At 47.8% G+C, this 89,658-nt stretch carries 83 protein-coding genes and 1 pseudogene (2 of these 84 running past the window's edge); 36 read left to right on the top strand and 48 right to left on the bottom strand.

The features are described from left to right. Positions 1-209, bottom strand: the beginning of a protein-coding gene (epmA, locus tag ACOJUO_RS07995) for an EF-P lysine aminoacylase EpmA (protein ID WP_422139470.1). It extends 790 nt beyond the left edge of the window; 209 of the gene's 999 nt are visible here — the first part of the coding sequence; it begins with the start codon at positions 207-209; its stop codon lies beyond the left edge, outside the window. A gap of 107 nt (positions 210-316) precedes the next feature. Continuing rightward, complete coding sequence (gene efp / locus ACOJUO_RS07990) at positions 317-886, bottom strand: elongation factor P (RefSeq protein ID WP_252177617.1); 570 nt, start codon at positions 884-886, stop codon at positions 317-319. A gap of 29 nt (positions 887-915) precedes the next feature. Between efp and epmB the strand changes: the two genes are divergently transcribed. The 3 genes from epmB (at position 916) to ACOJUO_RS07975 (ending at position 4,128) form a co-directional block, all read left to right on the top strand. Next, entirely contained in the window at positions 916-1,971 is a 1,056-nt protein-coding gene (gene epmB / locus ACOJUO_RS07985) for an EF-P beta-lysylation protein EpmB (RefSeq protein WP_422139469.1), read from the top strand. A gap of 93 nt (positions 1,972-2,064) precedes the next feature. Beyond that, the gene (locus tag ACOJUO_RS07980) at positions 2,065-3,741 is read left to right on the top strand and encodes a hypothetical protein (protein ID WP_422136213.1); all 1,677 of its coding nucleotides are present in this window, start codon (positions 2,065-2,067) and stop codon (positions 3,739-3,741) included. Positions 3,742-3,873: 132 nt separating this feature from the next. Next, positions 3,874-4,128: a hypothetical protein gene (locus ACOJUO_RS07975; RefSeq protein WP_422139468.1), complete on the top strand. Its 255-nt coding sequence runs from the start codon at positions 3,874-3,876 to the stop codon at positions 4,126-4,128. Between the two features lie 76 nt (positions 4,129-4,204). Here the strand turns inward: ACOJUO_RS07975 and ACOJUO_RS07970 are convergent, their stop codons facing one another. Further along, the gene (locus tag ACOJUO_RS07970) at positions 4,205-5,068 is read right to left on the bottom strand and encodes a YicC/YloC family endoribonuclease (RefSeq protein ID WP_422139467.1); all 864 of its coding nucleotides are present in this window, start codon (positions 5,066-5,068) and stop codon (positions 4,205-4,207) included. 317 nt (positions 5,069-5,385) lie between these two features. On the opposite strand from ACOJUO_RS07970, the gene rph reads away from it, so the two are divergent. Both rph and ACOJUO_RS07960 read left to right on the top strand, forming a co-directional pair. After that, positions 5,386-6,105: a ribonuclease PH gene (gene rph, locus ACOJUO_RS07965; protein ID WP_422136205.1), complete on the top strand. Its 720-nt coding sequence runs from the start codon at positions 5,386-5,388 to the stop codon at positions 6,103-6,105. Between the two features lie 359 nt (positions 6,106-6,464). After that, positions 6,465-7,832 (top strand): hypothetical protein, encoded by a 1,368-nt coding sequence (locus ACOJUO_RS07960; protein WP_422139466.1) that lies wholly within the window; start codon positions 6,465-6,467, stop codon positions 7,830-7,832. Between the two features lie 190 nt (positions 7,833-8,022). Here ACOJUO_RS07960 and ACOJUO_RS07955 read toward each other — a convergent pair whose 3' ends face one another. Beyond that, positions 8,023-8,799 (bottom strand): exodeoxyribonuclease III, encoded by a 777-nt coding sequence (locus tag ACOJUO_RS07955; protein ID WP_422136203.1) that lies wholly within the window; start codon positions 8,797-8,799, stop codon positions 8,023-8,025. Between the two features lie 912 nt (positions 8,800-9,711). On the opposite strand from ACOJUO_RS07955, the gene pyrE reads away from it, so the two are divergent. Next, positions 9,712-10,356, top strand: coding sequence for an orotate phosphoribosyltransferase (gene pyrE, locus ACOJUO_RS07950; protein WP_422139465.1), 645 nt, complete (start codon positions 9,712-9,714; stop codon positions 10,354-10,356). Between the two features lie 144 nt (positions 10,357-10,500). Here the strand turns inward: pyrE and slmA are convergent, their stop codons facing one another. The 5 genes from slmA to ACOJUO_RS07925 all read right to left on the bottom strand — a co-directional run bounded on the left by slmA (position 10,501) and on the right by ACOJUO_RS07925 (position 14,425). Next, the gene (gene slmA / locus ACOJUO_RS07945; RefSeq protein ID WP_422136201.1) at positions 10,501-11,091 is read right to left on the bottom strand and encodes a nucleoid occlusion factor SlmA; all 591 of its coding nucleotides are present in this window, start codon (positions 11,089-11,091) and stop codon (positions 10,501-10,503) included. Positions 11,092-11,223: 132 nt separating this feature from the next. Then, positions 11,224-12,129, bottom strand: a complete 906-nt coding sequence (gene argB, locus ACOJUO_RS07940) for an acetylglutamate kinase (protein ID WP_422139464.1) — start codon at positions 12,127-12,129, stop codon at positions 11,224-11,226. Positions 12,130-12,234: 105 nt separating this feature from the next. Next, positions 12,235-12,690 (bottom strand): dUTP diphosphatase, encoded by a 456-nt coding sequence (gene dut, locus ACOJUO_RS07935; RefSeq protein ID WP_422139463.1) that lies wholly within the window; start codon positions 12,688-12,690, stop codon positions 12,235-12,237. Next, positions 12,687-13,931, bottom strand: a complete 1,245-nt coding sequence (gene coaBC / locus ACOJUO_RS07930) for a bifunctional phosphopantothenoylcysteine decarboxylase/phosphopantothenate--cysteine ligase CoaBC (RefSeq protein WP_422139462.1) — start codon at positions 13,929-13,931, stop codon at positions 12,687-12,689. The genes dut and coaBC overlap by 4 nt, the downstream gene beginning before the upstream one ends. Positions 13,932-14,212: 281 nt before the next feature. Further along, positions 14,213-14,425 (bottom strand): hypothetical protein, encoded by a 213-nt coding sequence (locus ACOJUO_RS07925; protein ID WP_422139461.1) that lies wholly within the window; start codon positions 14,423-14,425, stop codon positions 14,213-14,215. A gap of 177 nt (positions 14,426-14,602) precedes the next feature. On the opposite strand from ACOJUO_RS07925, the gene ACOJUO_RS07920 reads away from it, so the two are divergent. The 8 genes from ACOJUO_RS07920 (at position 14,603) to ACOJUO_RS07885 (ending at position 21,139) form a co-directional block, all read left to right on the top strand. Further along, positions 14,603-15,169 (top strand): RING finger protein, encoded by a 567-nt coding sequence (locus ACOJUO_RS07920; protein WP_422139460.1) that lies wholly within the window; start codon positions 14,603-14,605, stop codon positions 15,167-15,169. A gap of 423 nt (positions 15,170-15,592) precedes the next feature. Next, positions 15,593-16,597, top strand: coding sequence for a hypothetical protein (locus tag ACOJUO_RS07915; RefSeq protein WP_422139459.1), 1,005 nt, complete (start codon positions 15,593-15,595; stop codon positions 16,595-16,597). A 252-nt stretch (positions 16,598-16,849) separates the two neighbouring features. Continuing rightward, the gene (gene radC / locus ACOJUO_RS07910) at positions 16,850-17,545 is read left to right on the top strand and encodes a RadC family protein (protein WP_422136194.1); all 696 of its coding nucleotides are present in this window, start codon (positions 16,850-16,852) and stop codon (positions 17,543-17,545) included. 404 nt (positions 17,546-17,949) lie between these two features. Then, positions 17,950-18,186, top strand: coding sequence for a 50S ribosomal protein L28 (gene rpmB, locus ACOJUO_RS07905; protein WP_422136193.1), 237 nt, complete (start codon positions 17,950-17,952; stop codon positions 18,184-18,186). 20 nt (positions 18,187-18,206) lie between these two features. After that, a complete protein-coding gene (gene rpmG, locus ACOJUO_RS07900; protein WP_034834535.1) occupies positions 18,207-18,374 on the top strand; it encodes a 50S ribosomal protein L33 in 168 nt (55 codons plus the stop codon). A gap of 52 nt (positions 18,375-18,426) precedes the next feature. Continuing rightward, positions 18,427-19,899, top strand: coding sequence for an AAA family ATPase (locus tag ACOJUO_RS07895; RefSeq protein WP_422139458.1), 1,473 nt, complete (start codon positions 18,427-18,429; stop codon positions 19,897-19,899). A gap of 53 nt (positions 19,900-19,952) precedes the next feature. Next, on the top strand, positions 19,953-20,411 hold the full coding sequence (locus ACOJUO_RS07890; RefSeq protein WP_422139457.1) for a hypothetical protein: 459 nt from the start codon (positions 19,953-19,955) through the stop codon (positions 20,409-20,411). Beyond that, positions 20,411-21,139 carry a DUF47 family protein gene (locus tag ACOJUO_RS07885; RefSeq protein WP_422139456.1) on the top strand — a complete coding sequence of 243 codons (729 nt, stop codon included), beginning with the start codon at positions 20,411-20,413 and terminating at the stop codon, positions 21,137-21,139. The genes ACOJUO_RS07890 and ACOJUO_RS07885 overlap by 1 nt, the downstream gene beginning before the upstream one ends. 35 nt (positions 21,140-21,174) lie before the next feature. On the opposite strand, the gene ACOJUO_RS07880 is transcribed toward ACOJUO_RS07885, so the two are convergent. The 10 genes from ACOJUO_RS07880 to ACOJUO_RS07835 form a co-directional block, all read right to left on the bottom strand. Next, positions 21,175-21,606, bottom strand: coding sequence for a hypothetical protein (locus ACOJUO_RS07880; RefSeq protein ID WP_422136189.1), 432 nt, complete (start codon positions 21,604-21,606; stop codon positions 21,175-21,177). Positions 21,607-21,654: 48 nt separating this feature from the next. After that, entirely contained in the window at positions 21,655-22,323 is a 669-nt protein-coding gene (locus ACOJUO_RS07875; protein WP_422139455.1) for an epoxyqueuosine reductase QueH, read from the bottom strand. 505 nt (positions 22,324-22,828) lie between these two features. Further along, positions 22,829-24,673, bottom strand: a complete 1,845-nt coding sequence (locus ACOJUO_RS07870; RefSeq protein WP_422139454.1) for an F-box/WD repeat-containing protein — start codon at positions 24,671-24,673, stop codon at positions 22,829-22,831. A gap of 237 nt (positions 24,674-24,910) precedes the next feature. Next, positions 24,911-26,752, bottom strand: coding sequence for an F-box/WD repeat-containing protein (locus ACOJUO_RS07865; protein WP_422139453.1), 1,842 nt, complete (start codon positions 26,750-26,752; stop codon positions 24,911-24,913). Between the two features lie 596 nt (positions 26,753-27,348). Next, a complete protein-coding gene (locus tag ACOJUO_RS07860; protein WP_422139452.1) occupies positions 27,349-29,199 on the bottom strand; it encodes an F-box/WD repeat-containing protein in 1,851 nt (616 codons plus the stop codon). Between the two features lie 237 nt (positions 29,200-29,436). Continuing rightward, positions 29,437-31,278 (bottom strand): hypothetical protein, encoded by a 1,842-nt coding sequence (locus ACOJUO_RS07855; RefSeq protein WP_422139451.1) that lies wholly within the window; start codon positions 31,276-31,278, stop codon positions 29,437-29,439. Positions 31,279-31,507: 229 nt separating this feature from the next. Beyond that, complete coding sequence (locus ACOJUO_RS07850; RefSeq protein ID WP_422139450.1) at positions 31,508-33,355, bottom strand: F-box/WD repeat-containing protein; 1,848 nt, start codon at positions 33,353-33,355, stop codon at positions 31,508-31,510. Between the two features lie 215 nt (positions 33,356-33,570). Beyond that, a complete protein-coding gene (locus tag ACOJUO_RS07845) occupies positions 33,571-35,421 on the bottom strand; it encodes an F-box/WD repeat-containing protein (protein WP_422139449.1) in 1,851 nt (616 codons plus the stop codon). Between the two features lie 234 nt (positions 35,422-35,655). After that, complete coding sequence (locus ACOJUO_RS07840) at positions 35,656-37,506, bottom strand: F-box/WD repeat-containing protein (protein WP_422139448.1); 1,851 nt, start codon at positions 37,504-37,506, stop codon at positions 35,656-35,658. 191 nt (positions 37,507-37,697) lie between these two features. Then, positions 37,698-39,266 carry an FAD-dependent oxidoreductase gene (locus ACOJUO_RS07835; protein WP_422139447.1) on the bottom strand — a complete coding sequence of 523 codons (1,569 nt, stop codon included), beginning with the start codon at positions 39,264-39,266 and terminating at the stop codon, positions 37,698-37,700. Between the two features lie 352 nt (positions 39,267-39,618). On the opposite strand from ACOJUO_RS07835, the gene ACOJUO_RS07830 reads away from it, so the two are divergent. Further along, positions 39,619-39,813, top strand: coding sequence for a hypothetical protein (locus tag ACOJUO_RS07830; RefSeq protein ID WP_422139446.1), 195 nt, complete (start codon positions 39,619-39,621; stop codon positions 39,811-39,813). Positions 39,814-40,149: 336 nt separating this feature from the next. On the opposite strand, the gene ACOJUO_RS07825 is transcribed toward ACOJUO_RS07830, so the two are convergent. After that, positions 40,150-41,283 carry a glycerate kinase gene (locus tag ACOJUO_RS07825; protein WP_422136176.1) on the bottom strand — a complete coding sequence of 378 codons (1,134 nt, stop codon included), beginning with the start codon at positions 41,281-41,283 and terminating at the stop codon, positions 40,150-40,152. 306 nt (positions 41,284-41,589) lie between these two features. On the opposite strand from ACOJUO_RS07825, the gene ACOJUO_RS07820 reads away from it, so the two are divergent. Both ACOJUO_RS07820 and parC read left to right on the top strand, forming a co-directional pair. Further along, entirely contained in the window at positions 41,590-42,285 is a 696-nt protein-coding gene (locus tag ACOJUO_RS07820; RefSeq protein WP_422136175.1) for an endonuclease, read from the top strand. A gap of 87 nt (positions 42,286-42,372) precedes the next feature. Then, on the top strand, positions 42,373-44,652 hold the full coding sequence (gene parC / locus ACOJUO_RS07815; RefSeq protein ID WP_422139445.1) for a DNA topoisomerase IV subunit A: 2,280 nt from the start codon (positions 42,373-42,375) through the stop codon (positions 44,650-44,652). 93 nt (positions 44,653-44,745) lie between these two features. On the opposite strand, the gene ACOJUO_RS07810 is transcribed toward parC, so the two are convergent. The 5 genes from ACOJUO_RS07810 to trxA all read right to left on the bottom strand — a co-directional run bounded on the left by ACOJUO_RS07810 (position 44,746) and on the right by trxA (position 50,488). Continuing rightward, complete coding sequence (locus tag ACOJUO_RS07810) at positions 44,746-45,396, bottom strand: TetR/AcrR family transcriptional regulator (RefSeq protein WP_422139444.1); 651 nt, start codon at positions 45,394-45,396, stop codon at positions 44,746-44,748. A gap of 169 nt (positions 45,397-45,565) precedes the next feature. Next, positions 45,566-46,453, bottom strand: a complete 888-nt coding sequence (locus ACOJUO_RS07805) for an NAD(P)H-flavin reductase (RefSeq protein WP_422139443.1) — start codon at positions 46,451-46,453, stop codon at positions 45,566-45,568. A gap of 328 nt (positions 46,454-46,781) precedes the next feature. Continuing rightward, positions 46,782-48,248: a 4-hydroxy-3-polyprenylbenzoate decarboxylase gene (gene ubiD, locus ACOJUO_RS07800; protein WP_422139442.1), complete on the bottom strand. Its 1,467-nt coding sequence runs from the start codon at positions 48,246-48,248 to the stop codon at positions 46,782-46,784. Positions 48,249-48,313: 65 nt separating this feature from the next. Next, complete coding sequence (gene rho, locus ACOJUO_RS07795; protein ID WP_257276489.1) at positions 48,314-49,573, bottom strand: transcription termination factor Rho; 1,260 nt, start codon at positions 49,571-49,573, stop codon at positions 48,314-48,316. A 591-nt stretch (positions 49,574-50,164) separates the two neighbouring features. Continuing rightward, a complete protein-coding gene (gene trxA, locus ACOJUO_RS07790; RefSeq protein ID WP_422136170.1) occupies positions 50,165-50,488 on the bottom strand; it encodes a thioredoxin TrxA in 324 nt (107 codons plus the stop codon). Positions 50,489-50,976: 488 nt separating this feature from the next. Between trxA and ppx the strand changes: the two genes are divergently transcribed. Beyond that, positions 50,977-52,473, top strand: a complete 1,497-nt coding sequence (gene ppx, locus ACOJUO_RS07785) for an exopolyphosphatase (protein ID WP_422136169.1) — start codon at positions 50,977-50,979, stop codon at positions 52,471-52,473. Here ppx and ACOJUO_RS07780 read toward each other — a convergent pair. Next, complete coding sequence (locus tag ACOJUO_RS07780) at positions 52,459-54,303, bottom strand: Na/Pi cotransporter family protein (protein ID WP_422136168.1); 1,845 nt, start codon at positions 54,301-54,303, stop codon at positions 52,459-52,461. The two genes, ppx and ACOJUO_RS07780, sit on opposite strands and share 15 nt — an antisense overlap. A gap of 265 nt (positions 54,304-54,568) precedes the next feature. Here ACOJUO_RS07780 and ACOJUO_RS07775 point away from each other — a divergent pair, with 265 nt between their 5' ends. Continuing rightward, the gene (locus tag ACOJUO_RS07775; RefSeq protein WP_422136167.1) at positions 54,569-54,763 is read left to right on the top strand and encodes a hypothetical protein; all 195 of its coding nucleotides are present in this window, start codon (positions 54,569-54,571) and stop codon (positions 54,761-54,763) included. An 81-nt stretch (positions 54,764-54,844) separates the two neighbouring features. Here the strand turns inward: ACOJUO_RS07775 and ACOJUO_RS07770 are convergent, their stop codons facing one another. Next, positions 54,845-56,104 (bottom strand): FAD-dependent monooxygenase, encoded by a 1,260-nt coding sequence (locus ACOJUO_RS07770; RefSeq protein ID WP_422139441.1) that lies wholly within the window; start codon positions 56,102-56,104, stop codon positions 54,845-54,847. 433 nt (positions 56,105-56,537) lie between these two features. On the opposite strand from ACOJUO_RS07770, the gene ACOJUO_RS07765 reads away from it, so the two are divergent. Next, positions 56,538-57,797 carry a hypothetical protein gene (locus ACOJUO_RS07765; RefSeq protein ID WP_422139440.1) on the top strand — a complete coding sequence of 420 codons (1,260 nt, stop codon included), beginning with the start codon at positions 56,538-56,540 and terminating at the stop codon, positions 57,795-57,797. Here ACOJUO_RS07765 and ACOJUO_RS07760 read toward each other — a convergent pair. After that, the gene (locus ACOJUO_RS07760; protein WP_422139439.1) at positions 57,794-58,072 is read right to left on the bottom strand and encodes a hypothetical protein; all 279 of its coding nucleotides are present in this window, start codon (positions 58,070-58,072) and stop codon (positions 57,794-57,796) included. The genes ACOJUO_RS07765 and ACOJUO_RS07760 overlap by 4 nt on opposite strands. Before the next feature lie 369 nt (positions 58,073-58,441). Here ACOJUO_RS07760 and ACOJUO_RS07755 point away from each other — a divergent pair, with 369 nt between their 5' ends. Next, entirely contained in the window at positions 58,442-60,433 is a 1,992-nt protein-coding gene (locus tag ACOJUO_RS07755; RefSeq protein ID WP_422139438.1) for a hypothetical protein, read from the top strand. Positions 60,434-60,581: 148 nt separating this feature from the next. On the opposite strand, the gene ACOJUO_RS07750 is transcribed toward ACOJUO_RS07755, so the two are convergent. Beyond that, positions 60,582-61,070, bottom strand: a complete 489-nt coding sequence (locus tag ACOJUO_RS07750) for a DUF29 domain-containing protein (protein ID WP_422139437.1) — start codon at positions 61,068-61,070, stop codon at positions 60,582-60,584. A gap of 52 nt (positions 61,071-61,122) precedes the next feature. Between ACOJUO_RS07750 and ACOJUO_RS07745 the strand changes: the two genes are divergently transcribed. Then, positions 61,123-61,254, top strand: coding sequence for a hypothetical protein (locus ACOJUO_RS07745; RefSeq protein ID WP_422136161.1), 132 nt, complete (start codon positions 61,123-61,125; stop codon positions 61,252-61,254). 93 nt (positions 61,255-61,347) lie between these two features. Beyond that, positions 61,348-61,509, top strand: coding sequence for a hypothetical protein (locus ACOJUO_RS07740; RefSeq protein ID WP_422136160.1), 162 nt, complete (start codon positions 61,348-61,350; stop codon positions 61,507-61,509). Between the two features lie 101 nt (positions 61,510-61,610). Here ACOJUO_RS07740 and ACOJUO_RS07735 read toward each other — a convergent pair whose 3' ends face one another. Both ACOJUO_RS07735 and ACOJUO_RS07730 read right to left on the bottom strand, forming a co-directional pair. Continuing rightward, positions 61,611-62,099 carry a DUF29 domain-containing protein gene (locus ACOJUO_RS07735; protein WP_422136159.1) on the bottom strand — a complete coding sequence of 163 codons (489 nt, stop codon included), beginning with the start codon at positions 62,097-62,099 and terminating at the stop codon, positions 61,611-61,613. Then, positions 62,092-62,589 carry a DUF29 domain-containing protein gene (locus ACOJUO_RS07730; RefSeq protein WP_422136158.1) on the bottom strand — a complete coding sequence of 166 codons (498 nt, stop codon included), beginning with the start codon at positions 62,587-62,589 and terminating at the stop codon, positions 62,092-62,094. Before ACOJUO_RS07730 ends, ACOJUO_RS07735 begins: the two co-directional genes overlap by 8 nt. A gap of 52 nt (positions 62,590-62,641) precedes the next feature. Here ACOJUO_RS07730 and ACOJUO_RS07725 point away from each other — a divergent pair, with 52 nt between their 5' ends. From ACOJUO_RS07725 to ACOJUO_RS07715, 3 genes are all read left to right on the top strand, one after another. Then, on the top strand, positions 62,642-62,830 hold the full coding sequence (locus tag ACOJUO_RS07725; protein ID WP_422136157.1) for a hypothetical protein: 189 nt from the start codon (positions 62,642-62,644) through the stop codon (positions 62,828-62,830). A gap of 20 nt (positions 62,831-62,850) precedes the next feature. Continuing rightward, positions 62,851-63,672 carry a glutamate racemase gene (murI, locus tag ACOJUO_RS07720; RefSeq protein WP_422139436.1) on the top strand — a complete coding sequence of 274 codons (822 nt, stop codon included), beginning with the start codon at positions 62,851-62,853 and terminating at the stop codon, positions 63,670-63,672. A gap of 177 nt (positions 63,673-63,849) precedes the next feature. Further along, the gene (locus tag ACOJUO_RS07715; RefSeq protein ID WP_422139435.1) at positions 63,850-65,238 is read left to right on the top strand and encodes a hypothetical protein; all 1,389 of its coding nucleotides are present in this window, start codon (positions 63,850-63,852) and stop codon (positions 65,236-65,238) included. Positions 65,239-65,311: 73 nt separating this feature from the next. Here ACOJUO_RS07715 and ACOJUO_RS07710 read toward each other — a convergent pair. After that, positions 65,312-65,422 (bottom strand): annotated as a pseudogene (locus ACOJUO_RS07710) (IS701 family transposase); the annotation flags it as partial. 33 nt (positions 65,423-65,455) lie between these two features. On the opposite strand from ACOJUO_RS07710, the gene ACOJUO_RS07705 reads away from it, so the two are divergent. Further along, on the top strand, positions 65,456-65,887 hold the full coding sequence (locus tag ACOJUO_RS07705; RefSeq protein ID WP_422136154.1) for a hypothetical protein: 432 nt from the start codon (positions 65,456-65,458) through the stop codon (positions 65,885-65,887). 165 nt (positions 65,888-66,052) lie between these two features. On the opposite strand, the gene uvrD is transcribed toward ACOJUO_RS07705, so the two are convergent. Then, complete coding sequence (gene uvrD, locus ACOJUO_RS07700) at positions 66,053-68,206, bottom strand: DNA helicase II (protein WP_422139434.1); 2,154 nt, start codon at positions 68,204-68,206, stop codon at positions 66,053-66,055. Positions 68,207-68,486: 280 nt separating this feature from the next. Here uvrD and ACOJUO_RS07695 point away from each other — a divergent pair, with 280 nt between their 5' ends. Together ACOJUO_RS07695 and znuA are read left to right on the top strand one after the other, a co-directional pair. Continuing rightward, positions 68,487-68,666 (top strand): hypothetical protein, encoded by a 180-nt coding sequence (locus ACOJUO_RS07695; protein WP_317144168.1) that lies wholly within the window; start codon positions 68,487-68,489, stop codon positions 68,664-68,666. A 256-nt stretch (positions 68,667-68,922) separates the two neighbouring features. Continuing rightward, entirely contained in the window at positions 68,923-69,915 is a 993-nt protein-coding gene (gene znuA, locus ACOJUO_RS07690) for a zinc ABC transporter substrate-binding protein ZnuA (protein WP_422139433.1), read from the top strand. Between the two features lie 68 nt (positions 69,916-69,983). Here znuA and ACOJUO_RS07685 read toward each other — a convergent pair whose 3' ends face one another. From ACOJUO_RS07685 to ACOJUO_RS07665, 5 genes are all read right to left on the bottom strand, one after another. Next, positions 69,984-70,253, bottom strand: a complete 270-nt coding sequence (locus ACOJUO_RS07685) for a hypothetical protein (protein ID WP_422136151.1) — start codon at positions 70,251-70,253, stop codon at positions 69,984-69,986. A 136-nt stretch (positions 70,254-70,389) separates the two neighbouring features. After that, positions 70,390-72,039, bottom strand: coding sequence for a hypothetical protein (locus tag ACOJUO_RS07680; RefSeq protein ID WP_422139432.1), 1,650 nt, complete (start codon positions 72,037-72,039; stop codon positions 70,390-70,392). A 32-nt stretch (positions 72,040-72,071) separates the two neighbouring features. Beyond that, positions 72,072-72,659 (bottom strand): FGGY-family carbohydrate kinase, encoded by a 588-nt coding sequence (locus ACOJUO_RS07675; protein ID WP_422139431.1) that lies wholly within the window; start codon positions 72,657-72,659, stop codon positions 72,072-72,074. Beyond that, positions 72,631-73,074 (bottom strand): FGGY family carbohydrate kinase, encoded by a 444-nt coding sequence (locus tag ACOJUO_RS07670; RefSeq protein WP_422139430.1) that lies wholly within the window; start codon positions 73,072-73,074, stop codon positions 72,631-72,633. The genes ACOJUO_RS07675 and ACOJUO_RS07670 overlap by 29 nt, the downstream gene beginning before the upstream one ends. Further along, on the bottom strand, positions 73,071-73,352 hold the full coding sequence (locus tag ACOJUO_RS07665) for an FGGY family carbohydrate kinase (RefSeq protein WP_422136147.1): 282 nt from the start codon (positions 73,350-73,352) through the stop codon (positions 73,071-73,073). Before ACOJUO_RS07665 ends, ACOJUO_RS07670 begins: the two co-directional genes overlap by 4 nt. A 160-nt stretch (positions 73,353-73,512) precedes the next feature. Here ACOJUO_RS07665 and def point away from each other — a divergent pair, with 160 nt between their 5' ends. Beyond that, the gene (gene def / locus ACOJUO_RS07660) at positions 73,513-74,121 is read left to right on the top strand and encodes a peptide deformylase (RefSeq protein WP_422139429.1); all 609 of its coding nucleotides are present in this window, start codon (positions 73,513-73,515) and stop codon (positions 74,119-74,121) included. Positions 74,122-74,126: 5 nt separating this feature from the next. Here def and ACOJUO_RS07655 read toward each other — a convergent pair whose 3' ends face one another. From ACOJUO_RS07655 to ACOJUO_RS07625, 7 genes are all read right to left on the bottom strand, one after another. Then, a complete protein-coding gene (locus tag ACOJUO_RS07655) occupies positions 74,127-74,468 on the bottom strand; it encodes a hypothetical protein (protein WP_422136145.1) in 342 nt (113 codons plus the stop codon). 10 nt (positions 74,469-74,478) lie between these two features. Next, a complete protein-coding gene (locus ACOJUO_RS07650; RefSeq protein WP_422139428.1) occupies positions 74,479-75,078 on the bottom strand; it encodes a hypothetical protein in 600 nt (199 codons plus the stop codon). Then, complete coding sequence (locus ACOJUO_RS07645) at positions 75,050-75,664, bottom strand: NUDIX domain-containing protein (protein ID WP_422139427.1); 615 nt, start codon at positions 75,662-75,664, stop codon at positions 75,050-75,052. The genes ACOJUO_RS07650 and ACOJUO_RS07645 overlap by 29 nt, the downstream gene beginning before the upstream one ends. 8 nt (positions 75,665-75,672) lie before the next feature. Then, positions 75,673-76,236 (bottom strand): adenylyltransferase/cytidyltransferase family protein, encoded by a 564-nt coding sequence (locus tag ACOJUO_RS07640; RefSeq protein WP_422139426.1) that lies wholly within the window; start codon positions 76,234-76,236, stop codon positions 75,673-75,675. Further along, the gene (locus ACOJUO_RS07635; protein ID WP_422136141.1) at positions 76,233-77,105 is read right to left on the bottom strand and encodes an endonuclease/exonuclease/phosphatase family protein; all 873 of its coding nucleotides are present in this window, start codon (positions 77,103-77,105) and stop codon (positions 76,233-76,235) included. The genes ACOJUO_RS07640 and ACOJUO_RS07635 overlap by 4 nt, the downstream gene beginning before the upstream one ends. Before the next feature lie 65 nt (positions 77,106-77,170). After that, positions 77,171-77,866, bottom strand: a complete 696-nt coding sequence (locus ACOJUO_RS07630; protein ID WP_422136140.1) for a thiol:disulfide interchange protein DsbA/DsbL — start codon at positions 77,864-77,866, stop codon at positions 77,171-77,173. 318 nt (positions 77,867-78,184) lie between these two features. Continuing rightward, complete coding sequence (locus tag ACOJUO_RS07625; RefSeq protein WP_422136139.1) at positions 78,185-78,793, bottom strand: c-type cytochrome; 609 nt, start codon at positions 78,791-78,793, stop codon at positions 78,185-78,187. 437 nt (positions 78,794-79,230) lie between these two features. On the opposite strand from ACOJUO_RS07625, the gene yihA reads away from it, so the two are divergent. Next, positions 79,231-79,854, top strand: a complete 624-nt coding sequence (gene yihA / locus ACOJUO_RS07620; RefSeq protein WP_422136138.1) for a ribosome biogenesis GTP-binding protein YihA/YsxC — start codon at positions 79,231-79,233, stop codon at positions 79,852-79,854. A gap of 643 nt (positions 79,855-80,497) precedes the next feature. On the opposite strand, the gene polA is transcribed toward yihA, so the two are convergent. Continuing rightward, positions 80,498-83,236 (bottom strand): DNA polymerase I, encoded by a 2,739-nt coding sequence (gene polA / locus ACOJUO_RS07615; protein WP_422139425.1) that lies wholly within the window; start codon positions 83,234-83,236, stop codon positions 80,498-80,500. 158 nt (positions 83,237-83,394) lie between these two features. Here polA and ACOJUO_RS07610 point away from each other — a divergent pair, with 158 nt between their 5' ends. The 5 genes from ACOJUO_RS07610 to znuB all read left to right on the top strand — a co-directional run bounded on the left by ACOJUO_RS07610 (position 83,395) and on the right by znuB (position 88,019). Beyond that, on the top strand, positions 83,395-83,805 hold the full coding sequence (locus tag ACOJUO_RS07610; protein ID WP_422136136.1) for a DUF2782 domain-containing protein: 411 nt from the start codon (positions 83,395-83,397) through the stop codon (positions 83,803-83,805). 172 nt (positions 83,806-83,977) lie between these two features. Further along, positions 83,978-85,675: a C2H2-type zinc finger protein gene (locus ACOJUO_RS07605; RefSeq protein ID WP_422139424.1), complete on the top strand. Its 1,698-nt coding sequence runs from the start codon at positions 83,978-83,980 to the stop codon at positions 85,673-85,675. Positions 85,676-85,904: 229 nt separating this feature from the next. Further along, complete coding sequence (locus ACOJUO_RS07600) at positions 85,905-86,390, top strand: Fur family transcriptional regulator (protein ID WP_422136134.1); 486 nt, start codon at positions 85,905-85,907, stop codon at positions 86,388-86,390. A 74-nt stretch (positions 86,391-86,464) separates the two neighbouring features. Next, positions 86,465-87,244, top strand: coding sequence for a zinc ABC transporter ATP-binding protein ZnuC (gene znuC, locus ACOJUO_RS07595; protein ID WP_422137055.1), 780 nt, complete (start codon positions 86,465-86,467; stop codon positions 87,242-87,244). After that, on the top strand, positions 87,237-88,019 hold the full coding sequence (gene znuB / locus ACOJUO_RS07590) for a zinc ABC transporter permease subunit ZnuB (RefSeq protein WP_422136133.1): 783 nt from the start codon (positions 87,237-87,239) through the stop codon (positions 88,017-88,019). Before znuC ends, znuB begins: the two co-directional genes overlap by 8 nt. Before the next feature lie 42 nt (positions 88,020-88,061). On the opposite strand, the gene ACOJUO_RS07585 is transcribed toward znuB, so the two are convergent. Both ACOJUO_RS07585 and cyoE read right to left on the bottom strand, forming a co-directional pair. Further along, positions 88,062-88,724 carry an SCO family protein gene (locus tag ACOJUO_RS07585; protein ID WP_422136132.1) on the bottom strand — a complete coding sequence of 221 codons (663 nt, stop codon included), beginning with the start codon at positions 88,722-88,724 and terminating at the stop codon, positions 88,062-88,064. Positions 88,725-88,816: 92 nt separating this feature from the next. Beyond that, positions 88,817-89,658, bottom strand: the 3' portion of a protein-coding gene (gene cyoE, locus ACOJUO_RS07580; protein WP_422136131.1) for a heme o synthase. The gene runs 76 nt beyond the window's last position; the window shows 842 of its 918 coding nt (coding positions 77-918); the start codon falls outside the window, past its right edge — the gene reads right to left on this strand; it ends in the stop codon at positions 88,817-88,819.

Below are 89,658 nucleotides of genomic sequence, written 5' to 3'. Positions count from 1 at the left end.
TCACTACCTCCACCGATAGGTAAAAAGCTAGTGACAAAACTATCGATATGAAGATCTACAGTTGCGCTGGCAGAAAGCATGGGCGTATCCACTTCCATCACTTGCTGCTCGTCGAAGTACTGCCGGATTCTGGCGAACAGCCGGGCTCTTTCTTGCAGTGTCGAGATTGAGGCAGAGGGCTTCCAGTTGTCGGATGACATGTAAGTCATACTCCATTTGCCAAATGAGTCACATGTTAGCCCTCAGAGGGACGCAATCAATTAAAGCGGCGGACGATGCTAAAGCCCTCCAGCCAAAGGCTGGAGGTAACGGTCAATTACTTCACACGACCCACATACTCACCAGTTCGGGTATCGATTTTCAGAACTTCACCTTCAGTGATAAACAAAGGCACCTTCACGGAAGCGCCAGTACTTAGCTTGGCTGGCTTGGAGCCGCCCTGGGCAGTATCACCTTTCAGGCCCGGATCGGTTTCAATGACTTCCAGCTCTACGAAATTAGGTGCGCTCACAGAAAGAGGAGATCCGTTGTAAAGGGTTACGGAGTATACTTCCTGCTCCTTGAGCCAATCGAGAGTATCCCCCACGGCTTCCTTGCTGGCAGCGTGCTGCTCGAAAGAACCGTCAGTCATCATGAAGTGCCAGAATTCACCGTCGGTGTAGAGGTACTCCATGTCATAGTCCATCACGTCTGCCGCTTCGATGCTTTCACCAGACTTGAAGGTACGCTCCCAGACACGGTTGCTCATCAGGTTGCGGAACTTGACGCGGTTAAAGGCCTGACCTTTACCCGGTTTTACAAACTCGTTTTCAATGATGACGCAGGGATCACCTTCCAGCATCACTTTGAGACCTGAACGAAATTCGTTGGTACTATAACTAGCCATCGGACACTACCAGCAAAATGAAAACCCCTATGATAACCCGTTACGAGGACGGTGTGCATACTGACAAGCTATCAACCCGTTTTATGCTTCCTGAAGAGCAACCAGACAACTGGAAAAAAGTGCTGGCTGATTCAGTCACCGACCCTGAAGTATTGCTCAACATTCTGAATCTTCCAGACACTTTGTTGCCGGGGGCCATCAAAAGCGACAAGTCTTTTCGTATGCGGATTCCACGTCCTTTTATAGATCGGATGACCCGGGGTGACCAGTACGATCCGCTGCTCAGACAGGTTCTGCCTCTGGGTGAAGAGTGTGAGGAAGTCAGTGGGTTCAGTCTCGACCCTCTGGCAGAACAGTCTCAGAACCCGACCGAGGGCATTATTCATAAATATCAGGGAAGACTGCTTCTGATTATCAGCGGAGCCTGTGCCATAAACTGCCGCTTCTGCTTTCGGCGACATTTCCCTTATGAGGACAACCGGCTGGGCGGAGACAACTGGATGCAGGCGATAGAATACATTCGCACTCAGAACAGTATTCATGAGGTCATATTGAGTGGCGGAGATCCACTGGCTACCACGGATAGTCGCCTTGCTCGTATGGTAGAGGCACTGTCCGATATACCCCATGTGAAAACGCTTCGAATTCATACCCGACTGCCTATTGTTATTCCCCAGAGAGTCACCAAAGAAATGCTTCATTGGTTTTGTAGCGGAAGGCTGAAACCCGTTATGGTGATTCACTGCAACCACGCCAATGAGATCGATGAACAGGTTGAACGAGCGCTGCAAAAGCTGAGACAAGCGGGTGCAATAGTATTGAACCAGACGGTGCTGCTTAAAGGCATCAATGATGACTCCGGATCACTGGCCGATCTGAGTCACACCCTGTTCAATGCCGGAGTTCTACCCTATTACCTGCATCTTCTGGACCGGGTTCAGGGTGCCGCCCACTTTGACGTAACGGAAGAAAGAGCCAAAGTGCTCGTTAACGAGCTGATGCAGAAATGTCCGGGTTACCTGGTCCCCAGGCTGGTCAAAGAAGTAGCAGGAGAAGCCAGCAAAACCCCCATACCGGTTAATTAGCCTGTCTGTCACGCTGGATTCTTTAAGCCCGTGATCTTAATATAAGAAATGGTCCTAAAGGATTTTTAACAGGCAGACAATCAGGATGATTTCATGGACGCGCAGAACGAAAGGATTCCGCTGCAGCTCCCGTCTCAGAGCCTGAACACTTTATCGTTCAGCCAGACCGATGTGCACGGAGTTCATCAATGGCTCAGTGAGCTGCCTAAAATTGATAGATCTTTGTCGTTTAAATCAATAGGGCAGGCACTGGAAGAGCTGGCTCGCCTCAAAGTACAGCCTTCTCTTCAGTGGTCTCTGGTTGAGCAATTCAGACCCGTCGTTTATTTTCTGGTTCATCAGAGTCAGAATCAGGTTCTGAAAGATATCATCACTTTTAACGATGCTCAGCAGGTAGAATACGATAATTGTCTGAAACTGCTGCTCAGACTGCTGAGAGTCTACAAAGTGATTGTGCGCAGCAGCCAGAACCAGGAGGATGCTTCCAGCCCTCTGGGCGCCGCATTGCATCGCTCACTGACTGAAAGTGCCTCCATTCTGCTCTTTACCTGTGAGTATTATCGACCTGCTCCCGAGCGGGTGTGGCTGGAAATGCACACCCTGTACTTTACTGCCCGCACACAAAATCTGGACACTTTCAGCCTAGAGGATGCCATCACTACCAAGGCCAGAAAACTGTCTCTTTCAGATCTGTATAAGCGTGCATTGCTACTCAGTCGTTCCCGATCCAACCAGCTGAGACCTCAGGAAATCCGACAGATTTTCAAGGCCCTCTGTCTCTGGGCACCGCACAGCAAACTCGAGCCGGTTGAAAACAGCCGGTCGCACTTTGTGGTCAATCTGGATTCCGATGAAGGGCTGCTCTACAGCTCTCTATTGGAAGGAGAAAAAAATGATCACCTTATGGCTCTGGATTCCAGGCTGCTGACCGCGCACCTCAAAAAGCTGAGCGAATCGGTCTCGGAAGAAAAACCCGGAGCTCTGACAAAACGGGTCATTGATCATCTGGCAGCTGCATGGAGCCTTCCCGGGCAACGAAAACACCAACGTCAGACAAGCTCAGACAGCTGTGAAATCTGCTTTGGCTTCAGCGCTGTTCATTATTTCCTGCACGGCCAGCAGTCGTTTGATGAAATGGTTTCCAGACATATAGCCCATAACCAATCCGGTATGAGTAGCTTCTCTTCCAATGACAGTAGTGATGCCTGGTCCGAAGCCCATGACACCCATACGGATGAAGATACAAAGATGTCCACGAGCACTTCATCCATTCAATTTACCCGCTCAGGCAATCAGGGCTCTCTCTATCCCGTCTATGATTGCTCGATCATCAATACCTGCGCAGGGGGTTACTGCCTGAGCACCAGTGGTGATCTTGAACGCCAACTGCGAACCGGGGAGCTTCTGGCCGTCAGGGAAACCGGCCAGAAAAACTGGTTACTGGCCGCAGTCCGTTGGGTTCAGGTGAATAATCAAAAAGATCTGCTCATAGGTTTGGAACTTCTGTCTGCCTCAACAAAACCCTGTGCGCTTACGCCTCTGAAAAAAAACATGGACACCAGTCACTATCAGAGAGCTTTCCTTCTACCGGTCATGCCAGCCGTGAATGATATGCCCACCCTGATAACGCCCAGGGTCTCATTCAAAAGTGGACTGAAATTCACTCTGCTTCAGGGAGACAAAATCCGAAAAGGTCAACTGCTGGAATGCATCTCCAGTTCACCAGGCTATAGACAGTTCAAATTTCGGCTGCTGGAAGATCAGTACTGATCGCTTCTATACTTTTTTCGATTCAACCCTGAAGATCGAAGCAGGGGCAATAAAGTGTTCAGCAACCATTCTTTGCAATATGTACTACCATTCACCTTCCTTCTGACAGGCTGTAGCACCACTCAGGAGGTCATGGATTCCTGGCACGGCCACCACGTAGAAGAAGCCATCAGTAACTGGGGAGCCCCCAGTTCCATGCTGGAACTGAAGAATGGTAATAAAGTTTATAGCTGGGTCTCTAACTGGGGCTCAGCCTACCTGATGAGCACTTGTCGACAGTCGTTTACTACTTCTTCCAACGGCGTCATTCAAAACTGGCGATACACGGGCTGCCCTTACTGGCAATCGATATCGATGGATAAAATTAAAAAGATGTCGTCTGAGTGACACTTCCACCGTCGCCAGAACGCAGGAGGCGCCATGGTTAGCACTTAACGATGTTCAAAACTGATACCAGAACAAATCACTCGATATTCTGAATCTGCTCCCGCATCTGCTCAATCAACACCTTAAGATTAACGGCACTTTGTGTCAGACCTGCGTTGATGGATTTTGAGGACAGCGTATTGGCTTCCCGGTTGAGTTCCTGCATCAGGAAGTCAAGTCGGCGCCCGATAGCTCCTTTCTTGCCCAGGGTGTGTTTAACTTCAGAAACATGGGTCGACAAACGATCCAGCTCTTCATCAACGTCCATTTTCTGAGCCAGAAACACTAATTCCTGTTCCAGTCGATCCGGGTCCAGTTCAGCCTTGGCTTCTTTCAGACGATCCATGATTTTTTGTCTTTGGGACTCCAGCAAATCAGGGAGAACAGAACGCACGCTCTCTACTTCTTCGGTCACGCCTTGCAGCCTTAAACGGATGAACTTCTCCAACTCGCCCCCTTCTCTGCGACGGAAATCCGACAGCTGTATCAGAGCCTCTTCAAAGGCTTTGATAACCGCCGCATGAACCGGAGCCATATTGGTCTCTTCATTGTCCATAATGCCGGGCCATTGCAAGACCTCCAGAGGATTTACGCCGGAAGCATTGATGAAGTAGGTTTCAACTTTGTTGACCACTGACTGCAGAGCTTCCAGGGCCGATTCATTGACGTTCATCTGCTGCTGAACTTCTGCCAGTTGCAGCTTTAATGAACATTCGACCTTACCCCTGTGCAGATGCTTTCTCAATGCTTCTCGCAATGCAGGTTCTACTTCCCTGACAGCTTCTGGCAGACGAAAATGAGGCTCCAGGTAGCGATGATTGACTGAACGAATTTCCCACACCAGACTGCCCCAGCCCTCCTGGACCTGAGTGCGGGCAAATGCCGTCATACTGGAAGTCATAAGTATCCCTGCTAAAAGAACCGTCAGCCACATCGGCTGAGCATAAATTACTGCACTGAAAAGCAACCGCCCCGAGTGCCGCCTTTGAAGATGTCGGAATCCTGATCAACCCGGATCAGGAAGCAGAACGGGAACCACCCAATCTTTTTCAGAGCGAAAGTTTGTGGTCCGGTGTTGCAGGATACATCAACAGCAAGCAGTATCAAGCCTCGATCAACTTCCGGCCATTAATGGTTATTTTATGGCAAACATAGAGCCCAACGTCGGCGTTGGTTATAATTCCGCTTTTAATATTCCCGGCGGTAGAAGGTAAGACAATGCGGCGTCCTAGTGGAAGAACTGCGGATCAGTTACGCAACATCAAAATCACTCGTGAGTACACCATGCACGCTGAAGGATCAGTGCTGGTTGAGTTTGGCAACACCAAAGTGATCTGCACAGCGTCTGTCGACAGGTCAGTCCCCCGATTTCTGAAAGGTTCCGGACAAGGCTGGGTGACCGCCGAATACGGTATGCTGCCCCGATCAACCACAGATCGCATGGGCCGCGAAGCCGCCAGAGGCAAGCAGGGTGGCCGCACCCTGGAAATTCAGCGTCTCATTGGCCGCTCACTGCGTGCTGCTGTTGACCTGAAAAAACTGGGCGAGAATTCCATCACCATCGACTGTGATGTTATCCAGGCAGACGGTGGTACCCGTACAGCCTCTATTACCGGTGCCTGCGTGGCTCTTGTTGATGCGATCCGCCATATGCAAAGGAAAAAGATCATCAAGAATGATCCATTCCTTCAGTTGATTGCTTCTGTTTCTGTAGGTATTTACAAAGGCAGCCCGGTTCTTGATCTGGATTATCCGGAAGACTCCAACGCTGAAACCGATATGAACGTTGTCATGACAGAAGAGGGTGGTTTCATTGAAATTCAGGGTACCGCTGAAGCAGCACCGTTCAGTCAAAACGAGATGACAGCCATGTTAGCTCTGGCTAAAGCAGGCATTAATGACCTGATTAACCTGCAGAAAGAGGCTCTGGCAGAATAAACCGCTTGATCCAGACCGCCTGCCGGTCTGGCATAACCCGATGGGACGAAAGGATATTGATAACCGACAGCCTGGCAGCTATCTGTTAAATGCGAGACAGTCTGCGAGAATGCAAAAATCCTGTCGAATCACAAAAGAGCACATCGAAAGGGCAAGACCTTTTGATGTGAACCGGAATGATTTCCCAAGCCCTGCGACTGACATCTGCCCTTTCATGAGTGAAGACACAAAAAACGCACTTATTTTCTTGATCTATCCTTCCTCTCTGTAAACCAGAAGGCAAAGATAGAACTATTAAACACTTACTCTTTTTGGCACTGCTGTTACTGACGTTGTCTGCCATCTGCCAGGCTAAACCCTTGACAAAACACTTTGTTATCGAGCTTGAACGGAATGCAGATTTTTCAAACCAGAACTTTTTGATAAAGCTTGACCGACGAACATTGTCAGGCAACCCGTCTGAGATTGCCGACACAAACGGCTATACAGAACCCGATTCACAGACTGATAACAAACGACACAAACCTGACAGTTACTGGATAAAAAAAACCTCCCAGTGCCCAACCCCTTATTCATGGCTGCTTCTGGAAGCGGTTATCACTGTCGGCTGGCTTTTAAAAAACTATTGGAACCCCGACTCATCGCTGTTTAACCCAATTGAAGGACAGGAGACGGGTCAAAATCCCCCGTTTGCGATCACCACTATGATGCCTGGCACTGAACAGGACCAACCACAATATCAGTCATCACAATCACCGGGCCAGAATACCTCACAGGCCACTACTCATATTACATGCTATTACAGCGGCCTACTGTATTCTGACACTGGCGGCGGTAATGAAGACCCTGGACAATCCCTCCATACTTTGGGTTTAAATTGTTTTGTCTATCCCTGTGACGACGTTTGTCGATTCCGACAATCTTCCGACCCATCCAATAGTGTAAACGGAGTCGCCTCAAACTCAATGGTTTCAGAGGCAGCTGATACAACTCCCCCTGTCGGACAGGCAACCTGCAACGTGATCCTGATGGGAGATGATGGCCAGCTGCGGCAATGCGGGAAGGTCTTCAAGAATGAAAGAGTACTTATTTCTCACAAAAGCAAATACCACACCGGGCAAAAAACCTGCGACTTAACTTTAGTCGGTGAGGATGGTCAGCTTGGGCCATGCGGAATGGTCTGCCAGAATGCTAAAGCCCTGTCGAACCACAAAACCCAATATCACACCACGCAAAAAATCTGTGGCGTAAGAGTCGTCGGAGAACTTGGCCAGCTTCGGCCATGCGGAACGGTCTGCCAGAATGCACAAGTCCTGTCGAATCACAAAAGATACGCCCACACCAGGCAACAAATCTGTGGTGCAACCGTTACCGGGGAAGATGGCCAGCAGCGACTGTGCGGGAAGATCTACAAGCATAAGCTAGCCCTGTCGTATCACAAAACCAAATACCACACCGGGCAAAAAACCTGTGACGTAATACTAGTCAGCGAGGATGGCCCGTCAAGGCCGTGCGGAATGGTCTGCCAGAATGCTAAAGCTCTGTCGAATCACAAAAGAACCCACACCAGACAAAAAACCTGTAACCTGACAGTAATCGGGGAGGATCGCCAGCCACGGCCATGCGGATGGATCGGTCAGAATGCTAAAGCCCTTTCGAATCACAAAAGAATTCATCGAAAACGCAAGCCTGTTGATGCGAACCAGGATAATGACCTCATCCCTTGAACTGATACCCGCCCTTTGATGAGAAAGTCAAAAAAACACACTTATTTTCTTGATCTATCCTTCCTCTCTGTAGATCAGGAGGCAAGGATAGAATTATTAAACACCCACTCTTTGCGACACTGCTGTTACTGTCATTGTCAGGCAACCCGTCTGACATTATCGACACAAACTGCTATTAAGAAGGTACAGATCAGCTCTCCAGTTCCCAGTCAAAATCGATGATGACCGGCGCGTGGCTGGAGAAAGCCTGGTTTTTGTAGATGCCGCCATTCAGGACACTGTGACGCATCCCGGCCGTAATGATCTGATAATCAATACGCATGCCCAGATTATCGTGACGCAGAAACTCATCCTGCCACCAGCTGTATTTGCCAGACTCACGATCCACTTCACGATAAGCATCAAAGAAGCCCATATCACCCAGCAGACCTTCCATCCAGCCACGTTCAGCAGGCTGAAAACCGGAAACTTCTTCAGAATCGCGCCAGTTGGCCACATCAATCTTGCGATGAGCAATGTTCCAGGTACCCGCCATAATGAATTCACGGCGCTTGCGACGCTGTTTGTTCAGATGATGGGAGTAATTGTCCAGAAAGCGATACTTGAAGTTCTGGCTGGCAGCATCATGACCTTCAGGCACATGCATGCTGGCAATACTGATCTTGTCAAAGTCAGCCTGAATATAACGCCCTGTTTCGTCCGCCTCGGAAAAACCAAGCCCGCTGATAATAGCTTTGGGCGCCTGACGTGTATAAATGGCTACACCGCCACAATCTTTCCTGTCATAACCACCGTGTGCATAACAGAAATATCCATTGAGCTGATACTGGTCTTCTTCCATTGCAAACTCATCTTCTCGAATGTCCTGCAAACAGATGACATCGGCATCCTGGTCCATCAACCAGCCAAGCAGACCTTTTTCACGCGCGTTTTTTATGCCTTCGCAATTAAAGCTGATAACTCTCATTATTGACTACACCTTACCTGAACCAGACCTGGCCCGGCATAAAGCAAACTACCTGATTGAACTGTCGACCTGAGTCAACAGTCATTAAAACAGGCTTAATCCTGCATCTGCCTCAGGCCAATGAGGGTGTTGCAAAAGCAGCGACAAAGCTGAGACAGGGAAAAAAGTGGCAAAAAGCGAAGTTTACAAGGAGTAAATGAGCATTTTGAATCACCTTTTAACGCAGTATCAGTCAGGCACAGCACCTTTGCGACGGCCTCCAATGACTTGGGAATCGACTCATAACCTGAATAGTCACAGGTCTCTCTCCATAACCAGAGCATTGCTTCCCGGATCCGGGACCAGCCTTATACAGCCCTGATTAAACCCTGGAAATGACTTAATAGTTAAAAGTGCTGCATTTCCAAGGTAAAAGTTCAACTACACAGAGTACAGGAAAAGAGGGAATTTTAACTGAAGAATGATACAGGGTTGTCGCCGATATGTTTATCCGCATAAATGCTGCAACAGCTTCTCAAAATATCAGAGCAGTGCACTGTCGTCAGGCATCAAAACATCACTTTGGCTTTTTTTCATTTAAAGACACTACTTTCGAGAATAGCTGCACCCATGGATAGTTGGCAAAGGTATTTTCAAAATTGAGGGTTCCCATACAGTTTACTGACCTTCTTACTCAAGGCTAAACACAGAATTACAAACTCACTGTCGTAAGAATAGCGTTCAGCATTTCCGATCCATTTTATGGGGTTTTATAAAAGCCTCCTACAGGTTGACGGTTCGTCCTGCTGCAAGCGGCGCCAGTGACCCAAACTTTATTTGACCGGAATCATGTAAATCGCTTCAGAGCCTGCATGAGAAGAATTTTCGCGGTAAAATAAAGCTACCTTTTTTCGAATAAGCACTTGATAGATCATGCTCGATTATCAGAGAGAATTTCTAGACTTCGCCCTGCAAGAACAGGTGATTCGCTTCGGTGAGTTTACCCTCAAATCTGGCAGAAAATCGCCCTACTTCTTTAATGCCGGCCTTTTCAACACTGGCGAAGCCATCAGCAAAATGGGGCAGTTCTATGCTCACGCCCTGGTCAATTCTGGTATTGAGTACGATATTCTTTTTGGTCCGGCCTACAAGGGCATCCCTCTGGCCACTACCACTGCAGTTGCATTATCTGAGCATCACGACCTCAATACGCCCCTGTGTTTCAACCGCAAGGAAGTTAAAGAACACGGCGAGGGAGGCAATATCGTCGGAGCCCCCCTTGAAGGTCGTGTCATTATTGTGGATGACGTGATCACAGCAGGTACTGCTGTTCGTGAAGTTATGGAAATTATTGATCAGAGCCCTGCCAGTCCGGCGGGAGTCATGGTTGCTCTGGACCGTCAGGAAAAAGGCAAGGGCGAACTGTCAGCCATCCAGGAAGTTGAGAGAGATTTTTCCATCCCTGTGGTCAGCATTGTCACACTGAATGACCTTTTGTCGTATGCCGAAGAGAATAAAGATATAAAGATGTATGCCCCTGCCATCAGGGAATACAGGGAACGTTACGGAGTCTCATAACAATCTCTGGCATCAGTAATAAGCGGCTCTCTTCGATCATGTCGGCCTGTTTCGCTGCTCTGACAGTCTCTTGCGCCAGTCTAAACGCAGACGGCTGTCAAAGCAGCAAGGGCGATCACTGAGTCGCCCACTGACACATCGTGCTTATCTGAAGACGACGGTTGCAAGCACTTCCCATTGTGCGAGCCACTGCTCAGTTGGCTTCCGTTTGAACTCACTGCGCACGTACTGACAAATACGTCCTTCAGCAATGGAGAGCAACATATTAGCCATAGCACCCGGAGTAGCTTGAGGTCTCAGCCCCTCACTTAATTCAGCACCTCTCAGGACCTGCTTGATCTGGGTTTCCAACCGGTCAAACAGTTTGAAGACTCTCTGTCTAAGGCGATCAGGCTCTCCAGCCAGAGCATCGCCTGTGAGAATACGAGTCAAACCAGGGTTTTTCTCACAGAAACCCAGCAGAAGTTGCAGCATCATGCCGCAGCGCCGCAAAGCCTGCTGCTCTTCTTCCATTATCAAATTAACCCTTGAGAACAGAGTATCTTCTATGAACTCTATCAGTCCTTCAAACATCTTGGCCTTGCTGGGAAAGTGGCGGTAAAGCGCTGCTTCAGACACCCCCACTTCTCTGGCCAGAGACGAGGTAGTAATCCTCTCCCCGGGGGCATTTTCCAGCATATGAGCCAGTGCCTGCAGAATTTGATCCTTTCGGGAAAACTTTCTGGTTTTATCCATTACTTCTCGACACACTCTTACTATGTCCGTGAAAAATGTCCGTGAAAAATTTTCAGCCTCCAAACAGCCTTGAGCCGAAAATGCCGCTGACCTCTGACTGTAAAGATCACTGTCTCTTTTCTCAGAGGCTGTTCACGCATGACCGCCAGTAATCAGGGTACCCACACCCTGATCGGTCAGAAGTTCCAGTAGCAGGGCATGGGGAACTCTTCCATCAATGATATGAGCCCGGTTTACCCCATTACTGACTGCACTCAGGGCACACTGGATTTTTGGCAGCATACCGCCATAAATCGTGCCATCAGCAATCAGCTTCTCAACTTGCACGGAATCCAGTCCGGTCAACAATTCACCTTCTTTACTGAGTAGCCCCGGAGTATTGGTCAGCAATAACAACTTTTCCGCATTCAGAGCTTCTGCAAGACGACCCGCTACCAGATCGGCATTGATATTATAAGACAGACCCGAATCATCACCACCGATAGGTGCAACTACAGGAATGAAGTCCGAGTTCTGTAGCATCTCAACAATACCGGTATCGATGGACTCCACTTCACCCACATGGCCAATATCTATGATTTCCGGTGCAGACATTTCCGGTGTCTTATGAGTCACTTGCAGACGACGTGCCCGGATGAAGCGACCATCCTTACCTGTGACACCCACTGCACGACCACCGTTGTTATTTATCAGCGTGACTATTTCCTTGTTGACCAAACCACCGAGCACCATCTGGACAACATCCATGGTACTGGAGTCTGTCACTCTCATTCCCTGCACGAAGCGGGTTTCCAGATTCAGGCGTTTCAGCATGGACCCAATTTGAGGGCCGCCCCCATGAACAACAACAGGATTGATGCCCACAGCTTTCAGCATGACGACACCCTGGGCGAAGGCATTTTTAAGCTCTTCACTCTCCATAGCGTTGCCACCGTACTTGATGACTATGGTTTTACCTGCAAAACGCTGTAAATAAGGCAGAGCCTCTGTGAGCACCCGGGCCCGATCATGCAATGGCAGTTGGGTTGCTTTATCCATCAATACTCCTCACAAAACACAATCAGCCGAAAAAATACCAGAGCAAAAGTTCGACTCTTTATGACACTTCCGGCTCAGGCACTGGCTCGCATTGCCGACACTGATTTATCGAGTTCCAGAATGACCAAAGCCACCGACACCGCGATCAGTTTCATCAAAGCTGTTAACAATATCCAGTTTGGCCTGAACCACCGGCACTAGCACCAGCTGAGCAATGCGCTCACCGGGCTCGATGGTGAAAGTCGAACGACTCCGGTTCCAACAGGAAACCATCAGCTGCCCCTGATAATCAGAGTCAATCAAGCCCACCAGATTACCCAGGACAATACCGTGCTTATGTCCCAGCCCGGAACGAGGCAGGATCATGGCAGCCAGAGTAGCGTCTTCAATATGAATGGCCATACCGGTAGGCAGCAGCTCGGTCTCACCCGGCTCCAGTGTTAATGGCTTTTCCAGCATAGCTCTGAGATCAATCCCTGCAGAGCCGTCCGTCGCGTAGGCTGGCAAAGGGAATTCAGAGCCCAGTCGTGTATCAAGAATTCGGGTTTTCAGTGCTTTCATTGGTCACCTGACGTGTTTTCGTGTTCGCTTTTCCATTTACCAAAACGACGCGCGACAATTTTCAGAATCTTTCTGGACAGAACGGTCTTGGAAGCTCTTGGTATGGGCTCTTCAAAATCTTCACCCAGAATGGTCACTTCATTATTGTCACTACTGAAACCTATTTCATCATCTGACACGTCGTTGGCAACAATCAGGTTCAGTTTCTTGCGACGCAGTTTATCTATTGCATAACCCAGAACATTTCGGGTTTCTGCCGCAAACCCGATAACAAAAGGAGGTTCTTCCAGATCGGCCACCGATGCAACGATATCCGGATTCTTGACCAACCTGATCTCCAGCGTTTCAGAAGGATCGTCAGGGTTCTTCTTGATCTTGTCTTTCTCGATTTCAACAGGACGATAATCACAGACCGCTGCACAGCCAATAAAGATATCAACCCCTTCGATGTTATCCAGAACAACCTGTTGCATATCTCTGGCACTGATGACATCAATGCGCTCAACCCGGTCGGGTGTTTCCAGGGCAACCGGGCCACTGACCAGTTTGACCGATGCACCGGCTTCCACGGCTGCGGCCGCCAGAGAGTATGCCATTTTTCCAGAGCTGTAGTTGGAAATAAACCGCACAGGGTCCAGAGCTTCCCGGGTAGGTCCGGCGGTAATCAGAACATTCAGGCCACTCAATACATCATGTTCAAACATTTCAGCGGTATGCCGGGCAATCAGTTCGGGGTCCAGCATTCGGCCCGGACCAATATCACCACAGGCCTGACTGCCATCGTCAGGCCCGAAGATGCTAACGCTGCGCTCTTTTAACAGTTCTATATTCTGCTGTGTGCTCTGGTCACGCCACATGCCCTGATTCATGGCAGGTGCCAGACAGATAGGCGCACTGGTTGCCAGACACAGTGTAGTCAGCAGGTCATCGGCCTGACCGCTTGTGAGTCGGGCAATGAAGTCGGCTGTGGCCGGAGCCACCAGCACTACGTCAGCCCAGCGGGCCAGTTCAATATGACCCATTCCGGCTTCAGCCCTGGCATCCAGCAGATCCAGGTGGACCGGATTGAGGGAAAGGGCCTGAAGCGTCAGAGGCGTGATGAATTCACAGGCAGCTTTGGTCATGACCACCCGGACATCCGCATCCCATTTGCGAAGCATGCGAATCAGCTCAGCACTCTTATAGGCAGCAATGCCACCTGTTACACCGAGCAAGATCCGTTTATTTCTTAAACGTTGCATAGTAGGCCTATGTTCGATAAATAAAGGGGATTTCTCAATTCCTTTAAACCTTTGGGTCTATTTTCGGGCTATTTTAATTTATAAGGCAGGCATTAGATAGATGACCTTGATCAGTCATTGTCTGCCAGATTCTTCTGGACTCATCTTTAGACTTTGAAGGCATCCATTTTGCGTAAACTTCATTGATCATTTTTGTGTTCTTGTGGCCAAGCTGAGTCGCCAGCGGTAACTTTCAGGCCTGTTTGAAGCAGACATGTTTTTTACCGGAAGTGACTCCTTGGTTATCGAACTATGCGATCAAGCTGACCATCTTCCCTCTGTCGCCTAACGACGACCAGGTAGACAGCACCAGTCAGTTTCTCAAGTGGACCCATGAGAACCATGACCCGCTTATGCTTTGCTGCCAGTGGAAAAAAACGTTTGGGAGCTGAAGCCTTGGGCGACAACAGAATCAATTCCAGAACATTAAAGGTATGCCCTATCCGAAGTAGCATAAGATTCTGCATTTATGAAATTTGATCTGGACGAACATGACACTGGCCACTATAAGTAGTGCACAAATCTGAAAGTAGCACTTAATAATAAATTCAGAGACTGTGAAGTAGATGCATTCCTTAAGAAATTTTTTAATGCTTGTTCTCTTGATTCAAATCAAAATGGTGTAGCTGTTTATGCGCTTGTTTATTTTTTTAGTTTTCAACTTAAGTTTAACAATCAGTACAGGATACGCTGACGTATGTCCAATTTGTCTGCATGAAATTAACAGTAGTCAGCAAAGTACCAGCCTTTGCTGCGGACATGATTTTCATAAGGATTGTATAGATACATTACGATCAACTCATCAGGATCTATTATGCCCGGTTTGTAGGCGGCGAGCACGAATACATCATGGTGCAAGTTCAGCAGATCATAAAACTTGTATTGAGCAAGAACCTCTGTCACAGGCACTTACCAGACCAGAGTCTCAGGCATCAATGATTGTTGCACTACAAAGGGGTCCGGCAAGTCCGAAATTTTTAGTTTTTGCAGCTCCATTCGTAAAATCACAAGAACATTACCCAGCAAGAGACGATATCAGCAGAGAATTATACCAAAAATTATCTACTTTGTTTTTTCAGCGTTTATCAGAGTTAAGCGAAGACGATCATTCGAAATTTGAAAAAGGTCTTGAAGAGCTCACGGATTTTCTAAATGAGCCAACAGAGACTCAGATTGAGCCAAAGACGGAAACACAATAACAGCTGGTTTTATTGAGAGTATGCTGCCTGATTAAGTCGAGCCGCCAAAGGTGGTGTCGGGTGAGCGTCAGCGAGTCCGAGACAATGCTGTTATTATGTTGCATTCGCTCTGAGTTAAAAGCGATGTGCTTAGAGACGTACACTGGCAGAGTGTTACTGGAATTCTTAGATAAACATGTAAATGGGAACCCGTTTTTTTACATGAAATTGGGCTGGATGAAGGATGAGCCCAGATCTTTTTGGGGACAGAAATTTAATAACCCTGCTCACTTGCACGGAAGACTGACCAGACTCGATTCAGCGGCACCGAAGACATCTGCTGGAATTTTTTGTTATGCATTCTTTCAATACTGTTTTCTTTACTAACAAATCATAGAAACTTATTCCACATAAGAAGCTCTAAGTATTTATATGGAAATCACTATGGATAGTTTGATTATGAAAAGTTTGTTTTTTTTGTTCATCACTTTTATTACGATAAACTCTGCATTAGCCCAAAATGATATGGTTTTAGTTATTTCTGATACTAGTTATGCATCTTTACTTGAAAAAGAACTAGAGGTTTACAAAAATGACCTTGAATCAGAAGGTTGGAATGTTAATTTTCTTTTTAAAGATAAAAAATATTATTCATATAGTGAATTCCATAAAGAATTAGTCTTACAACATTCAATGCAAAAAATGAAAGGTGTAGTCTTAATTGGCAATTTCCCATATGAAGATGATCATTTAATTAGTTGTAGTGAGTGCACTTTTGCTAATTCATTTTTTTTCTCGATAAAACCAGATTTTTGGGTGAGCCGTATCGATCCTAGCCTGGTAACAAATCTAGATAACGTAGCGCTGCTTAAGAATTACTTTAAGCGGAACCATGAATATCGAAAAAGCAACTATTATTGGAATAACCATATCAATGCAATATCATCAATTGAGTCTTACCATGATACAATTAATTACTATATACATGCTTTATATTCTTTGGGAAGTTATTTACCCAATGTTGTTTATAGTACGGATGATTTTTGGAAAGCTGTGAATGAATCTAACGCAACCATAACTGAAATTAACGTTCATGGTAATAGGGATTTAATTTCTGTAAATAATCAGATTATTAAAGCTGAAGAAATCCTTTACAACTCCCATTCTAAAAGCAGATTTATTGATCTTTATTCTTGTTACGGCGGATTTCCAGATAAGAACAATATTGCCTCTGCATTCCTTTTTTCCCCATTTAGTAGAGTGTTAGCTGTTTCAGCAAGATCTGATCTTGCAAGCATAAATAGCCAAGTACATGCACATTATGTGAACTCAATGAATGTGGTCATAGGTGAAAGTTTCATAAAAAATTATTCTTGGGCAAACCATGCTCTTCCGTACTACAACGGTAGAATTTTATTAGGTGACGGAACTTTAAAGTTGAAAAAATAATTATTTTATGGCGCTGAATGCATAACCGCAGAACTGACCGGCAGCGGCTGTCCCCGTCAAGTGGGATCTTGCGGGCGAGTGAGCCAATGACCACAAAGCCCTCTGGTTTCAGAGATACGGTAACGGAAATGGCTCGTTCCCATACTTTTAGGCCCTGTGGGTCCAAGTGTGGGAACGAGATAAATCAGGGAATTTTTCGGGTTTTCTTGTGTCTGAAATAACACCAACTTAACAGTCGATACTTCAGACCTTATGACTCATCAACCTCAGGACACAGCCATTAAAGCACTTCCGGTAGAGGAACGCCCCAGGGAAAAGTTGATCTCCCGGGGGCCTGCCGTATTGAGTGATGCCGAGCTACTGGCCATTCTGCTGCGTACTGGCTACAAAGGCACTCATGTGCTGACTCTTGCTAACCAGCTGATTCAGCGCTTTCAGTCGTTAGATGGTTTGCTTTGTGCAACACCTGCGCAATTACAAGCTTTAAAAGGACTTGGGAAAGCGAAGGCGACTGAACTCAGTGCCATTCTCGAAATCTGCCAGAGAGTACTCTCAGAAAAAATGTCTGAGCAGAGCACGATCAACTGCCCGGATGCCACCCGTCAATACCTTCAGCTCCATTTCAGGGGCTGTCAGAGAGAAGAGTTTGCCTGCCTGTTTCTGGACACCCGTCACCGGGTTCTGGCTTTGGAAACCCTCTTTCAAGGCACACTCGATGCAGCGCCTGTCTACCCCAGAGAGGTGGTAAAAAGAGCCCTTGAACTCAACGCGGCGGCGGTTATAGCCAGCCACAATCACCCATCAGGTGATCCGCAGCCCAGCCAGGCTGATATAAGAATTACCGAAGCCCTTAAGAAAGCACTGGCCCTGGTGGATATCAGGCTACTGGACCACATTATTATTGGCAAAGGCGTATCGGCTTCTCTGGCCGAGCAAGGCCTTATGTGAATCTGGCAAGCGATGGGTATAACGATGGGTATAATGCTGAAGAGATCCAATAGACTTCCTGCAACACAAATACGTGATAATCAGATACCCTGACACCACAAATATCGATTTTTACCACTACAGATTCTGTTCAAATCCGTGGATAATTCAGACCGCGACCCTTGAAGAACTGACTCTTTCAGTTTTTCAGGAGCCAGTAAGGAGAAGGCTTTCGAGCCAACAGGCGGAAACGCTTACAGCGCCCAACTTGCACCAAAGCCTTGACTTTGGTATAAAGCGCGGTCTTTGTATATGGGTAGCTGCTGAGAGTTCTGACTCTTAACATTGGGCAGACCTGCCCGAAAAAGAATAACGGAATCCTCCGGCCTCATGGCTGGGTTTTTTTGGTTTGAGAGGCCACTACTATGTCCAAAGTTTGTCAGGTTACCGGCAAGCGCCCGGTTACCGGAAACAACGTTTCCCATGCGCACAACAAGACCAAGCGTCGTTTCGTGCCAAACCTGCACCACAAGCGTTTCTGGGTAGAGAGCGAGAAGCGTTTCGTTCGCCTGCGTATATCTGCTAAAGGCATGCGCATCATCGACAAGAAAGGTATCGACACCGTTCTGTCCGAAATGCGTGCTAACGGTCAAAAAGTTTAAGATAGCGGGAGCAATAAGTCATGGCTAAAGGTATTCGTGAAAAAATCAAGCTGGTTTCATCGGCTGGCACAGGTCACTACTACACCACGACCAAAAACAAGCGTAACACTCCAGACAAGCTGGTGTTCAAAAAGTACGACCCGGTTGTACGCAAGCACGTTGAATATAAAGAATACAAGATCAAGTAAGATCCTGAGTTCTTTCCGGCCCGATGCTCTGTCGGGCCCACTTTTCCTCCTCATGTTCTTCTTACGTTCAAATACATTACGATTTAATATAACCTGCAACTGCTCTGTAACTGAGTTGTCTATTTTGGACCAGTTTGGTCAACCCTCAATCCACCATTCATTCCAAACGTTCCAACACTTACTATCTGGAGTAGTGTCAAAAGAAAAAGACAAGAAAGCCTTTCTCCCGGCAGATCAAGCAAACGGTAGCTTTATGATAAAAGAAATCCGAGTAGAAGACTGGAAAAGCTTCGAAAGCTCGACCCTTTACGTAGACCCTCTCACAGTTCTCATCGGCACCAATGCCAGTGGTAAGTCCAATGTAATGGACGCCTTACTATTTCTGAACCTCAGTGCATCAAGCGTGCCTTTGAATGTTATTCTTCAGGGAGACAGTAATTTCCCGGGATTGCGTGGCAGCATAGACTGGGTATGTCGTTCGGGTACAAAACAGTTTGCCTTGGAAGTAAAAGCCTCTGGAAGCAATGAACTCATTGATTATATTTACAGGCTTGAAGTCAATATTGAGGGCTTACCACAAATTGCCTCAGAAAGCTTGAGACGAGTGAAGTACAGACCAGGAGCCCAAGCCATCTCCTCAGATATATTTTTATTCAAAACTGATGATTGCGGACTGGATGCACCTGCTATTACAGCCCGTCTCTACAACAGAAAACAAGGTAAACCCAGACCCTCGGCACGACAATCCACTATTTTGAGTCAGCTACACCCGGAAGCATTCTCTCAAAATCTGAGTAAAGATATTACCGAGGGGGTTGAAGCCGTTATCGGGGCACTAACAAGTATTTTTATTCTTGACCCTATCCCATCTCACATGAGGAATTATGCCCCCTTGTCAAAAGATCTCGATAGCGATGCAGCCAACATGGCCGGAATCATTGCGGCTCTTGATGTACAACAAAAACAGCACATTGAAGAGACATTGACAAAGCATGTCAGTTTATTGCCAGAAAAGGATATTGGTCGGATATACTCTGAAACTGTTGGCCGTTTCAAATCCGATGCCATGTTATATTGTGATGAGTTGTGGGGCGACAAGAAGATTTCCGTTGATGCCAGAGGTATGTCAGATGGTACATTGAGGTTTTTGGCCATACTGGTTGCCTTACTCACCCGCCCCGAGCACAGCCTTCTGGTAGTAGAAGAAATTGATAATGGTCTTCATCCTTCAAGATCCAATGTCCTTTTGAGCGTTTTGAGGTCTATTGGAGAACAACGTCATATCGATATCCTGGTGACCACACACAATCCAGCACTATTGGATAGCCTGGGACCGGAAATGACGCCTTTTATCACGATAAGTCATCGTGATAGTGAGACAGGGCACAGTCGCCTGACTCTTCTGGAAGATTTATCGAAACTCCCCAAACTGCTTGCTATAGGTCCTGTTGGCACTCTTTCAAGCCAGGGAAAGCTTGAACAGGCGCTTCGTCAGGAGCAATTGTCCGGAGGTATAGGTCAGTAATGAGCAGTAAAGTCATTATCTTTGATACATCTGTACTATGTTGCTGATTGCAGGTGCCAGGAAAAGATACTTGTGGCCCGGAAGGTGATCGTTGGTACTTTGAACGCATAGAACAAAAAGTGTCAGAAGAGTTACAAGCAGGCAGTACGTTTGTATTACCTTTGGCCACTATTATAGAAACTGGAAATCACATTGCTTTTGCATCAGGTGACAGATATTCATTAGCAAAAAGCCTTTCAAAATATATTCGCAAAGCGGCTACCGATACAGACCCGTGGGCAGCATTTGGCCATCAAACGGAGCTATGGGGAGCAGACAAGCTGATACAACTGGCCGAAACTTGGCCAGATCTCGCTATTCAAGGGTTAGGTATTGGCGATACAACGATAAGAGATGTCGCCGATTATTATGCCAGGACCAACGCCATAGCAGTGGAAATCTTAACTGGAGACAAAGGCCTAAAAAGCCAACAACCTCATAGCCCGGCTCTCACACCTAGAAGAAGACGCTGATGAAAGTGAGGCCGATGAAGGGACAGTTAAGTTCGTCAGACTCCTGGCCGATAAACGGCCTTATGGATCTTGAAACCTTTGCCAGCCTCTTCTCAGGCTCACCGTTCAAACCCTTGTTACGACATCGTAATGCCGTGTTGAATGCACTTTTGCACCTCAACCGACAACTTCAAGGTTTTGTGTATGAAAACACGCCGACCCCTTCCAGCAAGCCCTGGATCAAAGAACTCCCACATCAGCTTGAAGCCATGGAGCAAGAAGTGCTGTCCCGGCTGCAAAAACCATCGCTGACAGCTCAACCCAGGGAAGTAATCGCAGATACACTGCAGGCACAGAGCCAGCTCGCCCATCAGATCTTTCGACTTTCAGAACGACTGAGCTACCGCCCCCTTCGATTGCCAGCCGAAATGATTGTTCCGCTGAATAACCTGACCGGGCACTTTGGCAAGACGGCGTATCAATTAAAGCAGGCCGCCATCGAATTAGATGAACTCAGCAAGGGCGGATTCAGAAAGCAGCACAACAAATCTCAAGGTTGCTACAGGAAAAGTCTGGCCTGTGATGTCGATGAGCTCAGTAAGGTCTGTCACGAGATTCGTGAACAAACCTGCCTGACGGAAAGCGAAATAGACCCTGTGGATGTCGCCCTGCTGTTTCTGATTCTGGACGACATCAGTGATCTGTCTTTATGGATGCGTTCTCTGATAACTCATCTGCAAGCCTTATAAAACCCGCTGGCAGACACTATTACCATCATCAACAACTACTCACTTTCAACAACACATTCAATCCGCTTTTTACCGGTACGATCCAGATAGTCCTGAAAATCTTTGGGCAGGCGCCCTGTTGTTGAACCGAACCAGCGCACCGTGTCTCCGGAGTTTGTCTGAAACTCAAAGTTATGTTTGGAGACGTTTCTCTTACGCTTGCCTTCCTTGCCTACCTCTTGCAAAAGATTCAGGTCAGACATCGAGAGGCCTTTGGCCTCCATAACTTTCTTGATCTCTTCTACGCTCTGAAGCTTTTGTTTTCTTTTTATATCAGCGGCTTCTTTTTCCTGATTTTTTTCTTCCAGCACCTCATTCAACCGGTTAATGATGCGCTCCATCTCATCCATACCCATATCCTTGAAGAGAGAACGGATTCTGGTTTTACTACCCAGACGATGCAGAAGTTCATCAAATATATTCATCATCAGACCTCAGTGTATCAAACAAATGCCGTCAGCTTGTGAAGGCACCATTCAGCGTTCACCATAAAACTTGATAAGTCGTTTAATTCTAGGGCGACCCCGACTCATTCGCCATCGATTAGTATCTCTCAGGCTATAGACACAGCCACAATACTCCTGTTGATAGAAATGCTCATCTTTGGAAATTTCAATCATTCTTGAGGCGCCACCCTGTTTGCGCCAATTAACAGTCCAGTACGTCAGGTCCGGATACCGACCGGCAGCTTCAACGCCGCAGCGATTGATTTGCTCAAGGTTCTTCCAGCGAGAAATACCCAATGTACTGGAGATGAGATTAAACCCATGTTCAAAAGCATACAACGCTGTTCTCTCAAAACGCATCGAAAAGCATATTGAACATCTTTCTCCACGCTCCGGCTCGTCCTCGTAACCCTTGACACGATCAAACCAGTTTTCAGTATCATAGTCGGCATCAATAAAGTTGATGTCATTTTTTTCACAGTAACGCTTGTTCTCTTTTTTCCTTAACTCATATTCTTCCAGAGGATGAATGTTAGGATTATAAAAATATACCGTCTGCTCAAAACCAGAGGCTTTAATGGCACTAATGATTTCGCAGGCGCAAGGTGCACAACAAGAATGCAATAAAATTCTCCTTGAGCCGTTGGGAGACTTCAGGACAGGCCTTTGATAGTTATCTACAGAGTAAGGTGAATTCATAATATGGATACCTGAATCCAGTCGTAATCATCAGTTAAATAGCAAACGCGTCAATTGAGAAATGCTTTTTTCTTATATCCATGAGTTAAGATGAGTTCAACGCAGAAAACCTCCAGACATCTTAGCTAACGTCAAGATACCAAACCATAGACAACTACCAAAGGCTTCGTGTCTATGACCAGTGTATTCCGTGATGTCGATGATTTCTGCCTGAGTTTTGCAACCGGGCAGCATAAGCAACTCGTCTGCGATGCCAATAGCGCAAAAGTGATATATCAAAACTGTCGCTCAGTGAAATAATGACCATCATATTCTATTTCCATCAGGGTGCCTTTCGGGAGTTCAGGCATTACCAACAGGTTTGTCATTTATTGATTCAAGGCCAATCATCAATCGAAGACCTGTACCTGGCCTTGTTGAGGAGTCCAATAAAAAACATCTTTATTCAGATGGCCTGAACAGGAGAGTGGATACCCATGCACAGCCTGGACGCCAGAACCACGGATCAAAAGAGGCGGCATATACCCTCACGCAGGGGTTCATCTTCCAACCTAAGTTCGGTGATTTTCACAGTTTGACCACCAACATCCTGATCATTATCAGAGACGGTCATCACATAGTCGCCATCAGCGCTGAAGCTGGCTGACAAGACTTGACCGTGATGGGAAATGATCGCTTTTACTAACCAGGATCCATCGGGCATCTGACCACAGATTTTCGCCGTGCCGTCATCACTGGCAGTCACCACATGTCGACCATCAGTGCTGAAGGTCGCTGAATAGACCCTGCTCTTATGAGAAATGGTCATTTTCTCCTGCCATGTTCCATCGTCCTTCAGGCCATAGATTTTCGCCGTGCCGTCATCACTGGCAGTCGCCACATGCCGACCATCAATGCTGAAGATCGCTGAATAGACCCTGCTCTTATGAGAAATGGTCACTTTCTCCTGCCATGTTCCATCGTCCTTCAGGCCATAGATCTTCGCCATACCATCATAACCGGCAGTCAACACATGGCCGCTATCAGTGCTGATGATAAGTGATAGAATCGAGTGAACATGGGAAATGGTGCCTTTTTCTTCCCATAACCCATCGTCATTCTGACTAGAGATTTTCGCAAAATTATCGACAGCAGTGACCAGGTGGCGGCTATCGGGGCTAAAGCTGGCTAACTTGTCTGACCTCCTGTGGCGGATGCTGGCTTTTGGTTGCCATGATCCGTCAATCTCCAGGCCATGGACTTTCACATTTTGATCTTTACTGGCAGTCACCACAAGGCGGCTATCGGCGCTGAAGCTGGCCGACCTGATTGAATAATTGTGCCGAATGATGGCTTTTGGTTGCCATGAGCCATCGTCCTCCAGGCCGGAGATTTGCGCTGTACGATCGCGACCGATGGTCACCATATGGCGACCCTGGGCGCTAAAGGTCGCTGGATGAAAGAAATTCTGATTGGGAATCATGGTTTTTTTTACCCATGTACCATCGGCTTCCAGACCGCTGACTATCGCCATGTCATCTTGACTGTTGGTTACCAAATAGCAACCATCAGGACTGAAGGCGGCTGAATGAATAGCGTCCTCATGAACAATAATGGCTTCTCGCTCCCATGAACCATCGGCCTTTTGACCATAGATTTGCGCTCTGCCGTCGTAATCGAAAATAACCACACGGCGGCCATCGGCGCTCAAGCTGGCATCATATGATGTATCCTCCTGATTAATGACGACTTTTGGTTTCCATGATCCGTCGGCCTCCAGGCCAAAGATTCTCGCCGTGCCATCCTGACTGGCAGTCACCGCGTGGCTGGCATCAGCGGTGAAACTGGCCGAGTTGACGCGGCTATCATGTGAAATAGTGGCTTTTGTAGCTAATTTGAAGGTTCTGGATTGAGACTTTCGTTCGGTATTAGTGAAATGAAGCAGAGCAGGTAAATGAGGATCGCTTCGGTGTTGTATCAGTGATTCGATTAAATCTTTATCGTTTATAAACCGCTCCATCCAACAACGGAGCTGATCGTCATCTTTTGAAGTGATGATTGTCTTAAGCTGAAGCTGGTGTGATGAAGGAAAACGGCGATACCACCCCTTTGCCAGCGCATTATCTTCTTGAATCACTTCTCGAAAGTGGGTAGATACCTGTTTTAAACGGGCAATATCTCTAAGCCTCAAACAGCCAATAATTTTCAAATGCTTGTCGACGGACAAATCGAGTAGTGAAGGTTTACTCTCGTCAGATACACTGATATTTCTGCCCTCACTGACACCCGTCGGAGCTTGCGCCAATATAGACTGATAGCGTTCTGGTGGAGGTGAACCACCGGTGGTGCCGTTATTTTCTAGTCCATTCATGTTCGGAATCCTCAAAGTCAGTATTTGTTCTTGATTAGAAAGAAAATTCAAAATTAATGCGGTAATGTAGAGTTGGGTTAAGGATGAAAGTTCATAACATGTTGTTAAGAACAACTAACAAAAATGCCGCCATGCATTTTCAGTGTTTTCTCCGCAACAAATGATAAACAGAACGGATGGATGTTGCTCAGGGTCGTAGGACCACCGTGCACAGCGTGGAAGCCAGAGTGTCATAGATCAAAAGAGGCGGCATATACCCTCACGCAGGGGTTCATCTTCCACCCTAAGTTCGGTGATTTTCACAGTTTGACCACCAACATCCTGATCATTATCAGAGACGGTCATCACATAGTCGCCATCAGCGCTGAAGCTGGCTGACAAGACTTGACCGTGATGGGAAATGATCGCTTTTACTAACCAGGATCCATCGGGCATCTGACCACAGATTTTCGCCGTGCCGTCATCACTGGCAGTCACCACATGTCGACCATCAGTGCTGAAGGTCGCTGAATAGACCCTGCTCTTATGAGAAACGGTCATTTTCTCCTGCCATGTTCCGTCGTCCTTCAAGCCATAGATTTTCGCCGTGCCGTCACCACTGGCAGTCGCCACATGCCGACCATCAGCGCTGAAGGTCGCTGAATAGACCATGCTCTTATGAGAAATGGTCATTTTCTCCTGCCATGCTCCATCGTCCTTCAGGCCATAGATCTTCGCCATACCATCATCACTGGCAGTCAACACATGACGGCTATCAGTGCTGATGATGAGTGATAGAATCCCATGATAGGAAATGATGCCTTTTTCTTCCCATAATCCATCGTCATTCTGACTAGAGATTTTCGCAAATAAATCGTCAGCAGTGACCAGGTGGCGGCCATCGGGGCTGAAGCTGGCTAACTTGACTGACCTCCTGTGGCGGATGCTGGTTTTTAGTTGCCATGATCCGTCAATCTCCAGGCCATGGACTTTGGCATTGCTATCGTTACTGACAGTCACCAGAAGGCGGCTATCGGCGCTGAAGCTGGCCGAACTGATTGAATAATTGTGCCGAATGATGGCTTTTGGTTGCCATGAGCCATCGTCCTCCAGGCCGGAGATTTGCGCTGTACGATCGCGACCGATGGTCACCATATAGCGACCCTGGGCACTAAAGGTCGCTGAATGAAAGCATTTCTGATTGGGAATCATGGTTTTTTTTACCCATTTACCATCATCTTCCAGACCGCTGACTATCGCCATGCCATCTTGACTGTTGGTTACCAAATAGCAACCATCAGGACTGAAGGCGGCTGAATGGACAGCGTCCTCATGAACAGTAATGACTTCTCGTTCCCATGAACCATCGGCCATTTGACCATAGATTTGTGCTGTGCCGTCGTAATCGAAAATAACCACACGGCGGCCATCGGCGCTCAAGCTGGCATCATATGATGTATCCTCCTGATTAATGACGACTTTTGGTTTCCATGATCCATCGGCCTCCAGGCCAAAGATTCTCGCCGTGCCATCCTGACTGGCAGTCACCGCGTGGCTGGCATCAGCGGTGAAACTGGCCGAGTTGACGCGGCTATCATGTGAAATAGTGGCTTTTGTAGCTAATTTGAAGGTTCTAGATTGAGACTTTCGTTCGGTTTTAGTGAAATGAAGCAGAGCAGGTAAATGAGGACTGCTTCGGTGTTGTATGAGTGATTCGATTAAATCTTTATCGTTTATAAACCGCTCCATCCAACAACGGAGCTGATCGTCATCTTTTGAAGTGATGGTTGTGTTAAGCAGAAACTGGTGTGGTGAAGGAAAACGGCGATACCAGGCCTTTGCCAGCGCATTATCTTCTTGAATCACTTCTCGAAAGTAGGTAGATACCTGTTTTAAACGGACAATATCTCTAAGCCCCAAACAGCCAATAATTTTCAAATGAGTGTCGACGGACAAATTGAGTAGTGAAGGTTTACTCTCGTCAGATACAGTGATAATTCTGCCCTCACTGACTCCCGTTGGAGCTTGCGCCGATATAGAGTGATAGGGTTCTGGTGGAGGTGAACCGCCGACTGTGTCGTTATTTTCCAGTCTATTCATGCTCGGATCTTCGAAGTGAGTATTTGTTCTCGATTAGAAAGAAAATTCAAAATTAATGCGGTAATGTAGAGTCGTTTTAAGGATAAAAGTTCATAACATGTTGTTAAGAACAACTAACAAAAATGCTGCCAGCCCATGGATTTTCCTTGTCTTTCTCCACAACAAATGATTAACAGACTGGATGACACATACTGAAGACATTTTTTGTTCAATTACCCTGAACAGAGGTATGGATAACCGTGCACAGCGCGGGAAACCTAGCAGCCTGTCGGACTTAAGCGTCCGTAGCGAGGATTGCAAGAAATTGAGGATAAAAATCTCTGTTTCTGAGGAGAATAGCGAGCTATTTGACGAAGAAACAGGGATTTTTAGACCAATTTATTGCAACTGCAGTAGGACAGTCTTAAGTCCGACAGGCTGCTAGGAGCCTGACCGAGAATAGACTGCCCTACTGCGGCGGCAGCAAATTGGTCTGAAAATCCGCTTTTGTTCGTCAAATAGCTCGCTATTCTCCTCACAAAACCGAATTTTCATCCTCAATTTTCTGCCGTCCTCGCTACGGGCGCTATTCTCGGTCAGGCTCCTAGAGCCATAGATCAAAGGAGGCGACATATATCCTCAAGAATGTCATCTTCCATAGAAAGCTTGGTGATTTTCACGGTTTGACTAGCACGATTGTCCCAATCATTGTCAGCGACGGTCATCACATACTCGCCATCGGCGCTGAAGGTGGCTGATCTGACGCGACCAGCATGGGAAATGGTCGCTTTTACGAACCAGGATCCATCGAGCATCTGACCACAGATTTTTGCCGTGCCGTCTTTACTGGCAGTCACCACATGTCGGCCATCAGTGCTGATGGACGCTGAATTGACCCTCCCCTTATGAGAAATGGTCACTTTCTCCTGCCACGATCCATCGCCCTTCAGACCATAGATCTTCGCCTTATCGCCACCGAAAGTCACCAAATAGCAGCTATCAGAACTGAAGATCGCCGATTTGATCGTATCTTCATGGAAAATAGTATCCTTTTTCTCCCATGACCCATCGGCCTTCAGGCCATAGATTTTCGCCGTTTTATAAGCACTGGCAGTCACCACATGGCGGCTATCAGCGCTGAAGATAACTGATAGAAAACTTTTACGAGGAATGGTGGCTTTTTCTTCCCATCCATCGTCCTTCAGACTATAGATTTTTGCAAAATTATGTCTGGCAGTGACCAGGTGGCGGCTATCGGGGCTGAAGCGACCAAAGGGGCTGAAGTGGATTGATGAATACGAAAGATCATGGTACAGGGTGGCTTGTTCTTGCCATGATCCGTCTATATCCTGGCCATGGACTTTCGCATTGCGATCGCCACTGACAGTCAACACAAGGCGGCCATTGGGGCTAAAGCTAGTTGACACGACTAAACTATTGTGCCGAATGATGGCTTTTGGTTCCCACGATCCATCGTCCTCCAGACCGTAGATTCGCGCTGTCTGATCGTTACTGATGATCGCCACATTGCGACCGTCGGAGCTAATGATCGTTGAATACAAGCCTTGCTGATCGGGAATGCTGGCTTTTATTTTCCATTTACCATCGGTCTCCAGGCCATAGATTCTTGCCCCACTCCTAGAGCTGGTTACCAAATAACAACCATCGGGACTGAAGGTAGCTGAATAGACAGCGTCCTCATGAACAAGAACGGCTTTTCGTTCCCATGAACCATCGGCCTCTTGACCATAGATACGCACTGTGCGGTCGTAACCGGAGACTGCCACACGGCGGCCATTGGCGCTGAATCTGGCTGAACATCTTAGATGGCTTTGATGACTGAGGACTTTTGGTATCCACGATCCATCGGCCTCCAGGCCAAAGACTCTCGCCACGCCGTCTTGACCGGCAGTCACCATGTGGCTGGCATCAGCACTGAAACTGGCTGAGTTGACAGGCCTATCGTGTGAAATAGTGGCTTTTGTAGCTAAGTTAAATCTCCAAAATTTTGACTTTCGTTCGGTATTAGTGAAATGAAGCAGAGCAGGTAAATGAGGACTGCTTCGGCGTTGTATGAGTGATTCGATTAAATCTTTATCGTTTATAAACCGCTCCATCCAACAACGGAGCTGATCATCATTTTTTGAAGTGACGATTGTGTTAAGCAGAAACTGGTGTGATGAAGGAAAACGGCGGTACCACGCTTTTGCCAGCGCATTATCTTCTTGAATCACTTCTCGAAAGTAGGTAGATACCTGTTTTAAACGGACAATATCTCTAAGCCTCAAACAGCCAATAATTTTCAAATGTGTGTCAACGGATAAATTGAGTAGTGAAGGTTTACTCTCGTCAGATACAGTGATATTTCTGCCCTCACTGACCCCCTCTGGTGCTCGCTCCGATATAGATTGATGAGGTCTCAGGGGAGCTGGACTGCCAACGGTGCCGTTATTATTTACTCTATTCATGTTCGGAATCTTCGAAGTGATTATTTGTTCTCGATTAGAAAGAAAATTCAAAATTAATTCGGTAATGTGAAGTCGGTTTAAGGATGAAAGTTCATAACATGTTGTTAAGAATAACTAACAAAAATGCCGCCATGCATTTTCAGTGTTTTCTCCACAACAAGTGATAAACAGAACGGATAAATGTTGCTCAGGGTCGAAGGACCACCTTGCACAGCGTGGAAGCCAGAGTGTCATAGATCAAAAGAGGCGACATATGTCCTCACGCAGGGGTTCATCTTCCACCCAAAGTTCGGTGATTTTCACGGTTTGACCACAATTATTACTATGATCATTGTCAGCGACGGTCATCACATAGTCGCCATCGGCGCTGAAAATGGCTGATCTGACGGGACCAGCATGGGAAATGGTCGCTTTTACGAACCAGGTTCCGTCGAGCATCTGACCACAGATTTTCGCCGTGCCGTCTTTACTGGCAGTCACCACATGTCGCCCATCAGTGCTGAAGGTCGCTGAATTGACCCAGCTACTATGAGAAATGGTCACTTTCTTCTCCCATGACCCATCGTCCTTCAGGCCGTAGATCTTCGCCTTACCATCACAACTGGCGGTCAGCACATGGCAGCCATCAGAGCTAAAGGTCGCCAATCTAACCCCATCTCCATGGAAAACGGTCTCTTTTTTTTCCCATGATCCATCGGCTTTCAGTCCATAGATTTCCGCCGTTTTATCAGCACAGGTGGTCACCATATGACGGCTATCAGAACTGAAGGTAAGTGATCGAATCGAACGATTATGGAAAATGATGCCTTTTTCCTCCCATAATCCATCGTCCCTTTGACAATAGATATTCGCAACCCAATCGTCACGAGTCACCACGTACCGACTATCGGGGCTGAAGCAGGCTGATGCAGCCGAGTGATAATGGTGTAAGGTGGCTTGTTGTTGCCATGATCCATCTATCTCCTGGCCATGGACTTTCACATTGCGATCACCACTGACAGTCACCACAAGGCGGGCATCTGGGCTGAAGCTAGCAAACCTGACTAAACTGTTGTGCCGAATGATGGCTTTTGGTTCCCACGATCCATCGTCCTCCAGACCGAAGATTCGCACTGTCTGATTGTTGCCGATGATCGCCATATTGCGACCGTCGGAGCTAATGATCGGTGAATGCAAGCCTTGCTGATCGGGAATGCTGGCTTTTATTTTCCATTTACCATCGGCCTCCAGGCCATAGATTCCCGCCCTTCTCCAAGAGCTGGTTACCAAATAACAACCATCGAGACTGAAGGTAGCTGAATAGACAGGGGCCTCATGAACAATAACGGATTTTCGTTCCCATGAACCATCAGCCTCTTGATCATAGATACGCGCTGTGCGGTCGTCACCGAAGACTGCCACACGGCGGCCATTGGCGCTGAATCTGGCTGAACATGTTTCATCGCTATGATTTAAGACCTTTGCTATCCACGATCCATCGGCCTCCAGGCCAAAGACTCTCGCCGCGCCGTCTTGACCGGCTGTCACCATGTGGCTGGCATCCGCGCTGAAACTTGCTGAGTTGACAGGCCTATCGTGTGAAATAGTGGCTTTTGTAGATAAGTTAAATATTCTAAATTTTGTCTTTCGTTCAGTGTTAGTGAAATGAAGCAGAGCAGGTAAATGAGGACTGCTTCGGCGTTGTATGAGTGATTCGATTAAATCTTTATCGTTTATAAACCGCTCCATCCAACAACGGAGCTGATTATCATCTTTTGAAGTGACGATTGTGTTAAGTAGAAGCTGGTGTGATGAAGGAAAACGGCGATACCACGCCTTTGCCAGTGCATTATCTTCTTGAATCACTTCCCGAAAGTAGCTAGATACCTGTTTTAAACGGGCAATATCTCTAAGCCTCAAACAGCCAATAATTTTCAAATGCGTGTCGACCGACAAATTGAGTAGTGAAGGTTTACTCTCGTCAGATACATTGATGTTTCTGCCCTTACTGACTCCCTTCGGTGCTCGCGCCGATATAGATTCATGAGGTCTCAGGGGAACTGGACTGCCAAGGGTGCCGTTATTATTTACTCTATTCATGCTCGGAATCTTCAAAGTGAGTATTTGTTCTCGATTAGAAAGAAAATTCAAAATTAATGAGGCAAAATTAATGAGGCAATATAGAGTCGGTCTAAGGATAAAAGTTCATAACATGTTGGTAAGAACAACTAACAAAAATGCTGCCATGCATTTTCAGTGTTTTTCTCCGCAACCAATGATAAACAGAACGAATGGATGTTACTCAGGGTCTATTGAGGAGTGTCATGAATCATAAGAGGCGACATATATCCTCAAAGGGATCATCTTCCACCCAAAGTTCGGTGATTTTCACGGTTTGACCACGAGTATCGTCCCAATCATTGTCAGCGACGGTCATCACATAGTCGCCATCGGCGCTGAAAGTGGCTGATCTGACGCAACCAGCATGGTAAATGATCGCTTTTACTAACCAGGTTCCATCAAGCACCTGACCACAAATTTTCGCCGTACCGTCACGACTAGCAGTCACCACATGTCGGCCATCAGTGCTGAAGGTCGCTGAACTGAGCCACATCCTATGAGAAATGGTCACTTTCTCCTCCCATGCCCCTTCGGCATTCAGGCCATAGATCTTCGCCATACCATCAACACTGGCAGTCACCACATGGCAGCCATCGGGGCTGAAAATCGCTGAAATGACCCAATTCCTATGAGAAATGGTTACTTCCTCCTCCCATGACCCATCGTCATTCAGGCCACAGATTTTCGCCGTTTTATCAGCACTGGCAGTCACCACATGGCAACTATCAGCGCTGAAGTTAAGTGATCGAATCGAACCATTGTGGGAAATGATGCCTTTTTCTTCCCATAATCCGCCCTCCTTCAGACTAAATATTTTCACAAAATTATCGTCACCGACAGTCACCACGTGGCGGCTATCGGGGCTGAAGTGGGCTGATTTGACCGGGGGAACATGGGGTAGAGTAGCCTCTTCTTGCCACAGCCCGCCTATCTCCTTGCCATGGACTGTCGCATTGTGCTCTCTACTGACAGTCACGACATGACGGCAATCGGCGCTAAAGCAGGCTGACCTGACTGTATTATTGTGGCGAATAATGGCTACCCATTGCCATAATCCATCGTCCTCCAGACCTAAGATGTGGGCTGTGTGATCTTCAGCGATCATCACCAAATAGCGACCATCGGCACTGAAATTCACCAAAGCATTGGAATTGTGACCGAGAATAATGAGTTTTTTTACCCATGAACCATTACTCTCCAGACCGGAGATTATCGCCTTTCTATCCCAACTGCTGGTTACCAAATAACAACCATCGGGACTGAAGGTGGCTGAAGAGACAGTGCTCCCATGAACGATAATGAGTTTTCGTTCCCATGAGCCATCGGCCTCTTGACCATAGATACGCGCTGTGACGTCGTAGCCGAAGATTACCACACGGCGGCCATTGGCACTGAAACTGGCTGAACAGCCAAAATCGCTTTGATGAGTGAGGACTTTTGGTATCCACGATCCATCGGCCTCCAGGCCAAAGACTCTCGCCACGCCGCCTTGACCGGCAGTCACCACGTGGCTGGCATCAGCACTGAAACTGGCTGAGTTGACAGGCCTATTATGTGAAATAGTGGCTTTTGTAGCTAATTCAAATGTCCAAAATTTAGACTTTCGTTCGGTATTAGTGAAATGAAGCACAGCAGGTAAATGAGGACTGCCTCGGCGTTCTATAAGTGAATCGATTAAATCCTTATCATTTATAAACCGCTCCATCCAACAACGGAGCTGTTCATCATCTTTTGAAGTGACGATTGTCCTGAGTAGCAACTGATGTGATGAAGGAAAACGGCGATACCACGCCTTTGCCAGCGCATTATCTTCTTGAATGACTTCCCGAAAGTAGGTAGATACCTGTTTTAAACGGGCAATATCTCTAAGCCTCAGACAGCCAATAATTTTCAAATGCGTGTCGACCGACAAATTGAGTAGTGAAGGTTTACTCTCGTCAGATACATTGATGTTTCTGCCCTTACTGACTCCCTTCGGTGCTCGCGCCGATATAGATTCATGAGGTCTCAGGGGAACTGGACTGCCAAGGGTGCCGTTATTATTTACTCTATTCATGCTTGGAATCTTCGAAGTGAGTATTTGTTCTCGATTAGAAAGAAAATTCAAAATTAATGAGGCAATGTAGAGTCGGTCTAAGGATAAAAGTTCATAACATGTTGGTAAGAAAAACTAACAAAAATGCTGCCATGCATTTTCAGTGTTTTTCTCCGCAACCAATGTTAAACAGAACGGATGGATGTTGCTCAGGGCCTATTGAGGAGTGTCATGAATCAAAAGAGGCGACATATATCCTCACAAAGGGGTTCATCTTCCACCCAAAGTTCGGTGATTTTCATGGTATGACTAAGGAAATTGTTCCAATCACTGTCAGCGACGGTCACTACATAGACGCCATCGGCGCTGAAGGTGGCTGATCTGACGCGACCATCGTGGGAAATGGTCGCTTTTACTAACCAGGTTCCATCAAGCATCTGACCACAGATTTTCGCTGTGTGGTCATAACTGGCAGTCAACACATGTCGGCCATCAGTAGTGAAGGCCGCTGAATAGACCCATCCACTGTGATAAATGGTCACTTTCTCCTCCCATGATCCATCGTCCTTCAGTCCGTAAATCTTCGCCATACCATCGTCACTGGCAGTCACCAGATGACAGCCATCGGGGCTGAAGGTCGCTGATCTGACCCAATCTTTATGGAAAATAATCTCTTTTTCTTCCCATGATCCATCGGCTTTCAGGCCATAGATTTTCGCCGTTTGATCTGCACTGGCAGTCACCAAATGGCAGTCATCGTGGCTGAAGTTAACTGATAGAATCGAATCATCATGGGAAATGATGCCTTTTTCTTGCCATGACCCATCGTCCTTCTGGCTATAGATTTTCGCAAAATTTTCCTTACCGACAGTCACCACGTGGCGGCTATCGAGGCTGAAGCTGGCTAACTTGACTGAACGATTGTGGCGAATGATGGCTTTTGGTTGCCATGATCCGTCTATCTCCAGGCCATGGACTTTCGCATTGCAATCGCGACTGAGAGTCACAACAAGGCGGCCATTGGCGCTGAAGCTGGCCGACCTGACTGAACTATGGTGGCAAATGATGGCTTTTGGTTGCCATGATCCATCGCCCTCCAGGCCGAAGATTCGCGCTGTCTGATCTCTACCGATGGTCGCCACATAACGACTGTCGGCGCTAAAGGTCGCTGAAACAGAGCAATCCTGATGGAAAATGATGGTTTTTTTTATCCATGCACCATCGGCTTCCAGACCATAGATTCTCGCCTCGCCATCTGCACTGATGGTTACCAAATAGCGACCATCGGAACTGAAGGTGGCTGAAAAGACAGCGTCGTCATGGACAATAACGGCTTTTCGTTCCCATGAACCATCGACCTCTTGACTATAGATACGCGCTGTACCGTTGTAACTGGAGACTACTACATGGCGGCCATGGGCGCTGAAGCTGGCTGAACATGATGAATGGCAGTTAAGAATGAGGACTTTTGGTTTCCATGATCCATCGGACTCCAGGCCAAAGATTCTCGCCGTGCCGTTATTACTGGCAGTCACCATATGGCGAACATCAGCGCTGAAACTGGCCGATTTGACAAAGCTATCATCTGAAATAGTGGTTTTTGTCGCTAATTTAAAGGTTCTAAATTGAGACTTCCGTTCGGCATTAGTGAAATGAAGCAGAGCAGGTAAATGAGGACTGCTTCGGCGTTGTATGAGTGATTCGATTAAATCTTTATCGTTTATAAACCGCTCCATCCAACAACGGAGCTGATCATCATCTTTTGAAGTGACGATTGTCCTGAGTAGCAACTGATGTGATGAAGGAAAACGGCGATACCACGCCTTTGCCAGCGCATTATCTTCTTGAATCACTTCCCGAAAGTAGGTAGATACCTGTTTTAAACGGGCAATATCTCTAAGCCTCAGACAGCCAATAATTTTCAAATGCGTGTCGACCGACAAATTGAGTAGTGAAGGTTTACTCTCGTCAGATACATTGATGTTTCTGCCCTTACTGACTCCCTTCGGTGCTCGCACCGATATAGATTCATGAGGTCTCAGAGGAACTGGACTGCCAAGGGTGCCGTTATTATTTACTCTATTCATGCTCGGAATCTTCAAAGTGAGTATTTGTTCTCGATTAGAAAGAAAATTCAAAATTAATGAGGCAATGTAGAGTCGGTCTAAGGATAAAAGTTCATAACATGTTGGTAAGAACAACTAACAAAAATGCTGCCATGCATTTTCAGTGTTTTTCTCCGCAACCAATGATAAGTACCTACCAGTTACTTAAACAGAACGGATGGATGTTGCTCAGGATCTATTGAGGAGTGTCATGAATCATAAGAGGCGACATATATCCTCACACAGGGGTTCATCTTCCACCCAAAGTTCGGTGATTTTCACGGTTCGACGACCATCATGGTCCCAATTATTGTCAGCGACGGTCACTACATAGTCGCCATCGGCGCTGAAGGTCGCTGATCGGACATAACCATCATGGGAAATGGTCGCTTTCACTAACCAGGTTCCATCGAGCATCTGACCACAGATTTTTGCCGCGCCGTCGTCACCGGCAGTTACCACATGTCGGCCATCAGTACTGAAGGCCGCTGAATAGACCCACCCACTATGAGGAATGGTCGCTTTCTCCTCCCATGACCCATCGACCTTCAGGCCGTAGATCTTCGCCATACCATCGTCACTGGCAGTCACCAGATGGCAGCTATCAGGGCTAAAGGTCGCCAATCTAACCCAATCTTCATGGAAAACGGTCTGTTTTTCCTCCCATGACCCATCGGCTTTCAGGCTATAGATTTTCGCCGTTTCATCAGCACTGGCAGTCACCACATGGCAGCTATCAGCACTGAAGTTAAGTGATTGAATCGAACCATTATGGGAAATGATGCCTTTTTCTTCCCACAATCCACAATCCTTCTGACTATAGATTTTTGCAAGGTTATCGTCACCGACAGTCACCACGTGGCGGCTATCGGGGCTGAAGCGAGCTGATGCGACCGCGAGATCATTGGGTAAAGTGGCTTGTTCTTGCCATAATCCGTCTATCTCCCGACCATGGACTTTGGCATTGCGATCGCGACTGACAGTCACCACAAGACGGCTATCGGCGCTGAAGCTGGCTGACCTGACTGAAGTATTATGCCGAATGATGGCTTTTGGTTGCCATGATTCATCGTCCTCCAGGCCGAAGATTTGCGCTGTGTGATCTCTACCGACGGTCGTCACATAGCGACCATCGGCGCTAAAGGTTGCTGATACATAGTGATCCTGATGAAAAATGACGGTTTTTTTTACCCATGCACCATCAGCTTCCAGACCGTAGATTCTCGCCTCGCCATCTGCACTGATGGTTACCAAATAGCGACCATCGGGACTGAAGGTGGCTGAATAGACAGAGTCCTCATGAACAATAACGGCTTTTCGTTCCCATGAACCATCGACCTCTTGACTATAGATACGCGCTGTACCGTTGTAAGTGGAGACTACTAAATGGCGGCCATGGGCGCTGAAGCTGGCTGAACATGATGAATGGCAGTTAAGAATGAGGACTTTTGGTTTCCATGATCCATCGGACTCCAGGCCAAAGATTCTCGCCGTGCCGTTATAACTGGCAGTCACCATATGGCGAACATCAGCGCTGAAACAGGCCGAGTTGACAAGGCCATCATCTGAAATAGTGGTTTTTGTCGCTAACTTAAAGGCTCTAAATTGAGACTTTCGTTCAGCATTAGTGAAATGAAGCAGAGCAGGTAAATGAGGACTGCTTCGGCGTTGTATGAGTGATTCGATTAAATCTTTATCGTTTATAAACCGCTCCATCCAACAACGGAGCTGATCATCGTCTTTAGAAGTGACGATTGTACTAAGTAGAAACTGGTGCCTTGAAGAAAAACGCCGATACCACGCCTTTGCCAGCGAATTATCTTCTTGAATCACTTCTCGAAAGTAGGTAGATACCTGTTTTAAACGGGCAATATCCCTAAGCCTCAAACAGCCAATAATTTGCAAATGTGTGTCGACGGACAAATGGAGCAGTGAAGGTTTACTCTCGTCAGATAGAGTGACATTTCTGCCCTCACTGACCCCAGTTGGTGCTTGCGCCAATGTAGATTGAAAAGGTCTCTGGGGAACTGAACCGCCAACAGTGTTGTTATTATCTGTTCTATTCATGATCGGAGTCTTCGAAGTGAGTATTTGTCCTCGATTAGAAAATATTCAAAATTAACGCTGTGAAGTAAAGTCGGCTTTAGAGTAAAAGTTAAGAACTTCTTGTTAAGAACAACTAACAAAAATGCCACCGGCCCATGCATTTTCTTTGTCTTTCCCCACAACAAATAATGAACAGGCTGGACGGTTGTTGCTCAGGGTCTATCGAGAAGTGCTTCTTGCGCTTCCATCATCAGGATTTCTTCCAGTGCCCGCAAGCCGACAAGGTAGCCAGAATAAGAGGCCGTTATTGCTTGTCTGGGCAGGTCGTGCTGGACAGCAACATCCCCGGCAGTCAGCACGCCGCTCTGACAGGTATGGCTCCAACGGTATTCGTTATCCGGACTCTCGGGCGCTGTTGAGCCAATTCCCAGGCTCTCCGGCGCGTATTCCAGTGTGTTTGCAATGACGCCATCCACCACGATGGAACGGCTGTCAGCCTGAACATGGTAGAGATTTTCTAAAGGCGTCAAGGTAATGGTATCTACGGTTGTTGCAGAAACGGATAACTTGAGAAGCTGCTTATCCAGACTTGTGAGCAGGCTGGATTCATTGTCGGGGACTGGCCAGAAGCCTTTCAATGACTTTCTGTTTCGGGTATCAATGAGAACAACATCAAATCCCGATCGACTGGCATATAAAGCAGCGGTTTTTCCGCCAATCCCTGCGCCAAGAATAGCGACCCTCCTTTTCGGCCAGATACTTTTTGTCACCGTTTTATTCAGCCACTGGGCAGTGGTGGTTCCCCTGGCAGCAGCCATAAGGAGAGTAACAAAGGGGCTATCAACAGAACCCAGTGTCAGTATGCTGCTCTTCATCAAGGGCTGGGACCATGGGGTTTGGTTGAGATCATAACGTTGGATATAGTCCTTGTTATTCAGACAAATATCAGGATACATACTGGATTGAGGTTTCTGTCCGATGGCTGAGAACACGCCAGAAATGGGAAGACTCAGCTTGCGCCTGCCACCCTCAAAACTCAATGTAGTGGCATTTAACAAGCCATCCTGATTGATGTAAACAGACTCCAGATTATGTTCGAAATAGAGAAAAAGAGCCTTCTTTCTTCTCTCCAGTGCATTGTAGAGAAGATCAATCAAGATGCTTTCTGCCTTGAAGCTACTGCCTTGAACGGCCAGATGCACCTTGTTGGCATTGAGGCTGAGCAGGCTGATGGCCTGTTCAATGGCTGAGGCTCCTCCACCCACCACCAGAACATCTTTTTCCGCAAACCTGGGACCATCACAATCGGTACAGGTAAATACTCCGTTGCCTTTGTAGGGCTCAAGAATCGTCGGCAGGTTCGGTTTTGCCCCCGATGCCAATATAACAAGGGGCGCATAATAGACGGAGCGCTCCCCCTGTAAAATCTTCATTTTTCCCTTCAGTTGAGTGGCAACGATATGATCTTCGATGATTTGGACATTAGGACTGCTCCTTGCCTTGTTTTCCATCAACTGTTGCAGGCCTCTCCCTGTGATTGTCAGGCTACCTGGCCAGTTCTCAATAGTACCCGCCCCTTCAAGCTGCCCCTGACTCTTATGACTTTTTATCACCCGTATCCTGACCATTGGGTTGTATCTGGCAATCGTCTGGGCGGCCGTCATGGCTGCAGGCCCACCACCTACGATCACAACTGAAGGCGTCAATGCCCGGAGTGTCGGACTCAGGAGTAAGGTGAAGAGCAGACAGGCTGCTGCCTTATTGATATTTTTAGACTTCATTCTTGAAAGTGTTCAGTAATAAGCAGCTCGTTACAGAGTATTTTTCTTTTAATACCAATCGAACTTTCTAACTCCCTATTGCGCTGAAGATTTGAGCCTTAATCCTGCGTTGGCGATCGCCGTCATAGCTAAGGCTCAAATCTCCACGCTCATCACGGGAGTTAGAAAATACGACTGGTATAACTCTTATTGTTCTTTACCGGCCTGATTCCGATCAAGCTGCCGGATTTCCGGAACGCATGGGAAATAGATCAGGTTACGACTTACTCAGGCCAATGGGTAAAAATAGATCAAATTATTTGTTTGTGAATGCGATTTCCAAAATTTCAGGTCTTTCTCACGCTATTGGAGGGTGTCGCAAAACTCTCTCCAGCGTGGGAACGAGTTGACTCCCGTCATTCCCGGCTTCATTCTCGTCATTCCCGAGAAGGCAGAGATCCGCCGTTGGCGCTGGATTCCCGCCTTCGCGGGAATGACGACCTCAGAGCATGGGAACAAGCTGTTGGAGTTTTGCGACACCCTCTATTGCCAGGGACTGAAGGATTAAAAAATCAAAGACCGCGTTAAACCCTGATGCCTGATTGCAACTCTCGCGCTAGTCTTGTAAATCACAGTTTTAAACTATGAGACTGTCAAAAAACTCTAACAATTCGCTCCCACACTCTTGAGTGTTCTAGCAGCCTGTCGGACTTAAGACTGTCCTACACGGCAACTGCTCCTGCGTTGCTCTAGCTCCTGCATCCATGCAGTCGTGCGGTTGCAATAAATTGGTCTAAAAATCTCTGTTTCTTCGTCAAATAGCTCGCTATTCTCCTCAGAAACAGAGATTTTTATCCTCAATTTCTTGCAATCCTCGCTACGGACGCTTAAGTCCGACAGGCTGCTAGAGCTTCATTGTCAAAGCTACAGCCAGATTTCTGGCAGCCCTGATCAGGTTTTCTTCTCCTTTCATCAGTGCCTGCTCAAGAGTCACCGCTCCGTGAACTACAGGAAACAAGGCATCGATCCCCTGAGCATAAACGGCCTCTGCCCCTTGCCCAACTGAACCGGCCAATGCCACTACCGGAAGATCCAATGATTTGGCAATACGGGCCACACCCACTGGGGTTTTTCCCTGAGCAGTCTGACCATCAATGCGGCCTTCACCTGTAATGACCAGATTGGCCCCTTTGACTTTTTCAGCCAGGTCAACAGCAGCCATGACGATTTCAATACCCGGCTCCAGCCGGGCATTGAGAAAACCCAGTAATGCCGTCCCCATGCCACCCGCTGCTCCGGCACCCGGCCTGTCACAGACAGAGACACCCAGGTCGCGTTCCATAATCAGGCCATAATGACCAAGGGACTGATCCAGAACTTTGACCATATCGGGTGTTGCTCCCTTTTGCGGACCAAAAATAGCGGAAGCTCCATTGTCACCGGTCAGTGGATTATCAACATCGCAGGCAGCAATAATCTCTACTGATTGCAGGCGCTGATCCAGGTTAGAAGTATCGATCCTGGTCAGGCTTGATAACTGACCACCACCGCGTTGCAACTCCTTGCCCTGGTCGTTCAATAAACGAACCCCCAGAGCTTGCACCATACCGGCACCACCATCATTGGTTGCACTGCCACCGATCCCGACAATTATTTTCTCGACGCCCCTGTCCAGCGCACTCAGGATCAGCTCACCGGTACCCTGTGTGGTCGCAATCATCGGGTCACGGTGATCAGGACTTACCAACTCCAGTCCGGACGCCCTGGCCATTTCAATGACAGCGGTTGTGCCGTCACCCAGTATGCCAAACTCAGCCTGAATCTGATGACCCAGAGGGCCTGTGACGGGCACTTCTATAAAATGTCCACCCGTGGCATCAACCAGTGACTGAAGTGTTCCTTCGCCACCGTCAGCAACAGGTACTTTGACGTACTGTGCATCAGGAAGAATTTCCTTAAAGCCGGTTTCGATCGCAGAGGCTACCTGGGCAGCCGTTAGACACTCTTTAAAGGAATCGGGGGCAATGACAATTTTCATCGGTTTCTACTCTTCCGTGTCAGCCAGTCTTTATGATGCCGCAATACGTAAGTACCTAACCAGTTGGTTTCGCATATTCTGGACGGCGGCTTTTTCCATCCTTCTGCGTTCCAACTCTGGTTGCGTAGCTATGGCTACGCGCCCGTCGTTGCGCCTTGAAGGATGAAAAAATCCACTCGCCAGAATATGCGAAACCAACTGGCCAGGTACTTAGTAGACGTCAGGGCTATTCTGCAACATATATGGAATTACAGGGCTAATTTTTAATAAAATAAGACCTGTGTCTTTTATGTCCGAGTCTGATTCGTGTCCATTGCTTCTCGTTTATTGGTTGTATTTTCCGTTGCTCTGCTTCCTTTTTCTGCCTGGTCTGCACCCGCCAGTTTTTCTCAGGCCAAGCGAGAAGCGGTGAAAATCTATTCCGATCACCTCACCAGTTTTTATTGCGGTTGCGATATAACCGTCCGCGGCAAGAAACTGGTGCCTGACCTGGAATCCTGCGGCTACAAGGTACGAAAACAACCAAACCGTGCTTCAAGGATTGAGTGGGAACATGTTGTACCGGCCTGGGAATTTGGTCATCAGCTCCAGTGCTGGCAGGAAGGGGGCCGTAAGCTCTGTAGAAAGAATCCCGATTTTCGCAAAATGGAATCGGATCTCCACAATCTGGTGCCCGCCATAGGAGAGGTGAATGGCGATCGATCCAACTACCGCTTTGGCTTTCTGCAAGATACGCCCAAAATGTATGGCCAGTGTGACTTTAAAGTCAATTTCAAGGAGCGAAAAGCACAACCACCGATAACAAAACGAGGCAAGATTGCCCGTATCTATCTGTATATGGCAAGCCGTTACGCCTTCAGAATCAGTAAAAGTCAGAAAAAGCTCTATGAGTCCTGGGATCGGCTCTATCCGGCAACCGCCTGGGAAATTGAGCGTAATGCTCGTATTGCCGAGGTTCAGGGCTGGGAGAATCCATACGTTTCAATATATTCAGAGGGATGAATGAGCCCATTCCACTGTCCTATCTGCGATCAGGGTATTATCATATCCCGATTAGCTCATTTTTAAAGCTCCCAAGGTTTATAGAGAATGGAACAGACCTTCATAGGTGATGATGGAATAGAACGTCAGTCACTGAGGGCCTATACAGAAAGCGCATACCTGAATTACTCCATGTATGTCATTCTGGATCGCGCTCTGCCCCACATTGGCGACGGCCTGAAGCCAGTACAACGTCGTATTGTTTATGCGATGAGTGAGCTGGGACTGAAAAATACCGCCAAGTTTAAAAAGTCAGCCCGTACGGTGGGTGATGTTCTGGGTAAATTTCATCCCCATGGCGACTCTGCCTGTTACGAAGCCATGGTATTGATGGCGCAGCCCTTCTCATACCGCTATCCGCTGGTAGATGGTCAGGGTAACTGGGGGTCGCCGGATGACCCCAAGTCTTTTGCTGCCATGCGATATACCGAGTCCAGACTGACTCGTTATTCTGACGTACTGCTCGGTGAGCTGGCACAGGGCACGGTAGACTGGGTGCCTAACTTTGACGGAACACTGGAAGAGCCATCCATCTTGCCTGCCAGATTGCCCAATCTGCTGTTGAACGGTACCACCGGTATCGCAGTGGGTATGGCGACCGACATTCCTCCTCACAACCTGAGAGAAGTGGCAAACGCCTGTATTCATCTGCTGGATCATCCGGGGGCAACCACTGCCGAGCTTGTTGAGCATGTTCAGGGACCGGACTTCCCCACAGAAGCTGAAATCATCACACCCCGCGAAGAAATTCTGAAGATTTACGAGCAGGGACGAGGCTCTCTGAGAATGAGAGCCGTCTATCAGCAGGAAGGCGGAGAAATCATTGTTACAGCGCTGCCCTATCAAGCTTCCGGAGCCAAAATTCTGGAGCAGGTAGCCGCCCAGATGCAGGCCAAGAAGTTGCCCATGGTCGCAGACCTGAGGGACGAATCAGACCATGAGAATCCTACCCGACTGGTGGTTGTTCCCCGCTCCAACCGTATTGATGTCGATGGTTTGATGAACCATCTGTTTGCCACAACCGATCTTGAGAAGACCTACCGGGTCAATATGAACATGATCGGTGTCGATGGCAAGCCCCAGGTCAAGGCTCTGGATACCCTGCTGAAGGAGTGGCTGGTCTGGAGAACCGATACCGTCAGACGTCGCCTGCAGCACCGTCTGGATAAAGTACTGGCCAGACTTCATATTCTTGAAGGTCTACTGGCAGCCTTCCTGAATATTGATGAAGTCATCGAAATTATCCGCAATGAGGACAAACCCAGGGAAGTCATAATGACTCGATTTGGCCTCTCTGAGCTTCAGGCGGATGCCATTCTGGAAATCAAGCTGCGCCAGTTAGCCAAACTGGAAGAGATCAAGATTCGTGCTGAACAGGAAGAGCTGGAAAACGAACGCAAAAATCTTGAGCTGACCCTCAGTTCCGAGCGTCGACTGAAAACCCTGGTCAAAAAAGAGATCAAGGCCGATGCAGAAGAGTTTGGCGATGATCGTCGTTCACCCTTGAAGGTTCGACAGGAAGCCCAGGCTCTCTCGGAAACTGACCTGATGACATCTGATCCAGTGACTGTCGTGCTGTCTGAAAAAGGCTGGGTGCGATGTGCCAAAGGACATGAGGTTGACCCCGCCAGTCTCAACTACAAGGCAGGGGATAGATATCGACTGTCTGCCAAGGGCAAGAGTAACCAGTCTTCGGTATTTATAGACTCTACTGGTCGTGCATATTCTATTCTAACTCATACTCTTCCCTCTGCGCGAGGCCAGGGTGAGCCGCTGTCCGGGCGTGTCAATCCACCTTCCGGGGCGAACTTTGAAGGGCTGTGTGTCGGTGACAATGATGACTGTTATTTGCTGGCGAGCGATGCTGGTTATGGCTTTGTCGTTCAGCATTTTGATATGGTCAGCAAGAACAAAGCCGGTAAGGCTCTGCTGACTTTGCCCAAGTATTCCCGGGTCATGTCACCTATACCGGTAACGGGCGAAGACCAGGTGCTGGCTGCCATTACCAACGAAGGGCGTATGCTGATCTTCCCGCTATCTGAATTACCCAAGCTGGCAAGAGGCAAAGGTAACAAGATCATTAATATTCCTGCGGCACGGGCATCGGATCGAATCGAATTGATGGTTCATCTGGCGGTGATGAACTCGAGCGATGCTCTGGTTCTCTACGCCGGCAAACGGCATGTGACTCTGAAACCGGCAGATATTGAGCATTACCACGGAGAGAGAGGTCGCAGAGGCAATAAGCTGCCCCGAGGCTTCCAGAAAGTGGACAGTGTTGAGGTTATTCGGGCGAACAAGGAGGAGGAGGAGGAGGAGGATTGTTAAGCTCGATGCCTGAGTCATCCGGTCACAGGTTTTTATAGCCGTCGCTGACGACCGTTAAAAACCCATGACGGTCTTTGCACCCAGTGACTGCGATCAGCGACTTCTGATCCCACACCCCTTGATGATGAGGTTGCAAAGATGCTCTGTCGCAGCCTCTAAATCCTCATCGGACAGAGCCTCCTTACCAATAACACAGGCTACCTGTGGGCTGTAATCCACATAATATTGGGTGGTAGCCCAGATGGTAAATAACAGGTGCAAAGGGTCGACAGGGTCCATTTTGCCTCGCTCTATCCAAGATTCAATAACTCGTGATTTCTCTTTGATCCATGACTTGAAGTACTCAAAATGTTCTTTAAGATGTTGCCCACCATGAATGATCTCACTGCTGAATATACGGGAAGCGTTGGCGTGAGCCAGACAGTATTGCATTTTTGCCTGTATGTACTGACGAAAGGCTGAAGCCGGATCATCCTCTATGTTCAAGCCGGAAAAAACCGCTTCCCAGAGTTCCATAATATGGCCAAGAACAGCACCATACAGATCGACCTTGCTGTTGAAGTAATAATGAATATTGGCTTTTGGCAACCCGGCTCTGGTTGCAATATCCCTGATTGAAGCTCCTTTGAAGCCACTAAGAACGAATTCGTCCTCTGCAGCTTGCAATATGACCTTAATATTTTTCTGGCGCACACGACTGCTTCTCACAGCCGTCTGCTGAACTTTGGCAGCGGAAGATTGCATAAAATCTCCGTATATTGATTGGGTGTTATGACGATCGACTATGAATATAGACAAGAGTTGCGCAATTACCATTCGTTGCACATAAATTACGGCAGTGTTTTTTATTACTGTGCTAATGGGTCAGGGTTTATATTTGCAATTCAGAAGGGTAGCAAGATTTGTGACGATATTATTTTCTTGGTGCGTAGTCAAAAACGTCAGAGTGCAGGTTTTTTTCCGGGAATCCGTCTCCAACCATTACGTCATATGTCGCATAAACCATTTGTGGTGAGCCACTGATATAGGTCTGACAATCGAGCAGCTTTTCGCGATCGACCAGAATCGCTTCATACAGCAGCCCATGGCGCCCACACCAGTCATCTTCATGATGGGTTTCACTGACTACCGGATGATAATGAACGCCCTGGCCAGACCATTGCACAGGGAGGTTGGGCAGATAGAAGTCTGCAGGTGTTCTGGCTCCCCAGTAAAGATGCATCTCACCGTGATGATGGTGACGCAGGCAATACTCAATCATGCTTTTCATTTGGGAGAAGCCGGTTCCGGCGGCAACGAAAAGCAGGGGCTGCTGTTTGTCGATTGAGTCAGGGAGATGGCAATTCCCTAGAGGCAAACTGACGTTCAGCACACCTTCTTTTATTTCCCGAAAGAGCTGTTGAGAGTTTGGACTGCCTTTCAGCTGTTGAATATGCAGCTCCAGATGCTGCTGGTTTTTTTGCGGCGCTGAAGCAATAGAAAAACAATTGTTTTCATTATTCTGAAGGTGAACAACAAGATACTGACCCGGATAATAGCCAGGAAAGCAGTCTGACTCAGCAGTCAGTTTGATACGGTAAATGTCGGAACTGAGAAGCTGAGTATCGGCAACTGAGCACCGCAGCCTGGAAGACTCGCTTATCTGCACAATACCTCCCTCCCGAATATCACAGCCAGCAGGAATGCCCGGGGTTTCCCTGATGACCGTATTAAGAAGTAACTCTCTAGGAGGCCGACCGAGAATAGACTGCCCTACTGCGGCGGCAGCAAATTGGTCTGAAAATCCGCTTTTGTTCGTCAAATAGCTCGCTATTCTCCTCACAAAACCGAATTTTCATCCTCAATTTTCTGCCGTCCTCGCTACGGGCGCTATTCTCGGTCGGCCTCCTAGGAGCCTGTCTGCCCTACTCGGCAACTGCTCCTGCGTTGCTCTAGCTCCTGCATCCGTGCAGTCGTGCGGTTGCGATAAATTGGTCTAAAAATTCCTGCCTCTTCGTCAAATAGCCCCGCTATTCTCCTCAGAAGCAGAAATTTTTATCCTCAATTTCTCGCAATCCTCGCTACGGGCGCTTGAGTCCGACAGGCTGCTAGCTCGGGTAACCGAGTGATAATCAAGAGCTGTAATTGTTTCAGTGTATACCCAAATCACCCCAGAGTGCATCAACCCGTTCCTTGACTTCCTGCGTCATGGTTATGGTTTGCCCCCATTCCCGATCGGTTTCTCCGGACCATTTATTCGTAGCATCAAAACCCACCTTGGAACCAAGACCTGCAACGGGTGAAGCGAAATCCAGATAATCAATGGGAGTGTTTTCAACAAAGACGCAGTCCCGCTTGGGATCCATTCGAGTCGTCATGGCCCAGATGACATCGTTCCAGTCTCTGGCATTGACATCATCGTCGGTGACAACAACGAACTTGGTATACATAAATTGTCTGAGGTATGACCATACACCGAGCATGACTCGCTTGGCATGACCCGGGTATTCCTTACGCAGGGTCACCACCGCCATTCGGTAAGAACAGCCTTCCGGAGGCAGATAAAAGTCCACGATTTCCGGAAACTGCTTTTTCAGAATGGGAACAAATACCTCATTCAGGGCCACTCCCAAGATAGCGGGCTCATCGGGAGGCCTGCCTGTGTAAGTGCTGTGATAAATGGGATCTCTTCTGTGAGTAATACACTCTACGGTAAAGACCGGGAAACGCTCCACTTCGTTGTAGTAACCGGTGTGATCACCGAACGGGCCTTCGTCCGCCATCTCTCCCGGATAGATATGCCCTTCCAGAACAATCTCGGCACTGGCAGGTACCTGAAGATCGTTGGTGATGCTTTTAACCAGTTCGGTTTTACTGCCTCTTAACAGGCCCGCGAAGGCATACTCTGAAAGACTGTCAGGCACTGGGGTGACTGCCCCCAGGATGGTAGCCGGATCAGCACCCAGAGCTACGGTTACGGGGAAAGGTTTATCAGGGTATTGCTGTTGCCAATCCCTGAAGTCCAGAGCACCGCCACGATGAGAGAGCCAGCGCATGATCAGTTTGTTTTTACCAATCAGCTGTTGGCGATAAATTCCGAGGTTCTGTCGATCCTTTCCAGGGCCTTTGGTGATGACCAGAGGCCAGGTGACCAGAGGGCCCGCATCGCCGGGCCAGCAGGTTTGAACAGGAATCCGGTTCAGATCTATCTCATCACCTTTGAGCACGACTTCCTGACAGACGGCTTTACTGACCACTTTGGGCCCCATGTTCAACACTTGTCTGAAGACAGGCAGCTTTGTCAAAGCATCACGGAAGCCCTTGGGTGGATCGGGTTCCTTAAGATATGCCAGGAGCTGACCTACCTCCTTCAGCGCACTGACATTATCCTGCCCCATACCCAGAGCCACCCGGCGCTCTGTGCCAAACAGATTGGCCAGTACCGGCATGTCATAACCTTTTGGATTTTCGAACAGCAGTGCCGGCCCTTTCTTGCGAAGCGTTCGGTCGCTGATTTCGGTCATTTCCAGATACGGATCGACTTCGGTCTTGATTCTGACGAGTTCACCCTGCTTTTCCAGCAGCTTGATGAAGTCCCGTAGGTCCCTGTATTTCATTGGAAGTTAAAGCTGAGGCTGAGAGAAGATGGGGACAGGCTGACCTGTCCCCGGATAATGATGGATTACTTCCGCTTCATAGACTGGAAGAATTCTTCATTGGTCTTGGTGTGCTTCATGCGGTCCAGCAGGAATTCAATGGCGCCGATTTCGTCCATTGGGTGCAGGATCTTGCGCAGAATCCACATGCGCTGCAATTCTTCTTCTGTGGTCAGGTAGTCTTCACGACGAGTACCGGACTTGTTGAAGTTAATGGCAGGGAAAACGCGCTTTTCAGCGATGCGACGGTCGAGGTTCAGTTCCATGTTACCAGTACCTTTGAATTCCTCGAAGATCACTTCGTCCATTTTCGAGCCAGTGTCCACCAGGGCGGTAGCCATAATGGTCAGACTGCCACCTTCCTCGATGTTACGGGCAGCACCAAAGAAACGTTTGGGACGCTCCAGAGCGTGGGCATCAACACCACCGGTCAGAACTTTACCGGAAGAAGGAATAACTGTGTTGTAGGCACGAGCCAGGCGGGTAATGGAGTCCAGCAGGATCACCACGTCTTTCTTATGCTCAACCAGTCGCTTGGCTTTTTCCAAAACCATTTCAGCCACTTGCACGTGTCGTGACGGAGGCTCGTCAAAGGTCGAGGCCACCACTTCACCACGCACGGAACGGGCCATTTCGGTCACTTCCTCCGGACGCTCATCAATCAACAGAACGATCAGGTGGCATTCGGGGTTGTTACGGGTGATATTAGCTGCAATATTCTGCAGCATCAGGGTCTTACCAGCCTTAGGGGGGGAGACGATCAGACCACGCTGACCTTTACCGATTGGAGCCACCAGGTCGATAATTCGGCCTGTTAAATCCTCGGTGGAGCCGTTACCCATTTCCATGACCAGACGATCCTGTGGAAACAGCGGGGTCAGGTTTTCAAATAGAATTTTATTACGGGCGTTTTCTGGCTGGTCAAAATTAATTTCATTGACTTTTAGCAGTGCGAAATAGCGTTCACCCTCTTTAGGTGGTCGAATTTTACCCGCAATGCTATCACCGGTTCTCAGATTGAATCGACGAATCTGACTGGGTGAAACATAAATATCATCAGGACCTGCCAGATAAGAGCTGTCGGAAGAACGCAGGAAGCCGAAGCCATCCTGCAGGATCTCAAGAACACCATCGCCATAGATGTCTTCCCCGCTGCGGGCGTGGCGCTTCAGGATTGAGAAGATTACGTCCTGCTTCCGGGAACGGGCCAGATTTTCAAGGCCCATTTCATTAGCGATCGCCAGAAGTTCAGGAACAGATTTTTTTTTCAGTTCGGTAAGATGCATAAGAGTTCGCGAACGTTAAATTGAAAGGTAATGGCCGTCGTAGTTGCAGGAAGATCAGATATTATTGAGATTATTATTTTCAGCATCGTTTAATATCGATGCCTGCCTAAGCTCATAAAAACGGCTTTCAAGCTGTAACCACATCGTAAAGGCAAGCTCGAAACAAACGTGGCCGGAGTATCCACTACTGCTGTTCAGAAGGACCTTCAAAGCTCCAGAAAAGCATCCAACAGGCTTACCTGAAACAAGCAGATCTAATAACTCCCGAATTAACAGTCTATATCCTTTTCTGGAAAATAATCAAGAACTCCTGCTACGTCAACTTTTCAGAAACTTTTTGTTGAGAAATATTTCCCTTCGGAGCAAGCATGAAAACAGCTATTTCGTATCTGTGTTTTTGATTTTCATCAGCCTCATTCTGACGATGATGGATGGGCGCCGGACTATCCTGACTCATTGCTTTGTGATATCACACAATGCTGTGAAACCAGCTGGATGATTCGACTTCATCCGGCTGATTTTTTCCAGAAATCTCCTGGCCGGGAGTATCAGAAAGCTTCTGAAATCTCTAAAGCCGTAAGATTGATTCTGTTACAGGTTGCTATCAAGAAATGCTGTCAGCTGAGACTTGGACAGGGCTCCAACCTTGGTCGCTTCAACATTGCCACCCTTGAACAGCATCAGTGTTGGAATGCCTCGAACGCCATACTTTGGAGGTGTGGCTTCGTTGTCATCAATGTTCAGTTTACAGATTTTCAGCTTGCCGTCGTAGTCCAGTGCGATTTCGTCCAGTACGGGCGCGATCATTTTGCAGGGACCACACCATTCAGCCCAATAGTCGACCAGTACAGGACATTCTGCCTTCAGCACGTCCTCTTCGAAGGAAGCGTCTGTCACATTGACAATTTCGCTCATGGAATGGATCTCCTAGCCATTTTGCTTAATGTCAGAGCACGAATCATAGCAAAGGGATGAACCCGGAAACAAATTCGATCACTCTGATTTTATTGTGGGTGGTAGTTTACAGAGTTATGATTATTTGTATACGGCTGTCAGCATGAATCAGATTTTGCAGCCGAATTTATGACTCATGGGATGTTTATTTTTCATCATCAGAAACTTGAAAGTATGGCTTTTTTCCTTTCACGAAATCTCTGCCAAAACCTGTAAACAGAAGCTTTAAGCGCAAGCAGCCCGGTATACAACAATGTGCGGCTGACAGTAAATGTGCTGTAACCAGAGCCTTCTGTTATATTGCTGGTTTATGTTAGCCAGCACCATGATTTGCATGACAAAAACTGATTGTCTGGTCATGGCCTGATTATTCAACCAACCGTCAGCTCAACGGGCCCCGGGTGAAAAAAACCGGACTGATTGCTGCGGGAGTGTCGAAGAAGAACATTATGACAGACCAGGGTCGTATTGAGTCCAACAGCCAGCCTCTCGTGGCAGCTATTGATCTGGGTTCCAACAGTTTTCACATGATTGTCGCCAGAGTGGAACAGGGGGAAATCAGGCCAATTGAACGACTTGGAGAAAAAGTACAGTTGGCTGCCGGTCTGAGTGAGGATGATTGTCTTTCTGAGCAGGCCATGAAAAGAGGACTGAATTGCCTGGCACAGTTTGCCCAGTATATGTCCGGAAGGCACTTTCAGGCACTTAGGGTCGTTGGCACCAATGCCCTTAGAAAAGCGAAGAACAGCAGCGATTTTGTCGAAAAAGCTGAAAAAATCCTCAATCATCCTGTTGAAATTATTGCCGGTCGGGAAGAGGCCCGTCTGATCTATTTGGGCGTAGCCCAGACTCAATCAGACGACAATGATCGTAGAGTTGTTGTCGATATTGGTGGTGGCAGCACCGAGCTGATTGTAGGTGAGCGCTTCGAACCCAGACTGCTCGAGAGTCTTCATATGGGTTGTGTTGCCTATACCGACCGGTTTTTTCCCGGCGCAGAGCTGTCCCCCGAGCGCTTTCAGTCGGCTTATTATGCGGCGCGCCTGGAACTCCTGAATATTGAACAAGCCTACAAAAATCTTGGTTGGGTGGATGCGGTGGGCTCCTCTGGCTCTATTCGGGCAGTGAGTTCGATTCTCTCAGCCATGGGCCATGGTGAAATTATTACCCATGAAAAAATGGACATGCTCAAAAGTCAGGTTCTGGAATTCAGTCACACTGGCAGAGTCCGTTTCCCTGGCCTGAAACCGGATCGGCAGGCTATCTTCCCTGCCGGGCTGGCCATTTTGATGGCCTGTTTTGACGCTTTCGAGATAGAAAGGATGCAATACTCAGAGGGTGCTCTTCGGGAGGGCGTTCTTTACGACATGCTGGGTCGGGACCATCATGAGGATGTCAGGGGCCGGACCCTGTCGGCATTGATGAAACGCTATCATGTTGACCTGACCAATGCAGAAGGGATTAACCGTTACTCACAGGCCTGTTTTGATCAGGTCAGAAAGAGCTGGGGACTGGTGGCTTCTGATCGGGAGTTATTGAACTGGGCTTCACTGGTGTGCGAGGTAGGCCTGGATATTTCACATGCACAATACAACCGTCATGGCGCTTATCTGATCCAGCACTCGGATCTGATGGGGTTCAATAAAGAGCAGCAGAGAAAGCTGGCTCTGCTGGTGCATGGGCATCGCAGAGCCATTCCGAAAGGCTTGCTTGAACATTCAGACAGCAACCTGCTGTTAAAGCTGACTGTGCTCCTGCGTCTGGGGATTGTGCTCAATCATATACGGGACGGGGCTTTCTCCCATTATGATTTAAAAGCGGGTCACCGTACTCTGAATGTTAGCTTTGAATCAGGTTGGTTAGGAGATCACCCCCTGACAGCAGCCGACTTTGAACGAGAAAAAATGTATCTGAATAAGGTCGGCTTCAAATTAACTGTGAACTGATGGATCGGGGGGCTGTTCGGAAGACATATCAAATTCCTGATACTCTTCCCTGTCCCTTGTGAGCATGATGACGGCACCGTCAATCAGGTTTGTGCAGGCATCGTGAACATGAGCGCTGTCGTTCAATAGTGAGCTTGCAATAAATGGGTCGACCTGTCCGGAGCGAATCAGTTCGTTCAGAGTCTCGTTGGTTTGCCCGTCTCTTTCCCTGAGTTCTTTCTTCAGTTGTTCCGCATGTTCACGGATATGGCTGTAACTGCGACGAACGCCCAAAATGTCAACCAGCTTGAGAACGGAAGCCAGACAGAGCCTCAATTGATTGTACTGTTCCCGAATCTGCTCATTTTCCGACTGGGTGTATTTGCCCATGTTCTTGTAAATATGCTTGACGTGCTTGATGGCCTGAACAAAATCACGACAGGCCACTTTCAGGGCAAACAGCTCCTGAGCTTGCTGCCTGGGGAGTTTACCTTCCAGGGCACCAGAATACTGGACAATATCCGCATAGATACCCTTTATGTGGCGAATATAAAGTTCCTTGATCGTCCAGGGCTGGTCATCCCTGCGCCAGCTCTGAACCAACTCTTCGAGGTTGTCAGACTCACGAAGCTTTTCACCGCTGAGATAAATGCCATAACAGATCAACTCAAGAGTATTGCGATAGAGATGTCCACACTCCTTGGTAATGGCTCTCAATGCGGTATCGGGATAACTGAGAGTGACCGGGTTCAGGTAAATAGCTCTTTCAACCTTCAAAGATTCATCCCCCGCAAGATTTAATGGAACCTGCGGAGTGCTCTCGGTAAAGAGCATCTGTAGCCAATGCACCATTTTATTGAGGAAGGGCAAAAGGGTCACGATACCAATGATGTTGAACAGGCTATGAAAGATGGCCAGCTTCAAGGTGTAATTATTCGCGGCAATACCATAAACAGAAGCCAGATAGTCCACTGCGCCCATCAGAGGTTTGAGAGCAGCAATAGCAATGGTGGCCGTGACGACATTAAAAGCAAGGTGGGCAACAGCCAGCCTTTTACCTTCTGCGTTGGCACTGATGGCTCCAAGGATGGCCGTAATCGTGGTGCCAATATTTGAGCCGATGGCCAGGGCCAGGGCATTCTCATAGCTGAGCTGACCTGCAGCAAGAGCCGAGAATGTCAAAACCATTGTTGCGTTGGTTGACTGCATAATGATGGTGGCCAGCATACCTAACCCGGTATACACCAGCACCCCCGAAAAGCCCTGCATGGCAAATTCAGCCAGGTCAATGGAGCTTTTGAAGGCATCAAAGCCCACCTTCATGAAGTGGATACCGAGGAACAGAAAGCCTATACCAAGAAGGATGTAACCTAATCCATTAATATTCTTGTACTTGTTGGATTTCAGGAGCACTCCTATCACTAAAAGGGGCATGGCATAGGTTGACAATTTAACCTTCAAGCCAAAAACAGCTACCAGCCAGGCACCGGCTGTACTGCCAAGATTTGCACCAAAAATAATCCCGATTCCTGCCGTCAGGCCTATCAGTCCGGCACTGAGAAAGGAAATGACGATAACCGAAACCAAAGAGCTGGATTGCAAAAAAGCGGTGGAAATCACACCAAAGGACAGGCTTTTCCAGACCTTATCGGTAGTCTTCTTGAGCAGAGCTTCAAGAAGCCCTCCGGTATAGACCTTAAAGCCCTGCTCCAGATAAACCATGCCAAACAAAAAAATAGCAACACCAGCCGCTATCTCACGAAATTCGGGGCTGACCCAGAAACCATAGATCAGCATTACAATGATAGAAGGTAAAAAAAGTCGGCTTAACATGCCTGATTGAAAGCTCATAAACATTCCGAACGCTGACTTCATTACCGTCCTTATCGGCGCTTTGGTTCGGACTTTTCAATTAATTTATCTGTAGCAAAACTGTCACTAAAGAGTCAGGACTAAGGCCCGATAATATGGGTTCCCGAGATTCTAATGCCTGATCAGCAGTATGGAATAGCCTCGCGGGTAAAGATGACAGAGATGAGAAACATTCAAAGAGCTGTGACGGCAAGTTTCATAACAGGGAACTTCGTTCAGATGGTTGAGTAACAAGGTTAGGAAGATGGCCGGAAATCTGATAGTTAAAGATCGAATCACCTGCGAGCAGGGGCGATTATATCAATGCCTGCGAAATGGTCGGATCAAGGTACTGATGGACACTGGTGAGGTCAGAGAGTACTTTGCTAAAGATCTGGTGGCTACACTGGCCTCCAGTCCGGCGGCAGAGCTCTCCAAAAGACGTTGTCTGAAGCAGTGACATAATGGACTAAAGTGCACTAATAAATGAAGGCCTGTTTTTTCAGGCCTTTTTTCTGACACTTCCTACCCTGTCAAAAATTTACGACGATTTTGCTAATTCAGCCTGTCGCCCGGAAATGCCCATGGCATATTTCATGACTTCCTTCACGGCAGGCTTTGATTTAGCGGCAAGACTCAATGCAACGTTTCTCAAAACCTTCAGGGGCAAACTGTTGTTGCTGAAAGCAAGGTAGAAAGCATCCATAGTACTCATCATCAATTGATTGTCTCTGCGACGAGCTTTTTCGTAACGCGATAGCACTTTCTGGCTACCCAGTGACTCACCCGCTTGAAAGGCATCAGTCAGTACCTCTGCCAGCCAGGCAACATCCTGAAAGCCCAGATTGACCCCCTGACCCGCAAGAGGGTTGATGGTATGTGCGGCATCGCCTGCCAGCACTACTCCATTAGTGAAATAGTTCATGGCATGACGACGGGCCAGCGGGAACGAGCCTCTCCCGTGCAGCTTAAGCAACGGTGGTAACTCTTTGGGAAAAGTCGATGACAGCTCTTCCAGAAAGTCAGTGTCCGAAAGTTTCATGAGTTTCTGGACATTCTCAGGCAAGTTATACCAGACAATAGACGCATAACTTTTGCTGTCGATATCGGGCAGTGGCAGAAAGGCTTCCGGTCCGGTAGGCGTGAAAGCCTGCCAGGTAATGTCCTGCAAGCCGCCTTCAATCTCTACAGTAGCCACCAGACACTGTTGCTCATATTCACGAGTGTCAAGACGAATATTGGCTTGCTCCCTGACTCTGGACTGGGCACCGTCAGCCCCGATAAGCAGATCCGCTTTAAATACACTTCCATCCTGCAGCATGATTTCAGGCTTTTCACCCTTTAGATTCATACTTTCAATAGTTGCCGGGGCGAACAAGGATACCGACTCTACATCTTTGAGCCTTTTTAAAAGACCCAGCTGAGTGATGCGATTCTCGACAATAAAACCCAGCTGGTCGTGCCTGATATCTGCTGCGTTGAATACGGTTTGATTAGGACGCTTATCCGTTTCACTGCCGGGCGGAAAGTGCAATTTCTCCCATACAGCCATGCGTCGGTATGGGCACATTCTCATGGTTTGCAGGTATGGCCAGACTCCCAGGTTTTTCAGAATCTGCTCTGATGCATAGCTCAGTGCCGACACTCTCAGGTCCGGCAACTGATCAGGTTTGAATGCTGACGGTAAGGCCCGGTCAAAAACTGCAATACGAATACCTTTGAGACCCAGAGCACAAGCAATTGCGGCACCCACCATACCTGCGCCAACCACCAGTACATCGTAGTTTTCTGATTTCACCATAGCCTCACTTCCCATTAACCCAATCTGTGCAGATAACCGGCCCATATGACCACAGGGCCGCTGAATGCTCAACTACCCGAATCAGGAAGGATGTCGCAGCATCTAACAAATAAAAACCAATTTTCTTGCATATCAATCAACTACTGCTAAATACATTGTCATCATAAATAAAATTTATTAAGTGAGTATTCAAATGCAGTATCGGTTTCTTCCGATAGTCCCATTCCTTGTGTCATTTTACAGTGAAGCAGGACAATGGCCTAACTTAGCCCAGTATTCAACTTCTTATTATTACAACCAACCCAAAATAATAATGGACCGGAATCTTCCACATTTACTTCAATTGTCGGAAGCTCCCAAAGTACCATGGACCGATGAATTATTTTATCATCCCGAAACACCCCCCCTGAGTGGAACAAAAACACTTTTTCAATTGAACATTGCTACAGCTGGTGCTTCCTGTGTTGAGATTTCTGAAGCCGATGGCGGTGTTTTCGTCAGTGCATTTAAAGACGCAGAAGGAACTTCCAAAACAACACCTGCATTAGAGCAGGTCTATCTGAATCAACTGGATATTCTCAGACTGAACAGAATCAGTCTTATTTTTGACTCTCAGGTCAACACCATGAAATTTTCTTTTCATGGAAAAACCTTCATTATTTCCGAATTCAGCGATTCTGAAATTTTCGAACCCTATCACTCATACCTGGTCCCGGCTATCTTGTTAATGCCCGAAGTCCTGCAACTGGTTGTCAATCTGGTCCAGCACCTGAATGAACACCCTTATGGTATAGAGGGAGAAGAAGCTTTCCCCGGGGGAATACTCGAACAGGCTGACGAGAATGAGTATTTCATTTTTCCCGACATGACTCTGTTTCCCACTCAGCCCAACACAGGCTTCTGCAGGGGCAGCAGTCACTGTGTTCCCCTGAGTCAATATGCCTGGCTGGTCTATTCAGGGCATGGGAAAGCAGCCATTATCAGTGATCCTTATTCCTCCGATGAGCCTATGGATGGAAAAAAAGGAAAAAGAGGTAATGGCGATAGAGGGAAAAAAACGGTCTATAGACCAGCACCTGCCGGATTGACTAACTTCCGGGTCGGTAATGTCCGAAATGGATACGTCGGGCTTGGCTCAGGCGGTGAAGAAAATGATCCACCTGAAAGAGCAACAGATTATTCCAGAACACCTCCAGAAGACAGAAACGAATTTGAAGATGACGAAACCTCTTTCCTACTACCTGAAGATGATGAAGCTGACGAGCGAGATGCTCAATCAAGGTCTGACCTGGAAAGGTCTACAATTGCCAGACTGAATCGTAATGCATCAAAAGACAGACGCATCGAGACTGTCCAGATAGAAAAATTCGCAAATTTCAGAGGCCGTTTTTATCGTATAAATCATGGTAAAAGAAGCTGGAAGAAGCTGACGAATGACCAAAGCGTTCAATTCGATGACTCAAAGGAAGCGTCCCAGAAACCATCCACACCACCACCTGAAGCACCTGCAACTTCTGATCAGGAATCAGCTGAAACAGAGACAACAGTCGTGCCTCCTGACACAGCTCCATTGCTGGTAGCGAAGGATGAAGAAGAGCCCGTAGTCAGTTCTGGCCCTTCAAAAAACAGAGAGCTGCGCAAAGGTATGTCATCCAAAGAAAGGAGGTTACTCATCAACATTGATGAGATTTAGACATCAGACTCGCTGTCATTTTGATACTCGTCTTTGTCTTTTTGACGGGCCCGACGCTCAGAAAGTTTTCGGGCCCCACGCTTCTTATTGCGTTTTTTTGAAGCTTTTCGGGATCGCAGATTTCGGGCAGAGTTGAGCCCCCGCTCCTTTTGAGGGACTTTAGGCTGATACTCATCGCCACCCTGTTGAGAACCTTCACCCTGATCGCCTGAGCTTTTGTTTGGGTTTTCACCATAGTCCAGTGCAGTGGAAGTAGAAGACGGATTGATTTTCATCAGTTGCGCTTCCTTGCTGACCTATTGAATGAGTGTATCCTGAAAAATATTTACCTCCAAGCGTAATCAGCTAAATCATCACAAACCTTGAAAGCAGTTCTGCCAAATGGCTGGAAGACAAATAAAAAACAATTTTTTTGCATATCGATCAACTACTGCTAAAAATAACCTTTGCATAAATAATGTTGATTAATTACCTGGCCAGTTGGTTTCGCATATTCTGGCGAGTGGATTTTTTCATCCTTCAAGGCGCAACGACGGGCGCGTAGCCATAGCTACGCAACCAGAGTTGGAACGCAGAAGGATGGAAAAAGCCGCCGTCCAGAATATGCGAAACCAACTGGTTAGGTACTAAAGTGGAGTATACAAATGCAGTATCGGTTGCTTCCGATAGTCCCTCTCCTTGTGTCATTTTACAGTGAAGCAGGACAATGGTATGACCTGGCCCATCATTCGATTTCTTATAACTACCAACCCAAAACAACGGACTTATACCTATCACCTATAGAAGTATTGAAGCTTCCTGAAGCACAATGGACTGATACTTTTTTTTATCAACCTGAAGCGTCCCCTCTGAGTAAAACAAAAACATTTCTTCCATTAAATGTTGCCACTTTCGGCTCCTCCTCTATTGAGATATCTGAAGCCGATGAAGGTGTTTTCGTCACTGCATTTAAAGTCGCAGATAGAACTTCCAAAACAACATCTGCATTAGAGCAGGTCTATCTGAATCATCTGGATATTCTCAGACTGAACAAGATAAGGCTGGTGTTTGATTCTCAGTTCAACACCATGAGATTTTCTTTTCATGGAAAAACGTTCATTATTTCTGAATTCAGCGATTCTGAGATTTCCGAACCCTATCACTCATTCCTGGTCCCGGCTATCTTATTAATGCCGGAAGTTCTTCAACTGGTTATCAACCTGATCCAGCACCTGAATGAACATCCTGACGGCTTGGAAGGAAAAGAAGCTTTCCCTGGGGGAGTGCTGAAACAGGCTGAAGTAAATGAGTATTTTATTTTTCCCGACATGACTCTTTTTCCCACTTATCCCAACACAAGCTTCTGCAAAGGCAGCAGTCACTGTGTTCCCCTGAGTCAATATGCCTGGCTGGTCTATTCAGGACATGGTAAAGCGGCCATTATCAGCGATCCTTATTCCTCCGAAGAGCCTATGGATGCAGATAATGGAAAAGAAGGTGAGGGAGGTGAAGTGAAAAAGCCTGCCGATGCACCTCTTGCTTCCGGGTCCACTGACTCTCGGGCAGGTAATATCGGCAGTGGTGGAGGTATTGGGGCTGGCTCAGGCGGTGAAGACAATGACCCACCGGAAAGAGCAACCGATTATTCCCGAACTCCTCCAGAAGACAGAAACGAGTCTGATTATGTTTATATCTCTTTAATGAATGACATCTCTTTGCTTTTAGCCAAGGTTAGTGAAGTCTACGAGCGACAAGGCTGGACCTTCTCTGACAGGGAAAAGGCTACAGCAATTTATGCATCTGAAGGCGTAACATTTAGTGCATTTTCTTTTAGTGCACATTCTGGAGAAGAGATTCCGAAAGATATGCCAAAGGAAGAACTCGAGAAGCTGCGATACGCTTTAGTGCTCGCCCAGGATGCTATTGGTGATAAATTTAAAGTTATAGGCATAAGACATCTTATACAGAAGCTGGAAAACCTCATTGGCAAATCCGATGATTCAGGGGAAGCTTCGCCAGAAGCACCTGCCACTTCTGCTCAGGGATCTTCTGAAACAGAAACAACCGTCACCACTCCTGACACGGACGCCGGGGCTACAAATGATGCAAGTGGTGGCTACCGTCACTGGATGTTCCTGAAAAATTATGGCACGCTGTACGGTCGCGGTTATATTTTTGAAGACGTAAAGATGCAGCCAGATGATTCCCACACCAGCATGTCAGATGGCTCAGGGAAAGCTTCGCCAGAAGCGCCTGTCCCTTCTGCTCAGGGATCTTCTGAAACAGAAACAACCGTCACCACTCCTGACACGGACTCCGGGGCTACAAGTGATGCAGGTGGTGGCTACCGTCACTGGATGTTCCTGAAATCTTATGGCGAGCTGTACGGTCGCGGTTATATTTTAGAAGACGCAAAGATGCAGCCAGATGATTCCCACACCAGCATGTCAGATGGCTCAGCTAAAGCTTCGCCAGAAGCACCTGTCCCTTCTGCTCAGAGATCTTCTGAAACAGAAACAACTGTCACAGATTTTGACACGGTCTCCTTGCTGACGAACGATCAAGAACAGTCCGTCGTCGATCCGGACTCTGCAGACAGAAGAACACACCCGGAAGCTAGTCCAGACACAGGATTGGACTTAGTTGATCAGCGTTAGTGATTTGCATGACTTGTAACGGATACTTTGGCAAGGAGAGCTGATTATGTGTTTTGGAGGCGGTGGCGGTTCAGCAGAGTGCCCGGTACCAGGGTGGGTTCTTTGGCACCATTTGGACGGTGGCGGGGATTGGGGCTGCTGAGCTGTTTTAGTCGTCGGGCAGCCATCCCATTTGTGTAACCTGCTCATAGCTCCATGGGCATTGGTCGGGAAAGCTTTTTCTGTTCAGCCGTTTGCTATTGATCCTGATATAGCGGTTTAGTTCTTCAATGGCGTATCGTTTAGCCTTCGGATAGGCTTTTTCGAGTGATTCGTCAAAACGGTTGCTCAGGTGGGGATATTCTTCGACGTGCAGCTCAATCTGTTTTCTAGGGTTGCTGATACTGGGCATCCATGACTGAATAACCTTGTCTTCCACCCAAGGGTCTTTCAAAATCCGCTTCTGGTAGTCGTATTTCAGCAAGTGAACCAGCAATATCACCAAGTGAGAGCGTAATTCCTTAACCTCATCGCCCATACGTCGTTCCATCGCCTCCAGAAGATTGTCAATGTCGAGCTGGTCAAACTGTCGCTGAGCCAGTAACTCCCGTTGCTTGCTGAGCCATTGGGTGTAATCGGTTTTGTATAGGTTTTCCATAAAATACCTCCATTGCCCCTCCAATGTAGGCAATTAACAGAAGGGAATCAAAATGAATTACCAAAGCACAGACGCCTTTGCCGGTGGCTTTGCCCGTGGTTTTGGGCTGGTCAATTCGGCCATTGATGCCAGGGAGAATCGTCAGTATCGAAAACAAATGATGGGGATGCAGAAAGATTTATAACGGCTACTCTGGCAAGGAGAACTGATTATGTGTTGTCAACTGGCCGGGTATGGTGCCGGGCTGACAGGAGCACAGAAACAGGCCCGCTAGCGCATGAGGTCACTGAGCCGGAACGGTGCCCGGATTGTCGCCGCCAATACCGTGCGGGAAGGGGCAGCACAACGTCAGGACAGTCTGAGGACAGGCTTGATGAATCTTGTCAGAAGCGCACAGGGTCAGGGTTTGCAGGGGATTAACTCGGCAGCCGCATTGTAAAGCCAGCGCAACCAGGCGGCGGTTCAGCAGAGTGCCCGGAACCAGGGTGGGTTCTCTGGCGCTATTGGGTCGGTGGCGGGGATTGGGGCTGCTGCGCTGTTTTAGTCGCCGGGGAGCCAGTTTTTTTTGGTGGCTTGCTCAAAAGACCATGGGCATTCCTTGGGGAAACTGTTTTTGTTCAGGCGTTTGCTCTTGATCTTGATGTATCTATTCAATTCGTCAATAGCATCCCGTTTAGCCTTCGGGTAAACATTGGCCATTATCTCTTCAGCATTTGGCTGAAGACACCGGTTTTCCTCAACGTGGAGTTCAATTTCCCTTCTCGGATTGTTGATACTGGGTATCCAAGTGTAGAGAACTTTGTCTTCAACCCAAGGGTCTTTAAGAATCCGTTTCTGGTAGTCGTATTTCAGCAAGTGAACCAGCAATACCACCAAGTGGGCGCGTAATTCTTTAACCTCATCTCCCATACGTCGTTCCATCGCCTCCAACAAATTGTCGATGTCGAGCTGGTCAAATTGTCGTTTGGCCAGTAGTTCGCGTTGCTGACCTAGCCATGCGGTGTAGTCGGTTTTGTATAGGTTACTCATGGTCAGCCTCCGGCAGCCAGTCTTCTGTCATGATCTGCTCAAAGGTCCACGGGCATTGGTCTGGGAAGCTGCTTCTATCAAGTTTCTGGCTTTCACTACGAGCGTGTTGATTCATCTCCTTAACTGCAAGCTTTTTAGCATCTTGATAAACGTCGGTTATCAGCTCGTCAGCCTTGGATTCAAGACAGTGGTCACCCTTTAAATGGCGATTGATCTGAACTCTTGATTGCCCAATACTAGTGACCCATAAATGGGCTACCATACTTTCCACCCAAGGGTCTTTTAACACTCGTTTCTGATAATCGTACTTGAGTAGATGCAGCAACAAGATAGTTAAATGAGAGTCAAAAGCCCTGATACTGTTGCCCATCTCGTACTCCATCGCCTCCAGAAGATTGTCTATGTCGAGCTGGTCAAATTGCCGCTGAGCCAGTAACTCCCGTTGCTTGCTGAGCCATTGGGTGTAATCGGTTTTGTATAGGTTTTCCATAAAATACCTCCATTGCCCTACCACTGTAGGCAAATAACAGAAGGGAATCAAAATGAATTACCAAAGCACAGATGCCTTTGCCGGGGGCTCTGCCCGTGGTTTTGGGCTGGTCAATTCGGCCATTGATGCCAAGGAGAACCCTCAGTATCGAAAACAAATGATGGGGATGCAGAAACTAAGTTTAAGCAACTATTTTCAAAGAGAAACAAAGGCTCTAGTCTATGCTGTTTATTTTCATTGAACCGGTACCTCTGTCATCTTATGCAACAGAAGCCTATCGTCATTTTTGACTCCGGAGTCGGAGGTCTCAGCATCTACCAGAAAGTCAGGGAGAAACTGCCGTCTCTGTCCGTGATTTACTGCTCTGACAGTGAAGGTTTTCCCTATGGCCCAAAGTCTGAAAATGATGTGGTTGACCGAACTCTTCATTGTCTGTCACGGCTGGTTAATAACTTTCAACCCTCCCTGGCCATCATCGCCTGCAATACAGCCAGCACTATTGCTTTGCCCAGGGCCCGCCAGCTGCTCGAAATTCCTGTTGTTGGCGTTGTGCCAGCCATCAAACCTGCCAGCCAGTCTTCAAAAAAACGCTGCATTGGCCTTCTGGCCACGCCGGGAACCGTTGAAAGAGAATATACCAGTCAGCTGATCCATGAGTTCGCAGGAGACTGTGAGGTGATTCGGGTAGGCAGTAGTGAACTGGTACACCTTGCTGAACAACATCTGCGCGGTGAAAAAATAAACCCTGATGATCTGAAAAAAATTATTGAACCGCTGTTCAAAAGCACTAACTGGCCAGACTGTATCGTTTTGGGTTGCACCCATTTTCCATTGGTTCAGGAACTTCTGGATTCTGTCGTACCCACCCCCGTTACCTGGATTGATTCCGGTGAAGCTATCGCCCGCAGAGTGGCCTCTTTGCTGGAGGTGCATTATTCCCATCATGAAGGGCCTGTTGAACATCGCTTCCTTTATACGGGCTCAGACAAATCGGTCACGTCATTGCTACCCGCTCTGGAAGCCATGAATTTTTCGGAAATAACCTGTCTGGACTGCCTGATCGGGATTACCCCGTCAGGCTGACAATCAAAGTTCTCAGGAATGTTGTAATACTCAGCGGCATGCATCAAAGGATACATGGGTCTGTTTTGCCTGCCTGCTGTGATCCGGATTCTCGTCTACGCTCAATGCCATGATTTCATTATCTGTCAAAAACCAATCAGCAGTTTTCAATCCATTTGATACCTGAAAGGCGATGTTATGTTTATTCAAAAATTAAGATATTCAAATTACAGTCTGGTGTTGATGCTCATCATGCTGCCACTTGTTTCACCTTATGCCCGTTCTTCTCCATATTTAAACTCTAATTCCTGGCTACAATCTCTGGCAACCATGTTTGTTCTCCACTCCGCTATTAACCGTCCTGATAATCAAAATAGCGGCTTTGCAGATGCCAAAAATCTTAAAACTTGCGAAGGTAGCTGTCAGTTTGAGCCACAGTTGCATGAATATTTTAAAGGCACAGTTGTTCTTTTTGTCAGGATTGATCATGGCCCTTGCCCGACAGGGAATTTTGATGAAAAAGAGGAGATTTGTTTTGGGCTCTGGAATCGTCAATATAAGTGGGTCGATTTTTCTATGATGAAGTTAGAAAATCATACATTGGATACAGAAAAAGGTTACGAAGGACGGTTTTCTTATTCTTACAAAGGAGATGCGGCAGGCGCTAATCTGAAAATCTTTTTTAAGGATGTACAGCCAGAAGAGGCCGGATTTTATGGCGCACGCATCCGTTATGACTCCTTCCCACCAGTTATATTCAGATGCGATCTTGAACTAAGACACATTCATCATGGGCCAGTGAATCCAAACATTGCTGTTCTTCAGGGCAATGAAGCCAGATTCCAATATAGATTCAATCCCACTGTTGATAATGAGATACCATCACTGGATTCGGTTCGCTTTGGCCCCCAGCAAAAAAATGGCAGTATCGAAACCTACCTTTATTGGCAGAAAGACAAGGTAGAAAGTATTTCCTATCAAAATGCCGAAAGACAAGTACCGATGAATTTTTCCAGTCCGGGAAACACATCGCTGAGTTTTTCCAATCTGAGAAATATTTCACTGGATCTTTCCAATCTTGGGAACTATACCTTCACTGTGACTATGCACGGAGTCAATGTAACTGATGCTGGTCGTTATCTTTGTGATATAGAAGTGACACGCTCTCTAAAAACTTTCCACACGCTAACCACAGACCTGGTTGTCAAAGCAAATCTCTCCGACCCTGAGGTGATAGAAGCATCCACCCAAAGCCCATTTTCGCAAACACATACTTTCTATCCCGGAGATACCAGAACCCAAAAAGCAGATCTTGCCAATAGACTCAACTCGCCCATCGCTATACATCAAGAACTGCCTCAACAGGAGTGTCTTTATCCCAACCCCGACTGGAAAAAATTATCACGAGATTACAGCAAGGGAATAGAGACAGGAATCGCCGTTGGAATCCCCGTGGGGTTCGTTTTAACTACTATAGCTGCTGGTATTATCTATTATGTTCGCAATTTGCGAAAAAACCATAACCATCATCTTATTGAGGGCGAGTTTATTCCTAATTATGATGTAATTATCCTTGACACTAAATGATCATTAAGACTTGTAAAAGTCTCCTCAGTTACTGATGAATCAAACTACACAGTTGACAGTTCTCTTGACTGCCTCTGTTTGTAAAGACCTTGCGGTATAGCAGAATGGGGAAATCCACACCTGCTATACACGCTTGTGCAGATCTATTTTCTGAAAAATCAACAGTATCTATACGTTGTGAACGGGTTAGAATCACTAACCAACTGGCCAGGTACTTATGAACAAAATTTTAACCCTATTCATGCTGCTATTCACTGCAATAACTTATGCAGAATGGATAAAAGTAAACCCGGGCAAATACTCTGACTATTATCATATGCAATATGAACTGAAGTCTGGCGAGTACAGGGTTAACGAGCACTATGGTTTTAACCAGGGTGGTCAATTTGAAATATTGGTGCCCAAAAAATACTTTCCTATACCTGCATCAAACTGCAAAAAAAATATCATTATACGAATGCCAGCTTCAGAGAATGAAGGGCGAAAACGAGCACTGTACGATAAGCTGCTGGCGGGAGAGTCAGTAGTAGTCACATTGGAACTTAACCCTTATGTCAATGTCACCAACGAATCGCCATTAGAATTGGAGTTACAGTACTGTAACGTGTTTTTCAGACAAAAGTGGGGGGATTACTACGACGCACTGTGAATCACGCTACAAAATCAATTGCGGCACTCCTCACCTGAATTAAGGCTGTCGCAAAGCTCTCGTTTCCATGCAGGGACCCACAGGGTCTGAAAACTTGGGAACCAGGGTTTTGCGACACCCTCTTTAGACGGGGGAAGATCCAGGTCGCTGACCAGATGCTTATACCTACAACGGACTCAGGTTAGCGTAAGCCATCATCAACCATTTTGAACCTTCCGAATCAAAGTTGACCTGAACCCGGGCCTGGCCGCCTTCACCCTCATAATTCAGGACCACCCCTTCACCAAAGACATCATGATGAACACGCTGGCCTAAAGCCAATCCATGGTCAGATGTTTGAACAGAAACCGGACGAGTAATTGATCCACCCAGACGCACTTCCTGCAGCAGCTCGCCGGGAATTTCCCGAATAAAGCGGGAAGGGCGATTCATGGTGTCACTCCCGTAGAGTCTGCGATTCTCTGCATAGGTAAGATAGAGCTTTTCCATAGCCCGGGTAATCCCGACGTAACAGAGTCGTCTTTCTTCTTCCAGGTTACCTTCTTCCAGAGACATCTTATGGGGGAACAGACCTTCTTCCAGACCGGCAAGAAAAACCAGCGGAAACTCCAAACCCTTAGCTGAATGAAGGGTCATCATCTGAACGCTGTCTGTAAATGGGTCAGCTTGATTGTCTCCGGCTTCCAGAGCCGCGTGGGCCAGAAATGCTGCCAGCGGAGACATGGGCTCTGTCTCTTCATCCTGATCGAAGTCTTCAATATCAAATTCGCTGCAGGCGGTGACCAGTTCCTCCAGGTTTTCTACCCTGGCACGACCTTTTTCCCCTTTCTCTTTCTCATGATGATCAATCAAACCAGAGACGGATATTACATGGTCGGCCAACTCCCCCAGATTCAGCTCATCACCTGAAGCACTCAGGCTTTCTATCAAGTCAACAAATTCACCCAGAGAACGACCGGCTTTGCCACCAATGGCACTGGCGGCAACAACAGTTTTGACGGCACCCCATAAACTCAGGCCCTGTGAACGGGCTGTTTCACGGAGTTTTTCAACGGTTTTTTCACCAATACCACGAGTAGGAATATTGATAACCCTTTCGAGGGAAGTGTCGTCATCAGGTGAGCTGACTAGTCTCAGATAGGCCAGAGCATTCTTGATTTCCGCCCGTTCAAAAAACCGCTGACCACCATAAATTCGGTAGGGAATGGAAGCCCTGAGCATGGCTTCTTCGAGAATACGGGACTGGGCATTAGAGCGATAAAGTATCGCTATACCACTGCGAGCCATGCCCTGTTCAGAAGCCTCACGAATACGATCGGTGATAAATCGGGCTTCATCCATTTCGTTAAAACCGGCATAAAGCTGGATGGGCTCTCCTTCATAACCGCTGGTCCAGAGCTCTTTACCCAGCCTGTCCGGGTTATTGGCAATCACTGCATTGGCTGCACGCAGGATGTTACTGGTAGAGCGATAATTTTGCTCAAGACGAATGGTTTGGGCTTTCGGAAAGTCTTTTGAGAATTGTCGTATGTTTTCAATACGGGCACCACGCCAGCCATAGATCGACTGATCGTCATCACCGACGATCATCATTTTGTCCTGATCACCGGTCAAGATCCTCAACCAGGCATACTGAATGGCGTTAGTATCTTGAAATTCGTCCACCAGCAGGTAACGGAATCGCTCTTGATAGTGCTGAAGAATATCCGGTCTTTTCAGCCAGAGCTCATGTGAACGTAGCAGCAGCTCACCAAAATCAACAACACCTGTTTGGTTGCAATAGTCATGATAAGCCCGGTAAACATCCAGCATGGTTCTTTCAAAAGGATCATAACCCGGATCGATATAGTCAGGTCTGAGCCCTTCATCTTTCTTGCTGTTGATGTACCATTGGGCCTGACGGGGAGGCCACTTCTGTTCATCAAGGTTCATGGCCTTCATCAGACGTTTGATCACCCTCAGCTGATCATCGCTGTCGAGTATCTGAAAGTTCTCAGGCAAGCCTGCATCCTTAAAGTGAGCCCTCAACAACCGGTGTGCCAGCCCGTGGAAAGTTCCAACCCACATGCCACGAGGTGGAATCCCGAGCAGTTCTTCGATACGGCTTCGCATCTCTGCCGCTGCCTTGTTGGTAAAAGTCACTGCCATAATGGAGTAGGGCGACATGCCTTCAGCCTGAATCAGCCAGGCAATACGATGCACCAGTACCCGGGTTTTACCACTGCCAGCTCCTGCCAGAACCAGCAGTGAACCCGGAGGACTTGTGACCGCCTGTCGCTGGGCATCGTTCAGGGAGTCAATGATAGGGGTTACGTCCATAGACAGCATTCTTTCCAGCTAGATAAAAACCATGCAGTCCGGCTGCTCAATGCGCAACCAGAGCCGTTAAGGAATTGTACAAGGTTTTAGCAACATCGTCGTAAACTCTCGTTTGGACGAAGGTTTAAGACAATTCTGCTAAAAATCACTACCGTGAGACATATCTCACACACTTTGTCGTATTTTTCTCTTGTTCTTCTCAAACATTTTTCATAATTTCGTAACTGTCAGAAAGCATCATAAAAACAATAAAAATCAAAAAGAACAAAGAGGTGCCGCCATGGCTAACAAAGATATACAGCTTAAGAAAGATTATCTTCAGGAAGAAGAAATTGTTCGAGACGATTTACCTAATAAAGGTTCAAAGCGCGCACTGCAGATTCGAAGGGCCCTGGAAGACAGAAAAGAAACCAAAAAACTCAGCTCGTTCTTCGGCGACAGCTACTGGGGTGATGTTTGACCATTCATTTTTTCAGCCCCTTATCAAGGGGCTGAGATTTTGCTGACCATTCCAGATTTTACTTTCCCACCGCTTTCTCTATCGCAATCCTGATATAATCTGACTCTCTTGCCGTTGTCTGTTTAGCAGCCATTAACCATCTTATTTGCGAGCTAGAAAACAAACAACAAATCGATTTGTTAGAAAAACACGGGCATTTACTACCAGAAGTGTTATAGTATAACGTTTTTTTAGATACTGATACAGTTGCCTCCCTATGATTTCCTCAAGAAAACCAAAGATAATACTCTGGCTGGCTGGCCTTTTTCTCTCTTTGTCGGTCTGGAGCAATGAACCGCCCAAAGTACTGACCTCTATTAAACCTTTACAACTGATTGCGGCTTCCATCACCGAAGGTGTTACTTCTGCTGACGTGTTACTTCCTGCTGGTGCTTCTCCCCACAGTTACAGCCTGAAGCCTTCAGACGCCAGAAAGCTTTATGAAGCCGATTTTGTTTTCTGGGTCGGACCCGATATGGAAGTCTTTCTGGATAAAACCCTGTCAGGTTCAATAAAAGCGACCTCCGTGCCTTTAATGCAGGAAAGTGAGTTAAAGCTTCTGAAAATTAATGAAGGCGAAGAAGAGAACCATGATAATCATGGTGGAGAAAACCACGATGATCATGCCGGAGAAGATCATGATGATCATGAGAACCATGATGACCATGCCGGGGAAAGCCATCATCACCACGGCGAGTATGACGTCCACATCTGGCTAAGCCCCGATAACGCCATAGCGATAGCCAAAACCCTGTCAGAGAAGCTGAGTGAGCTGGACCCTGGGCATAAAAAGCAATACACGGATAATTACAACGCATTCAAAAAAGCGGTACAGGCAGCAGATAAGCGCAACATCAGCAAACTGACTGACTACCATAATCAGCCCATGTTCGTTTTCCATGATGCTTATGGTTACCTTCAGAAGCATTACGAGCTGAATATTGTCGATCATTTCACTGCAAACCCGGAACAGCAGCCGGGTGCGAAACATCTGACTCATCTGCAAGAGAAGCTTAAAAAAGCCGGTAATAGCTGCGTTTTCCGTGAACCGCAGTTCCAGCCTGCTTATATTGACAGGATCATTGAAGACACCAACGCCCATGTTGCTGTGCTCGACCCTCTGGCCACAGATGTCGCTGTCGGCCCTGATGGTTATATCGAGTTTATGGACAGTTTGACCAACACCATCGTCAGCTGCCTGAAGCAGTAATTACAATTTAACAAGAGCCCCGTTAAAAAGAGCCCCGTGAACCTGCAATTGACAGGTGATCGGGGTATTTACTGAAGCCTGAGCCCCATAAAACTGCCACCAAGAAACGCGGCTACTGCCAGAAAAGGCAGCAGGGAAGCCAGCAGGGTTACCCACATTTTCAACTTTGAACGCTCCAGACGCAGATTCCATCGTTCTTCCGAAAAGGTCTGGTCATCATCCAGCTCTGTGGATAACCCGCAGCTTGAACAGGTCACCTGCCACATTTCAGTGTCCCCAACCATCATGCTGGCCAACTCTGCTTCGCCCAGACAACAGGGACACTTTTCCAGTTTCATAACGCCTCCTTGCATTTATGCACACATCAATGACAGTTTTTTCCACACCTTTTAACAGGTTATCCACAGATAAAACCTTTATTCAAGGATTATCTTATTCATTAGCTGGCCCTAATGTCACACCTCTGCCAGAGTTTCAAATGGCAATATCGCCAGCTAAATGAACACGTATGTTTTGAGTCAGGGCTTGTGTGGCAAATGCCTGAATCACTTGTTTCAGATTTTCTTGCGGCACATAGGCAATAGAAATATGGTTGCTCTGGTGACCCGCCATCAGGTCGTCACGACCCACTCCGTCCAGTACACAGTTCATCAAAGGCCACTCTTTGCAGGTTGCATTAAGACGACGCTGAAACTCTTGCTGAGGCAGTTCGAAGGCCGTACCGGTACCGATATGCATGTGAACGTCTGTACCCTCATAGTGCGCTCGAGCCCACACAAACCTGCCTGCTTTACTCTGGCCGCTCAGCGTAGAGCCGCCTAAGGGGAAGTACATGGCAGGCTGTCGGTGACCGATAGCACCGCCGATTCCCCCCTTGATGTGTTCGAAAGGTACAGAGCCGGAAATTTCGAAATCCCAATAAAATGTACCTTCAAACTCACTGCCCCAGCGAATATCGTGCAGCGTTGTCTCCGATGGCAGACCCAGACTGTCGAGCAGGCGAAACAGCATGGTTTGTGGAATAGCGGTCCCCATGTCTACCTCGTTAATGCAGGGAATGGGCTTGCCTTCGGAAATCACGTCTCCATTGTCGTCTTTAATCGGAAAGCGGGCGGTTGAGCCGATGGCACCTTCTGCAAAGTCCGAGGCAGCACAACTGTCTTTCAAACCCTGTTGATACTGAACCCCAACGCTTGTCAGGCCAAAGCGTTTGGTCGCACGAGCCATGGCAATCATCATGGCGCACTGCTCTTTTACCTGCTCGCGGGTCAGCTCGGTGGCAGCATCGCTACCAAATTTGAAGGCCATACCGCGATCGATATACCATTGCAAACACTCCTCACGCAGCTCTTCTGAAACAAGACTCATGTCGTACAAAAGCGCGGACTGGGATAATGCCTCAATGGGCATTCCAATCCTGACGAGGCATTCCTGTGGGAATACGCCGTTCATCATGCCCATGCAGAACATGTCGTAAAGTCCCATAATCTCCTTGTTTTCGAGAATGTATTCTCCCACCTGCTGACCTATTTTACCGGCTTCAGTGCCAGTCACAGGGTGCTCTCTGGTGATCTCTTTCAGGTAGGAGGTATCGTGTTCAATCTGTCCGCTTTCCAGCCAGGCTTGCAGACCCATGTAAAAGAAATCATCATCAAAGTTTTCGGACCACAGGCGGCTGTAATCTTTGCCAAGACTGGTCAGGGTGCCAGCCATACACAATGCCCCCACCAGACCGGGCCATGTGCCATCGAAGTTAGCCAGCAACAGGATAGGGCCCCTGTGATGAACCAGGGAGGGTGCTATATGATGCGAGTATTGCCACGCGGTCATCAGCACAATAACCGGAGCCTCAGGGTTAATCGAGGCCAGAACATCAGAGCCTTCACGCTGGTTGCTGATGAATCCGTGTCCCTGTACCTCTTTTACGGGATGGGCGCGGCGGGCAATGAAATCAAACTTCTCTTTCAAGGCCGCCTCCAGTTTTCTCTCAAAAGACTGCTGAACATCCCAGCATGTCTGATTCGCAGTATCCCTGAGATCGCCATTTGCAATAACAAAGACTTCTTTATCTTGCAGGGCAACAGGTTGTCTTTTCTCAGGCAGGGTCAGGGTTAAAGCAGTCACAATTTAAACCTCCTTAGGCCGTGTTTGTCTGATTAAAATTCACCCATAATGTTTTTGTACTTCATCTGGTCTTCGAACATTTCTTGAAAAACCTTGTACTTGGCATCATGAAAAGCCCGGGTTGATGTTTGGGGTTTGATGACCTTGCCTGTGGATGACATAGCGGACATGGCATCCTTTAACCCGGCAAAATCACCGCAGGCCGTTGCCGCCAGCATGGCAGAACCAAGGATCACCGCTTCGTCCTCTTTACTCAGGATGATTTCGCAACCCGTTGCATTAGCGTGCTCACGAAGCCACAAGGGATTTTTTGTGACTCCGCCACACATATGTATGCGATTTATTTGATGCCCGGCATTGTTCATTGTCGCAATGATATGACGTGTGCCGTAGGACACTGATTGAATAGCAGCCATGTAAATTTTAGCCAGTTCGGTCAGGTCCTCATTTAATGACAAGCCTGAAACCATGCCTTTTAAATAAGGGTTAGCCCGAGGTGAACGGTTGCCATGATGGTAGCCCAGCAGATGGAAATGGGCGGTAAAATGGGGATTTTCAGACTCAAGGCGGGCCACCTCTTGGTTCAGAATCTCATATGTACTGCGCTTTTGCTGCTTCATCAGTCAGCTGTCCAGCAGGCGAACCGGGATCAATGATTGTCTGACCGATTTTTTCATCGACAATCAGGTCTTCCAGATCCAGCTGCTGAAACAGAGAGGTATCCCAACGTTGGTCGTGGGCAAGATAAGTCCATTTGCACACCTTGGTACAAGTGCTCCGAAGGTCCTTGCCACTGGAGCGGTAAACCAGGTAATCCGACAGGTCGAAAAAACGTGCAGTGCGTTCATAATGCTTCGGCAGGTGACGTTTTAACCATTTCAGTTTAGGCAGTCCCATTTCGGGGCTGACTTCGCCACCGACAAACTTCAGAACCTCACTGTTGGTGGCATTGATTTCGGCTGCCTCGGTTAATGCCCGGTGATCCATCCACATGATGATATTCTGATCATCCCGTTCTGTGGGCGAAACGGTCACAGGGTTATTATTTGCATCAACAGAGACCAGGGAACAGGTTGCGTCAAACCCGATGCCTTTACCTGTTCCGGATTGATAGCTGAATCCTTCAAAACGGTGCTTACAACCTTGCAGACCTGTTCCCAGATATCAGACGACGATTGTTCAACAAAGTCTGCGGCAGGGCGAAACTGCCTGATTGGACTGACGGCCAGGGCAATTTTCTCTCCCTTTGCATTGAACAATCCCGCCCGGGCACTGCCAGAGCCGACATCGACGCCTATGTAGAAATGTTGCATAAATTGTTGTCAGAGAACCCTTGCAGATGACTTTGGGGATGATGAATGTTTGGCGCATATATAGGTTCCTGACATAGACAAACAGCTCCTCGGGCTATTTTGCTGCATCAATATTAGGCTATAAAACAGACAGCGTATTTTTATTACGGAATCTATTGTGATGAGACTGAATCAAGATCCAAATGTATTACTCATGGGCCACCCTCTGCTGTTTCAGGAACAACCCCAGGTCGACGTCAGAGAAATAACTTCAGATGACTTTCAGCACAACCTTGAGATTCTCAAGCAGAAGCAATTAAGTACCCTTGGAGTGGGACTTGCCGCTCCCCAGATAGGTTGGCCCGCCCGTGTTCTCAGTGTTGGTATTTCAGAACTTAACCGGTTCAGATATCCACAGGCTCCGGACATCCCTTTTGCATTCTGGATCAATCCACAAATCACCGATTTCAGTAAAAATACCTGCTGGACCTGGGAAGGCTGCCTTTCAGTTCCGGGCATGAGAGCCTGGATTGAGCGCCCTGAAAGCATCACAGTGGTTGGATATAACGAACACGGAGAGCGGCATGAAAGCAACCTTTCAGGTTTTACTGCCAGGATAATGCAGCATGAACTGGATCACCTTAACGGGAAGCTTTTCCCTGTGAGGGTGGAAGATAAAAGTCTGATAATTCCCAATCAGTCGATTGAGTATCAGGAAGAATGGGCAGAAGGCTGGCCAACAGAAAATGCCCGCAAGACGACGCGCGGCCAGATTTCTAATAGGCGCTGATAAAACTAGAAGATCTCATCGTCGCCATCAATCAGATGGGTCGTATCATCCTGATCACGTAACTCTTCACGATACCGGCGTCGGTTCAGTAGTTTATTCTGTACCGGATCTGGCAGCTCGGTAAACTGAATGATCTGCTTATCAATGAGCAGGTCAATCAAATCTTCAAGTACCCGGATAAAGTCGGCATCCGCCGCCTGCATGACCTTGCCACCGATGGTCGGGTTTCGTTGCAGGAAGTTATGGACGGCTTCATCTTCCAGATTGACGATTTCCCAATCGTCAGTCAGCGGCTGGTCAGCAACCGCCTGAATTTCACCTTTCTCGTCTTTGAGTGCGTATAGCATCCTGCTGCTCCTAAATACGCCGGTTGATAGGTAAAGACTGAAGCAAATCGGATATCAAACCCCGGCTGATATCAAACAGATCGTCACCCTGCAAGCCTTCACTGGCACCGTTTATATCCCAGATTACCTCACCACTGCGGATATCAATAACCGTCAGTCCCATAGAAACATTGGGCCTGCCGCTGTCATCGTAGTACCACTCGAAAATCTCACCGGCAATTGCAAAGCTGATATCATTTTGCATAGCCCACTGTTTGCCATTCTGATAGCGATGAGCCGCTTCCAGCGATTTTGAGGCAGTCGTCACTTCTGACTCAGGATACAAGCGGGCTTCTTCAATACCCCGTGAAGGCAAATTAACCATCAGTATTCTTTCTACCTGAGTAGTGATACTGGAGGCTTCGCTGTGATTGATAAAAGGCAGGACGGCCCAATTAGCGGTACCTGGCAGACCTTCACGATACAGACCTGAGGAAGCGGCCGTACCGCCCAGACCACCCGAGTTATTAAAACCTGTGTACTGACAGCCTGTCAGAGCCAGCACTGCAGTTAGAATCAGTATTAAAAATCCGGGCCTGGCTTCATTGAACATAATCTTTAAGTTCTCCATGGTTCAACCTTAACCATTGCAGGGCAACGATAGCCGGAGCGTTGGAAATACGACCATCTTCAACCATCTGCCAGGCTTCTTCTTCTGCCAACACATGCACTCTGATATCTTCGCCTTCTTCCGGCAGTCCGTAAACCCCACCTGCCGATGAGGCATCAACAATGCCGCAATAGAGCATGAAACGTTCATTGGTTGCGCCGGGGCTGACGTAAAAATTGGATACCGGTAAAAGATGCTTCACTTCACAACCGGCTTCTTCTTTCACTTCACGAATGGCAACCGATTCCAGAGATTCACCCGGCTCGGATATGCCTGCAACAATTTCCAGCAACCAGGGGTCATCATGGCTCATCAGAGGGCCTATGCGAAACTGTTCGACCAGTACGACTTTTTCCAGAAAAGGGTCATAGAGAAGTACACCCACAGATGGCACTCGCAAAACCGCTTCCCGAACCAGTGTCTTACTCCACCCCCCCTGAAAAAGGGCATGCCTGACTTTATATCGGCATAGCTTCAGAAATCCAGACCAGACTCGCTCTTCACTTTCAACATGAGCGTCTTCGACTCCCAGACCAGATAATTTCATGGCACACCTTATTGATATAAATGATGCTGAAGAATGTAATCATGAACCGAAGGCAAGAGCAAAGCAGCCACGGCTTCCTTGTTGTTATCGTCAGAACTTCCTGAAACTAACAGCTCTCTTACCTGAGTGCTTCGAATATTCTGTCGTTCCAGTGCAGTAAAGACCTGCCAGCGTTGTTCAATCTCTTCAGACCGATAGAAGCGTTTCCAGATCCGGGGATCGGCATTATCGGGCCCTCTGATAAAACCCAGCTGATCCCTGGGGTATTTCTGCTCCAGGAGTTCCAACAAATCAAAGGTATATACCGGTTTTTCGGGATTATCTGCCAGCATTTTCTGCTCAATGTCTGAGACTTCTATCTGACATTGAGGCAGTTGTACCGCATTCACCAGATGCTGGCACATGGCCACCCGATGATGAAACGGTAACATCGACTTGGAAAAAGCATGGGCAGCATTGGGCACCAGCAATATCAGGTCAAACTGCTGTCGGGCCTGTTCCAATACATCCAGATGCCCCAACGTCGGCGGATTAAAAGCAGAACCCAAAACTCCTATTTTCCTGGCGGTCATGATGTTGTTTCCAAAATGACACTCTTCGGTACTTCCACTTCGACTGCGATGGGCAGATGATCTGAAATTGGCAGATTCAGTACACCGACCTGATGCACTGTCAGGGAAGGACTGACCAGAATATGATCCAGTGAACGACTGGGACGCCAGCTGGGAAAAGTGTTCAGTTCTGAGTGAACAGCCTGCAAGTCAGTATCTTTCAGGGGTGAGTTGTTTAGCAGTTGTTCAGCGTGGGTATTCATATCGCCCATCAGGATCACATGATTGTAAGTTCTGACCAGATCCCTGATATAAGAAAGCTGATTATTTCTGGCCCTCTGGCTGAGAGCCAGATGCATCATCGCCACAACTAAAGGATCCCCCTGGTCACCAAACTGGGCAACGATAGCTCCCCGTCCGGGAATCAATCCGGGCAGTTTATGATCCTCAAGAATGATGGGTTTGTATCGGCTCAGCAATCCGTTACTGTGCTGCGCCAGTTTTCCGAGATTCCGGTTCAACTGGTGATACCAATAGGGAAACTGGCATTTCAGGGCAAGGTATTCGGTTTGATTGATAAAGCCACTTCTGAGGCTGCCACCATCGGCTTCCTGAAGAGCTACCAGATCAAAATCAGGGAGGGCGGCAGCAATCTGATCCAGTGTTCTTGCGCGCCTGGAATGAGGCAACAGATGTTGCCAGCTGCGAGTCAGATAGTGACGAAATTGCTGGGTGTTGATGCCTACCTGGATATTAAAACTCAGTAGACGAATGTGTCCGGGCTTTTGTGATCGGGGGTTATAGACCAGCTCACTGCAGTGAACAGATCCCGGAGCTCTGTCCCTCTTCAAGCGAGAAGACAAGGCCCCCTTCAAAGCTCTAATCGGCATCAGTTAAACCTGAATTCTGGATGCTGGTCAGCCCGGCATCCATTTTGTCGAAGAGGTCAAAATGTTCAGCTTTTTGCCTTTGACTCTTCCTTAACCTTAGGCTTTAGCTGGGCTGCACGCTCATCACGCACTTTCTTGATCAGGAAGTCAGCAATAACGGGCATGTTTTCCAACCCAACTCTGGGCTCAATTACATATCGGCCATCGACTACCAAAGCTGGAACACCATTGAGATGATAACCTCTGATTTTTGCCCCCCCCTGATTCATCAGGTTCAGAACTCCGAAGGAATTATAGAAGCTTGCAAACTGCTTGGAATTAATGCCGTAGCGCTCCTGAAGAAAATTACTCATAGTTTTTACGTCGCCAAGACGGTTATTTCTATTCTGGATTTCAACAAAAATACTTTTGTGTATCTCGTTCAGTTTTTTCTCTTCAGGTATCATGGTTTCCAAGGTGTAGTAAAGCTGGGCATGGGTTTTCCAGATGTTTGGACCAAAGAAACCGGGCGTACGAAGAACGCGGGTGTCTTTTTCCAGAGAAGGCTTCCAACGCTCAACAATGGGTTCCAGAGTGTAGCAGTGTGGGCAGCCATACCAGAAGACTTCAGCCACTTCGATCTGGCCTTTCTTCACTGAAGTCTGAACCGGATCAGGCAGTACCCGATAGTCCTGACCTTCCTTATATTTGTCTTGCACAGCAGCCTGCGCCATTAATGGCAAAACCAGAGCCAACCATAAAAATTTCAGTTGTTTTGGCATCTAAAAACACTCCAAGGCTTTTATAATGATCTATCAGAGTGACAAGTTAACAGAAGTCTGGGCAGTGAGTCCAAGCAGAGGTAACCCTCTCTGTTATCCTATCGTATCGATCAGGAAAGATAAGGTATTTTCAAAGCAAATTCTTGTTGAATGTCGGACTATTGATAAAAAAAATTTTACGTTAAAAAGCCCATACAAAGAAAAATTTTTCTACCTTTCTTCCAATCATAAAAAAACGGTTTACAACTTATCATTGCAAACCGTTTTTTGTGCTTACGGCCGAATCGCCAGACATCAGTTCTGCTCAACCGGCCGCCGCTATTGCCGCAGACCACTGATGTAACTCGACAGAGCGTCTACTTCTTTGTTGCTCAGTTTTTCAGCGATGCTTCTCATCACTTTGGTATCACCGTCATTAACACGCTCACCTTCTCGGAAATCACGCAACTGCTTGGCGGTGTATTGAGCGTGTTGACCACTGATTTTCGGGAAGCCTGCCAGGGAATTACCCTGACCCGTTGGAGAATGACAGGCTGCACAAGCAGGAATACCTTTCTTCTGATCACCAAAGCGGTACAGCTGTTCACCCAGCCCCACCTGTTGAGGATCGGCTATCCCCTTTGGCGCAGGCTGGCTCGCATAGAAAGCAGCAATATCTTCGATATCCTGTTCTGTAAGCTGCCCTACAAAAGGCGCCATTTCCGGAACATTGCGGTTACCGGCTTTAATGTCTGAAATCTGTTTAACCAGATAGCGTTCGCCCTGTCCTGCCAGATTGGGGAAATTGGGCGCCAGGCTTACACCTGTTGCTCCATGGCAGGCGGTACAGGTTGCCACTTTGGCTTTTCCAGCATTTGCATCCCCCTTCGCAAATGCCACACCTGATACCCCCAAGGACACTACCAGACCGAAAATAACTTTTTTCATTAACCTGACCCAGCTACGGCACTTGCCATGAGTGACTGTTATTATCCCAACCCTTCCAGTCAGCTGCTCAGCGTCTGATTGTAAAGGCGGAGACCCCTCTGTCTTTACAAACATCCTCTTTATTCAGCTACTTTTTTCGACCTGTGCTCGGCCTCTATTCTGAAAAAGCTGGATTAAAATGGCTGCATATGCCTCAAAACGATGGCCATTATATACCTTAATGCTATTTTCCGATAGGTCGTTGAGCCCAGTAAATTCGCCGGTGTTCAGACAAACTGTTTTTTTTGGGGGCATTTAGCCTGCGACCAGCGGTTGCCAATTGTCGGCAAATACTTCGCGGCTATTCCATTTGCCCCACAAGTCAAGCAAAATTGCGCCAACTTTTCATTTCTATAGCGAAACTCCCGGACCAGGGAGCTTCCTGACAGGTCTGACACATGAGTGAAACCAGAACCGGTTTAAATTATCGCAAGGCCAAATTTCTGACCAGCGCTCCCAAGCTGAAACTGTGCCCGCCCGACAATGGCAGGGAAGTTGCCTTTGCTGGTCGCTCCAATGCAGGTAAATCCAGTGCGCTGAATACCCTGACGGGCTCAAAAATTGCCCGTACCAGTAAAACTCCCGGGCGCACCCAACTGATCAACTACTTCAATATCGAAGAGAGCATCCATCTGGTTGATCTTCCCGGTTACGGCTACGCCAAAGTACCGGAAGCTGTGAAAATCGAATGGCAAAAACATCTTGATGATTATTTAACCAACCGGGAATCTCTGGTGGGTCTCGTACTGTTGGTTGATATCCGCCACTCTCTGAAGGAATTTGACCGAATGATGCTCCAGTGGAGCATTGAATCCAGAATGCCACTGCATATTCTTTTAACCAAAAGTGACAAATTGAAGTCCGGTGTCGCAAAACAGGCCCTGAACAACCTGAAAAGAGAACTCTCGGAATATCCGCAAATTTCGATACAACTTTTTTCTGCCCTTAAGAAAACCGGTGTTGATCAACTGGCACAACGTCTGGATACCTGGTTGCTGTTGGATGACGAAGCGCTGGAATAAAAAAAGCTCCAGCCAACGGGGGAAGATGGCTGGAGCGCCAAGCTCCTTGACAAGGAGAGATCAAACACACAGATTGCAGTGAGAGAAAAGGGAGGGGAATTTCTCTCACATCGGACTATCGACCCGAACAGAAACCTTACAGTTGTAACTCCAGCTTCCAAACGAGACTCGTCCAATGCCTGACGCTCTTCGAGGCAAAAAAAAACCAGTTACCAAAGGGGGGGGGGCGGTAACTGGTTCATTGCAGGCTTAGTCGGGGAACACAGCACTGCTTTAAATACCAACACTAAACACACACAACATACACACAAGGTTTTGCCTCGCTATACAACTTTTGACAACTGAATTTTTAAAAAGTTCCCGATGGATGAAAATATTTTTGATTTTTTTTCTGACAGGTCATCAGGCAAAAAAAACCGGCTACCAAGGGGGGAGGTAACCGGTTCCTCGCAGACTGTGTCGGGAAACACAGCGTTGCTTTTATTGCCAACACTAAACACACAAGGAGTTTGCAGAAAGGCTTTTCGCCTCCCTACATATACTGAGACAATCAAAATTCAAAAAAGTTCCCGAAGATGTGAAAAAAATAATATTTTTTTCACATCTTCAAATCTTTCGTGGAAACATTACCCTCATTGATGCATCAGTGAGCTTCATCCCAGTTGTATCCGGAGCCCGCTTCTACCACCAGGGGAACCTTCAGGTCTGCAGCCTGGGACATTTTTTCCACAACACCGGCTTTTACGATCTCCAGCTGATCCTCTGCTACTTCCAGCACCAGCTCATCGTGGACTTGCATAACCATTCTGGCATCCAGTTCACTCTCTGAAAGCCACTGATCCACATGAGCCATCGCTCTTTTTATGATATCTGCCGCCGTTCCCTGCATGGGGGCGTTGATCGCAGTCCGCTCCGCTGCCTGACGACGCATACCATTGCGAGCATTGATTTCGGGAAGGTAGAGCCTGCGTCCAAACAAGGTCTCAACATACCCTTTTTCTTTGGCAGACTCTCTGGTTCGGTCCATGTAATGAAGCACACCAGGGTAACGATCGAAATAAAGGTTGATGTACTCTTGTGCTGACTTTCTGGAAATACCCAACTGTTTGGCCAGTCCGAAAGAAGACATTCCGTAGATTAGACCAAAATTAATCGCCTTGGCACTTCTGCGCTGCTCTGAAGTGACCTCATCCAGCGCAACGCCGAAGACTTCCGCAGCTGTGGCTTTGTGAATATCCAGACCCTGCGCAAAGGCTTCCAACAAACCGGCGTCATCAGAAAGATGAGCCATGATTCTCAGCTCTATCTGTGAGTAGTCAGCAGCAATCAATTGATAGCCTTCAGGAGCGACAAAGGCCTGGCGAACCTTGCGTCCTTCCTCGGTTCGAATAGGAATGTTCTGAAGGTTAGGATCAGAGGAGGACAAACGACCGGTTGCTGTCACCGCCTGATGATAAGAAGTATGAATTCGCCCAGTGGCCGGATTGATCATCTGGGGCAGCTTATCGGTGTAAGTCGACTTCAACTTGCTAAGGCCACGATGTTCAATCAGAAGTTTTGGCAGGGGATAATCCAGTGCCAGCTCCTGAAGCACTTCTTCAGCGGTGGAAGCTTGCCCCTTCGGTGTTTTCTTGATGACCGGCAGACCCAGCTTCTCAAACAGAATCGCCTGCAATTGTTTGGGAGACGCCAGGTTGAAAGGCTCTCCCGCTGCATCATGAGCCTGCTTTTCAAGCTCATGTAGACGCTCGCCAATCTCCATACTCTGCTGCGCCAGCAGGTGGCCATTAACTCGGGCTCCCTGCCTTTCCATCCGCGACATAACAGCTACCAGGGGCATTTCTATATCACGAAATACAGAGTACAGAGACGGCTCATGCTCCAGTTGAGGGGCAATCGTTTCATGCAGTCTCAGGGTAATGTCCGCATCTTCCGCCGCGTAGGGCGCCGCTATTTCAAGATCAATCTGGTTGAAAGTGAGCTGCTTTTTACCTTTGCCTGCAATCTCTTCAAAAGAGATGCATTGATGGTCGAGGTACTTCTGAGCCAGGCTATCCATATCATGGCGGGTAGCGGTTGAGTTCAGCACATAGGACTCAAGCATGGTATCCCAATGGATACCTTCCAGACTGATATCATAGTTAGCCAGCACACTTTTATCGTATTTCAGGTTCTGGCCTACTTTTTTCTTTTCAGGATTCTCCAGTAGCGGTTTTAGCTGCTCCAGCACCCAGTTTCTATCCAGCTGACCGGGTGCGCCAACATAGTCGTGGGCCACCGGAACGTAGGCGGCCTTACCCGCTTCTACAGCGAAAGAGAGTCCAACCAGTTCTGCTTCCATATAATTCAGACTGGTGGTTTCGGTATCAAAAGAAAACAGCTCCGAGTCATTCAATATTTTCTGCCAGCGGCCAAAAGTCTCTTGATCGAGAACCGTCTCATATTCAGCGTGTACAGCTGGCTTGGCCGACCCAGTTTCTGCGCCTCCGTCCATGTCTTTTTCCAGTTCAGCGATCATGGAACGGAATTCATACTCTTTATAGAGAGTCAGCAAAGCATTTTTATCTACCGGTTCCGCTTTCAGGTCCTCAATTGCAACAGGCAGCTGGACATCGGTTTTGATAGTGGCCAGATCCCGGGAAAGCCACACAAGATCCTGGTGCTCTTCAAACTTGGGAGCAAAATTTTTGCTGCCCCTGAAGCCCAGGGCAGGGACTTCATCCAGACGTTTGGCAATCTCGTCAATACTGCCAATCCCCTGTAACAGAGCCAAAGCGGTTTTCTGACCAACCCCGGGCATGCCGGGAATATTGTCACTGGAGTCACCCATCAGGGCGAGATAATCAATAATCAGGTGCGCTGGAATACCAAACTTGTCCACAACGCCATCCAGATCAGTACGGGTATCGTTCATGGTGTCGATCAAAGTGACATGCTCAGAAACCAATTGCGCAATATCCTTGTCACCGGTTGAGATGACGGTAGCAATTTTTTTCTCAGTGGCTTCTCTTGCCAGAGTGCCAATGACATCGTCTGCTTCCACACCCTCAATCATCAACAACGGCATACCCAGGGCTCGAACCATTTCGTGAATCGGTTGGACCTGTGAGCGCAGATCGTCCGGCATAGGCTTGCGGGTTGCCTTGTACTCCTCGTACAGATCATGCCGGAAGTTTTTCCCCTTAGCATCAAAGACGACCGCTACAGGACTGCCCGGATACTCCTTAAGCAGACTCTTCAGCATGTTCGTCATCACACGGATAGCACCTGTTGGACGACCGTCTGATGTTCTCAGGTTCGCTCGTTCTGAAGCATGGAAAGCCCGATAGAGGTAAGAAGATCCATCTACGAGCACAAGGGGCGGATTGGCTTGGTCTGACATTGCTGAATTGATCTCTGGTTAAAGAGACTGTCGCAAAAGTAGCATTCAGACATTTATATAACTGAACACCATCGGCTACAGCCTCCCAAATATTGGAGTAGACTGCTATTTTAATCTCTTTTTGCAAACGGACACATGGTTATTACTTGGGGCACGCTATGAAATCAGTAACAGGTTCAATGGCTTTTGCTGCAATCATGTCTTTATTTCTTCTCGGCTGTGCCAACTCTCCACCGTCATCCAACCCGACAGAAGCTGCTCTGGAAAAGCCTCCCAAAGTCGTTCAACCTGAATCGACAACGATCAGCAAGGAAGATTTTGAAAAAATTCCTAAAAACCTGCGTCCGGAAGATCTTGAGCAAAGGGATGACACTACCGTAGTCATTCGTCCCGGCAGCCAAGGAATCATAAAGGAATACCGAATTAATGGCTTTCTTTACGGGATCCATGTCACCCCCGAGTTTGGCGAACCTTACTATCTGGTCGCAGCGGATCATATGGGTAACTTTATAGATCCCACCAAACCCGAAATGCTGATTCCATCCTGGACTATTTTTAAATGGGAGTAGATGGCTGAGCCTTTACTCTCAGTGGGTGCGGGATTCCCGTCAGGCTGCTACCTGTTCACGATTTTGCAATGATTTCTGCTTAAAACGCCTCACTATCACCAAGATTGTCTAACCTGAGTTTTCAACTTACATTCAAAGGAAAACTCGAACATTGCAAGCTGTAAAAAAATTCTTGCTGATTTGGATCGCGGCCTTCAGCAAAGTCAGCTCAAATTGCTACAGCATGGACGAATATCTTGCCTTTTTTATGGCGCACGGCAGAACACTTTTGACCACCCAACAACTTTTTGTTGAGGTCACATCCACGCAAGCAATATACCTCAAAGAAGCGAATGTCCTTCCATTCCCTGACACACATTGCATAACTACGAAAATCCAGGGAGAACAGCTGTGTTTCGGGAACAAGGATCCAGCCCGTGTCCGGCTCCAGCCCACCAAAAGCATCAAGCTCGGACTATCTCCCCAGAGTATTTCACAACTGAAATTCAACGCATCACTCCCATCATCAACTTCAGTGTCCCTTGCCGGGCAGAGTGTATTCCCTGAGTTTGACTCGGGGACTGAAGCTTACAAACAGGGCAGATGGCCGAAGTTATTTCGCAGCTACTGGGAATGCACAGATGGGCCGGTACGTGAGGGTAAACAGGACGGAGAGGATGAAACTATCGAGTGGTATGTCTTTGAAGAGAGTGGGAATGAGCCTGATGACTCCAATGATGCAAATATTCGATATGAAGAGCCAGCTCACGAGGAGACACCCTTAAAGCCTGATACCCGCTACTGCCTGCCGCGCTGTTCCGATGATCAAAGCCAAATAAGCAGAGCCTCGCCCGGTGATGGAAACAGTGAAGGAGCGACAGGCAATGAAGGCCAATCAAGTCCTGAGAATACCAAGAATCAGGAAAATGAGGATGAAGGCACGAGCGAAGACACATCAGAAAACGCGGAGACAGAAGAAAACCATCATGAAGATATCGAGCCTTGCCGAACTTGTGGTGAATCATTTTGTGAGCACCCCGAATTCTACTTTGATACCCCTACAAAAGCCAATTTCCCCGAAGCCGCCTCAGAAACAGCAAAGCCCCATACCTGCATCGCTCCAGACTGCAATCGCCGGTTCACTTCTGTTTCCAACCGAAATGCCCACGCTCGCAGGATGCATGGCAGGGAAAAGCCTCATGCCTGCACAGATTCAGACTGTAATCGTCAGTTCGCTTCTATTTCCAACCGTAATGCCCACGTTCTCAGGAAGCATACTGAGGTAAAACTCTATCCCTGCACCGATCCTTACTGTAATCGCCGGTTCGCTGTTATTTGCGACCGCAATGCCCACATTCGTAGGATACATGCCAGGGAAAAGCCTCATCTCTGCACCTATCCAGACTGTAATCACCGGTTCGCTTCTGCAACGGAGCGTGATAGACATATTCGCAGGATGCATACTATGGAAAAACCCTATGCCTGCAGCAATCCAAACTGTGGTCGCCGGTTCATTTCCAATTCCGACTGCAACATGCACTTTCGCAGAATGCATAATAGGGAAAAGCCCCATGCCTGCATCGATCCAGGCTGTGATCGTCGATTCGCTTTTATTTGCGACCGTGATGCCCACATTCTCAGGGTGCATGCCAGTGAAAAGCCTTATGCCTGTAACGAGCAAGACTGTGATCGCCAGTTCGTTACTGCAACCGAGCGTGATACCCACACTCGCAGTAAACATACTATGGAAAAGCCCTATGCCTGTGACAAACCAGACTGTAATCGCCGGTTTGCTTCTTCTGCCGGCCTTAATGCCCACGGTCGCAGGATGCATAGCGAGGAGCCAAAACGCAAACGCCAGAGAATTGAAAATCAGGGTGATCGGAAGTAAATAAAATGACTATGATGTAACAGCCGTTAAGGAACGATTCCTCACAATAATCGGATAAAGCTACACTTCGAAGGGCTTTCTCTGCATCAAGGAATACATCGAGAATCAGGATCAGCCCGTCAGCTCTGACGAAATTGACCTCCCGCCCGGTTCGAAATGAATACTCTTTCGATTATGGATAGAAGTTTGGTTATAATATAACATCGTTCACCAACTACCTTTCATTGTCATGATCAGTGTCCACCAGCATCACGACCATCATGTGTGTATATCAGAAGCCTTGCAGGAGGCTCGTATACTCTGTCAACAGAGGGGAGTCAGGCTGACCCATCTCCGTGAGAAAGTACTGGAACTGGTATGGCAGAGCCATCAACCCGTTGGAGCCTATGAGATTCTTGCCCAACTGACGAAGCAGGAAGAGCGGGTAGCTCAACCCCCCACGGTTTATCGCGCCCTGGACTTCTTGTTGGAGCAGGGCCTGGTTCACCGTCTCTCCTCTCTTAACGCTTTTATTGGCTGCCCGCATCCCGGCATAAAACATAACAGCTGTTTTCTTATCTGCGAGAAGTGCCGCGTGACACAGGAAATCGATCATCAGGCCATTAACCAGTCGATTAGCTCCTGTGCCTCTGATCAGGGATTCAAGATCGTTGACACTGCGATTGAACTCACAGGTTTGTGCTCAAGCTGCCAGAAATTCCAAGAGTCATTATGAGTTCAGACCAAGCCTCTGCCTGTAAAAAAACGTCTGGCCATAAAACAGTAACCACAAAGGATCTGAATGCCCCTATGTCTGAAGAGACGTTAATCAGATTGAACAACATCCATGTTGCGTTTCGCGAACGAGAAGTCGTTTCCGATATTTCTCTGGACGTAAAAGCGGGTGAAATCGTGACCCTGATAGGACCGAACGGGGCCGGTAAAACGACACTGGTCAGAGTTGTTCTGGGCCTGCAGACACCTGATTCCGGTAGCCGGACCATGAAAGAAGGCCTGCGTATCGGCTATATGCCACAAAAATTACATGTTGACGAAAGCATGCCCCTGAGCGTTAAACGCTTTCTTTCCCTGACCGGACAATCAGGAAAACAGATTCGTTCGGCACTGGCAAGAACCGGAGTAACCCACGTCATCAACTCACCGGTTCATTCGCTTTCAGGCGGAGAGCTTCAGAGAACATTGTTAGCCCGGGCACTGCTCAACAAACCTCATCTTCTGGTGCTCGATGAGCCGGTTCAGGGAGTAGACGTCAATGGTCAGAAAGAGCTTTATCACCTGATCACCGAACTCAGAAATGGCAACAACCCTGAGCTGAAAGACGGCTGCTCTGTCTTAATGGTCTCCCATGACCTTCATCTTGTGATGGCCTCAACAGATCGGGTCATTTGCCTTAACCAGCACCTCTGTTGCTCAGGTCACCCTCATCAGGTTCGTCAACACCCGGCCTATCTGAAACTTTTTGGTGGAGAGTCCGAGGAACTGGCTGTTTACGCTCACCACCATGACCACGAACATACTGTTGATGGTCATATCATTCACAAGAAAAACACCGGGAGCACTCATGTCTGAACTGCTCCTTACCGCACTGCTGGCAGGATCAGGGGTTGCTATAGTGGCAGGGCCTCTGGGTTGTTTTGTCGTCTGGAGAAAGATGGCCTACTTTGGCGATACCCTCTCTCATTCGGCACTGCTGGGCGTAGCCCTGGGGCTGCTGCTCGATGTTGATCTTAATCTGGCCATTGTAGTGTGCTCGCTGTTTCTTGCGGTTCTCCTGGTCTCGCTGCAGGAACAACAAAAAATGGCGTCCGATACACTCCTGGGGATTCTTGCCCATAGCAGCCTTTCTCTGGGTCTTGTTGCGATCAGTTTTTCCGAGAACGTCCGGATCGACATGATGTCCTACCTGTTTGGAGACATTCTGGCGACCTCACCCACAGACCTGTTCTGGATATACGGCGGCGGCGCACTGGTTCTCATCACTCTGGCCCTGCTGTGGCGACCTCTTCTGGCCATGACTATTCATGCAGAGTTGGCCCAGGTTGAAGGTTTTCCGGTGCGAAGAACCAAACTGATTCTGACCTTACTGATGGCCCTTGTGATTGCTGTGGCCATGAAAATTGTTGGTGTGCTTTTGATCACTTCACTGATGATTATCCCGGCCGCAACAGCCCAAAGGTTTTCCCGAACACCGGAACAGATGGCTATCATTGCTGGCATCATAGGCTTGCTGAGCGTGGCAGGAGGACTGACTGCATCCTGGCAACTGGATACACCGTCAGGACCTTCCGTTGTCGTCTGTAGCTTCCTGATTTTTGTTTTGGGTCTGAGTTTCAAACGCAGCTGATCGACGGGCCAGTCTTTCTGGCCCCGAAGCCTGATAACCGAGTTATTCCTGATAAAGCTCATCAACACCCACCATTACCCGTGTCAGTTTTTCTGAATCCAGAGGCGGGCGGATAAAGCCGTGGTAGTCCCCCTTTGGATTGATGATGACCAGGTTAGCGCCATGATCCACCAGATAGTATTCATCTTCCGGATCGATGACCGGTGTGTAGGGGATGTTCATTTGCACGGCCAGGTTATGGATAGCTTTCTGGGAGCCCGTCACACCCACAAAATCAGGGTTAAAATGTGGGACATAGCCATTAAGCTTCTCTACTGTGTCCCTGCGTGGATCAACTGTCACCATGAAATAATGCATTTTCTTTGCCATTTCAGGGTTATCGTTCTTCAACAGCTTATCCATCTGGTTCAACTGACCCAGCGTAGTAGGGCAGATGTCCGGACAGAAGGTGTAACCAAAGTACACCAGGGACCATTTGCCTTCGAGGTTGGCTTGGGTAAAAGGTTGCCCCTTGTTATCCACCATACCCTTCATTTCAAAGGTGCGTGGCTTGTCGAAAACCACTGTACCCATTCGCTGTAACTCTTCCAGTGTCAACGATGGCTTGTTTGTGTACTTGTAGAACGTCAGACCCATAATGACCGCAACAATGGCCACCAGAATCAATACTGTTTTATTCACGTTGTTTCTGATCCCAGATTCCATGGACAATCCTCTGGAGCCCTAAGCTCATAAAAAAAGCCCTCGGCTCGTATACAGCTCGAAAAAAACTGTGGCTGCTTTCAAGCCTATGCCTGTTAAAGCCACAAATAGAACGTGTAATGATCCACCAGCAATACCACGAAGAGCAACATCAAATAGGTAATGGAATACTTGAACGTCTTGATGGCGGCGTGGGGCCTGCTTTCTCGCAACAGAGCAATAGCCCAGTAAAGAAAGCGCCCCCCGAGAATCAATGCACCCGCCAGATAAACAGTACCACTCATGCCAGTCAGGAAAGGCAGAACACTGACCAGAATCATGATCACTGTATACAGCAAAATATGCAGTTTGGTGTATGCCTCTCCATGAGTCACCGGCAACATGGGAATGTCCGCCCTGGCATATTCAGCTTTGCGATGAATAGCCAAAGCCCAGAAGTGAGGAGGCGTCCAGGCGAAAATAATCAAGACCAGCAGCAGGGCGTGTCCTTCAAAGTGTCCGGTCACTGCCGTCCATCCCAGCAGGGGAGGGGAGGCACCGGCAATCCCGCCAATGACAATATTCTGTGGAGTAGCACGCTTTAAAATCAGAGTGTAAATCACGGCATAACCCATCAGTGAGGCCAGTGTCAGCCAGGCGGTCAAAGGGTTGACCAGAAACACCAGAATCCCTATGCCCAGCACACCCAGAGTAAAGGCAAACAACAAAGCCTGAAGTGGCTCAACACGCCCTGTGGCTACCGGTCTCTTGTGGGTTCTGGCCATAACCGCATCAATCTGTCGATCGACCACATGATTGATCACCGCAGCGGAAGCGGCCGAGAGAGCAATGCCCAGATTACCAAACAGCAGAATATCCAGGGGCACCATGCCCGGCGTTGCCAGGCACATACCAATCACTACCGTCAGAACCATCAGGGCGACCACCCTGGGTTTGG

The sequence above is a fragment of the Endozoicomonas sp. ALC020 genome (assembly GCF_049275935.1).
GTDB lineage: Bacteria > Pseudomonadota > Gammaproteobacteria > Pseudomonadales > Endozoicomonadaceae > Endozoicomonas_A.
Note: the sequence above shows the minus strand (reverse complement) of the source record. Positions and strands in the feature narration are given on the sequence as shown.

Excerpts from the sequence above, each read along its gene's own strand:
- efp (WP_252177617.1), bottom strand. The coding sequence starts at position 886 with ATGGCTAGTTATAGTACCAACGAATTTCGTTCAGGTCTCAAAGTGATG.
- epmB (WP_422139469.1), top strand. The coding sequence starts at position 916 with ATGATAACCCGTTACGAGGACGGTGTGCATACTGACAAGCTATCAACC.
- ACOJUO_RS07980 (WP_422136213.1), top strand. The coding sequence starts at position 2,065 with ATGGACGCGCAGAACGAAAGGATTCCGCTGCAGCTCCCGTCTCAGAGC.
- ACOJUO_RS07975 (WP_422139468.1), top strand. The coding sequence starts at position 3,874 with ATGGATTCCTGGCACGGCCACCACGTAGAAGAAGCCATCAGTAACTGG.
- ACOJUO_RS07970 (WP_422139467.1), bottom strand. The coding sequence starts at position 5,068 with ATGACTTCCAGTATGACGGCATTTGCCCGCACTCAGGTCCAGGAGGGC.
- rph (WP_422136205.1), top strand. The coding sequence starts at position 5,386 with ATGCGGCGTCCTAGTGGAAGAACTGCGGATCAGTTACGCAACATCAAA.
- ACOJUO_RS07955 (WP_422136203.1), bottom strand. The coding sequence starts at position 8,799 with ATGAGAGTTATCAGCTTTAATTGCGAAGGCATAAAAAACGCGCGTGAA.
- pyrE (WP_422139465.1), top strand. The coding sequence starts at position 9,712 with ATGCTCGATTATCAGAGAGAATTTCTAGACTTCGCCCTGCAAGAACAG.
- slmA (WP_422136201.1), bottom strand. The coding sequence starts at position 11,091 with ATGGATAAAACCAGAAAGTTTTCCCGAAAGGATCAAATTCTGCAGGCA.
- argB (WP_422139464.1), bottom strand. The coding sequence starts at position 12,129 with ATGGATAAAGCAACCCAACTGCCATTGCATGATCGGGCCCGGGTGCTC.
- dut (WP_422139463.1), bottom strand. The coding sequence starts at position 12,690 with ATGAAAGCACTGAAAACCCGAATTCTTGATACACGACTGGGCTCTGAA.
- coaBC (WP_422139462.1), bottom strand. The coding sequence starts at position 13,931 with ATGCAACGTTTAAGAAATAAACGGATCTTGCTCGGTGTAACAGGTGGC.
- ACOJUO_RS07925 (WP_422139461.1), bottom strand. The coding sequence starts at position 14,425 with ATGCTACTTCGGATAGGGCATACCTTTAATGTTCTGGAATTGATTCTG.
- ACOJUO_RS07920 (WP_422139460.1), top strand. The coding sequence starts at position 14,603 with ATGCGCTTGTTTATTTTTTTAGTTTTCAACTTAAGTTTAACAATCAGT.
- ACOJUO_RS07915 (WP_422139459.1), top strand. The coding sequence starts at position 15,593 with ATGGATAGTTTGATTATGAAAAGTTTGTTTTTTTTGTTCATCACTTTT.
- radC (WP_422136194.1), top strand. The coding sequence starts at position 16,850 with ATGACTCATCAACCTCAGGACACAGCCATTAAAGCACTTCCGGTAGAG.
- rpmB (WP_422136193.1), top strand. The coding sequence starts at position 17,950 with ATGTCCAAAGTTTGTCAGGTTACCGGCAAGCGCCCGGTTACCGGAAAC.
- rpmG (WP_034834535.1), top strand. The coding sequence starts at position 18,207 with ATGGCTAAAGGTATTCGTGAAAAAATCAAGCTGGTTTCATCGGCTGGC.
- ACOJUO_RS07895 (WP_422139458.1), top strand. The coding sequence starts at position 18,427 with ATGTTCTTCTTACGTTCAAATACATTACGATTTAATATAACCTGCAAC.
- ACOJUO_RS07885 (WP_422139456.1), top strand. The coding sequence starts at position 20,411 with ATGAAAGTGAGGCCGATGAAGGGACAGTTAAGTTCGTCAGACTCCTGG.
- ACOJUO_RS07880 (WP_422136189.1), bottom strand. The coding sequence starts at position 21,606 with ATGATGAATATATTTGATGAACTTCTGCATCGTCTGGGTAGTAAAACC.
- ACOJUO_RS07875 (WP_422139455.1), bottom strand. The coding sequence starts at position 22,323 with ATGAATTCACCTTACTCTGTAGATAACTATCAAAGGCCTGTCCTGAAG.
- ACOJUO_RS07870 (WP_422139454.1), bottom strand. The coding sequence starts at position 24,673 with ATGAATGGACTAGAAAATAACGGCACCACCGGTGGTTCACCTCCACCA.
- ACOJUO_RS07865 (WP_422139453.1), bottom strand. The coding sequence starts at position 26,752 with ATGAATAGACTGGAAAATAACGACACAGTCGGCGGTTCACCTCCACCA.
- ACOJUO_RS07860 (WP_422139452.1), bottom strand. The coding sequence starts at position 29,199 with ATGAATAGAGTAAATAATAACGGCACCGTTGGCAGTCCAGCTCCCCTG.
- ACOJUO_RS07855 (WP_422139451.1), bottom strand. The coding sequence starts at position 31,278 with ATGAATAGAGTAAATAATAACGGCACCCTTGGCAGTCCAGTTCCCCTG.
- ACOJUO_RS07850 (WP_422139450.1), bottom strand. The coding sequence starts at position 33,355 with ATGAATAGAGTAAATAATAACGGCACCCTTGGCAGTCCAGTTCCCCTG.
- ACOJUO_RS07845 (WP_422139449.1), bottom strand. The coding sequence starts at position 35,421 with ATGAATAGAGTAAATAATAACGGCACCCTTGGCAGTCCAGTTCCTCTG.
- ACOJUO_RS07840 (WP_422139448.1), bottom strand. The coding sequence starts at position 37,506 with ATGAATAGAACAGATAATAACAACACTGTTGGCGGTTCAGTTCCCCAG.
- ACOJUO_RS07835 (WP_422139447.1), bottom strand. The coding sequence starts at position 39,266 with ATGAAGTCTAAAAATATCAATAAGGCAGCAGCCTGTCTGCTCTTCACC.
- ACOJUO_RS07825 (WP_422136176.1), bottom strand. The coding sequence starts at position 41,283 with ATGAAAATTGTCATTGCCCCCGATTCCTTTAAAGAGTGTCTAACGGCT.
- parC (WP_422139445.1), top strand. The coding sequence starts at position 42,373 with ATGGAACAGACCTTCATAGGTGATGATGGAATAGAACGTCAGTCACTG.
- ACOJUO_RS07810 (WP_422139444.1), bottom strand. The coding sequence starts at position 45,396 with ATGCAATCTTCCGCTGCCAAAGTTCAGCAGACGGCTGTGAGAAGCAGT.
- ubiD (WP_422139442.1), bottom strand. The coding sequence starts at position 48,248 with ATGAAATACAGGGACCTACGGGACTTCATCAAGCTGCTGGAAAAGCAG.
- rho (WP_257276489.1), bottom strand. The coding sequence starts at position 49,573 with ATGCATCTTACCGAACTGAAAAAAAAATCTGTTCCTGAACTTCTGGCG.
- trxA (WP_422136170.1), bottom strand. The coding sequence starts at position 50,488 with ATGAGCGAAATTGTCAATGTGACAGACGCTTCCTTCGAAGAGGACGTG.
- ppx (WP_422136169.1), top strand. The coding sequence starts at position 50,977 with ATGACAGACCAGGGTCGTATTGAGTCCAACAGCCAGCCTCTCGTGGCA.
- ACOJUO_RS07780 (WP_422136168.1), bottom strand. The coding sequence starts at position 54,303 with ATGAGCTTTCAATCAGGCATGTTAAGCCGACTTTTTTTACCTTCTATC.
- ACOJUO_RS07775 (WP_422136167.1), top strand. The coding sequence starts at position 54,569 with ATGGCCGGAAATCTGATAGTTAAAGATCGAATCACCTGCGAGCAGGGG.
- ACOJUO_RS07770 (WP_422139441.1), bottom strand. The coding sequence starts at position 56,104 with ATGGTGAAATCAGAAAACTACGATGTACTGGTGGTTGGCGCAGGTATG.
- ACOJUO_RS07760 (WP_422139439.1), bottom strand. The coding sequence starts at position 58,072 with ATGAAAATCAATCCGTCTTCTACTTCCACTGCACTGGACTATGGTGAA.
- ACOJUO_RS07755 (WP_422139438.1), top strand. The coding sequence starts at position 58,442 with ATGCAGTATCGGTTGCTTCCGATAGTCCCTCTCCTTGTGTCATTTTAC.
- ACOJUO_RS07750 (WP_422139437.1), bottom strand. The coding sequence starts at position 61,070 with ATGGAAAACCTATACAAAACCGATTACACCCAATGGCTCAGCAAGCAA.
- ACOJUO_RS07745 (WP_422136161.1), top strand. The coding sequence starts at position 61,123 with ATGAATTACCAAAGCACAGACGCCTTTGCCGGTGGCTTTGCCCGTGGT.
- ACOJUO_RS07740 (WP_422136160.1), top strand. The coding sequence starts at position 61,348 with ATGAGGTCACTGAGCCGGAACGGTGCCCGGATTGTCGCCGCCAATACC.
- ACOJUO_RS07735 (WP_422136159.1), bottom strand. The coding sequence starts at position 62,099 with ATGAGTAACCTATACAAAACCGACTACACCGCATGGCTAGGTCAGCAA.
- ACOJUO_RS07730 (WP_422136158.1), bottom strand. The coding sequence starts at position 62,589 with ATGGAAAACCTATACAAAACCGATTACACCCAATGGCTCAGCAAGCAA.
- ACOJUO_RS07725 (WP_422136157.1), top strand. The coding sequence starts at position 62,642 with ATGAATTACCAAAGCACAGATGCCTTTGCCGGGGGCTCTGCCCGTGGT.
- murI (WP_422139436.1), top strand. The coding sequence starts at position 62,851 with ATGCAACAGAAGCCTATCGTCATTTTTGACTCCGGAGTCGGAGGTCTC.
- ACOJUO_RS07715 (WP_422139435.1), top strand. The coding sequence starts at position 63,850 with ATGTTTATTCAAAAATTAAGATATTCAAATTACAGTCTGGTGTTGATG.
- ACOJUO_RS07705 (WP_422136154.1), top strand. The coding sequence starts at position 65,456 with ATGAACAAAATTTTAACCCTATTCATGCTGCTATTCACTGCAATAACT.
- uvrD (WP_422139434.1), bottom strand. The coding sequence starts at position 68,206 with ATGGACGTAACCCCTATCATTGACTCCCTGAACGATGCCCAGCGACAG.
- ACOJUO_RS07695 (WP_317144168.1), top strand. The coding sequence starts at position 68,487 with ATGGCTAACAAAGATATACAGCTTAAGAAAGATTATCTTCAGGAAGAA.
- znuA (WP_422139433.1), top strand. The coding sequence starts at position 68,923 with ATGATTTCCTCAAGAAAACCAAAGATAATACTCTGGCTGGCTGGCCTT.
- ACOJUO_RS07685 (WP_422136151.1), bottom strand. The coding sequence starts at position 70,253 with ATGAAACTGGAAAAGTGTCCCTGTTGTCTGGGCGAAGCAGAGTTGGCC.
- ACOJUO_RS07675 (WP_422139431.1), bottom strand. The coding sequence starts at position 72,659 with ATGAAGCAGCAAAAGCGCAGTACATATGAGATTCTGAACCAAGAGGTG.
- ACOJUO_RS07665 (WP_422136147.1), bottom strand. The coding sequence starts at position 73,352 with ATGCAACATTTCTACATAGGCGTCGATGTCGGCTCTGGCAGTGCCCGG.
- def (WP_422139429.1), top strand. The coding sequence starts at position 73,513 with ATGAGACTGAATCAAGATCCAAATGTATTACTCATGGGCCACCCTCTG.
- ACOJUO_RS07655 (WP_422136145.1), bottom strand. The coding sequence starts at position 74,468 with ATGCTATACGCACTCAAAGACGAGAAAGGTGAAATTCAGGCGGTTGCT.
- ACOJUO_RS07650 (WP_422139428.1), bottom strand. The coding sequence starts at position 75,078 with ATGGAGAACTTAAAGATTATGTTCAATGAAGCCAGGCCCGGATTTTTA.
- ACOJUO_RS07645 (WP_422139427.1), bottom strand. The coding sequence starts at position 75,664 with ATGAAATTATCTGGTCTGGGAGTCGAAGACGCTCATGTTGAAAGTGAA.
- ACOJUO_RS07640 (WP_422139426.1), bottom strand. The coding sequence starts at position 76,236 with ATGACCGCCAGGAAAATAGGAGTTTTGGGTTCTGCTTTTAATCCGCCG.
- ACOJUO_RS07635 (WP_422136141.1), bottom strand. The coding sequence starts at position 77,105 with ATGCCGATTAGAGCTTTGAAGGGGGCCTTGTCTTCTCGCTTGAAGAGG.
- ACOJUO_RS07630 (WP_422136140.1), bottom strand. The coding sequence starts at position 77,866 with ATGCCAAAACAACTGAAATTTTTATGGTTGGCTCTGGTTTTGCCATTA.
- ACOJUO_RS07625 (WP_422136139.1), bottom strand. The coding sequence starts at position 78,793 with ATGAAAAAAGTTATTTTCGGTCTGGTAGTGTCCTTGGGGGTATCAGGT.
- yihA (WP_422136138.1), top strand. The coding sequence starts at position 79,231 with ATGAGTGAAACCAGAACCGGTTTAAATTATCGCAAGGCCAAATTTCTG.
- polA (WP_422139425.1), bottom strand. The coding sequence starts at position 83,236 with ATGTCAGACCAAGCCAATCCGCCCCTTGTGCTCGTAGATGGATCTTCT.
- ACOJUO_RS07610 (WP_422136136.1), top strand. The coding sequence starts at position 83,395 with ATGAAATCAGTAACAGGTTCAATGGCTTTTGCTGCAATCATGTCTTTA.
- ACOJUO_RS07600 (WP_422136134.1), top strand. The coding sequence starts at position 85,905 with ATGATCAGTGTCCACCAGCATCACGACCATCATGTGTGTATATCAGAA.
- znuC (WP_422137055.1), top strand. The coding sequence starts at position 86,465 with ATGTCTGAAGAGACGTTAATCAGATTGAACAACATCCATGTTGCGTTT.
- znuB (WP_422136133.1), top strand. The coding sequence starts at position 87,237 with ATGTCTGAACTGCTCCTTACCGCACTGCTGGCAGGATCAGGGGTTGCT.
- ACOJUO_RS07585 (WP_422136132.1), bottom strand. The coding sequence starts at position 88,724 with ATGGAATCTGGGATCAGAAACAACGTGAATAAAACAGTATTGATTCTG.